This is a genomic window from Agromyces mediolanus, assembly GCF_023715325.1.
Classification (GTDB): Bacteria; Actinomycetota; Actinomycetes; order Actinomycetales; family Microbacteriaceae; genus Agromyces; species Agromyces mediolanus_A.
The window spans coordinates 169,430-280,673 of the sequence record NZ_JAMBNX010000001.1; the positions used below are offsets into that span (position 1 = coordinate 169,430).

111 protein-coding genes, 3 tRNA genes, 1 pseudogene and 1 riboswitch (1 of these 116 only partly in view) are annotated in these 111,244 nt (G+C 70.8%); of the genes and pseudogenes, 59 read left to right on the top strand and 56 right to left on the bottom strand.

Annotated features, from left to right (window positions below):
- The first annotated feature begins 61 nt into the window (after positions 1-61).
- Together M3147_RS00810 and M3147_RS00815 are read left to right on the top strand one after the other, a co-directional pair.
- The gene (locus M3147_RS00810; protein WP_251201637.1) at positions 62-979 is read left to right on the top strand and encodes a carbohydrate ABC transporter permease; all 918 of its coding nucleotides are present in this window, start codon (positions 62-64) and stop codon (positions 977-979) included.
- A gap of 3 nt (positions 980-982) precedes the next feature.
- Entirely contained in the window at positions 983-1,915 is a 933-nt protein-coding gene (locus M3147_RS00815) for a carbohydrate ABC transporter permease (protein ID WP_251201638.1), read from the top strand.
- A gap of 117 nt (positions 1,916-2,032) precedes the next feature.
- Here M3147_RS00815 and M3147_RS00820 read toward each other — a convergent pair whose 3' ends face one another.
- Positions 2,033-3,697 (bottom strand): family 20 glycosylhydrolase, encoded by a 1,665-nt coding sequence (locus M3147_RS00820; RefSeq protein ID WP_251201639.1) that lies wholly within the window; start codon positions 3,695-3,697, stop codon positions 2,033-2,035.
- A 128-nt stretch (positions 3,698-3,825) separates the two neighbouring features.
- Positions 3,826-3,906, top strand: a riboswitch (ZMP/ZTP riboswitch).
- A 56-nt stretch (positions 3,907-3,962) separates the two neighbouring features.
- Between M3147_RS00820 and glyA the strand changes: the two genes are divergently transcribed.
- Both glyA and M3147_RS00830 read left to right on the top strand, forming a co-directional pair.
- On the top strand, positions 3,963-5,252 hold the full coding sequence (glyA, locus tag M3147_RS00825) for a serine hydroxymethyltransferase (RefSeq protein ID WP_251201640.1): 1,290 nt from the start codon (positions 3,963-3,965) through the stop codon (positions 5,250-5,252).
- A 13-nt stretch (positions 5,253-5,265) separates the two neighbouring features.
- Complete coding sequence (locus M3147_RS00830) at positions 5,266-6,147, top strand: bifunctional methylenetetrahydrofolate dehydrogenase/methenyltetrahydrofolate cyclohydrolase (protein WP_251201641.1); 882 nt, start codon at positions 5,266-5,268, stop codon at positions 6,145-6,147.
- A 154-nt stretch (positions 6,148-6,301) separates the two neighbouring features.
- Here M3147_RS00830 and M3147_RS00835 read toward each other — a convergent pair whose 3' ends face one another.
- Positions 6,302-6,796 (bottom strand): DUF4188 domain-containing protein, encoded by a 495-nt coding sequence (locus tag M3147_RS00835; RefSeq protein ID WP_251201642.1) that lies wholly within the window; start codon positions 6,794-6,796, stop codon positions 6,302-6,304.
- 51 nt (positions 6,797-6,847) lie between these two features.
- On the opposite strand from M3147_RS00835, the gene M3147_RS00840 reads away from it, so the two are divergent.
- The 4 genes from M3147_RS00840 (at position 6,848) to M3147_RS00855 (ending at position 10,998) form a co-directional block, all read left to right on the top strand.
- Complete coding sequence (locus tag M3147_RS00840) at positions 6,848-7,408, top strand: TetR/AcrR family transcriptional regulator (RefSeq protein ID WP_251201643.1); 561 nt, start codon at positions 6,848-6,850, stop codon at positions 7,406-7,408.
- 115 nt (positions 7,409-7,523) lie between these two features.
- Entirely contained in the window at positions 7,524-8,819 is a 1,296-nt protein-coding gene (locus M3147_RS00845; RefSeq protein WP_251201644.1) for an acylneuraminate cytidylyltransferase, read from the top strand.
- Positions 8,816-9,685 (top strand): N-acetylneuraminate synthase family protein, encoded by an 870-nt coding sequence (locus M3147_RS00850; RefSeq protein WP_251201645.1) that lies wholly within the window; start codon positions 8,816-8,818, stop codon positions 9,683-9,685. Before M3147_RS00845 ends, M3147_RS00850 begins: the two co-directional genes overlap by 4 nt.
- A complete protein-coding gene (locus tag M3147_RS00855) occupies positions 9,682-10,998 on the top strand; it encodes a DUF6716 putative glycosyltransferase (protein WP_251201646.1) in 1,317 nt (438 codons plus the stop codon). The genes M3147_RS00850 and M3147_RS00855 overlap by 4 nt, the downstream gene beginning before the upstream one ends.
- Here the strand turns inward: M3147_RS00855 and M3147_RS00860 are convergent.
- Together M3147_RS00860 and M3147_RS00865 are read right to left on the bottom strand one after the other, a co-directional pair.
- Positions 10,961-11,497, bottom strand: coding sequence for a gamma carbonic anhydrase family protein (locus M3147_RS00860; RefSeq protein WP_251201647.1), 537 nt, complete (start codon positions 11,495-11,497; stop codon positions 10,961-10,963). The genes M3147_RS00855 and M3147_RS00860 overlap by 38 nt on opposite strands.
- 9 nt (positions 11,498-11,506) lie before the next feature.
- On the bottom strand, positions 11,507-12,787 hold the full coding sequence (locus M3147_RS00865) for an APC family permease (RefSeq protein WP_251201648.1): 1,281 nt from the start codon (positions 12,785-12,787) through the stop codon (positions 11,507-11,509).
- A gap of 61 nt (positions 12,788-12,848) precedes the next feature.
- Between M3147_RS00865 and M3147_RS00870 the strand changes: the two genes are divergently transcribed.
- Positions 12,849-13,334, top strand: a complete 486-nt coding sequence (locus tag M3147_RS00870; protein ID WP_251201649.1) for a YbaK/EbsC family protein — start codon at positions 12,849-12,851, stop codon at positions 13,332-13,334.
- A 12-nt stretch (positions 13,335-13,346) separates the two neighbouring features.
- On the opposite strand, the gene galK is transcribed toward M3147_RS00870, so the two are convergent.
- Positions 13,347-14,513, bottom strand: a complete 1,167-nt coding sequence (galK, locus tag M3147_RS00875; protein ID WP_251201650.1) for a galactokinase — start codon at positions 14,511-14,513, stop codon at positions 13,347-13,349.
- The gene (gene galT / locus M3147_RS00880) at positions 14,510-15,646 is read right to left on the bottom strand and encodes a galactose-1-phosphate uridylyltransferase (RefSeq protein WP_251201651.1); all 1,137 of its coding nucleotides are present in this window, start codon (positions 15,644-15,646) and stop codon (positions 14,510-14,512) included. The genes galK and galT overlap by 4 nt, the downstream gene beginning before the upstream one ends.
- Before the next feature lie 83 nt (positions 15,647-15,729).
- Here galT and M3147_RS00885 point away from each other — a divergent pair, with 83 nt between their 5' ends.
- Positions 15,730-16,548, top strand: a complete 819-nt coding sequence (locus M3147_RS00885; protein WP_251201652.1) for a DeoR/GlpR family DNA-binding transcription regulator — start codon at positions 15,730-15,732, stop codon at positions 16,546-16,548.
- Between the two features lie 66 nt (positions 16,549-16,614).
- Complete coding sequence (locus tag M3147_RS00890; RefSeq protein WP_251201653.1) at positions 16,615-17,544, top strand: aldose 1-epimerase family protein; 930 nt, start codon at positions 16,615-16,617, stop codon at positions 17,542-17,544.
- 9 nt (positions 17,545-17,553) lie between these two features.
- Here the strand turns inward: M3147_RS00890 and M3147_RS00895 are convergent, their stop codons facing one another.
- The gene (locus M3147_RS00895) at positions 17,554-18,732 is read right to left on the bottom strand and encodes a MarP family serine protease (protein WP_251201654.1); all 1,179 of its coding nucleotides are present in this window, start codon (positions 18,730-18,732) and stop codon (positions 17,554-17,556) included.
- A 195-nt stretch (positions 18,733-18,927) separates the two neighbouring features.
- Here M3147_RS00895 and M3147_RS00900 point away from each other — a divergent pair, with 195 nt between their 5' ends.
- From M3147_RS00900 to M3147_RS00915, 4 genes are all read left to right on the top strand, one after another.
- Positions 18,928-19,968 (top strand): LLM class F420-dependent oxidoreductase, encoded by a 1,041-nt coding sequence (locus tag M3147_RS00900; protein WP_251201655.1) that lies wholly within the window; start codon positions 18,928-18,930, stop codon positions 19,966-19,968.
- A gap of 453 nt (positions 19,969-20,421) precedes the next feature.
- Positions 20,422-20,949 (top strand): hypothetical protein, encoded by a 528-nt coding sequence (locus tag M3147_RS00905; RefSeq protein ID WP_251201656.1) that lies wholly within the window; start codon positions 20,422-20,424, stop codon positions 20,947-20,949.
- Positions 20,950-20,980: 31 nt separating this feature from the next.
- Positions 20,981-21,619: a DNA-directed RNA polymerase subunit beta gene (locus M3147_RS00910; RefSeq protein WP_251201657.1), complete on the top strand. Its 639-nt coding sequence runs from the start codon at positions 20,981-20,983 to the stop codon at positions 21,617-21,619.
- 156 nt (positions 21,620-21,775) lie between these two features.
- Positions 21,776-22,663, top strand: a complete 888-nt coding sequence (locus tag M3147_RS00915; protein WP_251201658.1) for an aminodeoxychorismate lyase — start codon at positions 21,776-21,778, stop codon at positions 22,661-22,663.
- Positions 22,664-22,743: 80 nt separating this feature from the next.
- Here the strand turns inward: M3147_RS00915 and pstB are convergent, their stop codons facing one another.
- From pstB to M3147_RS00950, 7 genes are all read right to left on the bottom strand, one after another.
- On the bottom strand, positions 22,744-23,523 hold the full coding sequence (pstB, locus tag M3147_RS00920; protein ID WP_251201659.1) for a phosphate ABC transporter ATP-binding protein PstB: 780 nt from the start codon (positions 23,521-23,523) through the stop codon (positions 22,744-22,746).
- A gap of 49 nt (positions 23,524-23,572) precedes the next feature.
- Positions 23,573-24,682, bottom strand: a complete 1,110-nt coding sequence (gene pstA / locus M3147_RS00925) for a phosphate ABC transporter permease PstA (RefSeq protein ID WP_251201660.1) — start codon at positions 24,680-24,682, stop codon at positions 23,573-23,575.
- Positions 24,682-25,626, bottom strand: coding sequence for a phosphate ABC transporter permease subunit PstC (gene pstC / locus M3147_RS00930; RefSeq protein WP_243567578.1), 945 nt, complete (start codon positions 25,624-25,626; stop codon positions 24,682-24,684). Before pstC ends, pstA begins: the two co-directional genes overlap by 1 nt.
- Positions 25,627-25,728: 102 nt before the next feature.
- Positions 25,729-26,820 (bottom strand): phosphate ABC transporter substrate-binding protein PstS, encoded by a 1,092-nt coding sequence (gene pstS / locus M3147_RS00935; RefSeq protein ID WP_251201661.1) that lies wholly within the window; start codon positions 26,818-26,820, stop codon positions 25,729-25,731.
- Between the two features lie 139 nt (positions 26,821-26,959).
- Positions 26,960-27,895 carry an NUDIX hydrolase gene (locus M3147_RS00940; protein WP_251202129.1) on the bottom strand — a complete coding sequence of 312 codons (936 nt, stop codon included), beginning with the start codon at positions 27,893-27,895 and terminating at the stop codon, positions 26,960-26,962.
- Positions 27,896-27,903: 8 nt separating this feature from the next.
- Positions 27,904-30,075 (bottom strand): RNA degradosome polyphosphate kinase, encoded by a 2,172-nt coding sequence (locus M3147_RS00945; protein ID WP_439954173.1) that lies wholly within the window; start codon positions 30,073-30,075, stop codon positions 27,904-27,906.
- A 45-nt stretch (positions 30,076-30,120) separates the two neighbouring features.
- Positions 30,121-30,813 carry a winged helix-turn-helix domain-containing protein gene (locus M3147_RS00950; protein WP_251201662.1) on the bottom strand — a complete coding sequence of 231 codons (693 nt, stop codon included), beginning with the start codon at positions 30,811-30,813 and terminating at the stop codon, positions 30,121-30,123.
- Between the two features lie 79 nt (positions 30,814-30,892).
- Here M3147_RS00950 and M3147_RS00955 point away from each other — a divergent pair, with 79 nt between their 5' ends.
- From M3147_RS00955 to ygfZ, 3 genes are all read left to right on the top strand, one after another.
- Positions 30,893-31,213, top strand: a complete 321-nt coding sequence (locus M3147_RS00955) for a hypothetical protein (protein ID WP_251201663.1) — start codon at positions 30,893-30,895, stop codon at positions 31,211-31,213.
- Between the two features lie 143 nt (positions 31,214-31,356).
- On the top strand, positions 31,357-31,965 hold the full coding sequence (locus M3147_RS00960) for an FABP family protein (RefSeq protein ID WP_251201664.1): 609 nt from the start codon (positions 31,357-31,359) through the stop codon (positions 31,963-31,965).
- Positions 31,965-33,122 carry a CAF17-like 4Fe-4S cluster assembly/insertion protein YgfZ gene (ygfZ, locus tag M3147_RS00965; RefSeq protein WP_251201665.1) on the top strand — a complete coding sequence of 386 codons (1,158 nt, stop codon included), beginning with the start codon at positions 31,965-31,967 and terminating at the stop codon, positions 33,120-33,122. Before M3147_RS00960 ends, ygfZ begins: the two co-directional genes overlap by 1 nt.
- 7 nt (positions 33,123-33,129) lie before the next feature.
- Here ygfZ and M3147_RS00970 read toward each other — a convergent pair whose 3' ends face one another.
- A complete protein-coding gene (locus tag M3147_RS00970; protein WP_251201666.1) occupies positions 33,130-33,975 on the bottom strand; it encodes a class I SAM-dependent methyltransferase in 846 nt (281 codons plus the stop codon).
- 85 nt (positions 33,976-34,060) lie between these two features.
- On the opposite strand from M3147_RS00970, the gene M3147_RS00975 reads away from it, so the two are divergent.
- On the top strand, positions 34,061-34,807 hold the full coding sequence (locus M3147_RS00975; RefSeq protein ID WP_251201667.1) for a phosphoglyceromutase: 747 nt from the start codon (positions 34,061-34,063) through the stop codon (positions 34,805-34,807).
- Positions 34,808-34,911: 104 nt separating this feature from the next.
- On the opposite strand, the gene phoU is transcribed toward M3147_RS00975, so the two are convergent.
- Entirely contained in the window at positions 34,912-35,565 is a 654-nt protein-coding gene (gene phoU, locus M3147_RS00980) for a phosphate signaling complex protein PhoU (RefSeq protein ID WP_251201668.1), read from the bottom strand.
- Positions 35,566-35,750: 185 nt separating this feature from the next.
- Here phoU and M3147_RS00985 point away from each other — a divergent pair, with 185 nt between their 5' ends.
- Entirely contained in the window at positions 35,751-36,950 is a 1,200-nt protein-coding gene (locus tag M3147_RS00985) for a sensor histidine kinase (protein ID WP_251201669.1), read from the top strand.
- Positions 36,947-37,627, top strand: a complete 681-nt coding sequence (locus M3147_RS00990; RefSeq protein WP_251201670.1) for a response regulator — start codon at positions 36,947-36,949, stop codon at positions 37,625-37,627. Before M3147_RS00985 ends, M3147_RS00990 begins: the two co-directional genes overlap by 4 nt.
- Before the next feature lie 78 nt (positions 37,628-37,705).
- Here the strand turns inward: M3147_RS00990 and M3147_RS00995 are convergent, their stop codons facing one another.
- Positions 37,706-38,188, bottom strand: a complete 483-nt coding sequence (locus M3147_RS00995; RefSeq protein WP_251201671.1) for a hypothetical protein — start codon at positions 38,186-38,188, stop codon at positions 37,706-37,708.
- Between the two features lie 160 nt (positions 38,189-38,348).
- Between M3147_RS00995 and M3147_RS01000 the strand changes: the two genes are divergently transcribed.
- The 5 genes from M3147_RS01000 to M3147_RS01020 all read left to right on the top strand — a co-directional run bounded on the left by M3147_RS01000 (position 38,349) and on the right by M3147_RS01020 (position 43,206).
- Complete coding sequence (locus M3147_RS01000) at positions 38,349-38,831, top strand: CarD family transcriptional regulator (protein ID WP_189083844.1); 483 nt, start codon at positions 38,349-38,351, stop codon at positions 38,829-38,831.
- Between the two features lie 63 nt (positions 38,832-38,894).
- Positions 38,895-40,151, top strand: a complete 1,257-nt coding sequence (gene ispD / locus M3147_RS01005) for a 2-C-methyl-D-erythritol 4-phosphate cytidylyltransferase (RefSeq protein WP_251201672.1) — start codon at positions 38,895-38,897, stop codon at positions 40,149-40,151.
- 54 nt (positions 40,152-40,205) lie between these two features.
- Positions 40,206-41,636, top strand: a complete 1,431-nt coding sequence (gene cysS, locus M3147_RS01010) for a cysteine--tRNA ligase (protein WP_251201673.1) — start codon at positions 40,206-40,208, stop codon at positions 41,634-41,636.
- Positions 41,633-42,658 carry a 23S rRNA (guanosine(2251)-2'-O)-methyltransferase RlmB gene (gene rlmB / locus M3147_RS01015; protein WP_251201674.1) on the top strand — a complete coding sequence of 342 codons (1,026 nt, stop codon included), beginning with the start codon at positions 41,633-41,635 and terminating at the stop codon, positions 42,656-42,658. The genes cysS and rlmB overlap by 4 nt, the downstream gene beginning before the upstream one ends.
- A gap of 68 nt (positions 42,659-42,726) precedes the next feature.
- On the top strand, positions 42,727-43,206 hold the full coding sequence (locus tag M3147_RS01020; RefSeq protein WP_251201675.1) for a pyridoxamine 5'-phosphate oxidase family protein: 480 nt from the start codon (positions 42,727-42,729) through the stop codon (positions 43,204-43,206).
- Between the two features lie 27 nt (positions 43,207-43,233).
- On the opposite strand, the gene M3147_RS01025 is transcribed toward M3147_RS01020, so the two are convergent.
- Both M3147_RS01025 and M3147_RS01030 read right to left on the bottom strand, forming a co-directional pair.
- Positions 43,234-44,550, bottom strand: a complete 1,317-nt coding sequence (locus M3147_RS01025) for a DUF4032 domain-containing protein (RefSeq protein ID WP_251201676.1) — start codon at positions 44,548-44,550, stop codon at positions 43,234-43,236.
- 107 nt (positions 44,551-44,657) lie between these two features.
- Positions 44,658-45,758: an ABC transporter ATP-binding protein gene (locus M3147_RS01030; RefSeq protein ID WP_251201677.1), complete on the bottom strand. Its 1,101-nt coding sequence runs from the start codon at positions 45,756-45,758 to the stop codon at positions 44,658-44,660.
- Positions 45,759-46,006: 248 nt separating this feature from the next.
- Here M3147_RS01030 and M3147_RS01035 point away from each other — a divergent pair, with 248 nt between their 5' ends.
- The 4 genes from M3147_RS01035 to M3147_RS01050 all read left to right on the top strand — a co-directional run bounded on the left by M3147_RS01035 (position 46,007) and on the right by M3147_RS01050 (position 49,999).
- Complete coding sequence (locus tag M3147_RS01035) at positions 46,007-46,942, top strand: DsbA family protein (RefSeq protein WP_251201678.1); 936 nt, start codon at positions 46,007-46,009, stop codon at positions 46,940-46,942.
- 130 nt (positions 46,943-47,072) lie between these two features.
- Positions 47,073-47,145 (top strand) — tRNA-Thr (locus M3147_RS01040).
- Between the two features lie 139 nt (positions 47,146-47,284).
- Entirely contained in the window at positions 47,285-48,769 is a 1,485-nt protein-coding gene (locus tag M3147_RS01045) for a thioester domain-containing protein (protein WP_251201679.1), read from the top strand.
- Between the two features lie 162 nt (positions 48,770-48,931).
- The gene (locus tag M3147_RS01050) at positions 48,932-49,999 is read left to right on the top strand and encodes a DMT family transporter (protein ID WP_251201680.1); all 1,068 of its coding nucleotides are present in this window, start codon (positions 48,932-48,934) and stop codon (positions 49,997-49,999) included.
- 3 nt (positions 50,000-50,002) lie between these two features.
- On the opposite strand, the gene M3147_RS01055 is transcribed toward M3147_RS01050, so the two are convergent.
- Both M3147_RS01055 and msrB read right to left on the bottom strand, forming a co-directional pair.
- Complete coding sequence (locus tag M3147_RS01055) at positions 50,003-50,551, bottom strand: nitroreductase family protein (RefSeq protein WP_251201681.1); 549 nt, start codon at positions 50,549-50,551, stop codon at positions 50,003-50,005.
- A gap of 2 nt (positions 50,552-50,553) precedes the next feature.
- Entirely contained in the window at positions 50,554-50,955 is a 402-nt protein-coding gene (gene msrB, locus M3147_RS01060) for a peptide-methionine (R)-S-oxide reductase MsrB (RefSeq protein WP_251201682.1), read from the bottom strand.
- A gap of 266 nt (positions 50,956-51,221) precedes the next feature.
- Here msrB and M3147_RS01065 point away from each other — a divergent pair, with 266 nt between their 5' ends.
- From M3147_RS01065 to groL, 3 genes are all read left to right on the top strand, one after another.
- A complete protein-coding gene (locus tag M3147_RS01065; RefSeq protein ID WP_251201683.1) occupies positions 51,222-51,512 on the top strand; it encodes a DUF3263 domain-containing protein in 291 nt (96 codons plus the stop codon).
- A 28-nt stretch (positions 51,513-51,540) separates the two neighbouring features.
- A complete protein-coding gene (locus M3147_RS01070) occupies positions 51,541-52,086 on the top strand; it encodes a LytR C-terminal domain-containing protein (protein WP_251201684.1) in 546 nt (181 codons plus the stop codon).
- Between the two features lie 282 nt (positions 52,087-52,368).
- Entirely contained in the window at positions 52,369-53,988 is a 1,620-nt protein-coding gene (gene groL, locus M3147_RS01075) for a chaperonin GroEL (RefSeq protein ID WP_251201685.1), read from the top strand.
- A gap of 179 nt (positions 53,989-54,167) precedes the next feature.
- Here the strand turns inward: groL and M3147_RS01080 are convergent, their stop codons facing one another.
- The 3 genes from M3147_RS01080 to M3147_RS01090 all read right to left on the bottom strand — a co-directional run bounded on the left by M3147_RS01080 (position 54,168) and on the right by M3147_RS01090 (position 57,138).
- Positions 54,168-54,458, bottom strand: a complete 291-nt coding sequence (locus tag M3147_RS01080) for a WXG100 family type VII secretion target (RefSeq protein ID WP_251201686.1) — start codon at positions 54,456-54,458, stop codon at positions 54,168-54,170.
- A gap of 149 nt (positions 54,459-54,607) precedes the next feature.
- Complete coding sequence (locus tag M3147_RS01085) at positions 54,608-56,404, bottom strand: sensor histidine kinase (protein WP_251201687.1); 1,797 nt, start codon at positions 56,402-56,404, stop codon at positions 54,608-54,610.
- 41 nt (positions 56,405-56,445) lie between these two features.
- On the bottom strand, positions 56,446-57,138 hold the full coding sequence (locus tag M3147_RS01090; protein WP_022894322.1) for a response regulator transcription factor: 693 nt from the start codon (positions 57,136-57,138) through the stop codon (positions 56,446-56,448).
- A gap of 108 nt (positions 57,139-57,246) precedes the next feature.
- Between M3147_RS01090 and M3147_RS01095 the strand changes: the two genes are divergently transcribed.
- On the top strand, positions 57,247-57,999 hold the full coding sequence (locus M3147_RS01095; protein WP_251201688.1) for a pyrimidine reductase family protein: 753 nt from the start codon (positions 57,247-57,249) through the stop codon (positions 57,997-57,999).
- Positions 58,000-58,020: 21 nt separating this feature from the next.
- Here the strand turns inward: M3147_RS01095 and M3147_RS01100 are convergent, their stop codons facing one another.
- The 3 genes from M3147_RS01100 to M3147_RS01110 form a co-directional block, all read right to left on the bottom strand.
- Complete coding sequence (locus M3147_RS01100; protein ID WP_251201689.1) at positions 58,021-59,667, bottom strand: DNA repair helicase XPB; 1,647 nt, start codon at positions 59,665-59,667, stop codon at positions 58,021-58,023.
- Positions 59,668-59,735: 68 nt separating this feature from the next.
- Positions 59,736-61,604 (bottom strand): helicase-associated domain-containing protein, encoded by a 1,869-nt coding sequence (locus M3147_RS01105; RefSeq protein WP_251201690.1) that lies wholly within the window; start codon positions 61,602-61,604, stop codon positions 59,736-59,738.
- A gap of 8 nt (positions 61,605-61,612) precedes the next feature.
- Positions 61,613-61,885, bottom strand: coding sequence for a hypothetical protein (locus M3147_RS01110; RefSeq protein ID WP_251201691.1), 273 nt, complete (start codon positions 61,883-61,885; stop codon positions 61,613-61,615).
- Between the two features lie 107 nt (positions 61,886-61,992).
- On the opposite strand from M3147_RS01110, the gene M3147_RS01115 reads away from it, so the two are divergent.
- A complete protein-coding gene (locus M3147_RS01115; protein WP_189083866.1) occupies positions 61,993-62,373 on the top strand; it encodes a cold-shock protein in 381 nt (126 codons plus the stop codon).
- Positions 62,366-63,097: a DUF3027 domain-containing protein gene (locus M3147_RS01120; protein WP_251201692.1), complete on the top strand. Its 732-nt coding sequence runs from the start codon at positions 62,366-62,368 to the stop codon at positions 63,095-63,097. The genes M3147_RS01115 and M3147_RS01120 overlap by 8 nt, the downstream gene beginning before the upstream one ends.
- On the opposite strand, the gene M3147_RS01125 is transcribed toward M3147_RS01120, so the two are convergent.
- Together M3147_RS01125 and serC are read right to left on the bottom strand one after the other, a co-directional pair.
- On the bottom strand, positions 63,067-63,330 hold the full coding sequence (locus M3147_RS01125; protein ID WP_251201693.1) for a DUF2530 domain-containing protein: 264 nt from the start codon (positions 63,328-63,330) through the stop codon (positions 63,067-63,069). The two genes, M3147_RS01120 and M3147_RS01125, sit on opposite strands and share 31 nt — an antisense overlap.
- A 2-nt stretch (positions 63,331-63,332) precedes the next feature.
- Positions 63,333-64,448 carry a phosphoserine transaminase gene (gene serC / locus M3147_RS01130; protein ID WP_251201694.1) on the bottom strand — a complete coding sequence of 372 codons (1,116 nt, stop codon included), beginning with the start codon at positions 64,446-64,448 and terminating at the stop codon, positions 63,333-63,335.
- Between the two features lie 74 nt (positions 64,449-64,522).
- Here serC and M3147_RS01135 point away from each other — a divergent pair, with 74 nt between their 5' ends.
- The 4 genes from M3147_RS01135 (at position 64,523) to M3147_RS01150 (ending at position 68,148) form a co-directional block, all read left to right on the top strand.
- Complete coding sequence (locus M3147_RS01135) at positions 64,523-65,215, top strand: metal-dependent transcriptional regulator (RefSeq protein WP_251201695.1); 693 nt, start codon at positions 64,523-64,525, stop codon at positions 65,213-65,215.
- Positions 65,216-65,544: 329 nt separating this feature from the next.
- Complete coding sequence (locus M3147_RS19455) at positions 65,545-66,309, top strand: C40 family peptidase (protein ID WP_251201696.1); 765 nt, start codon at positions 65,545-65,547, stop codon at positions 66,307-66,309.
- 324 nt (positions 66,310-66,633) lie between these two features.
- Positions 66,634-67,152 (top strand): HNH endonuclease, encoded by a 519-nt coding sequence (locus tag M3147_RS01145; RefSeq protein WP_251201697.1) that lies wholly within the window; start codon positions 66,634-66,636, stop codon positions 67,150-67,152.
- A gap of 153 nt (positions 67,153-67,305) precedes the next feature.
- Positions 67,306-68,148, top strand: a complete 843-nt coding sequence (locus M3147_RS01150) for a CHAP domain-containing protein (protein WP_251201698.1) — start codon at positions 67,306-67,308, stop codon at positions 68,146-68,148.
- 10 nt (positions 68,149-68,158) lie between these two features.
- Here M3147_RS01150 and M3147_RS01155 read toward each other — a convergent pair whose 3' ends face one another.
- On the bottom strand, positions 68,159-69,187 hold the full coding sequence (locus M3147_RS01155) for a lactonase family protein (RefSeq protein ID WP_251201699.1): 1,029 nt from the start codon (positions 69,185-69,187) through the stop codon (positions 68,159-68,161).
- A gap of 85 nt (positions 69,188-69,272) precedes the next feature.
- Here M3147_RS01155 and M3147_RS01160 point away from each other — a divergent pair.
- Positions 69,273-69,345, top strand: a tRNA-Arg gene (locus M3147_RS01160).
- A 77-nt stretch (positions 69,346-69,422) separates the two neighbouring features.
- Positions 69,423-70,490: an ATP-dependent DNA ligase gene (locus tag M3147_RS01165; RefSeq protein ID WP_251201700.1), complete on the top strand. Its 1,068-nt coding sequence runs from the start codon at positions 69,423-69,425 to the stop codon at positions 70,488-70,490.
- A gap of 9 nt (positions 70,491-70,499) precedes the next feature.
- On the opposite strand, the gene M3147_RS01170 is transcribed toward M3147_RS01165, so the two are convergent.
- Positions 70,500-71,003, bottom strand: coding sequence for an Lrp/AsnC family transcriptional regulator (locus M3147_RS01170; RefSeq protein WP_251201701.1), 504 nt, complete (start codon positions 71,001-71,003; stop codon positions 70,500-70,502).
- 130 nt (positions 71,004-71,133) lie between these two features.
- Here M3147_RS01170 and ald point away from each other — a divergent pair, with 130 nt between their 5' ends.
- The gene (gene ald / locus M3147_RS01175) at positions 71,134-72,231 is read left to right on the top strand and encodes an alanine dehydrogenase (protein ID WP_251201702.1); all 1,098 of its coding nucleotides are present in this window, start codon (positions 71,134-71,136) and stop codon (positions 72,229-72,231) included.
- 180 nt (positions 72,232-72,411) lie between these two features.
- Here ald and M3147_RS01180 read toward each other — a convergent pair whose 3' ends face one another.
- Positions 72,412-72,717 (bottom strand): rhodanese-like domain-containing protein, encoded by a 306-nt coding sequence (locus M3147_RS01180; RefSeq protein ID WP_251201703.1) that lies wholly within the window; start codon positions 72,715-72,717, stop codon positions 72,412-72,414.
- Positions 72,718-72,820: 103 nt separating this feature from the next.
- Here M3147_RS01180 and M3147_RS01185 point away from each other — a divergent pair, with 103 nt between their 5' ends.
- Both M3147_RS01185 and M3147_RS01190 read left to right on the top strand, forming a co-directional pair.
- Positions 72,821-76,573: an AAA family ATPase gene (locus tag M3147_RS01185; RefSeq protein ID WP_251201704.1), complete on the top strand. Its 3,753-nt coding sequence runs from the start codon at positions 72,821-72,823 to the stop codon at positions 76,571-76,573.
- An 11-nt stretch (positions 76,574-76,584) separates the two neighbouring features.
- Positions 76,585-76,821: a hypothetical protein gene (locus M3147_RS01190; RefSeq protein WP_251201705.1), complete on the top strand. Its 237-nt coding sequence runs from the start codon at positions 76,585-76,587 to the stop codon at positions 76,819-76,821.
- 93 nt (positions 76,822-76,914) lie between these two features.
- Here M3147_RS01190 and mscL read toward each other — a convergent pair whose 3' ends face one another.
- From mscL to M3147_RS01205, 3 genes are read right to left on the bottom strand one after another with little or no spacing between them, the layout of a single operon-like run.
- Positions 76,915-77,352, bottom strand: a complete 438-nt coding sequence (gene mscL, locus M3147_RS01195) for a large conductance mechanosensitive channel protein MscL (protein WP_251201706.1) — start codon at positions 77,350-77,352, stop codon at positions 76,915-76,917.
- Positions 77,353-77,400: 48 nt separating this feature from the next.
- On the bottom strand, positions 77,401-77,718 hold the full coding sequence (locus M3147_RS01200; RefSeq protein ID WP_251201707.1) for an FmdB family zinc ribbon protein: 318 nt from the start codon (positions 77,716-77,718) through the stop codon (positions 77,401-77,403).
- A 32-nt stretch (positions 77,719-77,750) separates the two neighbouring features.
- Positions 77,751-78,329, bottom strand: coding sequence for a 5-formyltetrahydrofolate cyclo-ligase (locus M3147_RS01205; RefSeq protein ID WP_251201708.1), 579 nt, complete (start codon positions 78,327-78,329; stop codon positions 77,751-77,753).
- A 43-nt stretch (positions 78,330-78,372) separates the two neighbouring features.
- Here M3147_RS01205 and galU point away from each other — a divergent pair, with 43 nt between their 5' ends.
- The 4 genes from galU (at position 78,373) to M3147_RS01225 (ending at position 81,273) form a co-directional block, all read left to right on the top strand.
- Positions 78,373-79,269, top strand: coding sequence for a UTP--glucose-1-phosphate uridylyltransferase GalU (galU, locus tag M3147_RS01210; RefSeq protein ID WP_251201709.1), 897 nt, complete (start codon positions 78,373-78,375; stop codon positions 79,267-79,269).
- Positions 79,270-79,320: 51 nt separating this feature from the next.
- The gene (locus tag M3147_RS01215) at positions 79,321-79,983 is read left to right on the top strand and encodes a GNAT family N-acetyltransferase (protein ID WP_251201710.1); all 663 of its coding nucleotides are present in this window, start codon (positions 79,321-79,323) and stop codon (positions 79,981-79,983) included.
- A gap of 96 nt (positions 79,984-80,079) precedes the next feature.
- A complete protein-coding gene (locus M3147_RS01220) occupies positions 80,080-81,129 on the top strand; it encodes a hypothetical protein (RefSeq protein ID WP_251201711.1) in 1,050 nt (349 codons plus the stop codon).
- Positions 81,130-81,200: 71 nt separating this feature from the next.
- Positions 81,201-81,273 (top strand) — tRNA-Ala (locus tag M3147_RS01225).
- Positions 81,274-81,886: 613 nt separating this feature from the next.
- On the opposite strand, the pseudogene M3147_RS01230 reads toward M3147_RS01225, so the two are convergent.
- From M3147_RS01230 to M3147_RS01265, 8 genes and pseudogenes are all read right to left on the bottom strand, one after another.
- Positions 81,887-82,927 (bottom strand): annotated as a pseudogene (locus tag M3147_RS01230) (recombinase family protein); the annotation flags it as partial.
- 181 nt (positions 82,928-83,108) lie between these two features.
- Entirely contained in the window at positions 83,109-83,336 is a 228-nt protein-coding gene (locus M3147_RS01235; RefSeq protein ID WP_013601316.1) for a hypothetical protein, read from the bottom strand.
- Positions 83,337-83,340: 4 nt separating this feature from the next.
- On the bottom strand, positions 83,341-83,880 hold the full coding sequence (locus tag M3147_RS01240; protein WP_013601315.1) for a hypothetical protein: 540 nt from the start codon (positions 83,878-83,880) through the stop codon (positions 83,341-83,343).
- A gap of 37 nt (positions 83,881-83,917) precedes the next feature.
- Entirely contained in the window at positions 83,918-84,358 is a 441-nt protein-coding gene (locus M3147_RS01245; RefSeq protein ID WP_013601314.1) for a single-stranded DNA-binding protein, read from the bottom strand.
- A gap of 80 nt (positions 84,359-84,438) precedes the next feature.
- Positions 84,439-86,217, bottom strand: coding sequence for a type IV secretory system conjugative DNA transfer family protein (locus tag M3147_RS01250; RefSeq protein WP_251201712.1), 1,779 nt, complete (start codon positions 86,215-86,217; stop codon positions 84,439-84,441).
- A complete protein-coding gene (locus M3147_RS01255) occupies positions 86,214-86,765 on the bottom strand; it encodes a hypothetical protein (RefSeq protein WP_251201713.1) in 552 nt (183 codons plus the stop codon). The genes M3147_RS01250 and M3147_RS01255 overlap by 4 nt, the downstream gene beginning before the upstream one ends.
- Positions 86,762-88,246 (bottom strand): ATP-binding protein, encoded by a 1,485-nt coding sequence (locus tag M3147_RS01260; RefSeq protein WP_188550603.1) that lies wholly within the window; start codon positions 88,244-88,246, stop codon positions 86,762-86,764. The genes M3147_RS01255 and M3147_RS01260 overlap by 4 nt, the downstream gene beginning before the upstream one ends.
- Complete coding sequence (locus tag M3147_RS01265) at positions 88,243-89,073, bottom strand: hypothetical protein (RefSeq protein ID WP_251201714.1); 831 nt, start codon at positions 89,071-89,073, stop codon at positions 88,243-88,245. Before M3147_RS01265 ends, M3147_RS01260 begins: the two co-directional genes overlap by 4 nt.
- Before the next feature lie 149 nt (positions 89,074-89,222).
- On the opposite strand from M3147_RS01265, the gene M3147_RS01270 reads away from it, so the two are divergent.
- Positions 89,223-89,984: a hypothetical protein gene (locus M3147_RS01270; RefSeq protein ID WP_013601309.1), complete on the top strand. Its 762-nt coding sequence runs from the start codon at positions 89,223-89,225 to the stop codon at positions 89,982-89,984.
- 42 nt (positions 89,985-90,026) lie between these two features.
- On the opposite strand, the gene M3147_RS01275 is transcribed toward M3147_RS01270, so the two are convergent.
- The 12 genes from M3147_RS01275 to M3147_RS01330 all read right to left on the bottom strand — a co-directional run bounded on the left by M3147_RS01275 (position 90,027) and on the right by M3147_RS01330 (position 101,076).
- Positions 90,027-91,496 (bottom strand): PrgI family protein, encoded by a 1,470-nt coding sequence (locus M3147_RS01275; RefSeq protein ID WP_013601308.1) that lies wholly within the window; start codon positions 91,494-91,496, stop codon positions 90,027-90,029.
- Positions 91,497-91,499: 3 nt separating this feature from the next.
- On the bottom strand, positions 91,500-92,879 hold the full coding sequence (locus M3147_RS01280) for a hypothetical protein (RefSeq protein WP_013601307.1): 1,380 nt from the start codon (positions 92,877-92,879) through the stop codon (positions 91,500-91,502).
- Positions 92,880-92,910: 31 nt separating this feature from the next.
- Entirely contained in the window at positions 92,911-93,207 is a 297-nt protein-coding gene (locus M3147_RS01285; RefSeq protein ID WP_241263536.1) for a DUF6112 family protein, read from the bottom strand.
- A 171-nt stretch (positions 93,208-93,378) separates the two neighbouring features.
- Positions 93,379-93,645, bottom strand: a complete 267-nt coding sequence (locus M3147_RS01290) for a DUF6112 family protein (protein WP_013601305.1) — start codon at positions 93,643-93,645, stop codon at positions 93,379-93,381.
- Positions 93,646-93,651: 6 nt separating this feature from the next.
- Positions 93,652-95,262 carry a M23 family metallopeptidase gene (locus tag M3147_RS01295; protein WP_188550601.1) on the bottom strand — a complete coding sequence of 537 codons (1,611 nt, stop codon included), beginning with the start codon at positions 95,260-95,262 and terminating at the stop codon, positions 93,652-93,654.
- Positions 95,263-95,275: 13 nt separating this feature from the next.
- Positions 95,276-95,968, bottom strand: a complete 693-nt coding sequence (locus tag M3147_RS01300; protein ID WP_034717461.1) for a hypothetical protein — start codon at positions 95,966-95,968, stop codon at positions 95,276-95,278.
- A gap of 36 nt (positions 95,969-96,004) precedes the next feature.
- Positions 96,005-97,006: a ParB N-terminal domain-containing protein gene (locus M3147_RS01305; protein ID WP_188550600.1), complete on the bottom strand. Its 1,002-nt coding sequence runs from the start codon at positions 97,004-97,006 to the stop codon at positions 96,005-96,007.
- Positions 97,003-97,890, bottom strand: a complete 888-nt coding sequence (locus M3147_RS01310; protein ID WP_013601301.1) for a hypothetical protein — start codon at positions 97,888-97,890, stop codon at positions 97,003-97,005. Before M3147_RS01310 ends, M3147_RS01305 begins: the two co-directional genes overlap by 4 nt.
- Before the next feature lie 93 nt (positions 97,891-97,983).
- Positions 97,984-98,388 (bottom strand): hypothetical protein, encoded by a 405-nt coding sequence (locus M3147_RS01315; RefSeq protein ID WP_077684802.1) that lies wholly within the window; start codon positions 98,386-98,388, stop codon positions 97,984-97,986.
- Positions 98,385-99,032 (bottom strand): DUF2637 domain-containing protein, encoded by a 648-nt coding sequence (locus tag M3147_RS01320; RefSeq protein WP_013601299.1) that lies wholly within the window; start codon positions 99,030-99,032, stop codon positions 98,385-98,387. The genes M3147_RS01315 and M3147_RS01320 overlap by 4 nt, the downstream gene beginning before the upstream one ends.
- Before the next feature lie 32 nt (positions 99,033-99,064).
- Positions 99,065-99,997 carry a bifunctional DNA primase/polymerase gene (locus tag M3147_RS01325; protein WP_251201715.1) on the bottom strand — a complete coding sequence of 311 codons (933 nt, stop codon included), beginning with the start codon at positions 99,995-99,997 and terminating at the stop codon, positions 99,065-99,067.
- A complete protein-coding gene (locus tag M3147_RS01330) occupies positions 99,997-101,076 on the bottom strand; it encodes an ImmA/IrrE family metallo-endopeptidase (protein WP_251201716.1) in 1,080 nt (359 codons plus the stop codon). Before M3147_RS01330 ends, M3147_RS01325 begins: the two co-directional genes overlap by 1 nt.
- 310 nt (positions 101,077-101,386) lie before the next feature.
- Here M3147_RS01330 and M3147_RS01335 point away from each other — a divergent pair, with 310 nt between their 5' ends.
- The 8 genes from M3147_RS01335 to M3147_RS01370 all read left to right on the top strand — a co-directional run bounded on the left by M3147_RS01335 (position 101,387) and on the right by M3147_RS01370 (position 109,755).
- On the top strand, positions 101,387-101,818 hold the full coding sequence (locus tag M3147_RS01335; protein ID WP_013601296.1) for a hypothetical protein: 432 nt from the start codon (positions 101,387-101,389) through the stop codon (positions 101,816-101,818).
- Between the two features lie 59 nt (positions 101,819-101,877).
- Positions 101,878-102,342, top strand: a complete 465-nt coding sequence (locus M3147_RS01340) for a hypothetical protein (protein WP_013601295.1) — start codon at positions 101,878-101,880, stop codon at positions 102,340-102,342.
- Positions 102,339-103,349 carry an MAB_1171c family putative transporter gene (locus M3147_RS01345; protein ID WP_251201717.1) on the top strand — a complete coding sequence of 337 codons (1,011 nt, stop codon included), beginning with the start codon at positions 102,339-102,341 and terminating at the stop codon, positions 103,347-103,349. The genes M3147_RS01340 and M3147_RS01345 overlap by 4 nt, the downstream gene beginning before the upstream one ends.
- A 98-nt stretch (positions 103,350-103,447) precedes the next feature.
- The gene (locus tag M3147_RS01350; protein ID WP_100811335.1) at positions 103,448-104,482 is read left to right on the top strand and encodes an alpha/beta hydrolase; all 1,035 of its coding nucleotides are present in this window, start codon (positions 103,448-103,450) and stop codon (positions 104,480-104,482) included.
- A 135-nt stretch (positions 104,483-104,617) separates the two neighbouring features.
- Positions 104,618-104,878, top strand: coding sequence for a helix-turn-helix domain-containing protein (locus M3147_RS01355; RefSeq protein ID WP_013601292.1), 261 nt, complete (start codon positions 104,618-104,620; stop codon positions 104,876-104,878).
- Positions 104,875-105,519: an N-6 DNA methylase gene (locus tag M3147_RS01360; protein ID WP_013601291.1), complete on the top strand. Its 645-nt coding sequence runs from the start codon at positions 104,875-104,877 to the stop codon at positions 105,517-105,519. The genes M3147_RS01355 and M3147_RS01360 overlap by 4 nt, the downstream gene beginning before the upstream one ends.
- A complete protein-coding gene (locus M3147_RS01365; RefSeq protein WP_251201718.1) occupies positions 105,516-107,192 on the top strand; it encodes an Eco57I restriction-modification methylase domain-containing protein in 1,677 nt (558 codons plus the stop codon). Before M3147_RS01360 ends, M3147_RS01365 begins: the two co-directional genes overlap by 4 nt.
- Entirely contained in the window at positions 107,185-109,755 is a 2,571-nt protein-coding gene (locus M3147_RS01370) for a DEAD/DEAH box helicase family protein (protein WP_251201719.1), read from the top strand. The genes M3147_RS01365 and M3147_RS01370 overlap by 8 nt, the downstream gene beginning before the upstream one ends.
- Before the next feature lie 289 nt (positions 109,756-110,044).
- Here M3147_RS01370 and M3147_RS01375 read toward each other — a convergent pair whose 3' ends face one another.
- Positions 110,045-110,434, bottom strand: a complete 390-nt coding sequence (locus M3147_RS01375) for a heavy metal-responsive transcriptional regulator (protein WP_188551966.1) — start codon at positions 110,432-110,434, stop codon at positions 110,045-110,047.
- 152 nt (positions 110,435-110,586) lie between these two features.
- Here M3147_RS01375 and merA point away from each other — a divergent pair, with 152 nt between their 5' ends.
- Positions 110,587-111,244 carry the beginning of a mercury(II) reductase gene (merA, locus tag M3147_RS01380; RefSeq protein ID WP_236021854.1) on the top strand. Its footprint extends 665 nt past the window's final position, so 658 of the gene's 1,323 nt are visible here — the first part of the coding sequence; its start codon is at positions 110,587-110,589; its stop codon lies beyond the right edge, outside the window.

Genomic DNA, 111,244 nt, shown 5'->3' on the forward strand with positions numbered 1-111,244 from the left:
TACGTCATCGAACCCCGCGGGGGCGGCCTCGGGCCGCCCCCGCTCCGGCGGAGCGGACCGCGTGGGCAACGCCCCGGGCGGCGCCGCCCGCGGCCGGCCCGGCGGGCGAGACCTCGCCAAGGCGCTGCCCTGGATCGCCCCCGCACTCGCCCTCATCCTCGGCGTCGTGCTGTTCCCCGCCGGGGTGATGTTCTTCAACTCGACGCGGGACATCTCGCAGTCCGGCGTGGACAAGGGCTCCGTCGGCTTCGACAACTACGTCGAGGTGTTCTCGTTCCCCTACTTCTGGCCGATCTTCCTGCGCACCATCGTCTGGGTCGTCGTGGTGGTCGTGTTCACCGTGCTGATCTCGCTGGGCATCGCGCAGATCCTGAACAAGGCGTTCCCCGGCCGGCGCATCGTGCGTCTCGTCGTGATCATCCCGTGGGCCGCCTCGGTCGTCATGACGACGATGGTCGTCTACTACGGGCTCGAACCGTACTTCGGCGTCATCAACAAGTTCCTGGTCGACGTCGGCCTCATCGATACGCCCGAGGGCTACGGCTGGACCCGCAATCCCACGACCGCCTTCGTCTGGTCGATCGTGATCGCGATCTTCGTCTCGCTGCCCTTCACGACCTACACGATCCTCGCGGGCCTCGCCACGGTGCCGAGCGACACGATCGAGGCCGCGAAGATGGACGGCGCGAGCCCCGCGCGCACCTACTTCACGGTCGTCCTGCCGCAGCTGCGCGGCGCGCTCTCGGTCGCCGTGCTGATCAACATCATCAACGTGTTCAACTCGCTGCCGATCCTGAAGGTGATGACCGGATCGATCCCCGGCTACGACGCCGACACGATCATGACGATGATCTTCAAGTACATCCAGAACCAGCACAAGGTCGACGTCGCGTCCGCGCTCTCGGTCGTCGCCTTCCTCATCGTCATCGTGATCGTCGCGGTGTACGTGAAGGTCGTCAAGCCCACCAGGGAGGTCTGAGCGATGACCGTCACCGAAACCCGCGCCATGCTCTCGGTCGACGCCGAGCGCTCGCCCGGCGGCCGCGACCGCGGGCCCGCGCGCAAGCGCCGCTACACCGAGGACCAGGTGCCGCTCGGCCGCGTGCTGCTGCGCATGCTGGCCGGCCTCGTCGTGCTCGCGATCTTCATCCTGCCGTACACGATCATGTTCTTCGGCTCCGTGAAGACGAAGGCGCAGATCCGTTCGGTCGATCCCACCTACTTCCCCACGGAGTGGCACTGGGAGAACTACGTCAACATGTGGTCGACGCCCGAGACGCCGCTGCCGCAGAATCTCATCTCGACGATCGTGATCTCGGTGTTCGCGACGCTGCTCGTGCTGCTCGTGGCGCTGCCGGCCGCGTACTACACCGCGCGGTTCCGCTTCCCGGGGCGGATGGTGTTCCTCTTCCTCGTGATCGTCACGCAGATGCTGCAGCCGGCGGTGCTCACCTCCGGTCTGTTCCGGCAGTTCGCCACCCTCGGGCTGATCGACACCTGGGCGGCGATGATCTTCATCAACGCGGCGTTCAACCTGTCGTTCGCGGTGTGGATCATGCACTCCTTCTTCGCGGGCATCCCGAAGGAGGTCGACGAGGCGGCGCAGATCGACGGCGCGGGCCGGCTCACGGTGCTGTTCCGGATCAACCTGCCGCTCGTCTGGCCCGGCATCGTGACCGCGATCGTGTTCACCTTCGTGGCGTGCTGGAACGAGTTCGCCGCGTCGCTCGTGATCCTCTCGACGGCCGGCAACCAGCCGCTCTCGGTCGCGCTGACGAAGTTCGTCGGGCAGTACGAGACGAGTTGGCAGTACGTGTTCGGCGTCTCGATCGTCGCGATCGTGCCGGTCGTCATCCTGTTCATGCTCATCGAGAAGCGCCTCGTCGGAGGCCTCACCGCCGGCAGCGTGAAGTAGCCCCGGCCGTCTCCTTCCGCTCACGCGCCCGCGCGGAGGAGATCGGCCCGAAGGGAGGATGAATCGGCGAGATTCATCCTCCCTTCGTGTCATCCTCTTCCGGACCCCGCGCCGCGCTCAGTCCAGCCAGGGCACCTCGGGCATGCGGTGATACGGCACGCCCATCGCTTCCAATCGCTCGCCGTAGCCCGCCACGGCTGCGAAGAAGCCGGCCTCGTCCCGCCCGTCTGGGGCGGCCGGCGACCAGGCGATCTCGGCGATCGCCAGGATGCGGGGGAACGCCATGAACTCGACCTCGTCGAGGGTGCGCATGGTCTCGGTCCAGATCGGCGCCTCCACGCCGAGGATGTCGGCGTCGCCCACCCCCGCCACGATGGCGGCCGGGTCCCAGCCGTACGCCTCGGTCAGCGAGGTGTCGCCGTCGGCCCAGTCCTGGCCGAGCTGGCGGCCCTCGAAGCTCGGCGCGTCGGGGTAGACCATGTCGAGGTAGGCCGCGTCGGCGGGGGAGAAGACGATCTTCCCGCCCTGGGCGAGGAAGGCGCGCACATCGCCCGCCGAGCCGGTCTCCTCGCGCGGCGTCACGTAGTCCCAGTACTGCCCGACGGTACCGGCCGGGAGCTCCGTGGAAGCGCCGAGCTCGTGCCAGCCGATGATGGTCTTGCCAGTGGCGGCGCCCGCCTTCGTCATGCGCCGGACGAGGTCGAGGTAGTCGGCCTCGCTGGTCGCGAGCGACTCGTCGCCGCCGAGGTGGATCCAGGGGCCGGGGGTGAGCTCGGCCAGCTCACGGGTGACGTCGGCGAGGAAGCGGTCGGTCGCCTCGGCCCGGTCGGGCGACGCGCAGAGGGAGGAGAATCCCACCTCGGTGCCCTCGTACGGGGCCGGGGCGACGCCGTCGCAGTTCAGCTCCGGGTAGGCGCTCAGGGCCGCGTTCGTGTGGCCGGGCAGGTCGATCTCGGGCACGATCGTCACGTGCCGCTCGGCCGCGTACGCGACGAGGCGCCGGTAGTCGTCCTTCGTGTAATAGCCGCCGCCGTCGCCGCCCGCGGAGGTGGACGCCCCGACGCCGGTGAGTTCGGGCCAGGCATCGATCTGCAGGCGCCAGCCCTGGTCGTCGGTGAGGTGCAGGTGCAGCACGTTGAGCTTCAGCATCGCCAGTTGGTCGACGTAGCGTTCGACGTCGGCGACGGGCAGGAAGTGCCGGGCGACGTCGAGCATCGCGCCCCGGTAGGCGAAGCGCGGCGCGTCGTCGATGCGCACGGCGGGTGCGGTCCAGGGGCCTTCGGACGGGCGCTCCGCGTCGGCGGCCAGGATGGCGGGCGGCAGCAGCTGCAGCAGGCTCCGGCTCGCCCAGAACGCGCCGGCCGGGCTCGCTGCGTCGATCCGGGCGCCGTCGGCCCCGGTGGTGAGGCGGTACCCCTCGGCGGCCGGATCGGCGGGGACGGACGCCTCGGCGCCGGGCGTCACGCTGATCACGATGTCCGTCGCACCGCCAGGCCGCTCGCCGTCGTCGGCGACGACCGGCACCTCGGCGCCGGTGGCGAGGCGCAGCTGGGCGGCGAGCAGCTCGGGCGCGCTGCCCGCTTCGCCGATCACGAGCACCCGGCTCGTGTCGTCGAGCCGGAACGGGGCGGCGTCGAGCTCGTCGAACGAGAGCGGGGCGGGGATGATGCGGGGCACGGCGGCTCCGTTCGGCTGCGGCGCGCAGCCGGCCAGAGCGGCGGAGCCGAGCGCGATGGTCAGGGCGGCGGCGACGAGCCGTGCGGGGCGGGCGGCGATGCTCATGCGCAGCTTCCTCGTCGTCGAGCGGTCGGCGCGGCCGACCATTTGTGAGGGATCTTTACTCCCGGGTCCATCCTGCCACGACGACGCCGATCGCAACAGCCGCGGCGATGAGGCATCCATTGCTATGCTTGCTCCGTCGCGACTGGCGTTGAGATGGCTACCATCGGGGAGCGACTGGCACGCATCGACCGCACGCCTGGGCCGGTACGGATGCCTCGTGGCGCGAGTCGCGCGAGGCAGCACCCTCGTTTGGTCCGTACCTGTCATGAAGGAGCCAGTCTTGGCCGAATCCGTCTTCAACGCCCCGCTTTCCGAGGTCGATCCCGAGATCGCCGAGGTGCTCGAGCTCGAGCTCGGTCGCCAGCGCGACTACCTCGAGATGATCGCGAGCGAGAACTTCGTTCCCGTCTCGGTGCTGCAGTCCCAGGGCTCCGTGCTCACGAACAAGTACGCCGAGGGCTACCCCGGCCGTCGCTACTACGGCGGCTGCGAGTACGTCGACGTCGCCGAGTCGCTCGCGATCGAGCGGGCGAAGCGTCTGTTCGGCGCCGAGTACGCCAACGTCCAGCCGCACTCGGGCGCCACGGCGAACGCCGCCGTGCTGAGCGCGATCGCGACCCCGGGCGACACCATCCTCGGTCTCGAGCTCGCGCACGGCGGCCACCTCACCCACGGCATGAAGCTGAACTTCTCCGGCAAGCTCTACAACGCCGTCTCCTACGGCGTCGACCCGGAGAGCTTCCTCGTCGACCTGAACGTCGTCCGCGAGAAGGCGCTCGAGCACAAGCCCCAGGTCATCATCGCCGGCTGGTCGGCCTACCCGCGCCACCTCGACTTCGCCGCGTTCCGCGAGATCGCCGACGAGGTCGGCGCGAAGCTCTGGGTCGACATGGCGCACTTCGCCGGCCTCGTCGCCGCGGGCCTGCACCCCTCGCCCGTGCCCTACGCCGACGTCGTCTCCTCGACGGTGCACAAGACCATCGGCGGCCCGCGCTCGGGCTTCATCGTCTCGCGCGACACCGAGCTCGCGAAGAAGCTGAACTCGAACGTGTTCCCCGGCCAGCAGGGCGGCCCGCTCATGCACGTCATCGCCGCCAAGGCGACGGCGTTCAAGATCGCGGCCTCCGAGGAGTTCAAGGACCGTCAGGAGCGCACCCTGCGCGGTGCCGCGATCCTCGCCGACCGGCTCACCGCCGACGACTCGCGGGCCGCGGGCATCGACGTGCTCACGGGCGGCACCGACGTGCACCTCGTGCTCGCCGACCTCCGCAACTCGAAGATCAACGGCCAGGAGGCGGAGGACCTGCTGCACGAGGCGCTCATCACCGTGAACCGCAACGCGGTGCCGTTCGATCCGCGTCCGCCGATGGTGACCTCGGGCCTGCGCATCGGCACCCCGGCGCTCGCGACGCGCGGCTTCGGCGACGCCGAGTTCACCGAGGTCGCCGACGTCATCGCCGAGGTGCTGATGGGCGGTGCGGATGTCGCCGCGCTGCGCGAGCGGGTGCAGAAGCTCACCGCCGCGTTCCCGCTCTACCCCGGCCTGCAGCAGTAGAGGACGCACCCGGATGACCGCCATCACCCTCGACGGAGTCGCGACCGCGTCGGCCGTGAAGTCCGAGCTGGCCGGCCGCATCGCGAGCCTGCGCAGCCACGGGATCGTGCCGGGCCTCGGCACGCTCCTCGTCGGCGACGACCCCGGCTCGCGCTCCTACGTCGCGGGCAAGCACCGCGACTGCGCCGAGGTGGGGATCGAGTCGATCCGCATCGACCTGCCCGCTTCGGCGACGCAGGCCGACGTGATGGCGGCCATCCGGGAGCTGAACCACGCTCCCGAGGTCACCGGCTACATCGTGCAGCTGCCGCTGCCTGCGGGCCTCGACGAGCACGCCGCGCTCGAGGCGATCGACCCGGGCAAGGACGCCGACGGACTGCACCCGACGAACCTCGGCCGGTTGGTGCTCGGCATCGAGGGCGAGCTCGCCTCGCCCCTCCCGTGCACACCGGCCGGCATCGTCGAACTGCTGCACCGCTACGGGGTGCCGATCCGCGGACGCCACGTGACCGTGATCGGTCGCGGGCTCACCGTGGGCCGGCCGCTCGGGCTGCTGTTCACCCGGAAGGGCCTCGACGCCACCGTGACGCTCACGCACTCGCGCACCGCGGACCTCGCGGCCGAGGTGCGCCGCGCCGACATCGTCGTCGCGGCGGTGGGCGTGCCGCATCTCGTGCAGCCCGACTGGATCAAGCCCGGCGCCGCCGTGCTCGACGTCGGCATCACCCGCGTGCAAGACGAGGAGACCGGTAAGGGCCGGCTCACGGGCGACGTCGATCCGGCGGTCGCCGAGGTCGCCGGTCACCTCTCGCCGAACCCGGGCGGCGTCGGCCCGATGACTCGGGCCATGCTGCTCGCCAACGTCGTCAAGGCCGCCGAACTGCGTCTCGCCTGAGCCCGGTTCGCTGAGCCCGCCTTGGTTCGCTGAGCTCGTCGAAGCGCCGGTTCGATGAGCCCGTCGAAGCGCCCCTCGACGGGCTCGGGGGACCAGTGTTGTCGAAGCGCCCTCGACGGGCTCGGGGGACCAGTGCTGTCGAAGCGTGCCCGGCTCAGGCCGCCCGCTGCCCCGAGCGCCCGAGCCGCTGCTTCGCCGTGTTCTGCCCCGGCCCGACGGGCACGTGCGCGGTCGCCTTGGCGAGCCCGAACGCGGGCATGTCGGCGTACACCGCCTCGGCGTCCGCGACGGGCACCTCGTACGTCTCGTGCCACACGCCGACGTGCCCGGTGCCGAGCGCCGTGCGCATGAACTCCCGCCAGGGTTCGAGGTGCGGGGCGCCGCGGTCGGCGGCGAAGCGCTGCAGGTGCTCGGGGGTCGCCCAGTACGAGAGCAGGATCGTCGTGCGGCCGACCCAGCTCTCGAAGCCGAGCATGCCCGAGTCAGGGTGCGTCGCGAGGTGGCGGAGCATGCGCGGCATCTGCTTCGCCACGCGCTGCACGCGAGGAAGGCGCCACCAGTGGTTCGCGCGCATGCCGATGAGGAACACCGTGATCGTCTCCCGTTCGGGCGCAGCCGTGTAGCGCCCCGGGAACACTGTTCGAGTCATCCGAATCTCCATAACGTCGTTACGAAACGATGTTATGGCTAGACTGGCGACATGGCAAGACCCCCCGTGTACAACGACGCCCTCCGCGAGCGCCTCCTCGAGGTGACGGCCGAGATCGTCGCCCGCGACGGCGTCTCCCGCGCGGCGCTCCGCGACATCGCGAGTGCTGCGGGCACCTCGACGTCGGCGGTGTACGCCCTGTTCGGCGGAAAGGGCGAACTGCTCGCCGCGGTCATCGAGCACGGCTTCGCCTCCTTCGGCGCGGCCCAGCGCGAGGCCGCGCCGGCCGGGCTGCGAGCGCTGGGTGTCGCCTACCGAGCGTGGGCGCTCGCCCACCCCGCGCTGTACCGGCTGATGTTCGGCGGGGCGCTCGAATCCGTCGCCGATTGCGACCCGGACCCGGCCTCGGCATCCGCCTCCCTCGCTCCGCTGCAGGCGGCGATCGCCGCGCGCGGCGCCGCCGACGTGGGCGTGAGCGCCGTCGCCGTCTGGGCGCAGGTGCACGGCGCGGTCAGTCTCGAGCTCACCGGGATGGCCGGGCACGGCACGTCCTGGGACGAGGTCTACGAGGCCGTCCTCGACGCGGTGGAGCGGAGTCTGCCGGCGGGCTGACGATTCGGCGGGCTCGCTTCGGCGGGCTCGCTTCGACGGGCTCAGCGGACCAGGGCGCTTCGAGTGTTCACCGGCCGGCCACCCCGCCGCCACGCGGGCGACGTACCGTCGCCCCATGGAACGCGAGCGCATCGACCCCGCCGGCCGCCCCTCGGTGGTCGCGGTCGTCCCGGCGCGCGGCGGTTCGAAGGGCCTGACCGGGAAGAACCTCGCGCCCGTCGGCGGCATCCCCCTCGTCGCCCGCGCCGTGCGCGCGGCATCCGCGGCCTCGCGCATCGATCGGGTCGCGGTGACGAGCGACGATGCGGCGATCGCCGAGGCCGCGCGGGATGCCGGCGCCGAGACGATCGTCAGGCCGATCGAGCTCGCCGGCGACGCCGCGAGCTCCGAGAGTGCGCTGCTGCACGCCCTCGACCAGCTCGCCCTCGCGGGGAGCGACCCCGAGGTGCTCGTCTTCATCCAGGCCACCTCGCCGTTCATCGACCCGGACGACCTCGACCTCGCGGTCGCCCGCGTGCTCGCCGACGAGGCCGACGTCGTCTTCTCCGCGGTCGAGAGCCACGCCTTCCTCTGGCGACGGGATGCCTCGACCGGCGCGTCGGGCGTGAACCACGACGCCGCCCGGCGGCCCCGCCGGCAGGACCGGGAGCCCGAGTTCCGCGAGACGGGCGCGTTCTACGTGCTGCGCGTCGACGGCTTCCGCGAGGCCGGGCACCGCTTCTTCGGTCGCATCGAGGTGCAGCTCGTCCCCGAGGCGCACGCGCTCGAGATCGACGGCCCGGCCGAGCTCGCCATCGCCGAGGCGCTCGCGCCGACGCTCGACGGCCGCGCCTGGCACCCACGGCTCGACGTCGACGCCGTCGTCACCGACTTCGACGGCGTGCACACCGACGACACGGCCGTCGTCGGCGGGGACGGGGCCGAGTTCGTCCGGGTGAACCGGAGCGACGGTGCCGGCGTGGCCCGGCTCCGCGCCGCCGGCATCCCGGTGCTCATCCTCTCCGCGGAGCAGCACCCCGTGGTCGGCGCCCGAGCCGCGAAGCTCGGCGTCGAGGTGCTGCAGGGGATCGCCGACAAAGGCGCCGCCCTCACCGACTGGGCCGAGCGCCGAGGCATCCGTCTCGATCGCATCGCCTACCTCGGCAACGACCTCGGCGACCTGCCCGCCCTCGCCCTCGCGGGCTGGCCGGTCGCGGTCGCCGACGCGATCCCCGAGGTGCGCCGGCAGGCGCGCCTCGTCCTCAGCCGGCGGGGTGGTGACGGCGCGGTCCGAGAGCTGGCCGACGCCGTCCTGGCTGGGCGTGCGGCCGTGGGGGCGGCCGCCGACGCCCCCGCCGCCCCGCCCACCCCGTCCGAAGGACCGGCCCCGGCGGCCGAGCCCGCCCTCGCCAACGAAGGAGCCCTGACATGAGCGTGCGTATCGGCCGTCACGAGGTCGGCACCGGCCTGCCCGTCTACGTCGTCGCCGAGATCGGCCTGAACCACAACGGTGAGCTGGAGCTCGCGAAGCGGCTCATCGATGTCGCTGCCGAGGCCGGCTGCCAGGCGGTGAAGTTCCAGAAGCGGACGCCCGAGCTCGCGACGCCGGAGCACATGAAGGACGTGCCACGCGAGACGCCGTGGGGCACTATGAGCTACCTCGACTACCGTCGTCGGGTCGAGCTGTCGCGCGACGACTACCTCGAGATCGCCCGCTACGCCGACCTCCGCGGCCTCGACTGGTTCGCCTCCCCGTGGGACGAGCCCTCCGTCGCGTTCCTCGAGGAGCTCGACGCGCCCGCGTTCAAGGTCGCCTCCGCCTCCGTCACCGACCTCCCGCTGCTGCGCGCGATCGCCGCGACCGGCAAACCCGTGATCCTCTCCACCGGGATGTCGACGCTCGAGGAGATCGACCGCGCCGTCGTCACCCTCGGCACCTCGCAGCTGCTCATCATGCACGCGACCTCGAGCTACCCGATGCCGGCGGAGGAAGCGAACCTCCGCACGATCGACACGCTCGCCCTGCGCTACCCCGTGCCGATCGGTTACTCGGGGCACGAGCACGGCCTGCAGATCTCGCTCGCCGCCGTCGCCCTCGGTGCCGTCGCCGTCGAGCGGCACATCACGCTCGACCGGGCGATGTGGGGGAGCGACCACGCCGCCTCCCTCGAGCCGCAGGGGCTCGGGCACCTCGTCCGCGACATCCGCATCATCGAGACCGCGATGGGCGACGGGGTGAAGCGGGTGTTCCCCGGCGAGGAGGCGCCCAAGGCGAAGCTGCGCCGGGTGCTCGTGTGAGCCGCGACGAGGGGGCGGCGCCAGCGCGCCGGCTGCTCGTCGTCGCCGACAGCGATTCCTACGTGAAGTGGGGCGCGGCGCTCGCCGGACGGGTCGCGGGCGCCTGGGACAGCGAGGTGGTCCTCCTCGCCTCGCCCGTGCTGCCGAGCCCGCGCCAGCTGGACGCCGCGCTCGCCGGGTCCGGGTTCGCGTCGGCCGGGGTGCGCCTCCTCGAGCTCGACGAGCTGCTCTCCGAGCTCGCCGCCGACCCGCCCGACGCCGTGCTCCTCGCGCTGCGCGGGCCGCTCGTCCGCGTCGTCGCGGGGCGCATCGCGGGGCAACCGAACCGGCCGGTGCTCGTCTCCGGCTTTCCCGGGCTCACCATCCCCGCCGAGCCGAAGGCCGTCGTCTACCGGGAGCTCGTCGACCTCGTCGTGCTGCACAGCCGACGCGAGGTGCGGGAGTTCGGCGCCAACGCGCGGGCACTCGATGTCGGGGTCAGGTTCGGGCTCGCCACGCTGCCGTTCCTGGCCGCGGTGCCGCCGACCGCCTGGGTCGGCCCGGAGCGCAACGAGGTCGTCTTCGCCGTGCAGGCGAAGGTCCCGGCCGGGCTGGACGATCGGGTGCGCCTCGTCGCGATGCTCGCGCGCGCGGCGCGCGCGCATCCGGACCACCACGTCGTGCTGAAGGTGCGCGCGCGTCCCGGCGAGGCCCAGACGCACGCCGAGGAGTTCGACCTCGGCGAGCTCGTCGCCGATCCGCCGGCGGAGCTCCTGGCCACCGCGGGCGGCGTGCTGCCGGCGAACCTCGTCGTTCGCGACGGCCCGATGGCGGGGCACCTCGAGTCCGCCGCCGCACTCGTCACGGTGAGCTCGACCGCGGTGCTCGAGGCGATCGCGCTGGGCGTGCCCGCGTTGCTGCTCGAGGACTTCGGCATCGGCCCGAAGCAGATCAACACCGTCTTCGAGGGCAGCGGACTCTTCGGCGACGCCGAGGACCTGACGGCGGGGCGGTGGCGGCAGCCCGACGCGGGATGGCTCGGCGACAACTACTTCCACGGCGAGGAGCACGACGACTGGGAGCACGAGCTGGCCGAACTCGTGAACGCCCGTGCACGTGCGCCGCTCCCCGTGCCGAGGCGACGGCACAACCTCGTGGGCGGGGCGCTCCGTCGGGCGTACGAGCGCAAGCGGATGCTCGGCGACTACGACCGGACGCCCGCCGGGGCGGCCGCGATGGTCGTCGCGCTCCCGGCGCGCTGGCTGCTGCGGCGGGCGCGGCGGCTTCGCGCCGCGGTCACGGGGTCGGCGCCGTATGCTCCGCGAGGTGCGTGAGGTAGGCCTCGCCGTTCCGGCGGATGCCGGCGCGTTCCTCGTCGCTGAGCTCGCGGCGGACCTTCGCCGGCACTCCGGCGACGAGCGAACCCGGCGGGACGACGGTGCCCTCGAGCACGACGGCGCCCGCGGCGACGAGGGAGCCCTCACCGATCACGGCCCCGTTCAGCACGGTCGCGTTCATGCCGATGAGGCTGTCGCGCTCGATGGTGCAGCCATGCAGCACCGCGCCGTGCCCGACGGACACCCCCTCGCCGACGGTGAGCGGGAAGCCCGTGTCGACATGGCAGACGACCGTGTCCTGGAGGTTCGCCCGCGCACCGAGCACGATCGGCGCCGCCTCGGCACGGAGGACCGCGTTGTACCAGACGCTCGACTCGGCCTCGAGGCGCACGTCGCCGACGAGTACGGCGCCCGCCGCGACGAAGGCGGTGGCATCGATCGACGGGGTGCCGATTCCGGTGAGCGGGCGGATGTGGGCGGCGGCGTCGACGGGCATGTTCGAATCCTACGGGGCCGGGCGGGCGAGGCGGAGCCGGACGATCCGCACCAGGGCGCCGACCGCGAACACCGCGACGCCGCCGGCGACCGCGAGCGGCGGCAGGGTCGCGACCAGGATGACGCAGCCGATCGCCCCGAGGAGCGCGAGCCCGCGGCGGGTGCGTCGGATGCGGGGCGCGGTCTCGGACCGGCCCATGAGCCGCAGCGCGGCGAGGTTGGCGACGAGATAGTAGACGAGGACGCCGAATGAGCTGAAGCCGATCGCTTCGCGGAGGTCGGCCACGAGCAGCACCAGGACGATGGCCGCCGCAGCGACGAGCTCCGCCGCGTAGGGCACGTGGGTCCGGGGGTGCACCGCGGCGAGGGCGCGGGGGAGTTCGCGGTCGCGGGCCATGGCGAGCGCCGTCCGGCCGATACCGGCGACGAGCGCGAGCAGCGCGCCGAGCGCGGCGAGCCCGGCGCCGATCCCGACGACGGGCACGGCCCAGTCCCACCCGCTCGTCGCGACGAGCTCGGCGAGCGGCGCGGTGCCGTCGGCGAGGCCGCCGGCACCGAGCCCGAGGAGCAGCACGACGGCGAGCACTCCGTACAGCGCGACGACGAGGCCGAACGCGATGGCGATCGCCCGCGGGATCGTGCGCTCGGGCTCGCGCACCTCCTCGCCGAGCGTGGCGATCCTCGCGTACCCGGCGAAGGCGAAGAACAGCAGCCCCGCCGACTGGAGGACGCCGTAGGGGCCCGCGGTGGGAGCCGCGGCGAGTGGGCCGGGGCCGTCGCCGGACGTGAGCCCGGCGACGCCCGCGACGACGACGAGGGCGAGCACGGCCGCGACGGCGGCGACGATGACGGTGGCGGCCCGGGCGGTGCGGGTGATCCCGAGCAGGTTCAGCCCGGAGAGCAGGACGACGGCCGCGATCGCCGCAGGCTTCTGCCATTCGGCGGGGACGAGGTAGGCCGCCGCGGTCATGGCCATCGCCGCGCAGCTCGCCGTCTTGCCGATGACGAAGCCCCAGCCGGCGAGGAACCCCGGCCACGCGCCGAGCTCCTCGCGCCCGTACCGGTAGGCGCCGCCCGACTCCGGATAGCGCGCCGCGAGCCGCCCCGTCGAGCTGGCGTTCGCGTAGGCGACGAGCGCGGCGAGCGCGAGGCCGAGCAGCAGCCAGTCGCCGGCGGCCCGGGCGGCGGGGCTCCAGACGGCGAACACGCCGGCGCCGATCATCGAGGCGAGCCCGATGGCGACGGCGTCGCGGAGGCCGAGCCGGCGGGCGAGCGGAGAGGCAGCGGTCACGCTCGCACCTTAGTGCACCCGGGTAACCGGGAATCGGCACGGCCTTCCGTAGGATCGTGCCATGACCGCCCCCACGCATCCCGCCGTCGATCGCGTCGCCGCCGCGCTGTCCGCGCAGGGCGTCGAGCCGAGCATCCGGTGGTTCGACGACGCCGTCACGACCGCCCAGCTCGCCGCCGACGCGCTCGGCATCGAGGTCGGCCAGATCGCGAACTCCCTCGTCTTCACGATCGACGACGAACCGATCCTCGTGCTCACCTCCGGGGCGCACCGGGTCGACACCGCGTGGTTGGGCGAGGCGCTCGGCGGCACCATCCGTCGTGCCTCGAAGGAGACGGTGAAGGCCGCGACGGGGCAGGTGATCGGCGGCGTCGCGCCGGTCGGGCATCCGGCCCCGGTGCGGACCGTGGTCGACGTGCATCTGGCCGAGTACCCGGTGGTCTGGGCGGCCGCGGGGCACGCGAGGACGGTGTTCCCGACGACGTTCGAGGAGCTCGTGCGGATCACCGGCGGCACCCCGCACGCGGTGGAGGCACCCCGGGGCTGACGGCCGTTCGGCTCAGCGGTCGCGCCGCGCGCCCGGCGAGGGCACGACGGTGAAGGTGCCGGGCTCCCGGTAGCCGGCCGCCGCGAAGGCGGCGCGCACCGCCCCCGCCGCCGCGGCGACGTCGGCGAGCGGCACGAGCGCGATCGCCGAGCCGCCGAAGCCGCCGCCGGTCATCCGGGCACCGATCGCGCCCGCCGCCCGGGCCGTCTCGACGGCGAGGTCCAGCTCGGGCGTCGAGATCTCGAAGTCGTCGCGCATCGAGATGTGCGAGGCATCCAGCAGTGCCCCGATGGTCGCCGGGCCGCCCTCGTGGAGGGCGCGCACCGTGTCGAGCACGCGCTGGTTCTCCGTGACCACGTGCCGCACCCGGCGGTAGGTTTCGTCGTCGAGAAGCTCGCGCGCGCGGCCCAGCTCGCGCTCCGGCAGTTCGCGGAGGGTCGGCACACCGAGCGCCAGCGCCCCGGCCTCGCACGAGGCGCGCCGCGCCGCGTAGCCGCCCGTCGCGTGCGCGTGCTCGACGCGGGTGTCCACGACGAGCACCGCGAGCCCGGCCGCGGCGAAGTGGAGCGGCACGACCTCCGCGTCGAGGCTGCGGCAGTCCAGGAAGACGCCGGCGTCGGCCTCGGCGAGGAGGGAGGCGGACTGGTCGAGGATGCCGGTGGGTGCGCCGACCACCCGGTTCTCGGCGAGCCGGCCGACCTTCGCGAGCGTCGCTCGGTCGAAGCCGAGTCCCCAGTGCTCGTTGAGCGCGAGCGCGACGGCCGACTCGAGCGCGGCGGAGGAGCTGAGCCCGGCGCCGACCGGGACATCGGACTCGAGGTGCAGGTCGACCCCGCGGGCCTGCGCGAGATCGGCGCCGAACTCGCGGAGCGCCCACACCACGCCGAGCGGGTACGCGGACCAGCCCTGCAGCGCGTCGGGGTCGAGCTCGTCGAGGTGCACGACGACCGGGTCCGCCGCGAACGAGCTCGAGACCCGGACGGCTCGGTCGTCCCGGTCGCCGACGGCGACGGCGGTGCGCCGGTCGATCGCGAAGGGGAACACGAAGCCGTCGTTGTAGTCGGTGTGCTCGCCGATCAGGTTCGCCCGGCCGGGCGCACTCCACACCCCGGCCGGCAGCCGGCCGGACCGGTCCTTCAGCCCGGCGGCGGCCCGCTCGACGAGATCGGTCCCGGTCATGCGTCCACTCCTTCGATCACGGCGCGCAGGGCCTCGGCCTGCGCCTCCGGCGGCACGTCGCCGATCCAGGCTCCCATCGCGGCCTCCGAACCGGCGAGGTACTTCAGCTTGTCCGCGGCGCGCCGCGGGCTCGTGAGCTGCAGGGTGAGTCGCACCTCGTCGCGGTGCTCGTGCACCGGGGCCTGGTGCCAGGCGGCGATGTACGGCGTCGGCGTCTCGTAGCGGGCGTCGACACCGCGCAGCAGTCGCCGGTAGAGCACGGCGAGCTCGTCGCGCTCGGCGAGGGAGGTCCCGGCGAAGTCGGGCACGTGCCGGTGCGGGACGAGGTGCACCTCGATCGGCCAGCGCGCGGCGAACGGCACGTACGCGCTCCAGTGCTCGCCGCGGAGCACGACGCGCGGCCCGTCGAGCTCGCGGGCCACGACGTTCGCGACGTGACCGGGCCCGGCGTCCGCGATCGCGTCGAGCAGTCGTCGGGTGCGGGGCGTCACGTAGGGGTAGGCGTAGATCTGGCCGTGCGGATGGCCGAGCGTCACCCCGATCGCTTCGCCCCGGTTCTCGAAGGGGAACACCTGCTGCACGCCGGGCAGCGCCCCCAGCTCGGCGGTGCGATGGGCCCAGGCCTCGATCACGGTGCGGGCGCGCGAGGCGGACTGCGTGCCGAAGGATCCCTCGCGCTCGGGGCTGAAGCAGACGACCTCGCAGCGGCCGAGCGAGGGCAGGGTGCGCTCGAGGCCGACCCGCCGGGCGGCGGTGAGCGCGGCCGCGGGGTCGGCACCGGGGTCGGCGAGCGCCGGCCCGAACGCGGGGGAGCGGTTCTCGAACACCGCGACGTCGTAGCGGCTCGGGATCTCCGAGGAGTTGCCGGGCGACTGCGGGGCGAGCGGGTCGAGCTCCGCGGGCGGGAGCACCACCCGGTGCTGGCGGGCGGCGGCGATGGAGATCCAGTCGCCGCTCAGGGGATCCTGCCGCATCTCGGCGGTCGCTGGACGCGGGGCGAGCTCGCGCTCGTCGATGGCCCGGCCGGGCGGCAGTGTCGTGTCGGCGTCGTCGAAGTAGAGCAGTTCGCGGCCGTCGGCGAGGGCGCTGCGATGGACCGCGATGCGCGGGTCGGCGATGGGGAGGGCGGTCACGTCGCCACTGTACGAAACTTTTGTTTTGCAAACAAGTAGCTTGCGTATTGCAAAGCGCTGGCTCGCGCGGGAGAATGACGCCCATGCCCACCGAGCCGACGGACGCCGCGAGCCGCCACGACGTCGCCGGGCGCCGCGAGCTCGCCCGCGCGCTCGTCGAGGAGCGGGGCTTCGTGCGCGTCGCCGACCTCGCGCTCGCGTTCGGGGTGACGAGCGTCACCGCCCGCGCCGACCTCGACGTGCTCGAGCGCGCCGGCGCCGTGCGCCGCGTGCACGGCGGTGCGGTGCCCGCGGGGGAGACGGTGCGCCCGGCCCGCGAGCCGAGCCTCGAGGAGGCCCTGGAGACCTCGATCGCGCCGAAGCAGCGCATCGGCGAGGCGGCGGCCGCACTCGTGTCGAGCGGCCAGAGCCTGCTGCTCGACGTCGGCTCGACCTGTCTGCAATTCGCGCGCGCCCTGCGGGCCCGCCGCGAGCTCGAAGACGTCACGATCTTCACCAACGGGCTCGCCATCGCCCTCGAACTCGAACCGGAGATCCCGCGATTCTCCGTCGTGGTCACCGGCGGCACGCTCCGGCCCCGGCAGCACTCGCTCGTGCATCCGCTCGCCGGCCGCATCCTCGACGAGGTGCACGTCGACCTCGCCTTCATCGGCTGCAACGGCGTGCATCCCGATCGCGGCGCCACGAACCAGAACCTGCCCGAGGCGCAGGTGAAGGCGCGCATGGTGCAAGCGTCGGCGCGGAGCATCCTGCTCGCCGACGGCTCCAAACTCGGCGAGGTGCACCTCGGCCGCATCGCGCCGCTCGAGGCATTCGACGCGCTCGTCACGGATGCCTCGGCCCCCGCCGTGCTCGTCGGCGAGCTCGAGGCCACCGGCCTCCCGGTGCAGCTCGCCGGCTGAGCGGGCGAGCGACCGCCCGGCCGCGCGGGGCGGCGCCGGACCGGCCGCTCCGCATATGGTGGAAGCATGACCCTCCCAACGGGCGAACAGCTCGTCCTCGAGACCTCGACGTCGAGCGGGGAGCTCACCGCCGTCGTCACCACCGTCGCCGCCGGCCTGCGCGCGCTCAGCCTCGACGGGGTCGAGCTGGTGCCCAGCTTCGGTGAGGACCGCACCCCACCCGCCGCCGCCGGCATCGTGCTCGCCCCGTGGCCGAACCGCATCCGTGACGGTCGCTGGAGCCACGACGGCGTCGACCACCAGCTCGCGATCACCGAGCCGGCGCTCGGTAACGCCATCCACGGCCTGCTGCGCTTCACCGAGTACCGCGTCGTCGCCCAGGACCGCGACTCCGTGACCCTCGAGGCGACCATCTTCCCGCAGACGGGCTACCCGTTCCTCATCGAGACCGCGGTGCACTACGAGCTCGTGTCCGACGGGCTCCGGGTCACCCATCGCCTCGAGAACGTGGGCGCCGACGCCGCGCCCGTCGCCCTCGGCGCCCACCCCTACGTGAAGATCGGCGGCGTGCCCACGGCCGAGCTCGAGCTGCGCATCGAGGCCGACAGCCACATCGAGGTCGACGAGCGCAAGCTGCCCACCGGCGAGGTGCCCGTCGACGGCACGCCGTGGGACCTCCGCGGCGGGCGTCGAGTCGGCGAGCTCTCGCTCGACGACGCCTTCGGCGAGCTCGCCTCCGACGAGGAGGGGGTCATCGAGCACGTGCTGAGCGCCCCCGACGGGCGCAGCGTCGCCGTCTGGGCCGACGACGACTTCGCTTACGTGCAGGCGTTCACGACCGACCGCTTCCCGGGCGAAGCGCTCGCGATCGCGATCGAGCCGATGACCGCTCCCGCAGAAGCGTTCAACTCCGGCCGCGGTCTGCGCTGGCTCGGGCCGGGCGAGCAGTGGGAGCTCAGCTGGGGCATCCGCTTCCGGGGCTTCACCGCGGACTGACGCGCCGCGTCAGCGCGCGCAGCTGCCCGTTGCCACGGCCTGGTCGAGCGACGGGGCCGCCGCGGCCAGCGGGGCGAGCACCTCGATCGGCACCGCGAAGCCGACGTTCTGCACCGACTCCGACTTCGCGAAGACCACGCCGGCGACCTCCCCGGCGCCGGTGAGCAGCGGACCGCCCGAGTTGCCGTGGTCGACCTGCGCCGCGAACGTCGTCACCTCCCGGGTGGACGTGCGGTCGCCCTCGACGATCGTGAGCGGGCCCGTCGACATCACCGAGCCCGAGCGCAGCGTGAACGGGCCGCCGAAGGGGTAGCCGGCGACCCCGACGGCGGTGCCCGGTGCCGGCGGCTCCGCCAGCGGGAGCGGGGCGACGTCGAGCGGGTCGGTCGCGACGAGGGCGAGGTCGGCCTCCTGGTCGAAGGCGACCACCCGACCCGCGACCGCACCGCGCCCCGGGGCCTCGACGATCGGCTCGTCGATGCCGGCGACGACGTGCGCGTTCGTCACGACCCGGTTCGGCGCGACCACGAAGCCGGAGCCCGTCAGGGTGCTGCCGCACTGGAAGGCGGTGCCCGTGATGCGCACGACCGAGGCCGTCGCGGCGTTCACCGCGTCGCCCGAGGGGCCGTCGCTCGGCAGCTCCGGCGCGGCCGTCGGCCCGCCGATGACGTCGACGAGCCACGGCACGCCCTGGCCGAGCGCCGCGGTCCGGATCTCGGCGAGCAGCGCGCGGGCGGGTTCGGGAGTGACACGCTCGAGGCCGCGCAGCACCTGCGAGCCCGCGACCGCAGGCGAGAGCACGGGAACGCCCATCGACTGCACGCTCGAGCCGAGCAGGGCGACGACGAAGGCCGCGACGAGCAGGTTGCCGAGCGCCCCGAAGATGCGGTCGATCACGCCGAGCTTCACCGCCCGGGCGCCGCGACGCAGCATGCGGCCGAGCACCGCGCCGAGCGAGGCGCCGACCGCGAGGAGCAGCACCGCCGTCGCGATCACCGCGGGCGCGCGCCACTCGGGCGCCGCGACGAGCGAACCGACCCACGGCATCGCGAACCAGGACGCGACACCGCCCGCGACGAGCCCGACGAGCCCGGCGGCGGTGCGCAGCAGCCCCGCGCGCCAGCCGTTCACGAGCGCGCCGATGCCGATCACCACGAGCAGCACGTCGAGCACCAGGCTCCAGCCCATCCGTCACCTCCGTCGCGCCCCGCGGCGCGTTTGTGGATTCCACCCTCTCGTACCCGGCTCGGGAACCGCTGAGGACGCGGCGGTCGACAAGCCGGATGCCTCGACCGCACGGCTCGGCTATCGTCGTGATGCCCGTGGCTTGTGCCGCGGGCGTGCCCCGGACCGGCCGGGGCGCACCCCGGCGAGGAGGCTTGGATGCGGGTCGGCATGTTCCTGAACTACGCGGGCGGATTCGCGGAGGTCGCCGACGAGGTCGGCGAGCTCGAAGCCGCCGGCGTGGACCTCGTCGCCGTCCCCGAGGCGTACTCCTTCGACGCCGTCAGCCAGCTCGGCTTCCTCGCCGCGCGCACCTCGACGATCACGCTCGCCTCCGGCATCCTCCAGCTGTACACGCGCACGCCGACCCTCACCGCGATGACCGCGGCGGGCCTCGACTACGTCTCTGGCGGCCGCTTCGAGCTCGGCATCGGCGCCTCCGGGCCGCAGGTGATCGAGGGCTTCCACGGCGTACGCTACGACGCGCCCGTCGGCCGCACCCGCGAGATCATCGAGATCTGCCGGGCGACGTGGCGGCGCGAGCCCCTCGTGCACGAGGGCCGGCATTACCGGATCCCGCTGCCCGCGGGCGAGGGCACCGGACTCGGCAAGCCGCTGAAGCTCATCAACCACCCGGTCCGCGACCGCATCCCGATCACCGTCGCCGCCCTCGGCCCGAAGTCCGTCGAGCAGACGGCCGAGATCGCCGACGGCTGGCTGCCGATGTTCTTCCATCCCGAGCGGGCCGGCGCCGTGTGGGGCGACGCGCTCGCCGCGGGCACGGCGCGACGCTCGAGCGGCCTCGCCCCGCTCGACGTGTTCGCGAGCCCGGCGCTCGCGATCACCGAGCGACCGGACGAGGTGCTGCCGCTCGTGAAGCCGCAGCTCGCCCTCTACGTCGGCGGCATGGGGGCGAAAGGCAAGAACTTCTACAACGACCTCGTGGGCAGCTACGGCTTCGCCGCGGAGGCGGAGCGGATCCAGGAGCTCTACCTCGCCGGGCGCAAGGAGGAGGCGGTCGCCGCAGTGCCCGACGAACTCGTGCGGGCGATCTCACTCATCGGGCCGGCGTCGTATGTGGCCGAGCGGGTCGCCGCCTTCGCGGAGGCCGGCGTGACGACGCTCACGGTGACGCCGCTCGCGCGGAACTCCGCCGAGCGGGTGGCCCTCATGGCCGGCTTCCGCGGCCTCGTCGGCTGACGGCGGGCGGCCGGCGCCGGTGTTGGCGCCTACCGTGCTCTGGTGCCCCCAGAGAGGCTCGAACTCTCGACCCACGGATTAACCTGCTGCACTGAGTTTCCCCAGCCACCGCTCGCGCGGCTTGCAGTCTGGACTATCTCACCACCTTCGGCCGGGCCGGTCAGGTGCGCCGCGTATAGTCTCTGAGGTTCCCTTTCGGTTACCTGCTGATTGCCCAATCCCTCGGATTGTCACTGCCTCTCGGCGAGTACCTCGGGCTCTCAGGGGGTCCCAGCATACAGCGGCGTTCATCCGGCGCATTTCGGCGCCGGCGCTCCTATTTTCTGTTGAAGTCCGTTGCTCTAACCAACTGAGCTATGGGGGCCGGGCCAGCCTATCAGGCCGACCCTCGCGCCGATTCGTGCGCTCCTGACGGACCCGGACCGTGTCGGAGGCCGCCGATACGGTCGTGCCATGAAGCGGTGCACGATGTGCCGGGCGGAGCTGCCGCCCGTCGAGTTCAACGTGCGTCGCGCCTCCCGCGACGGGCTGCAGAACGTGTGCCGCACCTGCAATCGGGCACGAGCCAAGCGCTACTACGACGAACATCGAGACGAGCACGTGCAGCTCATGATGCAACGCCGCGCGGCGGCACGCGACCAGGCGGTGGTCGCGGTGGGTGAGCATCTCCTGGCCAATCCCTGCGTCGACTGCGGCGAGGGCGACGTCCGCGTGCTCGATTTCGACCACCTGCCCGGTTCGGGCAAGTCTGCGGAGGTCATGCGACTCGTGCGCAACGGCTACTCCGTCGCCCGGGTGATGGTCGAGATCGCCAAGTGCGAGGTGCGCTGCCGCAACTGCCACGCCAAGGTCACGTATGAGCGGCTCGGCAACGACTGGCGCACGGCGCTCATGCGGCGAGTGGCCGACGAGGGCGAAGAGACGACCGAGCCCGACGCAGGCGAACGTGACGATCACCGCGATCTCGCCGATCCCGGGTGAGCGACCGCCGACGGCGGGTATCCTTGCCGGAATGGCCTCCAGCTTCCACCGCCCCACCAAGTTCCCGCCCGGCATGTTCGAGGCGTTCCTGGGCGGCGAAGACCCGGCTCAGCTGAATCGGGTCGCGCACGACACCGCGGCGGCCCTGCTCGCCCGGGTGCGCAGCGATCCCGATCCCGAGATCGTGTCCCGCCTCGTCGCCTACACGGACCGGCACGGCATCGACGCGATCGCCGAGCTCTGGTCGCGGTCGTCCGCGAAGAGCCTGCCGGGGGCGCTCTGGCGCATCTATCTGCTGCGCACGCTCATCCGGCAGGATCCCGAAGCACTGAGCCTCGCCTATCGTCGCGGCACGGAGGTGTCGCACACCATCGACCAGGTCGTCGCCGGAGCGGCCGCGCCGGCCGGCCCCGGCGAGGTCATCGAGCTCGCCGACCGCATCCTGCACGGGGTGTTCGCCGGTGACTTCGCGGTCGCGCTCGATCGGGCCGCGGCGTTCGGCCGGGTCACCGCCGCGGGCTTCGCCAGCCTCGCCGACGACGCCGATGCCGCCGACGCGGTGCATCCTGACCGGCCCGCCTCGTTCACCCGCCGGGCGCTGCGGCTCACCGAGCTGTCCGACGAGTTGACCGCCTGCGCGAAGCTCTGGCGCCGCGACGCCCTCGACTGAGCGTCGCACGGAATACTCGGTCATGGCGGTCCGTTACACTCGATATGCCGGGCCGCAGTAACCCCGGGCTCCAATATTCGCCGCTTCGAGCGGCCTCGCGCCGAGAGGCGTTCTGCGGCCCGGCATTTCCCGTCTTCGGGCGCGTACGATCGGAGCATGCCCGCCACCGTGACGCTCCTCATCGAGCCGCTCGCCGCCGACGATCTCCACTCCGACCTCGAATCGACGTTCCGCGAGGTGGACGCCTCCGCCCCCGCCCTGCGGGTCGGCGAGCTCTCCACGCAGCGCGGCGACGGCATCTTCGAGACCCTGGCGGTCGTGAACGGGCACGCCCAGGAGGCCGAGCCGCACCTGCAGCGGCTGCGCAACTCCGCCGCGATCTGCGAGCTGCCCGAGCCGAACCTGGCGCAGTGGCACGCCGCGATCGAACGCGCGACCGCCTCGCTGCCGAACGAGGGCGAGTTCGCGATGAAGCTCGTCCTGAGTCGCGGCGTCGAGCACGGTCCGGCGCCGACCGCCTGGCTCTCCGCGGCCCCCGCCGCGGACTTCACCGCACCGCGCGAGCAGGGCATCCGCGCGGTCACCCTCGACCGCGGGCTGGCGCACGACGCCGCGGCGAGCGCGCCCTGGCTGCTGCTCGGCGCGAAGACGCTGAGCTACGCGACCAACATGGCGGCGCTCCGGGAGGCGAAGCGCCGGGGCGCCGACGACGCGATCTTCGTCTCCTCGGACGGGTTCGTGATGGAGGGGCCGACCTCGAGCGTCATCCTCCGCCACGGCGACGTCTATTCGACGCCGGCGCCGAGCGGGGCGATCCTGCACGGCACGACCCAGCTGAGCCTCTTCGAGCACCTGGGCGAGCTCGGTCATCGCACGGAGTACCGCGACCTCCCCGTCGCCGAGCTCATGACGGCGGAGGCGATCTGGCTCGTCTCGAGTGTGCGGCTCGCCGCGGGCGTCACCGCCCTCGACGGCACCGCCGTCCCCTTCGACGCCGACGAGACGCGCGCCTTCAACGCTTACCTGCTGAGCCCGCGCGACTGACGGGGTTCGGGCCGGAGACGACGGATGCCCCGGCGCTGTTCTCGCCGAGGCATCCGCTGAACCGGGCCGGAGCGGCCGGATCAGCCGAAACGGCCCGAGACGTAGTCCTCGGTCGCCTTGACCGTGGGGTTCGAGAAGATCGTGGTGGTGTCGGCGTACTCGATGAGCTTGCCCGGCTTGCCCGTGCCCGCGATGTTGAAGAACGCGGTCTTGTCGCTCACGCGCGAGGCCTGCTGCATGTTGTGGGTCACGATCACGATCGTGTACTCCTGCTTCAGCTCCTCGATGAGGTCCTCGATGGCGAGGGTCGAGATCGGGTCGAGCGCCGAGCACGGCTCGTCCATCAGGATCACCTCGGGCGACACGGCGATCGCGCGGGCGATGCACAGGCGCTGCTGCTGGCCGCCGGAGAGGCCGGAGCCGGGGCGGTCCAGGCGGTCCTTGACCTCGTTCCAGAGGTTCGCGCCCTGCAGCGACTTCTCCACGAGGTCGTCGGCGTCCGACTTGCTCATCTTGCGGTTGTTCAGCCGCACGCCCGCGAGCACGTTCTCCCTGATCGACATCGTCGGGAAGGGGTTCGGCCGCTGGAAGACCATGCCGACCTGGCGGCGGACCAGCACGGGGTCGACGCCCGGGCCGTAGAGGTTGTTGCCGTCGATCAGCACTTCGCCCTCGACGCGGGCGCCCGGGATGACCTCGTGCATGCGGTTCAGGGTGCGGAGGAAGGTCGACTTGCCGCAGCCGGAGGGGCCGATGAACGCCGTCACGGTGCGCGGCTCGATCTCGAGGGTGATGCCCTCGACGGCGCGGAAGCTGCCGTAGTACACGTTCAGGTCGTTGACTTCGATGCGCTTGGACACGTGGCTTCGATTCTCTCTGGGGGCTCGGGCGGGTGGCGGTCGGGGCCGATCAGCGGCCGGTCTTCGGCGAGAAGAGCTTCGACACGATACGGGCGATGACGTTCAGCAGGGCGACGATGAGGATGAGCGTGAGCGCACCGGCCCAGGCGCGGTCGATGTACGCCTGCACGTCGGTGCCCTGGTTCATGTACTGGGTGTAGACGAAGACGGGCAGCGTCATCATCCGACCCTCGAACAGGTTGTAGTTCATGCTCGTCGTGAAGCCCGCGATGATGAGCAGCGGCGCGGTCTCGCCGATGACGCGGGCGATGGCGATCATGACGCCCGTGATGATGCCGGCGATCGAGGTGGGCAGCACGACCTTCACGATCGTCAGCCACTTCGGCACGCCGAGGGCGTAGCTCGCCTCGCGCAGCTCGTTCGGCACGAGCTTCAGCATCTCCTCGGAGGAGCGCACGACGACCGGGATCATCAGCACCGACAGCGCGACCGCGCCGCCGAAACCCATCCGGATGCCGGGGTCGCCGGTGAAGAGCGCGAAGAGGGCGAAGGCGAAGAGACCGGCGACGATCGAGGGGATGCCGGTCATCACGTCGACGAAGAAGGTGATGCCGTGCTTCAGCTTGCCGCGGCCGTACTCGACGAGGTAGATCGCGGTGAGCAGGCCCACCGGCACCGAGATGAGCGCCGCCATGCCGGTGATCAGCAGCGTGCCCATGATGGCGTGCAGGGCGCCGCCGCCGGCGCCGACGACGTTACGCATCGACTCGCTGAAGAACTGCAGGTCGAAGCGGGGGACGCCGTTCGCGATGGTCGTGTACGCGACCGAGATGAGCGGCAGCAGCGCGATCGTGAACGCGGTCGAGACGAGCGCGGTGACGAGGCGGTCCTTCGCCTTGCGGGTGCCTTCGACGACGCGGGAGAGCACCCAGATCACGACGCCGTAGAGCACCACGCCGAGGAACACCGCGGCCGCGATGTTGAAGCCCGTCTCGCTCGCCACCGCCAGGATCACGAAGAAGGCGGTGGTGACGGCGAGGCAGCCGAGGAGCACCCAGAGGGCGGCGAAGCGGGGCAGCTTGCCCGCGGTCAGGGTGTTGGCGATGGGGCCGGTGCTCCGGCCCGTCGGCGCCTGCTGCGGGGTGACGGTGAGGCTCATCAGTTGGCTCCCGAGAATTCCTTGCGGCGCTCGACGATGTACCGCGCGAGCATGTTGACGGCGAGGGTAATGACGAAGAGGATCAGACCCGTCGCGATGAGGATGTTGACGCCGATGTCGTGGGCCTCGGGGAAGTTCAGGGCGATGTTCGCGGCGATCGTGGTCGGGTTCTGCGACTGCAGCACCGCGAAGCTGATGACCGCGGCGGGCGAGAGCACCATCGCGACGACCATCGTCTCGCCGAGGGCGCGGCCGAGGCCGAGCATCGAGGCCGAGATGATGCCGGGACGGCCGAACGGCAGCACCGCGAGCTTGATCATCTCCCAGCGGGTCGCGCCGAGCGCGAGCGCCGCCTCCTCGTGCAGCACGGGCGTCTGCAGGAAGACCTCGCGGCTGAGGGCGGTGATGATCGGCAGGATCATCACCGCGAGCACGATGGCGACGGTGAGGATCGTGCGGCCGGTGCCCGAGACGGGACCGGCGAAGAGCGGGAACCAGCCGAACCACTCGGTCAGGCTCGTGTAGAAGGGCTGCACGGCGGGGGCGAGGACGGTGATGCCCCAGAGGCCGAAGACGACCGAGGGCACGGCAGCCAGCAGGTCGATGACGTAGCCGAGCGCTTGGGCGAGCCGGCGCGGCGCGTAGTGCGAGATGAACAGCGCGATGCCGATCGCGACCGGCACGGCCATCAGCAGCGCGAGGGCGGCGGCCCAGATGGTGCCGAAGACGAGGGGGCCGACGTACTGCCAGAAGTTCTCGGCGTCGCCCTTGAAGGCCGTCGGCTCCGCAGTGAAGGCAGGCAGGGCCTGGGCGACGAGGAAGATCGCCACCGCGGCGAGGGTGACGAGGATGAGGCTGCCGGACACGACGGTCGCGGTGGAGAACACACGGTCGCCGGGGCGCTGCTTCGCTTTGATGGCGGGGGCCGCGGGGGCTGTCGTCATGGCCGGGTTCTTTCCAGGAGGTGGGCCGTCGGGGGAGGCGCCGCGTGACCGCGGCGAGCCGGTCCGGCCGGAGCAGGGTGCTCCGGCCGGACCGGCGATCGCTTACTTGACCGACTCGAGCGCGGCGGCGACCTTGTCGGCCAGCTCGCTCGAGAGCGGGGCGGAACCGGCCTGCTCGGCGGCGGTGGCCTGGCCGGCCTCGCTCGCCAGGTAGCCGACGTAGTTCTTCACGAGCTCGCCCTGCTCGGCGTCCGCGTACTCCTGGCAGACGATCGCGTAGCTCACGAGCACGAGCGGGTAGTGGCTCGGGTCCGTGGTCTTGCGGTCGAGCGCGATGGCGAGGTCGTTCGCCTCGCGACCCTCGACGAGGGGCGACTCGGCGACGACCGCGGCAGCGGCCTCGGCGGTGTAGCTGACGAACTCGTCGCCGACCTTGATGTTCGCGACACCGAGGTCGCCGGCGCGCGAGGCGTCCGCGTAGCCGATGGTGTTCACGCCGTTGGTGACGGCGTCGACGACGCCCGAGGTGCCCTGGGCGCCCTCACCGGCCTGGAACGGGAACGTGTCGGCCGGCTTCTGGTCCCAGACCTCCGGGGCGTTCTGGTTCAGGTAGTCCGCGAAGTTCTTCGTGGTGCCCGAGTCGTCCGAACGGTGCACGGCGGTGATGTTCGAGGCGGGGAGCGTCGCGCCCGGGTTGAGCGAGGCGATCGCCGCGTCGTTCCAGGTGGTGATCTCGCCCTTGAAGATCTTCGCGAGGGTGGCCGCGTCGAGGTTCAGCTCGTCGACGCCCTCCACGTTGTAGATCACGGCGATCGGGGAGATGTACACCGGGAGGTCGATGGCCTTGGTGTCGGGGGCGCACGCAGCGAAGGTGCCGGCGAGCTCGTCGTCGTTCAGGAACGAGTCCGAGCCGGCGAAGTCGACGCCGCCGGCGATGAAGGCCTCGCGGCCCGCACCCGAGCCCGAGGGGTCGTAGTTGATGGTGACGTCGGGGTTCTCCGTCTGGAAGGCGGCGACCCATGCCTCCTGGGCCGAGCCCTGCGACGAGGCGCCCGCAGCGTTGATGGTGCCCGAGAGCGACGAGGCCGACTCCGAGGGAGCGGCCCCGCCGCCCTCGTTCGCGGCACAGGAGCTGAGCGCAACGGCGGCGACAGCGGCAACGACCGCGGCGCGGCCGAGACGTGAGACGTTCACTGTGTTCCCTTCAGGGGATCGTTTGCAGGTTCCGGGTCGGTGCTCCGGCCCGATGCTGGTGACGCTAAGCGCCTCGGATGACGAGCATCCGCCCCATTGGTGAACGGCAGGTGAACGGGACGTCAACGCGCGATGCGGCTCAGCCGCGCGGCGCGTGCGTCTCGATGGCGACGATGCCCGACGATGGGTTCGTCGCCGAGAGGTGGACGACGCTGAACGCGCCGGGTTCGAGCTTCGCGGCATCGCTCGCGTAGTCGCCGATCGGCGTGCCGGTGGCGAGCGCGAACTCGCGCAGCACGTCCGGGAGCAGCGGCCGGTGCGTGCACAGCACCGCCGGCTTGCCGACGCGGACGCGTTTGCCGACGACGCGGCGGATCTCGGCGGTTCCGGCGTCCCAGGCGTCCTGGGAGAGGCCGGCGTCGCGCTTGATCGGCACCCCGGTCGCGGCCGAGAGCGGGGCGACGGTGGTGACGCAGCGGACGGCGGGGCTCGAGACGATCCGCTTCGGGCCCCAGGCCGCGAGCGTGGCGGCGAGGCCGGCGGCCTGCTGCACGCCGCGCTCCGCAAGCGGTCGCGCCTCGTCGGGGCCGTCCCACTCGCTCCGGCCGATCGCCTTCGCGTGCCGGAGCACCGTGAGCGCCACGGTGCCGAGCACTCCCTGGTCGACGAGCGCCGCGAAGGCATCCAGGATCTCGACGTCCGGCTGGTAGCTGAGGTAGCCGCGCGCGCGTTTGATCGTGACCCACTCGAGCGCGGCGACCTCGCCGTTCGGCCGGAACGTCGAGCGCTGCACGGCCCGCTCGCCGACCTCCGCGGCCCAGTAGTGCACGACCTTCTCGCGGCCGGAGGGCAGGGGGTAGCGGGAGATGCCGAGCGGCACGCCGAGCGCGACGCCGAGGCCCGTCTCCTCCGCGATCTCGCGCACCGCGGTCTGCGGCAGGGTCTCGCCAGGGTCGACCTTGCCCTTCGGGATCGTCACGTCGCCGTAAACGGTGCGGTGGATGACGAGCACGTGCACCCGGCCGTCGATGAGCCGCCAGCACACGGCCCCCGCCGCGTACACCGCCGTCTGCATGGCCGGGCTCACCGGCGCTTCCCGGGGCGCGGGCGCTGGGCCATCTGCTGCATGAGGCTATTCTGCAGGTCCTCGAGCGGTCGCCCGTCGGCGTCGAGGGAATGGCGCGTCCACACCCCCTCGCCGTCGAGGTGCCAGGAGCTCGTGCGCTCGTCCATCCCGCGGTCGAACAGGGACTCGATCTCGACGAGATGCTCGGGGTCGACCAGCCGCACGAGCGCTTCGACGCGGCGGTCGAGGTTGCGGTGCATCATGTCGGCCGAGCCGATGTACACCTGCGGGTCGCCGTCGCCGAGGAAGGAGAAGATGCGCGAGTGCTCGAGGTAGCGGCCGAGGATCGAGCGCACCGTGATGTTCTCGCTGAGCCCCGGGATGCCGGGGCGGAGGCTGCAGATGCCGCGCACCCAGACTTCGACGGGGACGCCGGCGTTCGAGGCCCGGTAGAGCGCGTCGATGATGGCCTCGTCGACCATCGAGTTCACCTTGATGCGGATCCGGCTCGGTCGCCCCTCCTCGGCCGCGCGGGTCTCGGCCTGGATGAGCTTCAGCAGGCCCTTGCGGAGGTGCAGCGGCGCCACGAGCAGGCGCTTGAACTTCTTCTCGATCGCGTAGCCGGAGAGTTCGTTGAAGAGCCGGGTGAGGTCCTTGCCGACCTGGTCGTCGGCGGTGAGCAGCCCGAGGTCCTCGTAGATGCGGCTCGTCTTGGGGTTGTAGTTGCCCGTGCCGATGTGGCTGTAGTGGCGCAGCCCGCCCTTCTCCTGGCGGATGACGAGCGCGAGCTTGCAGTGCGTCTTCAGTCCGACGAGGCCGTAGACGACGTGCACGCCGGCCTTCTCGAGCTTGCGCGCCCAGCTGATGTTCGCCTGCTCGTCGAAGCGCGCCTTGATCTCGACCAGCGCGAGCACCTGCTTGCCGGCCTCGGCGGCGTCGATGAGTGCCTCGACGATGGGGCTGTCGCCGGAGGTGCGGTACAGCGTCTGCTTGATCGCCAGCACGTCGGGGTCGGCGGCGGCCTGCTCGAGGAAGGCGACGACGCTCGTCGAGAAGGACTCGTAGGGGTGGTGGAGCAGCACGTCCCGGCGGGCCACGGCCTTGAAGATGTCGGCCGGGCGGTTCGGCTCGCTCGGCTGCAGCTGCGGATGCGTCGTCGGCACGCGGGGCGGATAGTGCAGCTCGGGCCGGTCGACCCTGGCGAGGTCGAAGAGGCCGCCGAGGTCGAGGGGCGCGGGCAGCCGGTAGACCTCGCGGTCGGTGATGTCGAGCTCGCGCACGAGGAGGCCGAGGGTGACGTCGTCCATGTCGTCGGTCACCTCGAGCCGGATCGGCGGACCGAAGCGGCGGCGGCGGAGCTCCTTCTCGAGCGCCTGGATGAGATTCTCGGTCTCGTCCTCCTCGACCTCGACGTCCTCGTTGCGCGTCACGCGGAACACATGGTGCTCCACGATCTCCATGCCGGGGAACAGGTCGCCGAGGTGGTTCGCGATGAGGTCCTCGAGGGTCAGGTAACGCCCGTCGTCGGTGCGGTCGCCCGTGCCGACGGCGACGAAGCGCGGCAGCATCTGCGGCACCTTCACCCGGGCGAACTCCTGGCGGCCGGTCTTCGTGTTGCGCACGCGCACCGAGAGGTTCAGCGAGAGCCCGGAGATGTAGGGGAAGGGGTGCGCCGGATCGACGGCGAGGGGCATCAGCACGGGGAAGATCTGCTGCGAGAAGTATTCGCGCAACCGCGCCCGCTCGTCGTCGGCGAGCTCGGTCCAGCGCACGACGCGGATGCCCTGCTCGGCGAGGGCTGGGCGGACGAGCTCCTGGTACGCGGCGGCGTGGCGCTCCTGCAGTTCGTGCGCGGCGCGGGAGATGTCGTCGAGCACGTCGACCGGCGAGCGGCCGACGTTCGTCGGCACCGCGAGCCCGGTGTCGATGCGGCGCTTGAGACCGGCGACGCGCACCATGAAGAACTCGTCGAGGTTCGACGCGAAGATCGCGAGGAAGTTCGCCCGCTCGAGCACCGGCTGCAACGGATCCTCGGCCAGTTCGAGCACGCGCTGATTGAAGGCGAGCCAGCTGAGCTCGCGATCGAGGTAGCGCTCCGCGGGCAGCTCGGGGGCGCCCTCGAGGTCGAACGGCTCGAAGTCGTCGTCGAAGTCGCTCGACGTCCGGTCCTCGTCGATCATGTCCGTCATCCCGCCATCATGCCACCGGGCGGTGACCGGCAGGCATCGAGCGGGTCAACGCGCAGTGACCTGCTCGCCGGCGGGCTCGTCGTCCTCGTGCACATTGAAGCGGTAGCCGACGTTCCGCACGGTGCCGATGAGGCTCTCGAGCTCGCCGAGCTTCGCGCGGAGCCGCCGCACATGCACGTCGACGGTGCGGGTGCCCCCGAAGTAGTCGTACCCCCACACCTCGCTGAGCAGCTGCTCGCGAGTGAAGACGCGCGAGGGGTGCGCCGCGAGGAAGCGGAGCAGCTCGAACTCCTTGTAGGTGAGGTCGAGCGGACGCCCGTGCACCTTGGCCGAGTAGCTGGCCTCGTCGATGACGACACCCGAAGCCTGGATCTTCTCGTTCGGCAGGGCGTCGCGGCTGCGGCCGAGGGCGAGCCGGATCCGCGCGTCGAGCTCGGCCGGCCCGGCGCCCTCGAGCACGAGGTCGTCGACGCCCCACTCGGGGGTGACCGCCATCAGGCCGCCCTCGGTGCAGATGAGGATGAGCGGCACGGACAGGCCGGTCGTGCGCAGGATCTGCGCGAGGGCCTTCGCCCCGGCGAGGTTCGTGCGAGCATCGAGGAGGATCAGGTCGCAGTCGGGCGCGTTGACGAGCTGCTCGGGCGAGGCGGGGATCACCCTCGTCCGATGCGCCAGGAGCGCCAGGGCCGGGAGGACGTCATCGTCGGCGGCCGGCGACAAGATCAGCAGCTGCGCCACGCACACCCTCCAGTAGTAAGGTGCGGTCAATACTACGGGCAACGGCGAGCGGTCGCCGCGAACGAGGAGACGGAGCGGGATGGACACCAGCGAGGCCGAGGGCGGACGAGTCGGCATCGTCCTGATCTGGCTGATCGCGCTCGCGGGATCGGTGCTCGTCGTCGCCCTCGCGTACGGCGGTCAGCGGGTGTGGTTCGGCGACACCAGCGCGCTCGGCGTCTACCGGGCGCTCGGCGTCGTGTTCGCGGCATCCGTCCTCGGTGCGCTGCTCGTCCAGCTCGCCACGCGGCGCCCGGTCGGGTACGTGGCCAGGGCGAGCGCCTCGGTCGGCGGGGCCGCGGTGCTCATCGCACTCGCGGCCGCGGCCGTCGCGCCCCTCGCCGTCGGCCTCAGCGGGTAGACTTCGAGACATGGATCAGCTGGTCGCTCTCGAACTCCTCTTCATCGGTCTGCTCGGCCTCGCGACCGTCACGATCGCGTGGATCTCGGGCGTCGTCGTCTACAAGCTCTTCAAGGGCCAGCGCTAGGCGCTGCGGCATCGCGATGATCGAGCTGCCAGTCGGCCTGCCCGCCGAGCTCGTGCCGCTCTCCTGGCTCCTCGGAGTCTGGGAGGGCTCGGGCGTCATCGACTACAAGATCGGCGAGGAGTCGGTCACGCGCGAGTTCGGTCAGCGCGTCAGCTTCAGCCACGACGGGCTGCCGCACCTGAACTACACTTCCTATACCTGGCTCTTCCCGGCCGAGGAGGGCGGCGAGCCCACCCCGCTCACGACCGAGACGGGCTACTGGCGCATCGCCCGTCAACGCGGCGAAGGCGACCCGGGCCCGGCGATGCTGCCGGCCTCCGGTGAGTCGGCCTACACCGACGCCGAGCAGGTCGAGGCGCTCCGCAACGACGAGGGCGGCTTCGACCTCGAGGTGCCGATCGTGCATCCCGACGGCGTCACCGAGCTCTACCTCGGCCAGGTGAAGGGCCCGCGCATCGACCTCGCGACCGACGCCGTGATCCGCACGAGCGGCGCGAAGCCCTACGCCGCCGCCACCAGGCTGTACGGGCTCGTCGATGGCCATCTCCTCTGGGCCTGGGACATCGCGGCCCTCGGGCAGGACCTCCGCACCCACGCCTCGGCACGTCTCGCGAAGGCCGACTGATGACCGACCCGTTCCTCTCCCTGCCCGGCGCGGTCGTCGCCGAGGGCGTCGACGCCGGAGTGCCCGGCCACTACGGTGAGCCGATGCGCGAGCAGCGCGCGCTCGAGCGGGGCCAGGCCGTCGTCGACCTCGGCGACCGCGGCATCGTCACCGTCGCCGGCCCCGACCGGCTGAGCTGGCTGCACTCCATGGCCAGCCAGGCGCTCGACCGCCTCGCACCCGGCGACAGCGCCGAGGCGCTCTTCCTCGACGCCAACGGCCACATCGAGCACGTCGCGCACGTGATCGACGACGGCGAGCGCAGCTGGCTCGTCGTCGAGGGTGACGAGGCCGCGGCGCTCGCCGCGTTCCTCGACCGCATGCGCTTCATGCTCCGGGTCGAGGTGGCCGACGTGAGTGCCGAGTTCGCCGTCCTCGCGGCCCTCTCGAGCGAAGCGCTCGACGCCGCCGTCCCCGCCGCCGCTCCGGCCGGTGTCGCGCTCGACTGGCGCGACCCCTGGGCCGCGGGCAGCCCGGGCGGCCATCGCTACGCGCCCGAGGCCGGCCACCCCGCGGCATCCTGGACCTGGGTGGAGCGCATCGTCCCGCGCGCCGCGCTCGCGGACGCTGCGGCCGCCGTCGCGGCCGGCCGGGTCGCCGCCGCCGGATCGCTCGCGGCCGAGGCGTTGTGCATCGCCGCCTGGCGCCCGCGCCGGGCGACCGAGGTCGACGAGAAGGCGATCCCGCACGAACTCGACTGGCTGCGCAGCGCCGTCGACCTCGGCAAGGGCTGCTACAAGGGGCAGGAGACCGTCGCCAAGGTGCTGAACCTCGGCCGGCCGCCGCGTCGCCTCGTGCTCCTGCACCTCGACGGCAGCGACACGGTCCTGCCGGCCGCCGGCGACGAGGTGGTCGCGCTGAAGGTCCGACCGGAGCCCGCCGAGGGCGAGGCGCCCGAGCGGCGCCCGGTCGGCCGCATCACCTCGAGCGCGATGCACTACGAGCTCGGCCCGATCGCGCTCGCGGTGGTGAAGCGTGCGGTGCCGGCCGATCTCGAGCTCATCGTCGAGAGCCACGGCATCGACGTGGCCGCCGCGCAGGTCGAGATCGTGCCGGCCGACGCCCGCTCCGCCATCGACGTGCCGCGGCTGCCCCGCCTCGGCGTCCGCCGCCCCTAGCCGGGCCTCAGCCCGGGGGAGCGACCGCGGCCCAGTCCAGCGTGAGTTCGCCGAGGCGCCAGCGGCGGATGCCGTCCCGCACCGGCCAGCCCTCGTCGCGCAGCCGGCCGGCGACCTCGATCCAGCGCTGCGCCGGGCCGTACACCGAGAGCGGGGCCGCCTGCGCCCACGCACGGTCGAGGCTCAGGAGGAGCTCGTGCACCCGTTCGCCGGGCACGTTCCGGTGGATGAGCGCCTTCGGCAGCCGTTCGGCGACGACCGAGGGGCGCTCGAGCTCGCGCAGGCGGAGGCTGATCGTGAACGTCCGCGGCCCCTCGGCCGTGACTCCCGCCCAGCTCGCGATGCGGCCCAGCTCGTCGCAGGTGCCCTCGACGAGCAGGCCGCCCGGGGCGAGCCGATCGGTCATCCGCGTCCACGCCGCCGCCACCTCTTCCTCGCCGTACTGGCGCAGCACGTTGAAGGCCCGCACGATCGCGGGCCGCCGCCCGGCGGTGGGCACCTCGAACCCGCCGCGGGCGAACGCGACCGGTGTGTCGACGGCGAAGTGACTGCGGCCGGCCCGCAGCTCGGCGAGCTGGGCGTCGGCGGTGCGCACCCGCGCCGGATCGATCTCCAGCCCGAGCACCTCGACGTCGGGCCGGCGGCGACGGAGCCGGGTCGCGAGCTCGAACGCGGTCACGCCGCTCGCGCCGTAGCCGAGGTCGACCACGAAAGGATCGACGGCGCGACGGAAGGCGGGCTGCTCGGCGATCCAGCGATCCACGCGGCGCAGCCGGTTCGTGTTCGTGGTGCCGCGGGTGATCGCGCCCTCCGGGCCGGCCGGGGCGCGACGGGACGGCGGGGGCGGCGACATGCCTCCAGTCTCGCAGGCGTCCCGCCGTCACCGGATCGAGCGGCCGTCCGCGAGGCTGCGCGCCGCCCGCCGGTAGGCTGGGCACATGCCTCACACCCTCGTGCTGCTTCGCCACGGCAACAGCGAATGGAACCAGCAGAATCTCTTCACCGGATGGGTCGACGTCCGGCTCTCCGAGCTCGGTCTCGGCGAAGCCGCCCGCGCCGGCGAGCTGCTCGCGGCCGAGGGCGTGCTGCCCGACGTGCTGCACACCTCCGTGCTGAGCCGGGCCATCCAGACCGCCGACATCGCCCTCGATGTCGCGGACCGGCTGTGGATCCCGGTGCGCCGCAGCTGGCGGCTGAACGAGCGCCACTACGGCGCGCTGCAGGGCCTCGACAAGGCCGAGACCCTCGAGAAGTACGGTCCTGAGCAGTTCCAGCTCTGGCGTCGCTCCTTCGACGTTCCGCCGCCCGCCCTCGCCGACGACGCAGAGTACTCGCAGGTCGGCGACCCCCGCTACGCGGAGCTCAGCGACGACGAGCTGCCGCGCACCGAGTGCCTGAAGGACGTCATCGCGCGCATGCTGCCGTACTGGGAGCAGGACATCATCCCCGACCTCGCGGCCGGCAAGACAGTGCTCGTGACCGCGCACGGCAATTCGCTCCGCGCGCTCGTGAAGCACCTCGACGGCATCAGCGACGCCGACATCGCCGAGCTCAACATCCCGACCGGCATCCCGCTCGTGTACGAGCTCGACGACGAGTTCCGCCCGCTCGCACCGGGCCGGTACCTCGACCCCGAGGCGGCCGCGGCCGGGGCGGCGGCCGTCGCGGCCCAGGGCAAGAAGTAAGACCGACCGGGCGCGCGGCACGCGTCCGCCCGGAATACAACGGGGCCGGTGGATCGGATGATCCACCGGCCCCGTGTGCGTCGCCGGTGCTGCCGGCGAGCGGGCTACGGCGCCTCGGGCGCCCAGTCGCCGGTCGCGAGGTACTGCACCTTCTTCGCGATCGACACCGCGTGGTCCGCGAACCGCTCGTGGTACCGGCTGGCGAGCGTCGCGTCGACGGTGTCGACGGCCTCGCCCTTCCACGTCTCGCCGAGCACCTTGTCGAACACCTGCAGGTGCAGGGCGTCGATCTTGTCGTCCTCGTTGCGGATCTGCTCGGCGAGCTCCACGTCCTCGCTCGTCAGCAGCTCCGTGAGCTTCTTCGCGATCTCGACGTCGAGCCGGCCCATCTCGGCGAAGGTCGGCCGGAGCGTCTTCGGCACCACCTTGTCGGGGAAGCGGTAGCGGGCGAGCTGCGCGATGTGGGTCGACATGTCGCCCATCCGCTCGAGCGAGGCGCTGATGCGCAGGGCGCTCACGACGATGCGCAGGTCGCGGGCGACCGGCTGCTGACGGGCGAGGATCGTGATCGCCAGTTCGTCGAGCGCGAGCGCTGCCTGGTCGATGCCGTGGTCGTCGGCGATGACCTCCTCCGCGAGCGAGACGTCGGACTCGTTGAACGCACGGGTGGCCTTGTCGATCGACTCCGCGACGAGACCGGCGATCTCGACGAGCCGGTCCTGGACCTCGCGCAGCTCCTGCTGGAACACCTCACGCATGACTTGGAATCCTCACCTCTCCTGCATCGGCGCGGACGCGCTGATGCACCGGTTCCGACCGGCGCGGCAATCCTCCCGATCGAAGGTGAACAGCAGGTGCCGTTCTCCTGAACACTGACCAACGTACCGTCGTATTCGGTCTGATCGGCGACGAGCACCCTTCACGCATCGTTAGTGTGGGAGCCATGGACTCCACCTGGGTGGTGGTCGCAGCGCTCGCCCTCGGCCTCTTCCTCGGCGCCGCCTTCATGGTCGTGCTGCACATGGCCGAACGACGTGGGCAGAGCGCGGCGAGCGTCGCGACCCCGAGCGTTCCCGAGGGCGTCGACCAGGTGCTCGAGGTGCTCGACTCGGCCGGCGTCGTCGTCGACCCCTCGAACAACGCGCTGCGCGCCTCGCCCGGCGCCCTCGCGATGGGGCTCGTGCGCGGGCAGACGCTCGCCCATCAGGAGCTGCTCGACCTCGCGGCCGGCGTGCGGCGCACGGGGGAGCCGGTCGCCCAGGAGCTCGAGCTGGCCCGCGGGCCGTTCGGCGAGCAGACGATGCTCGTGAGCGCGAGGGTGGCGCGGCTCGGCACCCGCTTCGTCGTCATCGTCGTCGAGGACCGCACCGAGGCGCACCGTCTCGACGAGGTGCGCCGGGACTTCATCGCGAACATCAGCCACGAGCTGAAGACGCCGATCGCCTCGGTGGGGCTCCTCGCCGAAGCGCTCGGCGAGGCGGCGGAGGAGCCCGTGCAGGTGCAGCGCTTCGCGAGCCGGCTCGGAGTCGAGGCGCAGCGGCTCGCGCGGATCACCGGGGAGATCATCGAGCTCTCGAAGCTGCAGGCGAAGGACGCGCTGCGGCCGGACACGATCGTGCGGATCGACGAGGTCGTCGCCGCCGCCGTGGACCAGAACCGCGTGGTCGCCTCGGCGAAGGACGTCGACGTCGCCGTGCGCGGGGCCAAGCGGGCCGAGGTCTACGGCGACCGCGCCCTCCTCGCGGTGGCCGTGCACAACCTCATCGCGAACGCGATCGCGTACTCCAACGAGGGCGGACGCGTCGGCGTGGGCGTCTCGACGAAGAAGGGCGCCGTGGAGATCTCGGTGACGGACCAGGGCGTCGGCATGACCGCCGACGAGCTGGATCGCGTGTTCGAGCGGTTCTACCGCGTCGATCAGGCGCGCAGCCGCAACACCGGCGGCACCGGACTCGGTCTGAGCATCGTGAAGCACACCGTGCAGAACCATGGCGGCGACGTGCGCGTCTGGTCGCAGCCGGGCCGCGGCTCGACCTTCACGATCCGGCTGCCGCTCGCCGCAGCGGTCGAGACCCCCGACCCGGTGGGCGAGCCGCCCGCCGCGAACGATCCCACCCCCGCATCCCGAGGAGCCGTCACGTGACTCGAATCCTGCTCGTCGAAGACGAGATCGCCCTGTCCGACCCGCTCAGCTTCCTGCTCGAGCGCGAGGGCTACGAGGTGGAGGTCGCCGCCGACGGCCGTGACGCCCTCGACGCGTTCGACCGCGACGGCGCCGACCTCGTGCTCCTCGACCTGATGCTCCCGGGCCTGCCGGGAACGGAGGTCTGCCGGGAGCTTCGCAACCGCTCGAGCGTGCCGATCATCATGCTGACCGCGAAGGACTCGGAGATCGACATCGTGGTGGGCCTCGAGCTCGGCGCCGACGACTACGTCACGAAGCCCTACTCGACCCGTGAGCTGCTCGCCCGCGTCCGGGCGGTGCTGCGCCGCCGCGTCGAGGCGAGCGATTTCGACGACTCGGTGCTCGAGGCGGGGCGGGTCCGGATGGATGTCGACCGGCACACGGTCGAGGTCGACGGCGTCGCCGTGCCCATGCCGCTGAAGGAGTTCGAGCTGCTCGAGCTCCTGATGCGCAACGCGGGCCGGGTGCTCACCCGCGGTCAGCTCATCGACCGGGTCTGGGGCTCGGACTACTTCGGCGACACCAAGACGCTCGACGTGCACATCAAGCGCATCCGTTCCAAGATCGAGGTCTCCCCGTCGGAGCCGGTGCAGCTCGTCACCGTGCGCGGCCTCGGCTACCGCTTCGAGGCCTGACGGGTCGGCGTCGACGACGAAAACCCCGAGCCACCCGACGGCTGCGCGTCGGTGGCCCGGGGTTCGTGCGTCAGTGCCTCACGGCACGAGTGACGAGTACTCCGCGAGGGTGCCGTCGAGCACGGGGACGTTGATCTCCTGGCCCTCGGCGCCGGTGTACTGGAAGAAGATCGGCATGAGCGAGCCGGGGATGGAGTCGATGCCGTCGAGCAGCACGGGCTCCTGCACCTCGAGGCCCTCGACTTCGTCGACGCCGAAGGCGACGGTGCTGCCGGCGGAGACCACGATGGGCTCGGTGACGCGGCTGCCATCGCCGAACTCGACGTTCAGCTCGGCGTCGTCGTCGCCGCGGTTCACGACCGTCATGACGAGGTTGCCCTGCTCTCCGTCGTCGCTCACGACGAGCACGTTGCGAAGGTCGAGGTCGCCGACGTTGACGGAGACGCCGTCGCTCGCGTCGTACTGCTCGGTGGTCGCCTGGTACGTGATCATCGAGCAGCCGCTGGCGCCGATGACGATACCGAGAGCGAGGGCGGCGGATGCCGCGAGACGCGCCTTCACAGAACCTCCAAGTCCGAAGCCGTGCGCGCGGATCGGCCGTCGCGCACGCGTGGGAATCGTGTCGAGCATAGCCTACGGACGTGCATGCTCGTGGAGGGCCGCATACCTTAGCACGATCCTCGATGTGATATCCTGAAAGTTGCCGAAAGGACTATCATTCATGCTTTTTGAGGTTGGCGAGACCGTCGTTTACCCGCACCACGGCGCTGCAACGATCACCGAGGTGAAGAAACGGATCATCAAGGGCGAAGAGAAGCTCTACCTCAAGCTGAACGTCACGCAGGGCGACCTCGTCATCGAGGTTCCCGCTGAGAACGTCGATCTGGTCGGCGTTCGCGACGTCATCGGCAAGGAGGGCCTCGACCGCGTGTTCGAGGTGCTGCGTGCGCCGTTCACCGAGGAGCCGACCAACTGGTCGCGCCGCTACAAGGCGAACCTCGAGAAACTCGCCTCCGGCGATGTGATCAAGGTGTCCGAGGTCGTCCGCGACCTGTGGCGCCGCGATCAGGACCGCGGGCTCTCGGCCGGCGAGAAGCGCATGCTCGCGAAGGCCCGGCAGATCCTCATCTCCGAGCTCGCGCTCGCCGAGAAGACCGACGAGGAGCAGGCCTCGGTCGTGCTCGACGAGGTCCTCGCCTCCTGAGCCTCGGTCGCCGAAGCCCTCGGCGCCCGACCGGCGTCGAGGTCGTGGCGGTACGCTCGGAGGGTGAGCACACCCTCCGTCGCCGTCATCGTCGTCGCCGCAGGCAGCGGAACCCGGCTCGGTCGGCCCGAACCGAAGGCCTTCGTCCCGCTCGGTGACGGCACGCTGCTCTCGCACGCCGTCGACCGGGTGCTCGGCATGCGCGAGCCCGTGCAGCTCGTCGTCGTGGTCCCGGCCGAGCGCGCCGAGGCGACGCGCTCGGAGCTGGCGGCGCGGGCGGATGCCGCGCACCCTGTCGTCGTCGTCGCGGGCGGCGAACTGCGCCAGGACTCCGTCGCCGCCGGCCTGGCGGCGATCGCGCCCGAGGTCGGCGTCGTGCTCGTGCACGACGCGGCGCGGGCGCTCACGCCGTCGCTGCTCTTCGACGAGGTCGCCGCCGCGGTGCGCACCCGCGGCCACGGCATCGTGCCCGGCCTCCCCGTGGTCGACACCGTGAAGCGGGTGGCCGACGGCCGCGTCGTCGAGACCGTCGATCGCGCCGAACTGGCGGCGGTGCAGACGCCGCAGGGCTTCCCGCGCGGCGCCCTGGAGCGCGCCTACCGGCTGGCGGGCGGCGAGTTCACCGACGACGCGGCCCTCGCCGCGGCGGCGGGGGTGTCCGTCGAGGTCGTGCCCGGCGACGTGCGAGCCTTCAAGATCACGGTGCCCGCCGACCTCCGCCGAGCCGAGCAGCTCGTCGCAGTGGGCGACGCCGACGACGCGGCATCCGCCGACCGCCATGAGGCTCGGCAGGCCGAGCCCGGGCCGTCCATCCTCCCGCCGGAGCCGATCACGGAGCCGCGCCTGGTCACGCCGCGGGTCGGCACCGGCGTCGACGTGCACGCCTTCGCCGACGACGACACGCCGCTGTGGCTCGCCGGGCTCGAATGGCCGGGGGAGCGCGGCCTCGCAGGGCACAGCGACGGCGACGCCGCGAGCCACGCGATCTGCGACGCGCTGCTCGCCGCGGCCGGACTCGGTGACGTCGGCCGCATCTTCGGCACCGCCGACCCGGAGCTCGGGGGCGCGCACGGCGAGGTGTTCCTCCGCGAGACGGTACGGCGGGTCCGCGAGGCGGGCTTCGTCGTCGGCAACGTCAGCGTGCAGCTCGTCGGCAACCGGCCGAAGCTCGCGCCGCGCCGCGAGGAGGCCGAGGCGCTCCTGAGCCGCTTCGTCGGGGCCCCGGTCAGCGTCTCCGCGACGACGAGCGACGGGCTCGGCTTCACCGGCCGTGGCGAGGGCATCGCCGCGATCGCGACCGCGCTGCTGCTGCCCGCCTGAACTCCCGGGCCGCCCGCCCAGGTTCACGTCCCCGCCCGCCGGTAGGCTGGAGCGGTGACGCTCAGACTCTACGACACGAAGGCCCAGGCACTGCGTGACTTCGTCCCCCTCCACGAGGGACGCGTCGGCATGTACGTGTGCGGCCCGACCGTGCAGTCGAGCCCGCACATCGGCCACCTCCGCAGTGCTCTCGTCTACGACCAGCTGCGGCGCTGGTTCGCCTACCGCGGCTTCGACGTGAGCTTCGTGCGCAACGTCACCGACATCGACGACAAGATCCTCGACGCCGCCCACCGCGAGGGGCAGGGCGGCGCGGCCGAGCCGTGGTGGGCGCTCGCGTACCGCATCGAGCTCGAGTTCACCGCGGGTTACGCGGCACTCGGCATCCTGCCGCCGAGCTACGAGCCGCGCGCCACCGCGAGCGTGCAGCAGATGCAGCAGCTCATCGACCGACTGATCGAGGGCGGCCACGCCTATCCCGCCGCCGACGGCTCGGGCGACGTCTACTTCGACACGGGGAGCTGGGCCGACTACGGCTCGCTCACCCGGCAGTCGCGCGAGCACATGGAGGCGGCGGCCGACGCCGACCCCCGCGGCAAGCGCGACCCGCGCGACTTCGCCCTCTGGAAAGGGCGTAAGGCCGACGAGCCCGACTCGGCGGCCTGGGCCTCGCCGTGGGGCGAGGGCCGCCCGGGCTGGCACATCGAGTGCTCGGCGATGGCGGCCCGGTACCTCGGCCCCGAGTTCGACATCCACGGCGGTGGGCTCGACCTCCGCTTCCCGCACCACGAGAACGAACTCGCCCAGTCGACCGCGGCGGGCGACGGCTTCGCCCGGTACTGGGTGCACAACGGCCTGGTGAACGTCGGCGGCCAGAAGATGTCGAAGTCGCTCGGCAACTCGGTCTACGCGGCGGAGCTGCTGGCACTCGCGTCCCCGCTCGCCGTGCGCTACCTCCTCGGCCAGGCGCACTACCGCTCCACGCTCGACTACAGCCCGGAGTCACTCACCGTCGCCGAGGCGGCGGTCGACCGCATCCGCACCTTCCTCGCCCGGGTCGAGCGCCGGCTCGCGGGCACCCGCTTCGCGGGGATCGGCGCGCCCGTCGTGCCGGAGGCCTTCGCCGAGGCGATGGACGACGACCTCGGGGTGCCGCAGGCGCTCGCCGTGCTGCACGACACCGTCCGGGCGGGCAACAACGCGCTCGACGCCGAAGAGCTGCACGAGGCCGCCGTCGCGCACGGGCAGGTCTCGGCCATGGTGCAGGTGCTCGGCATCGACCCGCGCGACCCGCACTGGGCGAGCGACGACGCCGGCCCCGCGGCCACTGCGCTGGGCGTGCTCGTCGAACGGCTGCTCGACGACCGCCGCGCCGCGCGCGAGGCGAAGGACTGGGCCGCCGCCGATCGCATCCGAACCGAGCTCGCCGAGGCGGGCATCACCATCGAAGACAGTCAGACCTCGACTCATTGGAGCCTCTCATGAAGGGCAGCAGCGGAAAGCCGCGCGCTGGAGCCGTCCGCAAGGCCGCGCACTCGAAGCAGGTCGGCACCGGCGGACACGGGCGCAAGGCGCTCGAGGGCAAGGGCCCCACGCCGAAGGCCGAAGACCGGAGCTGGCACGTCGCCGGCAAGCGGAAGGCCGCCCAGGAGCGGTACGAGGCCGCGGGCGGCAAAGGCCGCGCCGGCCAGAAGGGGCGCCCGGGCGCCCCGCGCGGCGCCTCGGGCGCCTCGCAGCGCTCCCGCTCGGGCGACGAGTCCGAGATCGTGACGGGCCGCAACGCGGTCGTCGAGGCGCTCCGCACGAAGGTGCCGGCCACGACGCTCTACCTCGCGCAGCGCGTCGAGATGGACGACCGGGTGCGCGAGTCCCTGAAGATGGCGACGAACCGGGGCATCCCCGTGCTGGAGGTCACCCGACCCGAGCTCGACCGTCTCTCCGGCGACGGGGGCGTGCACCAGGGCATCGCCCTGAAGGTGCCGGCCTACGAGTACGCCCACCCCATCGAGCTGCTCGACGAGGTGCTCGCCTCGGACGAGACGCCGCTCTTCGTCGCCCTCGACGGCATCACCGACCCGCGTAACCTCGGCGCAATCATCCGGTCGGCCGCCGCGTTCGGCGGCCAGGGCGTCATCGTGCCCCAGCGCCGCTCGGTCGGCGTCACCGCGGCCGCCTGGAAGACCTCGGCGGGCGCCGCGGCGCGCATCCCCGTCGCGATGGCCCCGAACCTGACCCAGACGCTCAAGGCGCTCAAGGAGCGCGGGGTGTTCGTGCTCGGCCTCGACGGTGACGGCGACGTGTCGCTGCCCGGGCTCGAGTTCGCCGACCGCCCGGTCGTGATCGTCGTCGGCTCCGAGGGCAAGGGGCTCTCGCGGCTCGTCACCGAGACCTGCGACGCGATCGTCTCGATCCCGATCACCGCCGCGACGGAGTCGCTCAATGCGGGCATCGCCGTCTCGGTCACGCTGTACGAGATCGCGCGGCTCCGCGCCGCCGAGTCGGCGTAGGGTCTCTCGGGCCGCCCGCGCTGTCAAGGGGGCCGCGTCGCGGCGCCGGGCTCCGTAGCGTCGAGGGCATGGAACAGGACGCATACGACCGCATCTCCGAGCTCGTCCACGCCGCCGACGTGGCGATGCTCACCACGACCGGAGCGGACGGCGCACTGCACGCGAGGCCGCTCGCGGCGCTGCAGGACCGCTTCGACGGCACCCTCCGCTTCCTCGTCGAGGACCCGAGCCCGAAGGTCGAGGAAGTCGTCGCGCATCCCCGGGTGAACGTCGCCTACTCCTCCAAGCGCGGCTACCTGTCCATCGCCGGCTCCGCCCGCGTGGTCGACGACGAGGGCGCCGTGGACGAGCTCTGGGGCGCGGCCGCCGAGGCATGGTTCCCCGGTGGACGCGCCGACCCCGAGATCGTCGTGCTCGAGGTGCTCCCCGAGAGTGCGGAGTACTGGGCGCTGACGGAGCCCGGGGTCCTCGCCGCGGCGAAGGCCGTGAAGGCCTTCTTCACGAAGGAGCAGCCCGACATCGGCGAGAACCGCGTCGTCGAGCTGTGAGCGCCGGCGCGCCGGGGCGCCGGCGGCTCAGACCTTGAGCCGCCAGTCGCCCTCGTCGTCGGGGTCGACGACGGCGACGGATGCCGTGTCGGGGACGACCTCGATCGCCGCCGTGAAGGCGTCGGTCGGCGGGCCGATGACCGTGGCCTCGTCGCGGCGGTGGCGGAGCACGGTGTTGATGTAGCTCGTCACGGCCTCGGCGAGCGGGATGTCGTGGCCCGCACGCTGCGCCATGAACCAGCGGTGCTCGAGCAGCTGGTGGAACACCTCGGCCGGCTCCAGTTTGCCGCGCAGCTCGGTCGGGATGGCGCGCACGACCGGCTCGAACACCCGCATCAGCCACTCGTGCGCGACCATCTCCTCGTCGAGCTCGGTCTTGCCGTAGCTCGCGCGGTAGGAGTCGAGGTCGTTCAGGAGCCGCCGGGCCTGGTTCTCGCCGGTGTCGAGGCCGGTGAGGCGCAGCAGGCGGCGCTGGTGATGCCCGGCGTCGACGACCTTCGGCTGGATCCGCACGGTCGTGCCCGACTCGTCCGTCTTGATCGCGAGCTCCTCGATGTCGAAGCCCAGCGCGTTCAGACGCTGCACCCGCTCGTTGATGCGCCAGCGCTCGGCGGCCTCGAAGGACTCGGAGCCCGTGAGCTCGGTCCAGAGCGCCCGGTAGGCGTCGACGATGCCGTTCGAGATGCGCACCGGGTCGAGCTCGTCGGCGACCCGGCCGCCGGCCTCGAGGTCGAGGAGTTCCCCGGCGATGTTCACCCGGGCGATCTCGAGATCGTTCTCGCGCTGGCCGTTGGAGAGGCCGCCCTCGTAGAGCTTGCCGGTCTCGGCGTCCACGAGGTAGGCCGCGAAGGCGCCGGCGTCGCGGCGGAACAGCGTGTTCGAGAGCGAGACGTCGCCCCAGAAGAACCCGACGATGTGCAGGCGCACGAGCAGCACCGCGAGCGCGTCGACGAGCCGGGTCGCGGTGTCGGGCCGGAGCGTCTGGGAGAACAGCGCGCGGTAGGGGAGCGAGAAACGCAGGTGCCGGGTGACGAGCACCGGCTTCAGCTCCTCGCCCTCGGCATCCGTGCGGTTCGTGATGACGGCGACCGGCTCGACGCAGGGGATCTCGAGCCGCTGCAGCGTGCGCAGCATCTCGTACTCGCCCTTGGCCATCTCGGCCGTGGTCTCCTTGATCGCGACGATGTGCTCGCCGAGATGCGCGAAGCGCACCAGGTGGCGCGAGATGCCCTTCGGGAGCGCGGCGATGGTGTCGCTCGGCCACGATTCGAGCGGGAGGTCCCACGGCAGGTCGAGCAGGGCCGGATCGGCCATCGCCGAGGTGATCGAGAGGGAGCCGCTCATGGGGCCATCCTTCCAGGTGCAGGCCGTCCCGGTCCGCGGACGGCCCAGAACGGCGGATGCCGGTCGGGATCGCTCCCGACCGGCATCCGGTGTCCGTCGATCGTGACTCAGGCGGCGACGACGCGCGCGCCGAGGCGCTCGCCCGACTCGGCGTCGAAGACGTGCACGTGGTGCGGCGTCGGCGTGAGGTAGACGGTGTCGCCGGCGAAGGGGTGGGCGCGGCCGTCGACGCGGGCGACGATGTCGGTGCGCTTGCCCTCGATCTCGGAGTGGCCGTACAGGTAGCCGTCGGCGCCGAGCTCCTCGACGAGGTCGACCTTCACCTCGAGGCCCTCGCCGGCGGTCGTCGAGACCTGGATGTCCTCGGGGCGGACGCCGATCGTGACCTGCGAGCCGCTCGCGTGGGTGAGGACGTCGCGCTCGACCGGGACGACCGCGGTGCCGAAGCGGATGCCGCCGTCGGCGATGTCGGCCTGGAACAGGTTCATCGCTGGCGAGCCGATGAAGCCGGCGACGAAGACGTTCGACGGCTTCTCGTAGAGGTCGCGCGGGGTGCCGACCTGCTGGAGCAGGCCGTCCTTCAGCACGGCGATGCGGTCGCCCATGGTGAGCGCCTCGGTCTGGTCGTGGGTGACGTAGACCGTGGTGACGCCGAGGCGGCGCTGCAGCGAGGCGATCTGGGTGCGGGTCTGCACGCGGAGCTTGGCGTCGAGGTTCGACAGCGGCTCGTCCATGAGGAAGACCTGCGGCTGGCGCACGATCGCGCGGCCCATGGCGACGCGCTGGCGCTGGCCGCCCGAGAGGGCCTTCGGCTTGCGGCTGAGGTAGGGCTCGAGGTCGAGGAGCTTGGCGGCCTCCAGGACGCGCGCGGCGCGCTCCTCCTTGCCGACGCCCGCGATCTTGAGCGCGAAGCCCATGTTCTCGGCGACGGTCATGTGCGGGTAGAGCGCGTAGTTCTGGAAGACCATGGCGATGTCGCGGTCCTTCGGCGGCACGTCGGTGACGTTGCGGTCGCCGATGAAGATGTTGCCGTCGTTGACCTCTTCGAGGCCGGCGAGCATGCGCAGCGAGGTGGACTTGCCGCAGCCGGACGGGCCGACGAGGACGAGGAACTCGCCGTCGGCGATCTCGAGGTCGAGCTTGTCGACGGCCGGGCGGGTGCCGCCGGGGTACAGGCGGGTGGCCTGGTCGAACGTGACAGATGCCATGATGATTTCTCCTTCACCGGCAGGTACGTGCCGGACGATCCGTAGTGATGGAAGTGCGTCGACGGTGACGCCCGCTCAGTATCGCACACGGTGGAGGGGGTGCCGACCCGGCCCCCGAGCGGGGGCGTCCCGACGGGCTCCGCGCGCGTCCAGCCGCCGTTTGGGTGATTCCCAGGCACCGTTCCTACTATCGTGGGTGCGTTCGCATGCAGACGTGCGCCCCCCACAGCGACCCGGAGTGACCATCGATGAGCAACGGCGGATCGAATCAGCCTCGCCCCAACAAGAATGACCGTCGAGAGGCGGCGCGCGAGAAGGCTCGAGCCCTCCGCGAGGAGCAGAAGAAGCGGGAACGCCGCAACAAGGTCCTGCTCCAGGGCGGCATCATCGTGGCCGTGGTCGCCATCGCGGCGCTCATCGGCGGGCTGATCTTCAACAGTGTGAAGCCGGCGGGCCCCGGTCCGCGCAACATGGCGAGCGACGGCATCGTGTTCACCGGCACCGACGGCGCGCTGACGCCCACCGAGACGCCGGCGACCCCGGCCGGCGGCAAGCCGACGCCGACGAAGCAGGACGACTCGGGCGAGGTCGCGAACATCGTGACCTACATCGACTACCTCTGCCCCTACTGCGGCCAGTTCGAGCAGACCAACCGCGACGCCATCAAGACGATGGTCGAGCAGGGGGCGGCGACGCTCGAGGTGCACCCCATCGCCATCCTCACGAACCGCTCGGCCGGCACCCAGTACTCGCTCCGTGCTGCGAACGCGGCCGCGTGCGTCGCCGACGTGTCGCCCGAGAACTTCCTCGACTTCAACGACGCGCTGTTCGAGAACCAGCCCGCCGAGGGCTCGACCGGCCTCAGCAACGACGACATGAAGAAGCTGGCGGAGCAGACCGGAGTGGGGTCGCTGTCGAAGGTCGAGAAGTGCATCGACGACATGCAGTTCAAGAGCTGGGTGCAGGATGCGACGAACCGCGCCCTGAGCGGCCCGCTGCCGAACACGACCGAGGTCGAGTCCGTGAAGGGCACGCCGACGGTGCTCGTGAACGGCAAGCAGTACACCGGGTCGCTCTCCGAGCCGACCGAGTTCCAGGCCTTCGTCACGCAGGCGGCGAGCCAGAGCTTCACGAACTCGACGCCGAGCCCCAGCGAGACGCCCACCCCGGCGCCGGCCCAGTAGCGGCCAGCGCCGAGGCATCCGCCTTCGAACGGCCCGTCCCCGCCCACGTGCGGAGACGGGCCGTTCGGCGTCTGCGCCGCGCGCAGGTGCCGGCGACGGCCGCCGCTAAGATGGGCGTGGCCACTCGCCCGCCGGCTTGGCGCAATTGGTAGCGCACCGTACTTGTAATACGGGGGTTGCAGGTTCAAGTCCTGTAGCCGGCACTGAAAAGGCCCGGAATCTCGCCGGAGCTCTCCCATCTCGCCGCCGTACGCGATTCCGCTCGAGTCTTGTGCTTTCCTCATGAAGGTACGAGACTGACGTGGTCGGCGACGCCCCGCCGACTCGGGGGGAGGCTGGGCGATGTCGAAGACGAGGAAGCGTGGTTCGCGGCTGGCGGCGGTGGTGATCGCCGCCGTACTCGCCGCATCCGGAGGGGTGCTGCTCGCTGGCCCGGCCAATGCGGAACCCAATCCGGGCACGCCGGTCGACGGCGGTCTGGGCGATATCGCCACCGAGACCAGGATCTCGCAACTGCTGAACGTCGGGTCCGTGTCCGGTGGGCAGAATCCGGCCGTCGACCCCGCAGCGACGCCGTACCCGGCGGTGCCGGGAGTGCCGGTCGCGGCGACGACCACGGCGCAGGCGGTGCTGAAGGACATCCACGATCCCACCGGCCCGATCCAGGGACTCGCGTACTGCATCGACCTCGAGTCCGACACGACCGTGGGGGTGAACTACAAGCTCGGCCCGTGGACCGAGGCGAGTGTGCCCAACCTGGTCTACGTCAACTACATCCTGACGAACTACTTCCCGAACGTCCCGTCCGTCCCGGCCGGCACGATCGTGCAGAAGGTCGCCGCCGTCCAATCGGCGATCTGGTACTTCACCGATCACTTCATCCTCGCCGACACGGACCCGGTCCGGGCCGCCACGGCGGCGATCATCCTCGATGCCCAAACGAACGCGGGCGGTGGCGCACCGCCACTGCCGACCCTCACGCTCACGCCGAACAGCGCCCAGGTGCCCACCACCGGTGACCTGGTCGGGCCGTTCACCGTCGGCGGGACCGCCGCGACCGCCACCTTGCAGGCGCTCGGCGTCGAGGTCTTCGCCGACGCCGCCGGCACGCAGCCGCTCGCGGACGGCGACACCGTCGCACTGGGCGCGCAACTCTGGATGCGATATCTCTCGACGACGACTCCACAAGGATTCCGCCTGACGTCGATCCAGTCCGTCGTGCAGGGGAACGTCTTCCTCTACGACGGGTCGAACGCCGGCCGCACGACCGCGCAGAAGCTGATCCTCGCGCAAGCCACCGACCTGCCGATCCGCGCCGGCGTCACGGCCACGCCCTACGCCGCGGGATCGCTGCAGATCACGAAGATCATCACCGGAGAGACAGCCGGACTGCAGGGACCGCTGGAGGTCACCGCGAGCTGTTCCGACGGCGAGACGATCACCGAGTACACGACGACGTTGCCCGCGGGTACCGGGGCCGGGTCCCACCCGATGCCGGTCATCTCCCCGATCCCGGCGGGTGCGGTCTGCACCATCACCGAGACCGCGGACGGGGTGAACGAGCAGGTCGTCCTCGTCTCCAGTACCATCGAACCGTCGGACGTCACGATCATCGAGCAGGAGACCGCGCAGGTCGAGGTGACCGACGAGTACGGTCCCGCCCCGACCCCGACGCCGACCCCGACGCCGACGAAGACACCGAGCGCGGGCGCGCTGCCCGCGACGGGAGCGTCGGGCGGTCTCGGCCTGGGGCTCCTCGCGGGTGTGCTCCTGCTCGCGGGCGCCGGGATCGCGGTTCAGCGGCGGTTCGCCAAGACGGCACGATAGCCCTCGCACCGGGAACGGAGGGGGCCGCCCCGTGCGGGACGGCCCCCTCCGGCCCCGTGCACGGCGGGCGGGCGGCCGGCTCCACGGAGCCGGCCGCCGTGCCTTACCGTGGGATGCGGCCGACCCGCCGCCGGACGGGCCGCGGCGAGCGAGAGGACCCGGATGACCGAATCGACGCGGACACCGCGAGTGCGACCGCTCCCGACCGTCGCCGGAGGATCGCCCGATGCCGGCCCGCCCGAGGCTCGGCACGACGCGCACGGGCACCTCGAGCGCGGGCAGTTGCCCGTCGCGCTCGCCCTCGTCGTCGCGGTGACCGCGGGCGGGCTCACCGCGGTGCAGTCCCGGATCAACGGCGAGTTCGCCCGCGTCGTCGGCGACCCCTACACGGCCGCGGCGATCTCCTTCGGCAGCGGCCTGGTGATCCTCTCCCTCGCGCTGCTGGTCTGGAAGCCGGGCCGCGTCGGCCTCCGCCGGGTGCGCGAGGCGCTCGCCGACCGGCGGCTCGCCTGGTGGATGCTGCTCGGCGGTCTCGCCGGGGCCTGGTTCGTGACGACGCAGGGCCTCTCCTCGGCGACGCTCGGCGTGGCGCTGTTCACGGTGGCGATCGTCGCGGGGCAGACCGTCGGCGGCATCGTGTTCGACCTCGTCGGGCTGGGACCGGGTGGTCGTCGTCGGCTGACCCCCACCCGGGTGCTCGGCGCCGTGCTCGCGCTCGGGGCGATCGCGTGGGCCGTCTCGGCGCAGCTCGCGCACCACGTGCCGCTCCTGCTCATGCTCCTGCCGTTCACCGCCGGCGTCGGCGTGGGCTGGCAGCAGGCGGTCAACGGGCGCGTCAAGCAGGCGGCCGGCAGCGCGCTGACGGCGACCTTCGGCAACTTCCTCGGCGGCACGATCGCGCTCGTCGTCGCCGCGCTCGTGCACGGAGCGGTGGCGGGCTTCCCGCAGCTGCCCGGGATCTGGTGGCTCTACGTCGGCGGCGCGCTCGGCTGCATCTTCATCGCCGCGCAGGCGGCGGTCGTCCGCACGATCGGCGTGCTGCTGCTCGCCCTGTGCGGAGTGGCGGGGCAGCTCGCCGCGGCCCTGGCGCTCGACCTCCTGCTGCCGACCGCCGAGCGGCCGCTCGAGCTCGCGACCGTCGGCGGCACCGTGCTGGCGCTCGTCGCGGTGCTCGTCGCGAGCATCCGATGGTCGCGGCACGCGCACGCGGCGAAGGCCGGCGGCGAGTAGCGCTCAGCCGCGGGATTCGAACCGTTCGGCGATGCCGGGATCGCGCCGTTCGGGGCGGGGCTCGTCGGGCCGACCGCCGACGTAGAGCCAGCCGAGCAGGAGCTCGCCGTCGGCGAGACCGTGGAACTCGGCCACGGCCGCGTCGCGGGTGTACGGGCCGGAGCGCCACATGACGCCCCAACCGGCCTCGTCGAGCAGCAGGCTCAGCACATGGGCGACGCCGGAGGCGACCGCCTCCTGCTCCCACGCATGCACCTTGAAGTGCGGGCGCGTCGTCGCGATGACCGCCACGAGGAGCGGCGCGCGCAGTGGCTTCGCCGCGACCTTCCCGGGATCGGCGCCGCGGGCCGCCGCGGCATCGCCCAGTGCGCGGCCGAGGCCGGCGCGGGCCTCGCCGCGCAGGGCGATCACTCGCCAGGGCGCCAGGGAGCCGTGATCGGCCACCCGCCCGGCGGCCTCGAGCAACGCGAGCAGCTCGGCGTCGTCGGGTGCGCGCTCGGTCACCTTGGGGGAGGAGCGGCGCCGGAGCGCCGCCTCCCTCGCGGAGGCCACGCTCAGGATTCCGGCGTGAAGTCGAGCGCGATCGAGTTCATGCAGTAGCGATCACCGGTCGGGGTGCCGAAGCCGTCGGGGAACACGTGTCCGAGGTGGGACCCGCAGTTCGCGCAGCGCACCTCGGTGCGCACCATGCCGAGGCTCGTGTCCTCGATCAGCTCGACCGCCTCGGGGCGGACCGACTCGTAGAAGCTCGGCCAGCCGCAGCCGGAGTCGAACTTGGTGCCGCTCTTGAACAGTTCGGCCCCGCACGCCGCGCACTGGTAGACGCCGGCGCGCTGCTCGTCGAGCAGCTCGCCCGTCCACGGGCGTTCGGTCGCCGCCTCGCGCAGCACGGAGTACTGCTCGGGATCGAGCTCCTGGCGCCACTGCTCGTCGCTCTTGTCGACCCGATAGCTCATTTCCCGGAATCCTCTCGATTCGTGCCCCGCCGGGCGGATCCGCGAGCCGGGGGTAGCTCGCACGCTCATCGCCAGCTCCATCGTGGCAGGCCCGGCGCGCCGGACAAACCCGGCACCGTCATACAACACGAGCGCGTCCGGCCCTGTTCCCGTCGGCGGTGCCGGATGCCGAACACACGCCTCCCGCGCGGCATCCTCCCGGCGGCCCGAGCCTAGGATGTGCTTCGAGGCGCGCGAACGCGCCATCGAGGCGGGAGGCGAGACGCATGGGCGCAGGCGGGAACGGGGTCGCGGATGCCTCGCTCGACGACCGTGCGCTCCGGATTCTCGCCTTCGAGGCACGCGCCTGGCCCGACGCCGATACGAAGAGCGAGGCCATCCGTCACGAGCTCGGGCTCAGCGGAGCCAGGTACTACCGTCTTCTCGGCGGCATCATCGAGCAGCCCGCGGCGCTGCGACATGATCCGCTCCTCGTCAATCGCCTGCTGCGCCTTCGCGACGCCCGTGTCGCGGCCCGAGCGCATCGGGCGCCCACGCCCGGCCGGGCGCTCGACTGAGCCCGGCCCCGACGATCGAACTGGACCCATGGCGCAGAACTTTCCCCGCGACCGATTCGACAGCCTGCCGAACGGCATCGACCGCGTCGGCGCGCATCGCGCGCCGGAACGCCGCGGTCGCGGATGGATCGCCTTCGGGATCGCGGCGCTCGTCACCGTCGTGCTCGTCGCCGCGGGCATCGTCGGTCTCATGATCTTCAACGGACGGCTCGACTTCGCCGAGCCCTCGCCGCCGCCGCCGTCGGAGCAGCCGGTCGAGACCGCCGTGCCGACGGTCGCTCCGGACGTGCCCGTGCTCGTGCTGAACGGAACGGATGCGAGCGGCCTCGCGGGCACCGCCTCCGAGACGTTGCAGGCGGCCGGGGTCCCGGTGTCCTCGGCGGCGAACGCGAGCGAGAGCACGATCGAGACGACCACCGTGTACTACGCGAGCGAGGAGCTCGAGGGGGCGGCTCGCGGCGTCCTCGGCGCGCTCGGGGTCGGCGACGTCGGCCTCGATCCCTCCATCGCGGAGACCGGCGGCACCATCACCGTGGTGCTCGGGGCCGACTACGCGGCGGCAGTCGCCGGCTGACCAGGTGCTCGAGGAGGGCCGGCGGCTCGCCTTCGAGCTCGGCACGGGGTCGAAGGCCCCGCAGGCCGAATCGGTCCGCCCGGCCTGAGTCCCGACCGTCGCAGAACGCGCCTCCGATCGGTGGGGGCGCGTTCCGTCGTCTTCGCCCAGCGTCGGCTCGCGGACGGCCCTCCGCTCGCCTTGCACTCTCGGACGCAGAGTGCCAGAATCGTCTTAGCACTCGTTCGTTTCGAGTGCTAAACACCATTCTTTTGACGTCCGTGAAGGGACGAGAGGAAACTCATGGCAAAGATCATCGCTTTCGACGAGGAAGCCCGCCGCGGGCTCGAGCGGGGCCTGAACACGCTCGCCGACGCGGTCAAGGTCACCCTCGGCCCGCGCGGCCGCAACGTGGTCCTCGAGAAGAAGTGGGGCGCCCCCACCATCACGAACGACGGCGTGTCCATCGCCAAGGAGATCGAGCTCGACGACCCGTACGAGAAGATCGGCGCGGAGCTCGTCAAGGAGGTCGCGAAGAAGACCGACGACGTCGCCGGTGACGGGACGACCACCTCGGTCGTGCTCGCCCAGGCGCTCGTTCGCGAGGGTCTCCGCAACGTCGCCGCCGGCGCCGACCCCATCTCGCTGAAGCGCGGCATCGAGAAGGCCGTCGCGGCCGTCTCGGAGGAGCTCCTCGCCGCCGCGAAGGAGATCGAGACGAAGGACGAGATCGCCGCGACCGCGTCGATCTCCGCCGCCGACCCCCAGATCGGCGAGATCATCGCCGAGGCGATCGACAAGGTCGGCAAGGAGGGCGTCGTCACCGTCGAGGAGTCGAACACCTTCGGCACCGAGCTCGAGCTCACCGAGGGCATGCGCTTCGACAAGGGCTACCTGTCGGCGTACTTCGTCACCGACCCGGAGCGCCAGGAAGCGGTCTTCGAAGACCCCTACATCCTCATCGCGAACAGCAAGGTCTCGAACATCAAGGACCTGCTGCCCATCGTCGACAAGGTGATCCAGACCGGCAAGCAGCTGCTCATCATCGCCGAGGACGTCGACGGCGAGGCGCTCGCGACCCTGATCGTGAACAAGGTCCGCGGCATCTTCAAGTCGGTCGCCGTCAAGGCGCCCGGCTTCGGCGACCGCCGCAAGGCGCAGCTGCAGGACATCGCCATCCTCACCGGCGGCCAGGTCATCAGCGAGGAGCTCGGCCTCAAGCTCGAGAACGTCACGCTCGACCTGCTGGGCCAGGCTCGCAAGGTCGTCATCACCAAGGACGAGACGACCATCGTCGAGGGTGCGGGCGACGCCGAGCAGATCGCCGGCCGCGTCGCGCAGATCCGCCAGGAGATCGAGAACACCGACTCCGACTACGACCGCGAGAAGCTCCAGGAGCGCCTCGCCAAGCTCGCGGGCGGCGTCGCCGTCATCAAGGCGGGCGCGGCCACCGAGGTCGAGCTCAAGGAGCGCAAGCACCGCATCGAGGACGCCGTCCGCAACGCGAAGGCCGCCGTCGAGGAGGGCATCGTCGCCGGTGGTGGCGTGGCCCTCATCCAGGCCGGCAAGGCGGCGTTCGAGAAGCTCGAGCTCGTGGGCGACGAGGCGACCGGTGCGAACATCGTCAAGGTCGCGATCGAGGCTCCGCTCAAGCAGATCGCTCTCAACGCGGGCCTCGAGCCGGGTGTCGTGGCGAACAAGGTGTCGGAGCTCCCCGCGGGTCACGGTCTGAACGCCGCGACCGGCGAGTACGGCGACCTGCTCGCCCAGGGCATCATCGACCCGGCCAAGGTGACCCGCTCGGCGCTGCAGAACGCCGCGTCGATCGCCGGTCTCTTCCTCACGACCGAGGCCGTCGTCGCCGACAAGCCCGAGAAGACGGCCGCCCCGGTCGGCGACCCGACGGGTGGCATGGACTTCTAGTCCGAACGCGGGCGCTCACCGCGAGCGCACCGTATCGGGGTCTCGTACCCTGCTGAGCGCGAAGGGCGCCTCCGAGCCGGAGGCGCCCTTCGTCGTCGCGGCTCGTGGTCGCGGCTCGTCGTCGCGGGCTGCGGCCGAGCAGCCGCTCTGGCCGCAGCCCGGCCGTCGCCCGGGGTGTACTAGCGCAGGAACAGCCTCGTGTTGGCCTGCTCGGCCTCGGCATACGCGGTCCCCGCCATGGTGAGCGCCTGCCGTAGCGCGGCGAGGTTCGCCTCGACCTGCTGCTGGGTGGCGCGCCAGTCGGCGACCGCCCCCTGGAAGGCGGCCGAAGCCGACCCGCTCCACACCGACTGCAGGCCGGCGAGCTGGGCCACGAGGGCCCCCACCTCGCTCTGCAGCCGATCGATCGTGCTCTGCACCACCTGCGTGGCACCGAGCACCTGGCCGCTGTCGACGGCGTAACTGGTCATCGTGCTCCCTCCGGTCGGGGGGGGGCGGGGGGGGGCGGGGGCGCGCTTCGACGCTAGGCGGCCCCGGCGCATTCCGAGCGCGGGCGGCGCCGGCTGTGGATTCCGAGCGCCGGCGCGCCGCGGGGGAGGAGGGGCGTCTCCCTCGCGGGTCAGAGGCCGCCGACGCGCTGCGGTGCTGCGGCCGAGTCCGCGAGCGGGAGCGAGACGCGGAACGTGGCCCCGCCGCCCGGCGTCTCGACGACGTCGACGCTGCCGTTGTGCGCGGCCACGATCGAGGACACGATCGCGAGCCCGAGCCCGGTGCCGCCCGTCTCACGCGCGCGCGACGTGTCGGCGCGCCAGAACCGCTGGAAGATCTTCTCCCGGATCTGCGGTGGGATGCCTTCGCCGTGATCGACGACCTCGAGCATGGCTCGCTCGGCCGCGGCATCCAGGCTCACCCGGATCTCGATCGGCGAGTCGTCCGCCGTGAAGCGCATCGCGTTGCCCATGAGGTTCGTGATGACCTGACGGAGCTTGTTCTCCTCGGCGAGCACGATCGCGCGCTGCACGGGCGCCGGGGTGCCGGAGCCGATGGGCACGGGCACCGTGGGGGCCGGATCGACGACGACCTCGTCGTCGTGCTGCACGCGAGCGGCGTCGGCGTCGAGCTGACGGCGGCGCTGCGCCTCGCGGGTATCGCGGGACGGCTGCTTGGCCGCCGGCCGGCGGGGCGGCTGGGAGAGCCGGCGCCCACGCAACCGCGCGAGCGTCGCGCCGGCGAAGGCGATCGGTCCGGTGGCGCGCATGGGCGGCGAATCGAGGTCGACCGCGAGTTCCGCCGGTTCCTCCCCCTCGCCGTCGCCGCTCGCCTCCGGCGCGATCACGGTGACGGTGCGCGCCGGTGCCGCGGCCATGGCGTCGAGCGCGGCATCACGGGCGAGCGGCACGAGGTCGACCTCCGCGAGCGTGAGCGGCTTCGCCTCGTCGAGTCGGGCCAGCGCCAGCAGGTCCTCGACGAGCAGGCCCATGCGGATCGCCTCCTTCTCGATGCGGTCCATCGCCTGCCCGACGTCCTCCGGGGTCTGCAGCGCGCCCATGCGGTAGAGCTCGGCGTAGCCGCGGACGGAGACGAGCGGAGTGCGCAACTCGTGGGAGGCGTCCCCGACGAAGCGGCGCATCTGGTCGATCGTGCGCGCCCGGTCGCGGAAGGCCCGGTCGATGCGGTTCAGCATGGTGTTCAGCGAGCGGTTCAGCCGACCCACCTCGGTGTTCGGGGTCGCGCCGTCGAGGCGCTGGCTGAAGTCGCCGTCGGCGATCGCCGCTGCCGTGCGCTCCACCTCGCGGAGCGGGGTGAAGGTCGAGGTGACGAGCATGCGAGTGAGCAGGGCGCCCACGATGACGACGCCGAGCCCGAAGCCGAGGAAGATCGTGAGGTACGCGGCGAGGAGGCGCTCGGTCTCGGCGGTGGAGATCGCGATCACGATGGGCATGAAGCTGCCGTGGGTGTCGATGAGCGCCGTCACGGCGCGGAAGGTCTGATCGCCGCGCTGGTCGGGCAGCGGGAGCACGACGTAGCCGTTCGCGTTCATCTCGTTGACCTTGGCGATGCTGAGCTCCGACGGGAACAGCGGCACCTCGTCGCGGGGCCGGCCCTGCCAGTTGTGCGCCAGGAAATCGCCGGTCTCCGGGTCGTACTTCGCGACGAAGACGTCGTCCGAGGGGCGCACGTCGAGGGCGTCTGCGCTCGAGTCGCCGTCGTCGCCGTAGAAGTAGCGGGAGACCACGTCGCCGGAGGCGATCGTGCGCAGCCGGCTCTCGAGCTGCTGCTCGGCGTAGCTGCGGAGCATCGCGGCCGTGCCGATGCCGGAGACGAGCAGGCCGAGGGTGAGCATCAGCACCGTCACGCCCGTGATCTTCGTGCGCAGCGAGACGCGGTTCCACCGCTCGAAGATCGTCTGGTTCATGGCACGACGAGCCTACGCCGAGGAATCTGGCCGAGCGCTGTTCACGGCTTGGAGCTCTTCAGCATGTAGCCGAAGCCGCGCTTGGTCTGGATGAGCGGCTCGGCGGAGTGCTGGTCGAGCTTGCGGCGCAGGTAGGAGATGTAGCTCTCGACGATGCCGGCGTCGCCGTTGAAGTCGTACTCCCAGACGTGGTCGAGGATCTGCGCCTTCGAGAGCACCCGGTTGGGGTTGAGCATGAGGTAGCGCAGCAGCTTGAACTCGGTCGGCGAGAGCTCGACCGGTACGTCGCCGACGAGCACCTCGTGTGTGTCCTGGTCCATCGTGAGCTCGCCGGTGCGGATGACCGCGTCCTCCTCGGCGTGCATGGTGCGGCGGAGGATCGCCTTGATGCGCGCCACGATCTCGTCGAGCGAGAAGGGCTTGGTCACGTAGTCGTCGCCGCCGACCGTGAGGCCGGTGATCTTGTCTTCCGTGTCGTCCTTCGCGGTGAGGAAGAGGATGGGGGCGGTGTACCCGGCGGAGCGGAGTCGCTTGGTGACGCCGAAGCCGTTCATGTCGGGCAGCATGACGTCGAGGATGATGAGGTCGGGCTCTTCTTCGAGCACGGCCGAGATGGTCTGGGCACCGTTGCCGACCGCCCGGACGGCGAAGCCGGCGAAGCGCAGGCTCGTGGTCAGCAGGTCGCGGATGTTGGGCTCGTCGTCGACGATGAGAATTCGGGGTCCGTCGCTCATGGCGCCATTCTCTTGACGTTCGCTGGGAGCCGCCTGGGAGTCCGTTGCGCGCCTCGCCGGAGTCGGCCGGTGACGAGCGCGCCGCCGCACCCGGCTACGATTCGGGGTATGCCTGCCTCCCCGACTCGACCGTTGGGCTGGGTCGAGCCCCACTACCGGCACCCGGTGCGGCGGATCGCCGGCCGCGAGGTCGACTACCGGCGCGAGATCCAGATCCGGATGAACTTCGTGATGAGCCTCGACGGCGCCGTCACCCTCGACGGACGGAGCGGCGGGCTCGGCGACCCCGCCGACCGGCTCGCGATGGGGGTGTTGCGCACGCTCGCCGACGTCGTGCTCGTCGGGGCGGGCACCGTCCGGGCGGAGGGCTACGGCGGCCTCCGGCTGCGCGCGGCGAACCGCGACTGGCGGCGCGAGCACGGCCTGCCCGACGCCCCGCGCGTCGCGATCGTGTCCTCGGCGCTCGAGCTCGACCCGGACGACCCCGTGTTCGCCGAGGCCGAGGCGCGGCCCCTGCTGCTCACCCATGAGGCAGCCGATCCGGCTCGTCGGACGGCGCTCGCCGAGGTGGCCGAGCTCGTCGATTGCGGAGCCGACCGCGTGGACCCGCTGCGCGTGCGCGACGCCCTCGCGGCGCGCGGCATGCCGCAGGTCCTCTGCGAGGGCGGTCCGCACCTGTTCGGCGCGCTCCTCGACGCCGACCTCGTCGACGAGCTCTGCCTGAGCCTCAGCCCCCTCCTCGTCTCCGGGAGCGCCGGGCGCATCGCGCAGGGCCTCACCCAGCACACCCGGCGGATGCGCCTCGTGCACGCGCTTCCCGCGGGGGAACTGCTGCTGCTCAGGTACGCCCGGGCCCGCTAGGCGGACGTCCGCCCTCCGGGCTCAGGCGGCCGCGTCGAGGGCGTGCGCGTCGAGGATCGTGTACGAGTAGCCCTGCTCGGCGAGGAAGCGCTGCCGGTTCTGGGCGAAGTCCTGGTCGACCGTGTCGCGCGCGACGAGGGTGTAGAAGTTCGCGGAGAGCCCCGACTCCTTCGGGCGGAGCAACCGGCCGAGCCGCTGCGCCTCCTCCTGGCGGGAGCCGTACGAGCCCGAGACCTGGATCGCGACGGTCGCCTCGGGGAGGTCGACGGAGAAGTTCGCGACCTTCGAGACGACGAGCACGGGGGTGCGGCCGTCGCGGAACTCCTGGAACAGGCGCTCGCGCTCGTCGACCGGGGTGGCGCCCGTGAGCTGCGGGGCGCCGAGCGTCTCGGCGAGCTCGTCGATCTGGTCGAGGTACTGCCCGATGACGAGGATGCGCTCGCCGGCGTGCCGCTCGACGAGCTGCTTCACGACGCCGAGTTTCGCCGGCGCGGTCGCGGCGAGTCGGTAGCGCTCGTCGTCGGCGGATGCCGCGTACGCGAGCCGCTCGGACTGCGGCAGGTCGATGCGCACCTCGTAGCAGGCGGCGGGCGAGATGAAGCCCTGGGCCTCGATCTCCTTCCACGGGGCGTCGAAGCGCTTCGGGCCGATGAGGCTGAACACGTCGCCCTCGCGGCCGTCCTCGCGGACGAGCGTGGCGGTGAGCCCCAGGCGGCGACGGGCCTGCAGCTCCGCCGTGAGCTTGAAGACGGGCGCCGGCAGCAGGTGCACCTCGTCGTAGACGATGAGGCCCCAGTCGAGGGCGTCGAGCAGCGAGAGGTGGGCGTACTCGCCCTTCCGCTTCGCGGTGAGGATCTGGTACGTCGCGATCGTGACCGGCTTGATCTCCTTGATCTGGCCGGAGTACTCGCCGATCTCCTCGGCGGTGAGGCTGGTACGGCGCAGCAGCTCGTCGCGCCACTGCCGCGCCGAGACGGTGTTCGTCACGAGGATCAGCGTGGTGGTCTTCGCGGTGGCCATGGCGCCCGCGCCCACGAGCGTCTTGCCCGCGCCGCAGGGGAGCACGACGACGCCCGAGCCGCCGTCGAAGAAGTTGTCGACCGCCTTCTGCTGGTAGTCGCGCAGGTGCCAGCCGTTCTCGGCGAGGTCGATGACGTGCGGCGTGCCCGGCGTGTATCCGGCGAGGTCCTCGGCGGGCCAGCCGAGCTTCACGAGCTCCTGCTTCAGCTGGCCGCGGGCCCACGGCTCCACGAGGAAGCTCGTCTCGTCGATGCGCGCACCGATCAACGGCGAGATGCGCTTCGCCCCGACGACCTCGGTGAGCACCGCGAGGTCGTCGCTGCGCAGGCGGAGCTCGCCGTCGTCGGTGCGGTCGATCACGAGCCGGCCGTAGCGGCCGACGGTCTCGCGCATGTCGACCGAGACCGTCTGCGGCACGGGGAACTTCGCGTAGCGCTCGAGCGTGCCGAGCATGTCGTCGGCGGTGTGCCCCGCGGCTCGCGCGTTCCAGAGGCCGAGTCTCGTGATCCGGTACGTGTGGATGTGCTCGGGGGCGCGTTCGAGCTCCGCGAAGACCGCGAGATCGTGCCGCGCGTCCTCGGCGAGCGGGTTCGCGACCTCGAGGAGCACGGTGCGGTCGCTCTGCACGATGAGGGGGCCGTCTGACATGACCGTCAAGTCTACGCCCGATCCGGGCTCCCTCGGCGGGGTCCGCCGGGATCGGCCGCGGTCCGCGCTCAGAACTCGGGCGCCGGGGCGACCGAGGCGATCGCGGAGATCGGCAGCGTGCGCTCGATGTCGGCCTTGCGGTCGCGGGCGCGCAGGCGTCCGTTCGCGACGCTCGCGGGCGCGAGCAGGTAGTCGGCGGTCTGGCCGCCGGGCATCCGGACCGTCACGGTGAGGGTCTCCTTCGCCCGCGCCGCCGCTTCGAGCTGGCGGGCGAGCCAGGCCTGCTCGGTCGCCGGGCCGTCGGTGGGTGCGGCGAGGAGGACGTCGAGCAGTTTGCCGACCGGATCGCCCGCCGGTGCCGGCGTCGGGGTCGGCGCGAGTCGGTGCCGCTGCAGCCGGAGGATCCGGCCCTCCGCATCTTCCGCGGCGACCGGGTAGCGGGCGTCGGAGAGGGCCCAGAACACGACGTCCGGCGCGAACCTGGAGAGGAGGCGGTGCGGGCCGACGCGCCGCAGTCCGATCGCGCTCAAGGACTGGTCGACCTCCAGCGTGCCGACGAGCTGCTCGTCGTCCGAGCGGACGGAGCTCTTCGCGGGCGCATCGCCGTCGTCGGCGACCGAGACGCGCACCGCGCCGAAGCGCGCGGCGGCTTCGGCGACGAGGTATTCAAGGGGCTGGGGGATGCCGGTGAGCGACAGCGTGCCGAGGAACTCCCGGATCGAGTCGGCGCTCTCGCCTGCGGCGAGCCCGCGGTTCACGGAGGCGGCCGTGACCCGGTAGCTCGAGGCGAGGTCGCGGCCCTCGACGTCGGCGAAGCCACGCAGCCGGGCATCGAGCGCGGGTTCGAGCGGTCCCGGCGACACGATCGTGAGATCGTGCTGCACGTAGACCCGGTCGACCTGCGCGGGGAAGTGGGCGCCGAGGAGCGCGGCCGCCTCGTCGAGCCGGCCGCCGAGCACGAGCCGGCCGGGTTCGACCGGTTCGCCCGAGACGGCGAGGCCGAGCGCCTCGGCCTCGCCCGCGAGCCGGGCGAGGCCGGCATCGAGCCACTCGCCACCGACCGGGTAGAGCCAGCGGACGTCCTCGCGGAACGCGGCGGCGGAGAGCGTCTCGCTGCGGCGCGTCACGAGCTCGCGGAGTGCCGGCGGCACGCGCTCGCGCCAGCACTCGGCGAGGGCGGCCCACCGCCGGGTCGGTCCGGACAGCGACCAGTTCGCGCCCGCGTCGGACTCGAGCCAGTAGGCGCCGTCGCGCACGACGAGTCCGGCCTCGACGGCCCGGCCGAACAGGCGCGGCACCTCGTCGAGGGCGACACCGGCGACCTCCGCGAGGCGGCGTGCGTCGGGCAGCGCGAGCCCGCCCTTCGCGAGTTCTCGAGCCGGCTGGGCGCCGAGCGCGGCGAGGAGCTCGGCGGTGGCCGCGACGGTCGCGTAGGCCTGCTCGGACGCGCGACGAGCCAGCAGCGAACGGTCGACCTCGTCGACCGCCTGCAGCACGGGCGGGGCGGGCGAGAGGAGGGCCTCGACGCTCGGCAGGTCTTCACCGAGGCGAGGCGCGAGCCGGGCGACGATCGCGGCGGGGACGTGCAGCGCACCGGGCGGGCCGCCCTCGGCGTCGACGACGAGCAGGCGCGCCCGGAGGCCCGTGAGGAGGCCGGGCAGCCGGCGCTGGAACTCCGCCGGGGCGCCCAGCGCGGCGACGCGCTCGGCGAGCGCCACCTCGTCGAGCTGGTGTTCGGCCGTGGCGAGTGCGGCGAGCACGGCGAGGTGCGGCCGGTCGAGGCGCCCGACGACGTGATCGAGCGAGTCCTGGTGCAGGAGCGCCTCGGCGAGGTCGAAGAGGTCCGAGATGCCGTCGGTCGAGAACTCGCGGAGGGCGAGCGCGTCGCGCAGCTCGTCGCGGCCCATGCCCCGGAGCTGTGCGGCGAGCTGCAGCATAGGCCCGCTCAGCTCCCGGTTCGCGCCTCGCGCGAGCGGCGCACGGCGTTGAGGATGAGGAGGACGACGAGCAGGAGGAAGCCGAGGGGGAGGCCGACGACCGGGATGAAGAAGACAACCGGCCAGATGCCGCGGCTGAAGCCGTCACCGGCGCCGGCGCCGGCGGCCGTGGCGATCAGCACGGCGAAGATGCACAGCACCGACAGGCCGACCGAGCCGGCGACCATGAAGGCGAGCACGCGCTCGAGGCGGTTCTCGGAGGTGGGGCGATCGGTGCTCACCCTCCCAGGATAGCCAGCGCGAGCCGAGAGCGTCGGCCGCAACTAGACTGGGGACCGGAGGGCGACGAGTTCCGGTGCGCCCGCATGGACACGAGCGAGGTCACGCGATGCCCAGCGGCAAGGTCAAGTTCTACGACGAGGAGAAGGGGTTCGGCTTCATCAGTGGTGATGACGGCCAGGAGGTCTTCCTGCACGCCTCCGCCCTCCCCGCCGGCGCCGTGGTCCGGGCGGGCTCGAAGGTCGAGTACGGCATCGCCGACGGCAAGCGCGGCCCGCAGGCGCTCTCGGTCCGGGTGCTCGAGACGCCGCCGAGCCTCGCCCGCATCAACCGACGCTCCGCCGACGACATGGCCGTCGTCGTCGAAGACCTGGTGAAGTGGCTCGACGCCGCCGGCAGCGATCTGCGCCGCGGACGGTACCCCGACAAGGCGCGCGGCCGTCAGATCGCGACGCTGCTGCGGAAGGTGGCTGACGAGCTGGATGCCTGAGCCCACCGAGACTGAGACGACCCCGGCCGAGCCGGTGACCGCGCTCGAACCCGCCGAGACCCAGGCCGAGGCGGTCGAGGAGCCGGTGTCGCCCGTCGAGCCGCTCGCCGCCGACGAGGTGCTGCTCGCCTCGGCCGCCCTCGCCCAGCGCGCGCTGCTCGAGGTGACGCCGCCCGAGACCGTCGGGTCGGTCGTGGGGCACCTCGTCGAGGGCGAGCACGTGCTGACGCTGCTCTTCGCGGCAGACCTGGCCGGCTACCCCGGCTGGCACTGGAGCGTCACGATCGCCCGCGTCGAGGATGCCGAGCCGACCGTGCTCGAGACCGAGCTCATGCCGGGGGAGCAGGCCCTGCTCGCGCCGGAGTGGGTGCCGTGGTCCGAGCGGCTCGCCGACTACCGGGCCGCACAGGCGGCCGCGGCGGAGACGGCGGCGCTGGCCGGTGACGACGAGGCCGATGTCGAGTCCGAGGACTACGAAGACGACGAGCTCGACGATGCCGAAGACGACGACGCCGAAGACGACGATGACGATGACGACGACGAGGCGGACGACGACGAGTTCGACGATCACGACGACGCCTTCGACGGCATCGAGATCGACGCGCTGGGCGAGGAGCCCGACGACGCGTCAGACGACGACGGCGACTCCGACGACGACGCGTCGGACGACGACGATTCCGACGACGACGACGCTCACGACGAGGACGACGACGAGCGCGACTGACGTCGCCTGAGCAGTTGCACGGCGGCGATGCCGACGACGCCGAGTGCGGCGCCGATCACCGTCGTCGGTACCAGCAGCGCCCGCGCCCGCGGATCGATCCCCTCGCCGAAGGCGAGGACGACCCCCAGCGCGACGAGCCAGGCGATCGTGCCGACGAGCAGCGCCTTCCGCGCGTCGGCACGGGCGGGCGCCGGGTCCGGGCGGCGCTCGTGCTCGGCGAGCCAGAGGCGCATCGTCAGCCCAGCTCTCCGAGCACGTAGTCGATCGCCGAGGTGAGGGCGCGGACGTCGTCGGGCTCGATCGCGGTGAACGTCGCGATGCGCAACTGGTTGCGGCCGAGCTTGCGGTAGGGCTCCGTATCGACGATCCCGTTCGCCCGGAGCGCCTTCGAGATCGCCGAGGCATCCGTGGCCTCGTCGAAGTCGATCGTGACGACGACCTGCGAGCGGTCGGCGGGGTCGGCGACGAAGGGCGTCGCCACCGGCGAGGCCGTCGCCCAGTCGTACAGCACCGAGGACGACTCGCGGGTGCGGGCATCGGCCCAGGCGAGCCCGCCGGAGGCGTTCATCCAGTCGATCTGGTTCTCCATCAGGAGGAGGGTGGCCAGCGCGGGCGTGTTCAGCGTCTGGTTCAGGCGCGAGTTGTCGACCGCGTTCTTCAGGGAGAGGAATTCGGGGATGTACCGCTCCGAGGCCGCGATGCGCTCCACCCGGTCGAGGGCGGCGGGGGAGAGGATGGCGAACCACAGCCCGCCGTCGGCAGCGAAGTTCTTCTGCGGGGCGAAGTAGTAGACGTCGAACTCGTTCGGGTCGACGGCGATGCCGCCCGCGGCGCTCGTCGCGTCGACGACGGTGAGTGCGCCGTCGTCTCCGGCGACGCGGCGGACCGGGGCCTGCACCCCGGTGGAGGTCTCGTTCTGCGGCCAGGCGTACACGTCGATGCCGGCGAGCGCCTCGGGGCGCGCGCTCGCGCCGGGTGCGGCCGTGCGCACGTCGGGCGCCTCGAGCCAGGGGGCGGCGGCAGCGTTGGCGAACTTCGCGCCGAACTCGCCGAAGGAGGCGAGTTGCGCGCGGCGCTCGATGAGCGAGGCCGCGGCGGCGTCCCAGAACGCGGTCGAGCCGCCGTTGCCGAGCACGACCTCGTAGCCCTCGGGCAGCGAGAACAGCTCCGAGAGCCCGGAGCGCACGCGGCCGACCAGGTCTTTCACCGGCGCCTGGCGGTGGGAGGTGCCGAGGATGGCGGGGCCGAACTCGGCGAGGTGGGCGAGCTGCTCGGGGCGCACCTTCGACGGGCCGCAGCCGAATCGACCGTCGGCGGGCAGGAGTGCAGCGGGGATCACGAGGCTCGGCATGCCGATGAGTCTATCGATGGCGGCGAGCCCACTAGGCTGGAAGGCGGGCTGTGACGACACGGGGAGGAAGCAGCGTGACCGACCTCATCGACACGACGGAGATGTATCTCCGCACCATCCTCGATCTCGAGGAGGAGAACATCGTGCCGCTGCGCGCGCGCATCTCCGAGCGCCTCGGCCACTCCGGTCCCACCGTCTCGCAGACCGTCGCCCGCATGGAGCGGGACGGGCTCGTCGTCGTCTCCGGCGACCGGCACCTCGAGCTCACGCCCGAGGGGCGCAGTAAGGCCGTGCACGTCATGCGGAAGCACCGGCTGGCGGAGCGCCTGCTGTCCGACGTCATCGGGCTCGAGTGGGAGTACGTGCACGACGAGGCGTGCCGCTGGGAGCACGTGATGAGCGAGCAGGTCGAGCGTCGGCTCATCGAGCTCCTCGGCCAGCCGACCGAGTCGCCCTACGGCAACCCGATCCCCGGTCTCGAGGAGCTCGGCGTGCCCGCCGCGGCACCGTTCATGACGGGCGTGCGCAACCTCGTGCAGGCGCTCGGCGACACGACGGAGCCCATCCGGGGCGTCGTCCGCCGCCTCGGTGAGCCGGTGCAGTTCGATCCCGAGCTGCTCGCGCAGCTCAAGCAGGCCGGCATCATGCCCGGGGCGCGAGCGACGTTCAGCGTGAACGGCGGCTACGTGCTCGTGCAGGTCGACGACGTCGAGGGCGGGCTGGAGCTCCCGGTCGAGGTCGCCGCGCACCTGTTCATCGGCGACTGAGCGGCCGACGGCCGCCGCGCCCTCGCCGCACCAGGCCGGGCCCGGAGCTTGGGATCCGCTGTGAGTCCGGCTCCGTCGTGACCGGAATGTGACATCGCCCGGGGCCTCGCGTATCCTCGTTCGAGTCCACCGGCGCGAAGCCAGACGGTGGAACCGAGATCGAGACGCCCCCGATGTCCACCGCTCGATCCTGAAACCCGTGACGCGCTCCGGCGCAGCCAGGTGGAACGCCGTTTCCGGCCGTGGGCGACGGAGGTAGTGTTTTGGCTCGTTCCCCCAAGCGTCGCCTTCCCGGCGGTCGCGTCAGCAAAGCTGCGACCAAGGCCATCGTGCAGGCGAAGACCCGGGCGGATGATTCCGAGACGGCGATCGCGCCGGTCTCGACGATCTCCACCCGCAGGCTCCGCCGCGGTGGGGTCGCCAACCTCGTCGTCATGACGATCTCGGCCGGACTCGTCGGCACCCTGGCGATCCCCGCCTACGCCTTCGCGCCCGGCAGCGAGGACCCGGAGTTCGCCACGAGTGCGAGCGCCGCGCTCACGAAGGCCGACCCGCAGTCCGTCGCGGTCGACGCGGATGCCTCGGCCGCTCCGGTCTCGCAGGACACCCTGGCGGTCACCACCGGCGCCTCGATCCAGGAGGCGGCCGAGGCGGAGGCCGCGCGGCAGGCCGCGCAGACGGCGATGACCTCGTACGCGGCGTCGTACGACGGCCCCTCCGTCGGCGAGCTGCTCGCCAGCCCGCCGTACCCGAACTTCGACCTCGCGAGCGTCTACAACGTGGCGACGCAGTACATCGGGGTGCCGTACGTCTACGGCGGCGCGACGCCGGCCGGCTTCGACTGCTCCGGCTTCATCATGTACGTCTACGCGCAGTTCGGCGTCTCGATGCCGCACTCCTCCGCCGGGCAGGGCGCCATGGGCACCCCGATCTCCGAGGCGGCCGCGGTGCCGGGCGACCTCGTCATCATGCCGGGACACGACGGCTTCTACGCCGGCGGCGGCATGATCCTGCACGCCCCCTATGAGGGTGCGTCGGTGCGGGTGCAGCCGATCTGGACCAGCGACTACTCGATCGTGCGCATCGGCATCTGAGATGAACATCGGGTGACCGCCCGAGGGAAACGGCGCGCCGGAGGCATCCTGCGCGCCGTTTCCTGTCGTACGCTGGAGGCCTGACGAACCGAACCGAACGGGGAGGCCGATGGTGCAGCGTGAGCGCGTCCATGCCAGGAACGCGCGCGCGCACTTCCACCAACGGCCGAGTCATCAGCCGAGCCACCTGAGCGCTAGCGCGCCGAACGGGCACCGTCCTCTGGACGGTGCCCGTTCTTGTTTCCGGCGACCCCCGACGGTCTCGATCCGCCGTCCCGTATCCCGCGGCCGGAAGCCACCCGGCCCCGTACGAAAGGTGACGTCATGAGCGGCACCCTCATCCTGAACGCGAGCTACGAACCGCTCGCCGTGGTCCCGATGCGCCGGGCGATGCTCCTGGTGCTGAACGGCAAAGCCTCGGTCGTCGAGGCGGCCGAGGGCTGGCTGCACTCGCGGTCGGCGCGGTACGCCGTGCCGAGCGTGGTGCTGCTGCAGCACTACGTCCGGATCCCGCTCCGCCCCGTTCCGCTCACCCGTCGCGCGGCGCTGCAGCGCTACGGCTATCGCTGCGCGTACTGCCGCGACTACGGCGACACGCTCGACCACGTCGTGCCGCGCTCCCGCGGCGGCGGCCACAGCTGGGGCAACGTCGTCGTCGCCTGCCGGCGCTGCAACCACAAGAAGGCCGACAAGATGCTTGCGGAGATCGGCTGGCGACTCCCGTTCGAGCTCACGGAACCGGTGCCCACGCCGCAGGCGAGGGCGGGGCTCTGGTCGACGCGCCACCCGGAGTGGGCGCAGTACCTCGGCTCGATGCCGCAGCCCGCGCTGCTCGCCGGGTGAGCCCCCATCCGGGCCGGCCCGCGACGGTCCGTGATCGGATCGTGACATCGCGTGCGGTGTGCCCTATGGTGGTACGAGTCCGGTGCGGTACACGCCCTCCGGTCGCCCGAGACCACCCCGCGTCCCTCTGCGCGGGATCCGGAGGAACATCACGTGAACGGTGACACCACGCGCGACGCGATCGAGCGGCCGCGCGCAGGACGGCAATCGGCTTCCCCGGTCTCCGGCCCCCGTGGGGCGAGCGTCTCCGACGGGCGCGTTCGCCGTCGTGGCCCGCTGCGCGTCCTCGGCGCCGTCGTGGCCGTACCCGCCATCATCGGCACCGTGGCGATCCCGGCGTACGCCATGATGCCGAGCAGCGACGAGTACGCGAGCAGCGCGAGCTACAGCCTCACGCAGAGCCAGGCGCAGGACCTCATCGTGCCGGGCCTCGTCAACAAGGCCGGCGTCGCCGCCGACAGCTACGCGGTCACCACGAAGGAAGAGATCGATCGTCAGGCGCGAGACGCCGCCGCCGCGGAGCAGGCCGCCTGGTCCGCCGAGCTCGCGTCGCGCACCCCCAACGGCAACTACGCGGTGTACACGGTGAAGGCCGAGGGCGACGACTACCCCTGGTGGGACCAGCTGCCCGACGACTACGGCGGCGGGCTCTCGCCGTTGCGCTACTACTACCGCGAGTGCGTCGACTTCGTCGCCTGGCGGTTGAATCGTGACGCCGGCGTCACGAGCGCCCCGTGGAAGTGGGACTGGTCGAACCTCGCCTCGGGCAGCGCGTACGCCTGGGCCGACGCCTGGGCCGAGAAGGGCTGGCCGACCTCTTCGACGCCCGTCGTCGGGGCCGTCGCCTGGTTCCCGTACAACCACGTGGCCTATGTGCAGTCGATCAACGGCGACGGCAGCGTGAACCTCGAGGAGTACAACCAGAACTCCGACCACTCGTACCACCGGCGCACCATCCCGGCGGGCGAGGCGCTGTACCTCTACCCGCCCGCCTGACCGGCCCCCGTCAGCGCGGCAGCCGGGCCAGGCACGCCGGCGCGGGCGTCGGCACGGTGTCGACGAGCTCCTGCGGCACGCCCTCGGCGTCGAGGGCGACGATCGCGATCGAGTCGGAACCCTGATCGGCGACGAGCGCGAACCGCTCGTCGTGCGTGAGCTCCAGGTCGCGGGGATGGATGCCGCCGGTCGGCACGCTCGCGACGTGCACGAGGGTGCCGGTGTCTCGATCCAGGCGGAGCCCGGCGAGCGCGTCGGCGTCGCGGTCGCCGACGAGGACGACCCCGCCCCGGGTGAGGCGGATGGCCGAGACGCCGAGGCCGCGGAACGCGATCCGCGCGTCGACCGGGTACCAGCCGAGCTCGGTGCGCGCGTCGAGGTCGACGACCGAGACGGTGCGGTCGAGTTCGTTCGCGACGAGCGCGCGACGACCGGTCACGACGAGATGCCGGGGGCCGGCGCCGGCGTGCACCGCGATCTCGCCGACGGCGGCCAGCGAGCCGGTGGCCTCGTCGAGCTCGAGCAGCCGGATGCGGTCGGCACCGAGATCGGGAGCGAGTGCGAGTCCGCCGTCGAAGACCACCTGGTGCAGGTGGGGGGACCCCTGCCGGTCGAGTACGGGCCCGCTGCCCGTGAACGTCGAGCGGGCGGCGGCAGCCGCCGGACCGAGGCCGTCGACGGGGTGCGCCGTGACCGAGCCGCCGGAGTAGTTCGCGGCGAGCGCCCAGCGACCGCCGGGGCTCAAGGCGACGTGGCACGGGTCGCCGTCGGCGACGCCGAGCGGAGCGAGCGGGATCAGCGTCTCGGCGTCGTCTCCCGCCGCCCACACCGAGATACCGCCGGGGGCGAGCTCGTGCGAGACGACGATCCGCTCGTCGCGGAGCGCGAGGAACATCGGGTTCTCGCCGACCTGCACGGCTTCGCCGAGGCGCCAGGCGCCGGCGCCGTCCACCTCGAGCCGGCGGATGCCACGAGCCGGTGCGCCGAGCCCGCCGGAGGTCGAGGCGCCCACCCAGAAGACCGTCGGCTCGCCGCTCATGCTGCTCCGTTCCGCGGCGGGGCCGCGCTCAGGGCGCGCGTGCGCCGATCGTCAGGCTATCGCGAGCCGGTAGACTCGCTAGGCCGCCCCCGTAGCTCAGAGGATAGAGCGTCGGTTTCCTAAACCGTGCGTCGCAGGTTCGAGTCCTGTCGGGGGCACTCTCCCGCCCCTTCGCGATCGCTCGGCCGTTCAAGACGCCTGGTGCCGCTCGCCCAGCGGGAGCATGATGGGTCGCATGGACCTGCCGGTGATGCCGCCCGTTGCGCCGATGCTCGCGAAGTCGGTGAAGGAGATCCCCGACGTCGGGCATGTCGAGCCGAAGTGGGACGGGTTCCGCACGATCGTCTTCCGCGACGGCGACGAGGTGGAACTCGGCAGCCGGAACGAGAAGCCGATGACCCGGTACTTCCCCGAGCTCGTCGAGGCGCTGCGCCGCGAGCTGCCGGAGCGGTGCGTCGTGGACGGCGAGATCGTGCTGGTGCGCGACGGGCGGCTCGACTTCGAGGCCCTGCAGCAGCGCATCCACCCCGCGGCGAGCCGGGTGAAGCTGCTGGCGGGGGAGACGCCCGCGTCGTTCGTCGCGTTCGACCTGCTCGCGCTCGGCGACGAAGATCTGACCGGCACCGCGTTCGGCGAGCGGCGGCGCCGGCTCGAGGCCGCGCTCGCCGAGGCATCCGATCCCGTCTTCGTCACGCCGGCGACGGCGGACCTCGACGTCGCCCGGGACTGGTTCGAGCGTTTCGAGGGGGCGGGCCTCGACGGGGTCGTCGCGAAGCCGCTCGACGGCACGTACCAGCCCGACAAGCGGGCGATGTTCAAGATCAAGCACGAGCGCACGGCCGACTGCGTCGTCGCGGGCTTCCGCTGGCACAAGAGCGGGGACGTCGTCGGCTCACTGCTGCTCGGGCTCTACGGGGACGACGGCCGGCTGCATCACGTCGGCGTGGTCGCCGCATTCTCGATGGCGCGGCGGGCCGAACTCGTCGGCGAGCTCGAGCCGCTCGTCGAGACGGATCTCTCGCGGCATCCGTGGGGCGAGTGGGCCGACCAGGCGGCGCACGAGCAGACGCGCATGCCGGGCGCGGTGAGCCGCTGGAGCGGGGGCAAGAACCTGTCGTTCGTGCCGCTGCGTCCCGAGCTCGTCGTCGAAGTGGCCTACGACCACATGGAGGGCGATCGCTTCCGCCACACCGCGCAGTTCCGGCGCTGGCGGTCCGACCGCGACCCGGAGAGCTGCGGCTACGGCCAGCTCGAGGTGCCCGGGGCGCTCGAGCTCGGCGAGATCCTGCCGCTCAGGGGCTGACGGCCGCGCTCAGAGGACGACGCCGATGCCCGCCGACAGGGCGGTGTGGTGCTCGAACACGAGGTTCGTCTCGGTCAGGGCGACCGCCGGGTTGGCCGAGAGGTTCTTCAGCACGAACTGCCGCACGTGGTCGCTGTCGCGCACCCGGACGTGGATCAGGAAGTCCTCGGTGCCGCCGAGGAAGAACAGCTGCGCCACCTCGGGCTCGCGGCGGAGCTCGTCGGAGATCTGCTCCATGAGGTGGCGCGCGCCCGGGCGGATGCGGACGCTCACGAGCGCCTGCAGGGTGAGCCCGAGGGCGACGGGGTCGATCTCCGCCGTGTAGCGCGTGATGACGCCGCGTTCGCGCAGCGAGCGGACCCGGGCGAGACAGGTCGACGGCGAGATGCCGACCGAGCGGGCCAGGTCGATGTTCGGGGTGCGGGCGTTCTCGTGCAGCCGCGCGATGATCGCGCGGTCGACCTCGTCGAGCACGACCGGTCCCTGGTCGCGGATCTGCGGCGCCTCGGCCATGAACACCCTCCAGAACGCATGAATGACCTTGAAATCACCAGTCTACCGAATTCTGTTCGGAGCAGCTTCCGTTTGAACGAATAAGCGGTGACCATTGAGGGTACCCACCCAATAGCATTCGGAGTCTGAAATGCACATCGGCGTGCCCGCTGAGATCAAGAACAACGAATTCCGCGTCGCCATCACCCCGGCCGGCGTCCACGCCTTCGCGCAGCGCGGCCACCGCGTCGACGTGCAGGCGGGGGCCGGCACCGGTGCCGGCTACACCGACGAGGAGTACCGCGAGGCCGGCGCGACGATCGTCGCGACCGCCGAAGAGGCCTGGAGCGCCGAGCTCGTCCTGAAGGTGAAGGAGCCGATCGCTCCGGAGTACGGCTTCCTCCGCAGCGACCTCACGCTCTTCACCTACCTGCACCTCGCCGCCGACCGGCCGCTGACCGAGGCGATCCTCGCCTCCGGCGTCACGGCGATCGCCTACGAGACGGTGCAGCTCGCCGACCGTTCGCTGCCGCTGCTCACCCCCATGAGCGAGGTCGCCGGACGACTCGCCCCGCAGGTGGGCGCCGCGTCGCTGCACGCCTCGAAGGGCGGCCGCGGCGTGCTGCTCGCGGGCGTCCCCGGCACGAGCCCCGCGAAGGTCGTCGTCATCGGCGGCGGCGTCGCGGGCGAGCAGGCCGCGGCGACCGCGCTCGGCCTCGGCGCCGATGTCACCGTCTTCGACATCTCCCTGCCGAAGCTCCGCGAGATCGACGCGCGCTACCAGGGCCGGATCAAGACGCTCGCGTCCTCGCCCTACGAGATCGCCCGCCAGGTGAAGGACGCCGACCTCGTCGTCGGCGCCGTGCTGATCCCGGGCGCCGCCGCGCCGAAGGTCGTCACCGACGAGATGGTCGCCACGATGAAGCCGGGCGCCGTGCTCGTCGACATCGCCATCGACCAGGGCGGCTGCTTCGAGGGCTCGCGCCCGACGACGCACGCCGACCCCACCTTCAAGGTGCACGACGCGATCTTCTACTGCGTCGCGAACATGCCCGGAGCGGTGCCCGCGACCTCGGCCCCCGCCCTCACCAACGCGACCCTGCCGTACGCGCTGAAGATCGCCGACCTCGGCTGGGAGGCCGCCCTCGACGCCGACCCGGCGCTCGCCAAGGGCCTGAACGCGACCGCGGGCAAGCTCACCAACGAGCCCGTCGCCGTCGCCCTCGGCCTCGAGTACCAGGCGCGCTGAGCCGCGCCGAACCGCCTCGCCCCTCGCAGCCGATCGACCGCTTCACGCGGTCGCGAGGGGTGACGGAACGTCGCGGCGGGCCGACTCCCAGTGCCCGCCGCGACCGGATGCCCCGACTGCACACGATGCGGTCGGGGCATCCGTCCGTTCGGGACGATGCCTCGGTGCCGGCGGCGTGACCTAGCCTTCGCCGAGCACGACCGGCAGCCCGCTCTGGTACCAGGCCAGGATGCCGCCCTCGACGTTCACCGCGTCGATGCCCTGCTGCTCGAGGTACTGCACCGCCTGGGCGCTGCGGCCGCCGACGTGGCACATGACGTAGACCGTGCGATCGCGGGGCACCTCGTCGAGTCGGGCGACGAGCTCGCCGAGCGGCAGATGATGGGCGCCTTCGACGCGGGCCTGCGCGAGCTCCTGGGCTTCGCGGACATCGATCAGGTAGGCATCGGCCGCGGCGTGCACCTCGGCAGGGGAGCTGGACTGCATGGATCGGCCTCTCGACCCTCGTCACGATACCCGAGACGCGGCAAACCCGAGGTTCCGGGCGTCGCTGCGGGGAATTCCGCGAGGGGCGACATAAGGTGGCCGTGTGCAACGGCTGGAACGCGACCAAGGCGACGAGCGACTGCTCGCGCGCGAGACGGATGCCGCGGCCGACGAGCTCACCCCCGACCCCGTTCCCCACGAGGCCGGGCGGCCCACGAGCCTCAGCCTCGGTGATCCCGCACTCGTGGCGGGCAATGTCGCGGAACCCACCTGGCGACGGTGGCAGGAGGAATTGCGCGCGGCAGGCGGGCGCTCGCCGCTCGTGCGCTTCGAGGACACGCCGCGCACCCGCATCGAGCTCTCGACCACGCACCCGGGCGGGCTGCCGCAGTTCATCACCGGCAAGTCGACGCTGCTGTCGAGCCTCATCCGCGACGAGCTCGCCCTGCGCAACGCGCGCCTGGCCGCCGCCGAGATCACCCAGAAGGGCATCGAGCTGCGCTCGGTGCGCGGCATCGAATCGGTGCACCTCGCCATCGGGCTCGCGTCGTGGCGGCACAACGGCCAGGAGTACACCGCCCCGGTGCTGCTCCGGCCCCTCGCCATCCGCCGCTACGGCCGCGACTTCGAGCTGAAGCTCAAAGGGCAGCCGTTCCTCAACCCGGCGCTCGCCCGCGAGCTGCACGAGCAGTTCAAGATCACGCTCGACGCCGACGCCTTCGTCGCGCTCGCGATCACCAACGGCGTGTTCAAGCCGCAGCCGGTCATCGACCGCCTGCGCGGCCTGACCTCGCACCTGCCGTGGTTCAGCGTCGCGCCGCGTCTCGTCGTCTCCTCCTTCGCCGAGGTCGGGCCCGCGCTCGCCGCCGACGCGGACGGCACGGGGCATCCCGTCGTCGATGCGATCGCCGGCAACAAGGCCGCGCGGGCCTCGCTCGCCGCGCTGCCGGAGCTGCCGCGCCCCGTTCCCCAGGACGAGCGGCCGCCGTCGACCGACGTGCTGCTGCTCGACGCCGACCAGGAGCAGGAGCAGGTCGTCGCCGCGATCGCCGCGGGCGCCTCGATCGTCGTGAAGACCCTCCCCGGCACCGGTGGCACCCAGACGATCGTGAACGCGATCGGCGCCCTCGTCGCCGCCGACAAGCGCGTGCTCGTCGCGGGCGCCCGGAAGGCGAGCCTCGACGGCATCGCGCACCGCCTCGGACAGGTCGGCCTCGGTGGCATGGCGGTCACGACCGCTGGGCTGCGGCGCGAGCTCATCCAATCGATCTCCCGCAACGAGAAGGCCGAGCGACCCCGAGTCACCGACGTCGACGATGCGCTCGTCCGGCTCCGCAAGGTCCTGCTCGACTACCGCGCCGCGCTCACCCGGCGCGACCCCGAGTTCGGCGCGTCCGTGCTCGAGGCGCTGACCGCGCTCGCCGATCTCGCGGCGCTGCCGGCGGCGCCCGACACCACGGCGCGCCTCGACCACGCGGCGCTCGTCGCGCTCTCGGGCGACCGCACGCGCGCCGCGCAGGATCTCGCCCGTGCTGCCGCGCTGGGGGAGTTCCGCTACGGACCGGGCGACTCGCCCTGGTACGGCGCCTCCTTCTCGACCTCCGAGGATGCCGCACAGTCCCACGAGCTCGCGAAGCGCCTGAATCGCACTGAGGTGCCGCGGCTGCTCGAACGGGGCCGCGCGCTCATCGCCCAGACTCGGCTGCGGCCGTTCGAGTCGGTGGCCGAGCTCGGGGTCTTCCTCCGCTTGCTGCTCGACGTCCGCGAGACGCTCGACAAGTTCCAGCCCTCGGTCTACGACCGGCCGCTCGGCGAGCTCATCGCGGCGACCGGCTCCCGGCGCGATTCGGAGGGGATGAGTGCGGCGAACCGCCGCCGACTCCGCCGGCACGCGACCGAGTTCCTGCGACCGGGTGTGCACGTCTCCGATCTGAACGCCGCCCTCCGCGGCATCCAGCAGCAGCGCACGCTGTGGCAGCGATACTCCGAAGCGGGCGCGATCCCCGGCGTGCCGGCCGGCATCGACGACGTGCACGTCGCGTACCGGACGGTGGCGGCCGACCTCGCCTCGCTCGACGGGCCGCTGGGCGTCGCCGGAACGCCGCGACAGCTCGCCGCCCGGCCGATCCGCGAGCTGCAGTCGACGCTCTCCGGGCTCGCCGAGGAGTCGGAGGTGCTGCTGAACCTGCAGGAGCGCACCGCCCTGCTCTCGCGACTGCGCGACCTCGGCCTCGACCCGCTCCTGCTGGACCTCTCCAAGCGGCACGTGCCGGAGCTCCGGGTGGCGGCGGAGCTGGAGCTCGCCTGGTGGCAGTCGGTCCTGGAGACGATGCTCGCGCGCGAGAAGGCGCTGCTCGGCGCGAACACGACGGTGCTCGACCGGCTGGAGGCCGACTTCCGGCTCGTCGACGAGGCGCACGCCGCCGCCGCCGGGCCGCTCGCCGCCTGGCGCCTGGCCGAGAACTGGAAGGTCGCGCTCGTCGATCACCCCGACGAGGCCGAGCGGCTGAAGAAGCTGCTGCGCAGCGACCGCATGCGGTCCGCGCAGCTGCAGCTGGAGGCGCCCACCCTGTTCCGGGTGCTGGCTCCGGTCTGGCTCGCCTCGCCGTACGAGGTGCCCACGATCGACGACGGCATCGGCTTCGACACGGTGATCCTCGTGGATGCCGGCGCGACGACGATCGCCGAGAACCTCGGGGCGATCCGGCGGGCGAAGCAGATCGTCGCCTTCGGCGATCCGGTCACGCAGACGCCGACGCTGTTCGAGACGGGTATCTTCGACCGCGATCAGCCGGGCGAGGCCGCGCACGGCGTCGACGCGGCGCACGCGGACTCCGCACTGGCGAGGCTCGGCGAGCTGCTGCCGACGATGACCCTGACCCGCAGCTACCGCGCGGGCGGCGAGGATCTCGCCGAGCTCGTGAACACCTGGTTCTACGGCGGGCGCATCGTGTCGATGCCGTGGGCGGGCAGCTTCCTCGGTCATGGCAGCCTGGGCCTGCACTACGTGCCGGGGAACGGTCTGCCCGACCCGGTGACCGGGACCGTCGAGTCGATCGACACCGAGGTGGCGAAGGTCGTCGAGCTCGTCATGGAGCACGCCGTCAAGCGGCCTCGCGAGTCGCTCATGGTGATCACGGCGAGCCAGCGGCACGCCTCGCGCGTCTATCAGGCGGTGCTCGCCGCGTTCACGAAGCGCAGCGATCTCTCCGACTTCATCCTGAAGGACCGGGCCGAGCCGTTCACCGTGCTCACGCTCGAGCAGGCCGTCGCCCAGAGCCGCGACCGGGTGATCTTCTCGGTCGGCTACGGTCGCACGCCGCACGGCCGCCTGCTGTCGAACTTCGGCGCCCTCGGTGAGCCGGGCGGCGACCGGCTGCTCGCGGTCGGCATGACGCGCGCTCGTCGCTCGATGGACATCGTGTCGGCGTTCCGGCCCGAGCACATCGACGAGGATCGGCAGTCGCACGGCGTGCTCGCCCTCGCGAACGTGCTCGCGCAGACCGAGGAGCGGCAGGCCGCCCCCGTCGAGTCGGAGACCGACGACGCCATGCTCGCCGATCTCGGCGCGCGGCTCGAGCGTCGGGGCATCCGGGTGAGCGTCGGCCACCGCGGCAGCCTCGCCCTCGCGGCGGCGAACGCCGGCAAAGCGGTGGTGGTGGAGACGGATGCCTCGCTCGACGGCATGAGCCTCCGGGAGTCGCTGCGCCTCCGTCCGGAGGTGCTGCGACGACTCGGTTGGCACTACCTCCGCGTGCACAGCTTCGAGCTGTTCAGCAATCCCGACGCGGTGGCCGAGCGGGTGGCGACGCTGCTCGGCAAGCCGAGCCCGCGCCGGGCCGCCGCGCAGCGGTGACGGTCGCCACGATGAGCGGCTCCGGGCCCGGCCCCGAAGGGCAGCGCGAGGGTCCCGCCGACGAGCGCGGCGAGGCGGCCGACGCGCCGCGTCAGCGGGTCGTCCGCGCGCGGGGAGCGCGGCGGGCGAAGCTCACGCCGGCTCCGGGCAGCGACCCCGCGCCGGAGTCGCCGGTCGAGCGGGGCCGAAGCGGGGCGAAGAGTCCCGACGACGAGCGGATCACCAGGGAGCGTCCGCCGCACTGGTGAGCGTCCCGCCTCCGAGGAGTGGCTCCTCGGACCCGGCGGAGACGGCGACGCCCGCCGCGCTCGGTGAGCGCGACGGGCGTCGAACGGAGGAGGTCAGCCGCTGTGCCGGCCGGAGCCGCCCGGTGCCGGTGCGCCGCCGTTCTGCGCCGCGAGCAGGTCGCGGATCTCGGCGAGCACGTCGAGCTCGGTCTCGGGCGTCTCGGGGTCGGGCTGTCCCGCCTTACGCTTCGCCTCGGCGCGCTCCTTGAAGTGGTTCATCGGCATCACGAAGACGAAGTACACGACGGCCGCGACGGCGAGGAACGAGATGATCGCGCCGATGATCGCGCCGAAGGAGAACTTCGCGTCGCCGACCTCCCAGACGAGCGCGTTGTTCAGGCTGTCGGCCTTGAAGAGCAAGCCGAGCAGGGGATTGATGAGGTGCTCGACGATCGAGTTCACGACGGCGGTGAACGCGGCGCCGATGACGACCGCGACGGCGAGGTCGATGACGTTGCCGCGCATGATGAATTCTTTGAAGCCCTTGATCATGGCTCGCTCCCTCCGGGGTGGACTGGTCGTCGCCACGATAACGCAGGCTCAGGCGGATGCCGTGGAGGTGCTCCCGCCCGTTCCATTGCTCGTCGAACCGGACTTCGCGGGCGCGCTGCCGCTGGACGGGGTGCCGCCGGAGCCGGAGCCGGCGGGGGCGGCGGCCTTCTGGGAACCGCCGCCGTCGGCCGAGCGGGAGTCCGTCCGGTAGAAGCCGGAGCCGTTGAACGTCACCCCGATGGTGTTGAAGAGCTTGCGCAGCTTGCCGCCGCAGACCTCGCAGACCGTCAGCGCGTCGTCGCTGAACGCCTGGTGGATGTCGAAGGCGTTCCCGCACTCGGTGCAGCGGTAGGAATAGGTGGGCATGGGGATCTCCGGATGGTGCGGGGCCTCGTCGCTCAGAAGGCGACGATGCGGGTGGGGGTGACGACGCCGTTCACGCCTTGGTCGTGGAGCTCGTGCGGAACCCGCTCGACGAACTCGCTCTCGAAGACGACGGCGTACACCGGAGGGCATTTTGCCATCGAACCGAGGGTCTTGTCGAAGTAGCCGCGGCCCCAACCGAGCCGCATGCCGCTCGCATCGACGGCCGCGGCCGGGACGACGATGAGGTCGACGTCGTTGATCGCCATCGGGCCGAGCAGCTCGCCGACCGCCTCGGGGGTGCCGTGCAGGCCGAGCTGCTCGGTGTCGTCCTCGCCGACCGTCCAGTCGAGCAGGCCGTCCTCCCGGGTGACCGGGAAGAGCACCCTGAGCCCCTGCGCCTCGGCCCAGTTCACGAAGGGGCGGGTGTTCGGTTCGCTCGGCATCGACAGGTAGCAGGAGAGGGACGTGGCCCCGGTCTGGGCGACGAGCTCCTGCAGCCGGGCGGTGAAGCCCTCGGTCGCGAGTTCGCGCTCGTGGTTCGAGCGGTTCTGCCGGCGCTCGCGGAGCTCGGCGCGGAGGATGCGCTTCTGGACGTCCGGATCGTCGGGCATGCTCAACATCCTAGACAGCGGGGCGGTCGGATAGGCTTGCGGGATGACCGAGCGTATTACGAAGGCCGTTATCCCTGCGGCCGGTCTGGGGACTCGCTTCCTGCCGGCGACCAAGGCGATGCCGAAGGAGATGCTCCCGGTCGTCGACAAGCCGGCGATCCAGTACGTCGTCGAGGAAGCGGTCAACGCCGGGCTCAACGATGTGCTCATGGTGACCGGGCGCAACAAGTACGCGCTGGAGAACCATTTCGACCGAGTCGCCGAGCTCGAGGCGACCCTCGAGGCCAAGGGCGACACCGCCAAGCTCCAGAAGGTCAACGAGTCGACCGATCTCGCCGACATGCACTACGTGCGCCAGGGCGACCCGCTCGGGCTCGGCCACGCCGTGCTGCGCGCGAGCATGCACGTCGGCGACGAGCCGTTCGCCGTCCTGCTCGGCGACGACATCATCGACGCCCGCGACGAGCTGCTCACCCGCATGCTCGCCGAACAGGGCAAGCGCGACGCTTCGATCGTCGCCCTCCTCGAGGTCGACCCCGACAGCATCCACCTCTACGGCGCCGCCGAGGTGGAGCCCACCGACGACCCCGAGGTGGTGCGCATCACGGGGCTCGTCGAGAAGCCGGCCAAGGAGGTCGCCCCGTCGAACTACGCGGTCATCGGGCGCTATGTGCTGAAGCCCGAGGTCTTCGAGGTGCTCGAGCGCACCGAACCCGGCAAGGGCGGCGAGATCCAGCTCACCGACGCGCTGATGGAGATGGCGGGCGATGTCGAGGGCACCGGCGGCGTCTACGGCGTCGTGTTCCGCGGCCGGCGCTACGACACCGGCGACAAGCTCGACTACATCAAGGCCGTCGTGCAGCTCGCCGGCGACCGTGACGACTTGGGCGCCGACCTCAAGGACTGGCTCCGCGGCTACGTCGCCGGGCTCGACGACTAGTCCGCCGAGCGGCGCACCCCGCCGGCGCCTCCGGGCCGCTACCCTCTCACCATGGCTTCAGCCGCCCTTCCCACGCTCCGCGACGGCGAGCTCGTGCTCCGGGGCATCCGGGTGCGCGACGCGCGTGCGTTGGAGCGCGTCCTCGTCGAGAATCGGGCGTGGTTGCGGCGCTGGGAGGCCACGTATCCGGGCGGCGGCTTCGCGATCGACGTGAAGAGCTCCATCCGGAACCTGCTCTCGCACGCCCGCGCCGGACACGGCCTGCCGTTCGTGCTCGAAGTCGACGGCGAGCTCGTGGGGCAGCTGAACGTGTCCTCGATCTCCTACGGTTCTCTGTCGTCGGCGACGATCGGGTACTGGGTGGCGCAGAGCGCGGCGGGCCGCGGACTCACCCCCGCTGCCGTCGCCCTCGCCACCGACTATTGCTTCCGCACGCTGCGCCTGCATCGGATGGAGATCTGCATCCGCCCGGAGAACGCGCCCTCGCTTCGCGTCGTCGAGAAGCTGGGATTCCGGTACGAGGGGCTGCGTCGCCGGTACATCCACATCGACGGCGACTGGCGCGACCACTTCGCGTTCGGACTCGTCGCCGAGGAGGTGCCACGAGGTGTCCTCCAACGGTGGCGCGACGGCCGGGTGCCGCCCGCCGCGGCGGAGATCCATCCGGCCGACCGCGTGGCGGCGTCGCACCCCCTGCAACTCGACGGTCGCTGACGGACGGATGCCTCGGCGCGGGCCGGCGCGGCATCCCGCACTGACACACCCGCGAATCGCGCGGGACCTCGGGCGTCTGTGCCCTACCGTTGATGCATGGACGTGGTGGGCGGGGGCGTGCTGGTGGCGGTGGCCGCCGCGCTGTGGATCGTCTACCTGCTGCCCAACTGGTTCCGCCGTCGCCAGTACGAGGTGAGCGAACGCCACGCCATCCGGCTCCAGCAGACCCTCCGGGTGCTCGCCGAGACGGCGGAGACGCCGGACGCGGTCCGGCTGGAGGCGACGGCCCGCGAGGTCGTCGCCCAGCAGCGCATCCTCGCCGCCCAGGAGCAGGCCGCCGCGCACCAGGCCGAGGCCGCTCGCCTCGCGGCGGAGGCCGAAGCGCAGATGGCGCTGGTCGAGCGCCGCGCGGCTGAGCAGGCCGTCGCCGCCGCCCGCGAGCGCGCCACTCGCCTCGCCTTGACGCAGTCGATGCCCGCGGTCCCGGTTCCGAGCGCAGCGCCGCTCGTCCCGGCGTCGAGCGGTGCCGCGCGCGCCGCGCGCCGCCGTGGGCGTGCCCTCTGCTCGCTGGCCGTGCTCGTCTCGACCATCGTGGTGCTCGCGGGTCTCGCCATGGCGTGGCCGGTCGCCCTGCTGGTGGGTGCGGTCGGTGTCGGCGCCGTGGCGGCCATCGGACTCGTGCGCCTGGCTCGGCCCGGCGCCGTGGCAGCCTCCTCCTCGGTGGCTCCCGTCGCCGTGGCCCCGCCGGCGCCGGCGTTCGAGCCGATCGAGTTGCCGGTCGCACCGACGCGATCGCCGGAGTGGACGCCCCAGCCGTTGCCTCGGCCGCTGCATCTGTCGCGCGGCACGATCGCGGCGACCGCGATGGCATCCGTCGAAGCCGCGGCGAAACTGCAGCGCGCGGTGACGGACGAGGCGATCGCGGCCAAGGCGGAGCGGCGCGCGCCCAAGGTGCCCGTGCTGCGACCGGCCGCCGTGGCCGACCGTGCGGCGGCACCCGCCCCCTCCGCGGCATCCGCTCGTCCGGCTGCGCCGGCCCGCGCGGAGTCGGCACCGAACCCCTATGCGGCGATGGGGATCGTGGGGAAGGCGGAGCCCGGTTTCAACGATCTCGACACCGTGCTGCGGCGACGCCGCGCCGTCTGATCGGGTCGGTCCGACCTCGTCGGCGGTGGTCACTACCAAGCCGTCGGAGGTGATAGGCTCGTTCACGGCTCGGGCCCATGGCGCAGTTGGTAGCGCGTCTCGTTCGCAATGAGAAGGTCGGGGGTTCGAATCCCCCTGGGTCCACCCCACGCACAAGGCTCGAACCCTTGCCAACGGAAACGTTGGTTGAGGTTCGGGTTTTGTTGGTGTCTGCGGCCCAGGTCAGGGCGTTGGCGTTGACCTGTGGATCGAGGAGCATCTCGAAGGGCCGGTTGTGCTCGACGCGCAGCTCGTTGTCCTCGTCGATGTAGACCTTCGTGAAGAACGCCTGGTTGCACAGCCGCCGGTTGGTGTCGTCGCAGCGGGCGTAGATGTCAGCGCAGTTGGCGAGCAGGCCGAGCGCGTCGTCGAGGTGGGCGCGAGCGTCGGCGTAGTCACCGAAGTGGGCGTCGATACGGCGGGTCACCTGGTCGAGTTCGGCGACGATGCGGTCTTGCTCGCGCTTGAGCACGGAGAGCGGGATCGCGTCGGCGTAGTGCGCCTGCATGAGGCGGTCCTGCTCGCCTTCGAGCCGGTCGCGGTTGGCGGTGAGGCGTTCCAGTTCCTCGGTTTCGGCGGCCATGAGCCGGTCGAACTCGTGGTGGAGCATCCCCGCGAGCGCGTCCTGCTGAGCCGGCGTGATCTGGACGCGCGTGTAGTAGTCCTCGACGAGCTTCGCGACGTCCTCGATGAGCATCGCCTGGCGCGTGCAGTCGGTGCGCTTGGAATGCCGACCGGAGCACACGAAGTAGCAGTAGACGTTGCCGTGGCGGTTCTTCGCGTTGGAGACGATGAGCCGGGACCCGCACTGGCCGCAGTGGATGGTGCCTTTGAGGTAGTGGCCGTGGACTTGGGTTGCCTCGACGGCGCACTGGTGCGCGGTGAGCACGGACTGGACCTGGTACCAGACCTCGGCGGGCACGAGCGCCGGGTGGTTGCCCTTGTAGCGGGTGCCTCGGTAGACGACATCGCCTTTGTAGTACGGGTTGGTCAGGAGCCGGTGGATGGTGGACACGGCCAGCGGCTTCGCCGGCCGCTTCGGGGTGGGCAGACTGCGCAGCCCGCGCGAGGTGAGTTCGTCATGGAGCTGGCTGACGCTCCAGTTGCCCGAGGCGTAGGCCTTGAACGCCCACTCGATCATCGGTGCCCGTTCAGGATCGAGCTCGATGGTGCGGACTTCGCGGCCGAGTTCGTCGCGCTTGCGGACATTCAGATAGCCGATGGGCGCTCGTCCGTTCGTGCCGCCGCCGATGGCCTTTTGGGTCATGCCCTTGGCGACCTCGGTGGCGAGGTTGCGGGAGTAGAACTCGGCGATGGTGGACATGATGCCGTGCAGGAGCATCCCCGAGGGGGTCTCGTCGATGTTCTCGGACGCGGACACGAGCATGACCCCGCACTGTTGGAGTGCGAGGTGGATGCTCACGTCGTCGGCGCGGTTCCTGGCGAGCCGGTCGACCTTGTGAACGATGCAGTACGCGACCTTGTTGGTCTTGACGTACTGGATCATCCGCATCAGTTCGGGCCGGTCGGACGACTTGGCTGAGGCTCCCGCGTCGACGAACTCCTCGACGATGCCGGCGCCGAGCTGTTCGGCCTTACGCCGGGTCGCTTCGCGCTGGGCGGGGATCGAGAAGCCCTCGTCGGTCCCGCCCTTCTCTGCCTGCTCGCGGGTCGAGACCCGCAGGTACGACACGGCGGCAGCCGCAGTGTTGGGCGGGTCGATGAGGCTGGTAGCCGGATCATCGGCAATGGTGGTCATCGGGGGCTCACTCTCACGCGGTTCGACCCTCGCGCTCCCACTGTTGGTGGGAGGGGTGTTGATCGTGAGAGCAGCCGATGAAGGCTGTAGGGCGGGACCCGATGGTCTCGGTGCGTGTTGCTCGCCGAGCGGCGAGGTTTAGGCCACAACACCCCGCATCGCGAGGCTTGCAAGGTTCATTCTACCGGGCGGCTTCGGAGGCGGCCAGGCCATCCGTCGCCGCCCGGTAGGTGTCGGGCACCCGCACGGCCTCGCGGGCCGCGCGGCTCTCGCCGGTCTCCTGCAACGTCAGCCGGATGAGAACCTCGGCGAGCTTGTGCAGGTCGGCGCGTTCGCGGTGGACGGCCCGGACGGAGAACGACCGCTCCTCGTAGGGGCGACGGTCGGTCTTCTTGGCATAGCGGCTCATCGGTCTACGGAGTCTCGTCGCCGGCCAGGTTGGCGTAGAACTCGTCTTCGGCCTCCTGGCGCTTGCGGACTTGCGCGATGACGAACTCGACGAACTCGATGTCCCGGTCAGCGAAGGTGAAGTCCTGGATCGTGGGCGCTGGGTCCTCACCGGGCCAAGCAGCTTGCCGGGTCGGGCGGTCGCGGTCTCCACGAGTCCCGCAGGCGGTGACCCAATGGCGAAGACGCTCTCGTGCGTCGGCGAAGTCGCGGTGCCAGCCGAGCGGCGCGGATGCGTTCTGCTCGGGGTCGTAAGCCGCAAGCCAATGCAGGTGCAGCGCAGACAGCTCCCAGACCATCTCCGGGTGGTGATGCCAGTACGGCGGCACCACCGCGACCGTGAGGCCGTAGGTGCGTCGCAGCCAGTCAACCCACCGGTTCAGCGCGAGCCATTCCTGCTCCAGCTCGTGCGCCGTCAGCAGGTTCCAGTTCACGGGGTGCGGCGGTTCGGGCATGTCCGCGTTGGTGACGCGGGGCGGCCCGTCGAAGACGTCCGGCTCATCCATCTCATGCTGATCGTTCATGGTGCTGTGGCTCCCGAACTCACATGCTGACCGGGGCGTGCGTCGCAGTCGCTGCTCGCTGCGTCGGGTCGTACGCCGCTGCGTCCCGGCCGACTCCATTGCGCGGCGTCCGGTCCACCTCGTAGCGGGTCCGCGCGGTGTCGTGGCCGATCTTCTTGGCGACGAACTCTTCGCCCTCGATCGCCTGACCGTTGCGCTCGTAGTTGACCGGCCGCGTGTAGCCCTCGGCGACGAAGTTGTCGCCCTGGGCGAAGCTCGCGTGCGCGTGCTCAGCGGAACGCCCGAACATCACCAGGTGGTGATAGGTCGTCTCGGTCTGCGTGAACGAACCATCGTCCTCGCGGCGGAAGTGCTCCTTGCCGATACGGGCGAAGAACCTAGCGTCTCCCTTGGCCGTCTCAGTGAGCAACGGCTCCGAAGCGATGAAGCCCGACAACGATTCCTGGGTGTGAATGGCCATGATGGCCTCCTCCTGAACTCGGGCGACCAACTGCGTGTGGTCGCTCTGTCAGGCAGGTGCGCTGGCCCTTCCAAGCGTCGTCAGGACGCGGGGCGGTGGCGCAGCAATGCTTCGAGTTCGTTGCGGTCGCTGCGGAGCTGCGCGGCGTCGGGCCGGGTCGGCCAGGCGCGCAGATCGGTGACGATGGGCGGTGCGGAGCGCAGCATCGTGATGCCGGTGCCGAACGGCAGGGTGCGGATGCGGTCTGGCGGCAGAATCGGCACACGGCGGACCGAACGCTGGTTGGAGCGGGTGCCGTGGTCGCCAAGGGTCACGCTGTCGGTGTACTCGTCACGCTCACCGATGAGGGTGGAGAGGTCTTGGAGATCGCGGCTGTTGGATGCGCCGCCGAGGATGATCTTGACGATGCTGGCGTCCCAGATCGCGCCGGCCTGGTGTTCACTCCACCTGTCGCGTGCTTGGGCGAGGGACTGCAAGACCGGCATGGTCGTGATTCCGGTGCCGCCGCCTTCGGCCATGAGCGTCGGCAGGGATGGCAGCGGTGCGAGGTTCCCGATCTCATCGAGCGCGAGCAATAGCGGCGGGTCGAGCCGTGCTCCGGGTGAGCGGGCGGCAAGCCTGCGGGCGGTTTCGATGAGGTCTTCGACGAATGCCGCGACCAGCGATGCGGAGGCTCCTGCTCCCGCCCCGGTGGCGAGTAGGTAGAGGGTGCCTTGTTCGGTGAGGAAGGTCTCGGGGTCGAAGTGCTCGTGCGGGCCGGGCGTGACGGCATCGAGCACGCGCGGGTCGGCGAGGGCGGCGAGTGCGAGGGAGACGCCTTGCCAGATGCTGTCGCGGGTCTTGGGGTCGGCGTCGATCATCGCACCAAGGGAGTCGTCCCAACCCATCGCCGCGTTCGGGTGGGAGTTGAGGATGGCGACGGCCTCGGTCGCTGCGCTGGGGTCGAGGGTCCACCTGAACAGCTCGGCCGGTGGGCGGCCGTCGAGTTCGGCGGCGTGCAGCAGGCTCTGGAGTGCGGTGCGGGTCTTTCCCTCCCAGAACCCACCCGACTCGACGCCTCCGGCGCTGAGGCCGGTGGCGGCGGCGAGTCCGTTGGCGCGGATCATCGCGGTGAGCGGATCGTCGCAGCCGCGAATGGGTGACCAGCGGAGTCCGGCGGGGATGCCTTCGGCGAGGTGTTGGGGGTCGAACACGGCGACCGGCCCGCCTTTGCGGCGTCGAGCGCGAAGGGTCGCGGTGAGGTTGTCGGGCCTCGTGCTGGTGGTGACGACCGCACCGGGGGCGTCAAGGATCGCGTTGATGACGACGTGCAATCCCTTGCCGGAGCGGGGCGGGCCGATCAGCAGGATCGAGTCCTCGACCGATGCCCAGACTTTCGTGCCACGACTGGCCCCCAGGAGGTAGCCGACATCCTGCGGTGCCGGCGACTCCAAGGAGGGCCGCAGCGTGGCCGCACGGTGAAGCAGTGCCTTCGCGGATGCTGCGGTCTTGACTTCATGGCTGGTCGCGATCCCCGCGAGTCGGTGCGGGTCGGTCTCGGTCTTCCGCGTGTGTCGACGCAGCACGATCCAGACCCAGACGATCCCGGCTGCGAGTCCGCCGAGCAGTGTCGTGCTGACGAGCCAGTAGACGAGCGGGTTGAGTCCGTCGGCACCGAGCGCGGTCGCGGGGTCGCCGGGGTTGAACAGCACGGCGAGCCCCGCCGCTGCGCCGGCGTCGGGCTGGGGCGTGCTGGTGAGGAGCGCGGCGACGCTGCCGGCCGCGCGGAGGACGAGAGCGATCCCGAACATGCCGATCAGGCCGATGAGGGCGGCGTTGGTGAGTTCGTCGCCCATGCTCCCGGCTTGCCGCTGGTTCATGTCAGCCGCCGCACCGCGAGGGTGCCGGAGATGCGCCCAAGGAGGATCACCTCGGGCGCGCTTGCGTCGGGCAGGTCGTCGAGGTCGATGAGTGCGTGGGCCTCGCCGGTTCCGGTGGCGTCGGTGTGGGAGACGATCGTCGCGACGGCGACATCCTCGCCGGGTACGAACCCCTCGGCGGTGACCTCAGCCAGGCGCGGCACTCGTCGGGCCTGGCGACTCCGACGAGTCTCTGGCACAGGGGTCTCGGGCGGGGCCACGGCGCGTCGGGTCTTGCGTGTGCGGAGGATATCGGTGAAGACACTTCCATCGGTCTCGCGAACTTCGACCCGGACGGCGACGGTGCGGTCCTTGGTGATGGCGTCCATGAGCGGCCCGAACGTCGCTCGCGTCCACGCGCCCGCGTCCGGTGACGGAAGTGGTGTTCCATCGACCGTCGCGGCGAGGCTTCCGTCGTCGGCGACGGTGACGAGGACGTGCGGCAGCTCGACGGGAGCCGTGGCATCGTCGTCGGTCGTGGTGGATCGGCGCGGGCCCGTGAGGTTCATCGGTGACCTCCCGCGGCGCGGCTGCTGGTGTCGAACAGGGCGAGTTCGTCGGGGTGGAGCTGGTGCTGGCAGACGAAGCTCCTCGCCTTGATCCGCCACAGGCCTTGGCCGACGCCGAGGTTCGGCAAGAGTTGCTGCTCAGTGCCGGTCAGACCGAGGGCGGTCGCGGTCGGTCCGAGCTGGTCGGATTCCTGCCGGTACACGATCCGCGTCTCCGCGTTCGCGAGCAGCGAGTTGGCCAGGGAGCGCATGGCGGAGCCTTGGTCGCCCACGTTGTCGAGGTCGGTGAGCTTGTGGAAGATCAGCATGTTCGCGATCCCGTAGTGCCTGGCGAGTCGCCAGTGCGCATCCATCCGCCGCAACAGCGCCGGGTGGGACATGAGCCGCCATGCCTCGTCGTAGATCACCCACCGCTGCCCACCGTTCGGGTCGAGCAGTGCGGATTCCATCCACGCTGACGAGCACGTCATCAGGACTGAGATGAGGGTCGAGTTCTCGGTGACCCGCGAGAGGTCGAGGGAGATCATCGGCAATGACGGATCAAACGCGACCGTGGAGGGGCCGTCGAACAGCCCGGCCAGGTCGCCTGCGACGAGGCGGCGTAGCGCGTGGCCGACGAGCCTGCCGTCCTCGGCCAGCCTGCCGTCGGCATCCTTGCTGGGGGCGAGGATGTGATCGACGACCATCGGCAGGATCGGCACGTCGTTCTCCCACACGGTCTGGGTCAGGGCGATGTCGATCGCGGTGTGCTCCAACGGCGACAAGCCTCGCGCGAGCACGGTCTCCGCGAGCGCGCCGATCAGGTCACGACGCCGCGCCGCGACGGTCGAGGCCCACTGCGCGTCCGACAGTCCGCTGGGCCGGTGACCTTCGTCGAGCGGGTTCAGGCGAGTGTTGAGCCCGTGCCCGAGGACGATGGCGCGTCCGCCGACGGCGTTCGCGACGGCGGTGTGTTCGCCTTTCGGGTCGCCGGGCACGTACACGCGCCGCCCGAACGGCAGCGACCGCGTGTAGAGCGACTTGGCTAGCGAGGACTTGCCTGAGCCGACGATCCCGGCCAGCACCACGTTCGGCGCGGTGATGATCCCGCGCGCGTAGAGCACCCACGGGTCGTAGACGAAACTCCCGCCCGAGTACAGGTCTTGGCCGACGAACACACCATCGGCACCGAGCCCACCCTCGGCGACGAACGGATACGCACCCGCCAGCGTCGCCGACGTGTCCTGATGCCGCGTCAGATGGAACCGACCCGGAGTGCGCAGCCTCGCGGCACCCGGTTCGCCAGACTTCGGCAGGTAGACCGTGGCGCGCCGCTCGGCACGCTCCTCCTCGGCCTTCGCCTTCGCCGCGGCGAGCGCGGCCCGACGCTGCTCGGCGTGGAGCCGGGCCTCTGCCTTGCGGCGCTGCTTCCGGAGCTTCCGCCGCTCCTTCGACGGCGCTACCAGAACTGCGGTGTGCAGCCGCGCGCGATCCTCGGTCACAGCACCAGCCCTCGCGCCTGCTTGACAGCCGTGATCTTGGCCGGCTCGAACCACGACCCATCCCGCTTCGCCGTCGGCACATCGGCCCGCTCCGTGGCACCCGGCGACGAGTACGACACCAGCAACTCCGGCCCAGCCTGCACCGGAGGGGTTCCGACTGGTTCGGCGTCCTGGGGCTCTGCTTCCGGTTCGGTGTAGCGGCGCAGGAGCGAGACGTAGCCGACGTGCGGGTTGACGACCAGCGCGTAGTCGCCCGAGAGCGCCACCTGGTCGTTGGGGCCCTCGCCGGGCTCGTCGTAGACGTACCCGTTCTCCAGCGCGGCCTGCGTGGTCTCGTCGCCGTAGTCCCACTGCGCGAGGAAGTCCACCGCATCGACATGCCCCAGCTCGCCGAGGATGCGCAACGGCCGGTCCGCCTCCTCGCCCTGAAGGAACACCACACTGACCCACCGAGACGGCGCGGCCTCCTCGACGGCGGGCTCAGGGTGCCAGGCGATCCGCCCGGCGGCGATGAACCCTTCCGCGAGCCGGTCATACGCCCGGTCGACGAGGTTCGCCGCCTGACGCAGTTCCTCCGCAGCAGCGAGGGCGTCACGCACTCCTGCCTCGTGGCTTCCGGCGTCATTGAAGGCGTGCGCGACCTTGCGCTCGTGAACATCGGCGATCTGATCGAGTGCCTGCCGCAGCGAGCGCATCCCCGAGGACAGATCACCGATCACCCCGTACATCTCGGCGGGCTGATCGAACCCCCGGCTCGGGTGCGCGAGTCCGCGCAAGGCTTCGGATGCCTCCGCTGCATCCGCGGTCGAATCGAAGAACGTGGGCATGGTGGCCTCCATCGGTAGGTCATGTCACCCACGAGGTGCGCCCCCGTGCACCCGCAGATCATTTGAGGCATTCAGCAGCAAGGGGCTTCTCATTCCTCCAGCCCACCGCGCTCGACGCCGGTAAACTTCGACCACCGAGGAGGTGAGGCATGAACGACGACGAAGAGCTGCGTTGGGTGCGGCGTCGCGAGGGAACCCACCGTTCCGAGTCGCGGGCGACCCGTGGGTATGAACGGGACCTGCTCCGTGACGACGACACCAAGAACCTGCTCGGTCCTACTGAGTCTCGCCCAGCCGACATCGACGAGATCGTGCGGTCGCGCGGACCCTTGGTACCAGCGCGCCCTTCGCCCGGTCAGGAGTTCCGGTACCAAGTCGGCGACGCAATCATGGAGGCGTTAGCGCCCTACATTGAACGTGGAGTTGATGTTGCGGTGGACGCCGCGGTCCTCGGTGTCTCAAGACTGTGGAAGTGGGCCACAACTCGACCGCCACGGCAGACGTTCTCTGTCGAAGTCGGCAAGGTAGATGAGGTTCCTACTGCGTACCTTGAAGGTCCGCTCGCCGAGCATAATGAGCCACCGTCGGAAGAGCTGGCGCGCAGCCCACAGAGCATGACGGCGGAGCAGTACCAGGCGATTCTTCTTTCAGCGTTGCTGGCGGACCAATACGCAGCTCGCGCGCGATCAATGCTCGCCAATGTCCGCATCGACGACGAGGTGCTTCCAAGCGAGTTGGAAGACGCGGTCCGCGCCGCTCTGGACGGACCGACGATTGACGATGCGACGCTCGTGCGCGTCGTTGAGCTGCTGCGCGAGAGCATGACCCCTGACGGCGAGTATGTTCTCGTTCGTCCGCGGCAGGTCGACGCTCCAAGGTCAATCGCCGACCGCACGAGGGACAGCGCGTAGTCGTTTGGTACGGGCTTCACACTGCGAGGCACGTAAGACCCGTCAGACCCTCCGGCAGAGCGGGAGCGCAGCGGCGGTGAAGGCGGCGGCTTGCTGGCCGACGAGCAGCCGGGTCTCACAAGATGCCTGGATCGCGGCTTGCTCGATGGCGGCGACGGCGGCGTCGAGTTCTTCGACGGTGGGTGCGGAGACGGCGATGAGGCCGGTGTAGCGGAGGATGCCGTGTCCGGCGGTGAGGTCGGCTTCTTGCTGGAGCACGTCGTGGTACTCGGCGGTCTGTGAGGCGTCTTCGATCTGGCCGATCTTCGCGCGCTGGGCCTGGTCGGAGATGTGCTCGACCTTCTTCTTGCGGATGTCGCGAGCAGCGGCGTCGGAACGCATGGGGGTGCAGATCAGCGAGAACGACCGCTGGATGCCGGTGGACAGCAGCACCGGCGACAGGAATCCCGGATAGACGAGCGACCTGGGCCACTCGCTGACCCAGAGCACTGCGTGGTGGGCGGAGTCGGTGCGGAGCTTGCCCCAAGTCTCGGTGACCGCGACCGGCCCTGCGGTCGCAAGGGATTGGCCGAGCCTGCCGTGGCGTTCCAGCGTGGCGGCGATAGCGGGGTCGTAGGCGGAGCGCAGCATCACCGCGATCTGCCCCGGCGTCAGCCATCCCGACGGCGAGAGGTCGGCGGAGCGGAGCGCGGCGACGAGCGTGTTCATCTCCTGCCGCAGCACGGCGGCAGCACCACGAATCCCGCCGCCCGCGGTCCTGATCTGCCGCGCACTGGTCTTCATGTCCAGTGATAGCGAGAGTGTGGTGGCGTGCCGTTCGCCGGCTGGGCCGGCGCGGTCGATGAGTTCTGCGTAGGTGTCGGCCGCCCACGAGCCGTCCGGGGTGCCGTGGGTGGCCCACCATTCGGCGAGTCCGGTGCCGGAGTCTGGGAGGGTGCGTTCGAGGACTTGTAGCGTCGCGATCCGCCCGGAGCGGCAGACGGTGGCCAGGACGCGACCCCAGGAGCTGACGCGGCGTTCCTGTTCGCCGGGGTCGAGGAGCACGAACGCGGGATGGGTGACCTCGCACACCACGGTCAAGGTTGCGGCGTGGGGGTCGTGGATCATTCCGGCGCTGGTGTCGGGGTCGGTGTATTCGCGCAGTCGCGCCATGTCGCCGGGCAGGGCGAGGGTTCCGACGGGGCGTGGGACGACGATCCTGTGTCGGTAGAGCAGTTGCCCGCCGGTGGTGCGCCACAGCCACCAGCAGGCGATGGGTAGCCATTCCACGATGGGCCGGCCCGCGATGGGTATCCAGGTCAGTGCGGCGGCGAGTACCCAGATGGGGGCGGTGTAGGCGAGCAGCATCCCGCCGCCGGCGTAGAACGCGCCGATGAGTGTGGCTCCGCCGATGGCGAGCGTGATGAGCTGGGTCAGCGACAGACCGAGGAGGACACCGCGGCGGGTGAGGCGGGAGAACTTCACCGGCACGAGTTCGCCCGCGGTGGGACGGTCGTGGTTCGTGCTGCTCATCGTCTACTCCTTCGGTGGGCGTGGCGCGGGCGGCGGGGGCTGCTTCGGTGGCGGTGACGGGTCGGTGCTCGGCGGTCGTGGTGCCGGGCTCGACGGCGGTGCCGCAGGCGAGGCTGCGGGAGGTGGCGGTGTCTGCGCGGCGGCGTCGGCGGCGTGCTCGCCCTGGGCTCCCAGCGCGGTTCCGGCTTTCGGCCCGGCGGTCGCGGCACCCTTGGCGACACTCGCCCCGACCACGACGCCTGCCGCGACGGGACCGGCCGCGGCTGCGCCGCCCCCGCCGGCTGCGGCCCCTCCACCAGCGGCGGCACCTCCGCCGCTCGCGGCGTGTGCCGGTGCCGGGGTCTTCGGCGGTGGCGGGGCGCTGCTTCCTCCACCAGAACCTCCGCCCGCGTTCCCGCCGCCACTGCTGGCTCCGTCGAGCACCTTCTTCGGGTCGCCGCCGCCTTGCGGCTTGGTCGGGACGGGGATCGGACGGTTGAGGGCGCTCTTGGCATCCTGCTCGGAGCCGATCGCGTGGTACATGTCGAACCCGACGAACGCGATGAACTTGTACGTGAGATACGGGGCGAATGCGGCCATCGCCATCAGCACGATTCCCGCGATGGGGTCGCTGACCGAGGCGAGGTCGGCGTCGATCGGTGCGGAGACTTGGGTGATCGCGACGAGGAACATCACGACGAGCACGAGCTTGGAGCAGATCAGCGCGACCACGAACATCGCCCACTTCCCGATCCACCCCCGCGAGGCATCCCACGACGCGCCGCTAAACGCGAGCGGCGCGAACACGACCGCCACCAACAGCAGCGCCTTCCTGACGAGCAGGGACAGCCACACGATCGCGGCGGCAGTGATCGCGAGCCCGGCCATGAAGATCGTGATGATCGCGCCCACGCCGGGAGCGGCGATATTGATCCCGACCAGCCCCGCAGCGAGCAGGGCGATCTTGTCGCCCATCGACTCGGTCGTTTCCCCGGCGGCCTGCACGATCCCGATGCACAGCTGATCAACGACCTCCAGCAGCAGCGCCGTCAGCGTGATGACCACGAACGACCCGAGGACGGACTTCGCCAGACCCAGGGCGGCGCGGGTGAGGGCGGTGGGGTCGCGTCGGATCAGCCCGGTAATGAGTTGGAGGCAGAAGAAGATCAGCATCACGAAGACCGCGATACCGAACAACAGGTTGTAGACGGCGATGTAACCGGGCTTGGTGACATCCACCAGCGTCGTGGTGTCGAAGACCGACCAGACCGCCTCGAACAGCCACCCCGCGGCGGCACCCATCGCCTGGGCGAGCCAGTCGAACGGGGCCGCGACCAGAGACGCAGCTCCTTCGCCGACGGCATCGCAGACCGAGGAGATCACGGGAACGTCGCACACGCCCATCACGAACACCAGCTCTCGACGACGGGGCGGGTCAGACGGACTGGCCGACGTTCCAGAAGAAGTTGATGAGCGTCACGCTCGCGCCGCAAATCACCGCAGCACCGCAGGAGACGAGGACGCCGATCTTCCCGCGCGAGGCGAGGTGCGGGTTCGACGAGTTCGCGCCGAAGCCCCACACGATCGCGGACACAATCAGCGCGAGCACGGACAGGATCAGGCCGATGGTCATCACCGCGCCGACGATGGTTCGCAACTGGTTGATCCCCGGCAGGCCGTCGGTGTTGGGGTCAATGTTGATGTCCATCGGCACCAGCAACGGCGCGGACATGACGTTGGCGAGCAGATCGAACACGGTAGGACTCCTTAGCGACGGGCGGCCCGCCCACGAACTCGCAGACGGGGTACACGCCACAGGTGCACCCGTGACCCCTCGGCGACGGAATAGCAATGCCCACGCCGGTGAGGACGTGGGCATCAACGGGCTCAGAGGTGTTCGGTGTCAGAGCTGTTGGCCGAGGTTGAGGAGCCAGTTCATCCAGGCGACGCCGCCTCCGGCGAGGACGGCGGCACCGACGGCGACGAGGACTCCGATTCGTCCCTTGCTGGCGGTGGCGTAGTTGCCGTGGGCCGTTGCGATGGCCCAGACGATCGCCGAGACGATCAGCATGAGGACGGCGACGATCAGGACGAACGTCAGGAGCGCGCCGACCACGGCGCGGAGGTCTCCGATACCGCCGAGCCCGTCGAAGTCGGGGAAGACACCCATCGCCGATCACCCCACCTTGACTGTGACGTGGAGGTGGTCGTAGTGGCCTCCGGTGATGGAGGCGGGGTCGTGCATGCCTCCGCCGTTGTACGGTCGCCAGCCGTCGGAGTCGCGGGCGAGGGACCAGATTTGGCCTTGCCAGATCAGGTACTCGACGCCGAGCACGTCGGCGTTGTCCTTCATCCAGTTGGTGACCTTCCAGCCGGCGTCGAGCTGTTCTGGGTTGGGTCGCTGGCCGATGCGGTTGCCGAAGGTGATGTCGCACGCCCTGCCGAGGGGATGCTCGGACTTGGTGCCGGGGCGCGGTGAGTAGCAGCCCCAGCCGGTGTCGGGGAACGTGGCGAGGGTCTGCTGGTAGAGGTGGAGCAGGCGGGCGGTGATCTTGCCCGAGCTGGTGGGATCGTCGACGAGCCGGTCGGGGTCTCCATCGACACCGACCGGCGTCCCCGCAGTGGCGTTGTTGCAGGCAGCGGGTGATCCGCTGGTCGCCGTCGGCAGGTTCGCGGCACCGTGCTCGTTGAGCCAGGCGGCGGCGTCGATTGCCTCACCGTTCGTGCCGCCGGGCCGGACCTCGAAGTGCAGATGTGCGCCGGTGCTCATGCCCGAGGAGCCGACATCGCCGATGTGCTGCCCGGCGCTCACCCGATCGCCGGGACGGACGTGGATGCCGCTTTGCCACATGTGTGCGTAAGCGGTCGCGACGGTCTTGCCGGCGATGGTGTGCTCGATGACGATGAGGCCGCCGTACCCGCCGGAGAACTCGGCGATGGTGACGGTGCCGTCCGCGGCGGCGAGGATCGGCGTGCCGTCGGGTGCGGCGAAGTCGGTGCCGGTGTGTATCTTTCGTTCGCCCGTGATCGGGTGCACCCGCATCCCGAACGGCGAGGACAGCACCCAGGTGCCCTCGGGCAGTGGGAATACCACCCGCGACGACGAGACCGCCGGGCCACCCACGCCAACCGGAGTGCTGCCGCCGTTGGTGAGGGCGGCGAGGATGCTGTCGGCGACGGGCGCGTAGTTGCGGTAGCGGTCGGGGTAGGCGGAGACCTCGACGGCTTGGGCGGCTTCGCCGGGGTCCATCTGTTGCCAGCCGGGGATGTCGAGCAGGCCGCGTGGCGAGGGGTAGTTCGGTCCGGTCGGCCCGCCGAAGAACGCTCGGGCCTGGTACTGCGGGTCCATCAACTCTGCGACGGTGCCCCATCCTGATTGGGGGCGCATCTGGAACAGGCCGAGGGAGTCGTGGTCGCCGCCGTTGCCGTCGTTCGGGTAGTTCGCCGACTCAGGGTATGCGCCGGTGTTGGTGAGCATCCGCAGTGTGGACTCGGTGAGCGCGGCCATCAGCGCGATCTTGATTCCCGGGCGGCCCACGTCGGTGATGCCGTTGCCGACGGTGATGATCGTTGCCGCGTGCGTGAGCTGTTGACGATTCAGGGTGAAGGTCTCGCCGTTCGTGGTGGTCACGGTGAGCGAGTCCGGGATCGGGCCGAGGTTCGCGGTACCGGCAGGGGTGGCGCAGTAGGCGGCAGCGGGGTTCATCAGCACCCCGATGCCGAGGAGTGCGGCGGCGGGGGCGAAGAGCAGCAGCGCCAGGGCTGCGATGGCGGCTTTGCGGAACACGACGCCAACCTCTTCAGCGCAGCGGGTTGTCGAGTTGAGACAGCCGCAGCAGGTGGCAGGTCGGGTAGGTCGGTGCGCAGACGACGAACACGGTGAACGCGACCGGATGCTCGCTGGTGACCGGTTGGCCGTTCCAGACTCCGGCACGGTGGCGGGTGCCCTCGATCGTTACGGCCGTCGTCCCTGCCGCGAGCTGCCCCGGCTGGGCCTGCGCTACCGCGTCGGCCCAGGCGGCGGGGACGTACGCGGTGTCGATGGTGAGGTGCTGGCGGGTGGCATACTGCCGCAGCTCGATCCAGGCGTCGCGGGTCGGCAGGTACGCGGCCACGTCGGAGGCCAGCCCGGCCTGTTCGTCTCCGCTGGGGTCACCGACCGTGAGGATCGCCGAGGTGTAGTCCAGCGGCCACAGCCCCGAAGCCGTGTCCCAGGCGAACAGCGTTGACGCGACGCCCCGAGCGAATGCCTCGGGATCGGCTGAGCGCGGAACCGCAGGAACCCCCGGCGGTCGCGGCGTGCTCGGTTCCACGGTCGGCGGTGCCGTGGTGACCGGGCCGGGCTCCGGGTCGGGATCGGTGCTGGTGCTGTTGCGTGGGCCAGTCAGGAGTCCGTAGACGCCGACCCCCGTGAGGAGCAGCAGGACGATACCGGCGGCGATGAGGGTGACGAGTCGGCGGCGGTTCCGGGTGTCAGTGGATGCAGGGCTCATGCCGAGCAGGTGCGCACCCCGCACCCACGCCGGCGGTCAGAGCGCGCGGAGGCGTGGCGGCTCCGCCGTGCCTTCGCGGGCGACGCGGAGTGCATCGGCGAACCGGACGGTGCCGTCGGTGGTGGCGAGGAAGTTCTCGAACTGCTCGTCGGTCAGTTCGGCGGCGAGGGTGTCGGTGTCGTAGTGGGTCCACCAGTTCGTCAGCTCGCCCCAGGTCTGGATGAACGCCCGGACCGGGTAGCGGACGGGCTGCCCTTCGTCGGTGACGACCGGAAGGGACCGAGGTGGGGTGCGCTTGCCCTTCTTGATCGACTTCGCCTGGGCCACGGCTGCTTCGGCGCGGGCGTGCAGCTCGGCCTCGCGCCGCTCCCGCGCGGTGGTATCGGCGTCGCGGATCGTTTGGTAGATCGGATGCACCGGGTCACCGGCCTCGATCCTTTCCAGTCCGGCGGCGGCCTCGGCGCGCAACGTCTCGGGCTGAGCGGGGTTGTTGGCGATGTCTTCGAGGTAGCCGATCTTCTCCAGCGTCGTGTGTGACGCACCGCCGGGAATCATCGCCGCCGCTTGCTCCCGGGTCTTCCCGAGTGGCCCGCTCGACGGTGGTGCAAAGTTTGCACCACCGTCGTTCCCCGGCTGGTTCTCGCTGCTGAACTGCGTGGCGGACTTCCGGCGGGCGGCGTCTTCGGCCATGACCTGCTTGATCTCGCGGTACAGGCCGGCGGCTTCGAGCTGTGTGTAGGGCTTGTGCAGCATGTTATCGTCCTGCTCGGCGAGGAGCTGCCCGAGCCGGTCAGACAGACCGCTGCGAACCCACACGTTGACGGTGCGCCAGCCGAGCATCTTGATCGCGGCGAGCCGTCGTGCCCCGCACACCAGCACGCCATCGATGGTGATCGTGAGAGGTTGCAGCAGCCCGTCGCGCTCGATGGACGCGGCCAAGGCGTCGATGTCGCCGAGGTCGGCGCGGTGCCGGGTGCCGACGAGGATCGACTCGACGGTGCGGTCGAGCTGGATGCTGCCGATCTGTGGCTCGATCACGACGACTCACCGCCTCCACCACTCGGAGCGGCCAGTGCGAGCGCAAGGATCAGATCGTCGTCGCGGAGCAGCAGGTCGAGCGTTTCGCCCAGCAGCAGCCGGAGCAGGATGCCGCGACCGCTGCTGGTGGCCACGTAAGCCGGGTGCGGGTTCCCGAGCAGCGCCTTCAGCAGCGCGGCCCAGGAGCGGCGCGGCAGGTCGAGCAGTGCCCGCGCGTGCCGATCGCGGCGCAGTGCCTCGTAGGCGGACTGGCGGGTGCCAGCCTTCATCAACGCCCCGCAGACGTGCTCGACAGCGGCACGCGCCGTGTCGGTCGGCCAGTCGAGCAGGCACAGCATCGCGATGGCGTCCTCGGCCGCCGATCCAGCGGACATGCACGCTTGCGCTGACCCGAGACTGTCGCGCGGTTCCGGTTCGAGGTCGCTGGGACGAAGGTCGGTGGTGTGGAACGCGGGATGGTAGTCGGCCAGCGCGGTGTCGCGTTCGGAGAATCGTTCAGGGTCGTGGAACGCCGAGACGTGGGCGCGGCGGGCCTGGTGCACCGAGCAGAGCAGACCTTGAGCGCGTTCCTCGTAGACGCAGGTGATCCGCACGGCGTGGGTGATGATCGCCCACGGATCGTTGGCTTCACGGGTCGAGCGGTACTGCATCGCGTCGAACGCCGCCGTCACCGCTTCCCAGGTGTCGAGCCTGTGTTTCCTCGCGAGCGCGCGGTACTTGTCGGCGGCGAACTCCATCAGGTCGCGGGCCACCGGGTCGTGAACCCAGGCATCCTCGCCGCCCTCGGCGAGGCGATTGAGCAGGGCACGCAGGCCCTCGCCGGTGGTGAAGTCCTCAGCCCCGTCGGCCGTCTGCTCGGTGCTGGTGCTGGTTGGTCTGGTCATGGTGTCGGCACCTCCTGGCAGGCAGGTGCGCACTCGCTCCCACGAGCGCGTCCTGCATGCCGATGCCGTCGCAGCCATGACCTGTCACCACCGTCAACTCATCGAGACCCCGGAGCGGGACACCTGCGAGGCAGGTGCGGTGCTGCACCCGAACGCCGAGATCGGCGGCAACCGCCGGGCGCGATCCCCGAGACGACGAACACCTGCACCGAGCGGGGTGCGGGTGCGGCGTGCCAGCTCGGCCTGGAAGTCGAGACCCCGCCCGGCCGCGTGCGCCGAGTGCCGGGCGATCAAGTCAGTGGGGCGCACCCACTCCACGCCTCGCCCACGAACGAGCGCGTGCCGCTTGTCGTCGCGGGCGACCGGCGCGGCCCGCACCGCCTCCGGCGTACTCATCACTTCGACCGACTCGGGGCGCTCCCGCGGCTCCTCGGGCACCAGCCGTGCGGGATCGGGCCTCGCGGAATCGTTGCGCTGGGGGTTCTCAGTGGTGTTCATGGGATCGTCTCCTCCCGCTCGTCGGCGGTGTCAGTGGTGTCAGTGAGGTGCGCGACGGCGAACCAGCGGCCCACCGTCGACGGATGCACCCCGAGTTCGCGGGCGATCCGCTTGTTCGACCAGCCCGCCTCGCGCAGCTCCCACCCCAGCGCCCGCCGATCCGCCACACCCTCATCGCGACGGTTGGCCTCCATCTCGCCAGGCGGCAGCGCAGGCATCGAATCCGCGGTGTTCGTCGAGAACGAGTCGGCAGTGGCGGGTTCCGCATGGGGGTCGGTGGTGCGGGTGAGAATCACGGTCAGGTGCGTGATGGCCAGCAGCACGACGGGCGGCACCGCGGCGACCGAGGCCGCGAGCATCCTTGGCACGTCGGCGTCCGCGGCGACGACAGCATGAATGGCGTTCGCCGTCACCGACACGAGCGCGCCGCCTACCAGCAGCGCCCACGGATACCAGGCCGAGCGCTGCCCGGCGAGCGCGACGACGGCAACCGTGGCGACGACGATGATGCCGTCCACGATCAGCGGCCACGCCCACGCCTGCCCAGCCCCGATCCCGGAGCGAGCAGCCAGATCGGCCAACGACGTGAACGACAGCCAGAACGCCCCGGCGGCGATGAACACCGTCCCCGCGACCGCCGTCATCGCGGCCCAGCGCCGCCCTCCCGATTCACGCCTCACAGCCCAGCCCTCCCCAAGGCTGCGGACGGTGGGCTCGCCGAGCGACCGAACCACCGACCCGCGCTCTGGCTCCGGCCGCCGGGCGTCACTTCGGATGCGGGCTGGGTGGCTCGGTAGGCGGAGCGCACGGTCTGGGTGATCTCGCGATCACCCAGACCCGCCGACTGTGCCGCAGCACCCAGCGCATCGAGCGCCTCGGCGGGCGAGACGCCGTTCTCTGCGAGGCGGCAGGCAGCCCAGAACAGGCCTCGGTTCCGCTCGCCCTCACCCCGCCCAGCGACCCACGTCGCCAACCGCTCAGCATCCTCATCCATCGAGCCGCTGCTGGCGCGTAGTGGAGCGACGGGGCGCGGGTCGAGGAAGTCCCGCAGACGGGCCGCGTCCACATGACCGACCGAGTGCGCGGCGATGTCCGCGACCTCGTAGCGGCACACACTGCCGTCGATGATTCGCCGGGAGGGAGGAGCGATGATGTAGCCGCCGTCGCCCCGGAAGTCGACGCCCGCGGTGGCTGCCTGCCACGACCGCTGCTCGCGGCCCGGGGTCGCCGGGAAGTACACGTGCGCGCCTCCGGTGGGTGTGCGCACGAGCAGACCCGCGCCATCGACGAGCCCCGCGTCGGTGGCGCGCTGGAACGCCGCGCGGCCGTCGTGGGGGCCGTGGACATCGACATCGACGACGACAACGCCGGATGGAGCGCCGGTCGGGATGCCGATGTTCGCGTTCGGTGTGCGCGACCACCACGCGGCAACCTGTTCCGGGTCGCTGCTCGCATCGAGGAACCCACGGCGGGTCAGCGGACGCTTCCCCTCGACGACGCACGGAAACACGGGCACGCCAGCCGCCGCGAGGCTCCGCGCCGCGAGCCCCAGGCTCGGTGAACGATCCACGCGAATGAGCGCCGCCAGGACATCGAATGCTTCGGGCATCACAGCCTCCGCACTGCCAGCGCTGGCGCCGACGCAGCACGCGGACGATCGGTCTCCACCGAGTTCGCAGCCGTACGGGAGGTGCGCGGACTGGGAGCGTCGCGTTCGAGTCCGGGCGGGGTGCCGTCGCCGACCTGGAGCGTGTCGAGCTGGTCGAGGATCGCCAGCGCGGTCTTCCGCACCCGCTCGCCGGTGGACTGCACCACCTGGACGGGCTCTTGGCCGTCCACGCGGGCGGCCCAGGTCGAGACGTACGGGATCGTGTACCCGGTGGTGTCCATGCCGTGCGCGGCACCGATCATCAGCGCGACGGACTCGGCTTCGACCTCGCGGATGCCGCGATGCTGACGTGCTTCCTCGTCGTCGGGATCGTGCATCAGCACGTGCGCCAGCTCGTGCGCGAGCGTCTTGACCTGCGCAGCAGGGTCCATGTTCTCCCGCACCGCTACCGTGCGCTCCTCATAGTCGGTCATGCCGTTCGCGCCGGAGATCATCCCCTCGTGTGGCACCCGCAGCACCTCGAACCCCGCGCCGCGAATCTGCCCGGCCAGCCCGTCCCACAGCCCCGAGGGTGCTTCGCCTTCCAGCAGCGTCGGAGCGGGCGGAACTGGCAATGGTTCTCCGTCGGTCTGGGAGGCATCCCACACGTAGGCCGGCCGGGCTCCGACCATCCGCGAGCGCACCACCTCGCCGGCCTTCGGCGTCTCCCTCGGCCCGAGCCGCCGCCACGAGCCCGCATCGGCAGGGGTCGCGGTGGCGAACCGGCCCGTCACGGGCGCGAAGATCATGTAGCCCGGCTGGCCCTTCATCACCTGCCGACCGAGCCCCTGCCACTGCCGGTACCCGGCAACCAGGGTGGGGAAGGGTTCGGGCACGCGGCCTGCCTCGAACGCGGCTTCGTGCTGCACCCAGATCAGCATCGTGTTGTTGAACGACCGCGACCGGAACCGCGCCGCGAAGGCGAGCGCCTGGCGCCAGTCGTCACCCGAGACCAGCGACTCGACCGCGCCGGTCAGCTTCTCGTGCAGCTCGTCGAGCTTCGCCTCTCGCGCCGCGCGGGCGTCCTCGTTCGATGCCATGCTCCGGCCTCCTCTTCGGCGGGCCGCGACGCGGCTGCGCGCGGCGGTACACCTGGCAGGTAGGCGCGAACACCCGCGCCCAGACCGTGAGCTGGACATCGTTCACCTCCTTGAGGCAGCCCGAGCCGAGACCGGGACGCAACATTGAGCATGCTCAAAATGCCCCGGAGTCCTGTTCTAACACTGACCGTTGAGCATGCGCAAGCCTTGATTTGTGCATGCTCAACGAGTACGGTTGAGCATGCACAACCACCTTCTGGGTGGACTACATCGATGCCTTGCCCGTTGCGAAGGGAAGGGGGTCACCGTCATGACCGAAGACGAGAGCCAGGCTGCGGCCGAAGACCTCGCCAAACGTCTGCGGCTCCTGATGGATGTCGCCGTCGCCGAGTCCGGCACGGAGCCGACCTACTCGCAGATCGCCGGCTACCTCCAAGAACGAGGCACCAACCTGTCGCGGTCGCGCTGGACGTACATGGTCAACGGCCACCGCTACGTCCAAGACCCCGCCGTCTTCGAAGGGCTCGCGGAGTTCTTCGACGTGGACGCCGCGTTCCTGCTCGGCGAGGACGGTGCTGCCACTCCCGAGAAGGTCTCTGCGCAGCTCGACCTGGTTCGGTCCATGCGTGCCGCGAAGGTGAAGTCCTACGCTGCCCGCACCCTCGGCGATATCTCGCCGAAAGCACTCCACGCCATCACCAAGTTCCTGGACGAGGAAATGACACACATGCCCGAGCACTGACCGGTACCGCACGATGGAGCCGCCACCGGTCCCTGCTCCCTACAGAGAAGGGGCGAACCGTGAAGATCGAACAGACCGTATCGGCGGCCGTCGCGGGCCTTGAGCTCGGCAATACCTTCGCCCTTGACGATCTCCTCCACACCGTCCAAGACCGGCGGCACCGTAGGCTCCGCGTCGTCGAACTCGCAGACCTCGACACCCACGACGGCCTCTGCGCGCTCTGGCTCTCCACCGATGCCGAAGACGTCGTGCTTCACGCCCGCAGCGACTCCGCGCTGCATCGCCAGCAGTTCGTGCTCCACGAGCTCGCCCACATGATCCTTGGCCACGGCGAAGGCGACGGCTGTGCAGTCGGGGAGGTACTGCTGCCCAACATCCCGCCGTACACCAGAGGTCGCCTGCTCAGGCGGCAAGACCTCGACAGCGAAACCGAGATCGCCGCCGAGTCCCTCGCCGACCGGCTCGCCGCCGGCATCCGAGGGTCGGTGTTCGCAGAGTCCAGATACTCGGAGATATTCGGATGATCCAGACGCTCGTCGCAACGCTCATGTGGGCGCTCGTGGCGAGCCTGCTCATCTTCCGACGCAAACGCACCGACCGAAGCATCACCTACGCCGCCCTCACCATCGCCATCGCGATGACGCTCAACGTGGATGCCGCCTACAGCGCCGTCGATCGACTGCTCGGTGGCACCGACCTCGCCACCCTGATCGCGGACGCGCTCCTGATGACCGGGCTGTTCTTCCTCGGCCGCGGCGTCATGAAGACCGGCGAGTACCGGCCCAGGCTCGTCCGAGCCGCCGTCAGCATCCCCGTCCTGCTCGTCGCGCTGCTCGCGATCACCGCATCGTTCCTGCTCATCGACCGCGGCACCACTACCACACGATTTATGATCGACCTCGGCGCACAGCCAGCGGCGGCGGTCTACTCGATCATCAACTTCACCTACTGCCTCGTCATTGTCGTGGCGATGCTCGTCCTCGCCATAAGGCAGTACCGGCACAACACCGGCATCCAGCACCTCCCCGCGGCACTGTTGAGCCTGGGGTCGGCGTTCGGCGTCGCGCTCTGCCTCGCCGTGATCGTCATGGACGTTGCCCACGCCACGGGCCACCTCGACCTCATGCACACTATCCAGTCCGCCTACGATCCGCTCTCCGTCCTGACCTTCGTGTTCCTCTGTGCCGGGTTCGCGATCCAGCCTGCCGTCCGTCGCGCTCAGCACCGCGCCCGGCAGAGGCAGACCGTCGCCCTCACAGCGCAGCTGGAGTCGCTTTGGCACCAGGCGACGCGCGCACGGCCCGGGCTGAGCCAGGCCGACCCCCTCGCCGCCAGTAGCGAAGACCCCGAAGGGCACCTCCACCGAGTGATCGTCGAAATCCGCGACGCGATGATCGACCCTCGCATCACCTTCGACATCAGCACCGACGACCGCGACCTGCTCGAACGCGCCGAGAGCCACCTCGTCGGAAGCGACAGTGCCCTCGCGACGACCTCGCCCGTTCCCTACGTCGAGGAGCGGGAGTCGTGATAGGCCGCATCGCTCTCGGCGCTGGGGCCGCGGCGGCAGCGGTTGCCGGGGTCGGGTGGGCCATCGCGCGGCGGCTCACCGCACCCGTCGGCCCACGAATGTTCGACCTCACCGTTCGAGGCGTCGAGTACACCGACGACGGCGACCTGATCGTGCTCGACCGCACCGACCAGGCCGCCGCGCCAGGCATCTACAATCTCTGGTTCGAGCACGGCGGCTGGGCGCAGCTCGCCACAGATACCGTCGATCGAGGACCCACCCGCGTCGCTCGCAGGATCACGGGCACCACATCGGGTTTCACTCCGAAGACCGGCGATTGCGCCTCCTGGAGCGGCATCTACTACGCCACCCCAGCCGACGCCGGACTCCACACACGCGACATCACGATCACGACCCCCGCAGGACCATGCCCGGCCTGGCGCATCGACGGCGACCTCGCGACCTGGGCCATCCACATCCACGGCCTCGGCAGCACCCGCGCCGGCACCCTCCGCGGCGTCCTCGCCGCAACCGAACTCGGCTACACCTCCCTCGTCGTCAGCTACCGCAACACAGCAGAAGGGCCGCGAGTTGGCACCGGCCGGACGACCTTCGGCTACGCAGAGACGAGCGACGTTGACGAGGCCATCGGGTACGCCGTCCGACGAGGAGCCGAACAGGTCGTGATCTTCGGCTGGTCGATGGGTGCCGCTGTCGCTCTCCAGCTCGCCGACCACCCGCGACATCCGGGACTGATCGCCGCGCTCGTACTCGACTCCCCAGTCCTCAACTGGACCGAAGTCATCAAGTCCAACTGCGCCCGCAGCGGATGGCCTGCAGCAGCCGGGCACCTCGCGATCCCGTGGCTCACCCTCGACCCACTGGCACGCACAGTCGGCCTGCCAGGACGCATCCCACTTCCCACCTTCGACTGGACATCCCGAGCCGTAGAGCTCAACACGCCGACCCTGATCCTCCACGGCACCCGAGACGACTCCGTGCCGATCCGGCTCTCACAAGCACTCCGAGACGCTCGCCCGGACCTCGTTGAGCTTGAGACCTTCGATGCCGGCCACACCCTCTGCTGGAACAGCGATCTGGACCGCTGGCGGAACACGGTGACCGCCTGGCTCAAGGTGCGCATCCCACGCTGATCGGCAGAACGCAGCGGCCACTCTCGAAACCCGTCTCGTTCGGCCACGCCCGGAGAAACCCAACTCAAGCCGTACCTCAGCCGGTATCATCGTGGGTGTTGGCCTGCCTGGGCCATTGAGCGAGGGAGGACCAACGTGGCTGAGCCGTGGCTGTCCGCAGACGACATCGCCGCCCACCTCGGGGTCACCAAAGACACCGTCTACACCTGGATCGCCGAGAAGGCCATGCCCGCCCACAAGGTCGGACGCCTCTGGAAGTTCCAAGCCAGCGAGATAGACGACTGGGTGCGCGCGGGTGCGGCGGCCAGTGACCAAGAGCTCCACGTAGCCCATCCCGGTGTCGGTGGACGCTCCTACGCTCATGACAACGACGAGCACGGGGAGGGGGGAAGATGAACCTGAAAGACGCCCAGCGCTTGGTGAAGTCCAAGCAACGCGTTGCGGACCACGGCGAGGTGTTCACGCCGGCGTGGATGGTCGAGGACATGCTCGACCTCGTTAAGCACGAGTCTGAGCGGATCGACTCCCGCGTACTCGAACCCGCCTGCGGCTCGGGCAACTTCCTCATCCCCGTCCTGGCTCGCAAGCTCGCCACGGTCGAGCTTCGGCACGGCAAGAGCGAGTTCGAGAAGCGCCACTACGCATTGTTCGCGCTCATGTGCACCTACGGTATCGAACTTCTCGCAGACAACGCCGAAGAGTGCCGCCACAATCTCGCCGAGGTGTTCAACACATTCTTGGGTATCGGCAACGATGACCAGTGGGCGCGAGCGGCCCGCGCGGTTCTCGCCGTGAACATCGTCCAGGGCGATGCCTTGACCATGACCGTGCCAAGCGGCCAGCCGATCACCTTTCCTGAGTGGGGCTACCTCGGCAAAGGCAAGTTCCAGAGGCGCGACTTTCGCTACGACGACCTCACTCAGCGCGCCTCGTACGAGGGAACCCTATTCGGCGAGCTCGATGACGAGGACCTGTTCGTCCCCGCGCAGACTTACCCGACGATGACCGTCAGTCAGATCGCCGAGGCCGCCGCGTGACCCTTGCACCTTTCACCCTCCGAGGGCACAACCCGGATGTGTTGACGTGCATCGCGAACCTCTCCAACGATGAGGTCTTCACCCCGCCGGAGTTCGCGAACCAGATGCTCGACACGCTTGCCGCCGCGTGGGCAGACGCCAACGACGGCGCCGACATCTGGACCAACCCCGATGTCACGTTCCTCGATCCTTTCACCAAGTCGGGGGTCTTCCTTCGCGAGATCACTCGCCGCCTCACCGACGGACTGATCCTGACGTTCCCTGACCTCGCCCAGCGCGTCGATCACATCCTCACCCGTCAGGTTTTCGGCATCGGGATCACACAGCTCACTGCACTGCTGGCTCGCCGGAGTGTCTATTGCTCGAAGTTCGCCAACGGCCCGCACTCGATCGCCAGGTCGTTCACGACCGAGGACGGCAACATCTGGTTCGATCGCACGGACCACGCCTGGGGCGGTGGCAAACGCGAGTTTCGGGTTGATCCGCTTACGCGCGAAGAGATCGCCGTCTATACCAACCGCAAGTGCACCTACTGCGGTGCTAGCGAAGGCAGCTACGCACGCGGTGACGACTTGGAAACTCACGCCTACGCATTCATCCATACCGACGACATCAGAGCTCGGATCGCCGAGCTGTTCGGAGACAACATGCAGTTCGACGTCATCATCGGCAACCCGCCCTATCAGTTGGGGGATGGAGGCGGTGGTGGCGGCGCGTCGGCCACGCCCATCTACAATCTCTTCGTCGAGAAGGCACTCGCGCTCGACCCTCGCTATGCCGTGATGATCACCCCGTCGCGATGGTTCTCGGGCGGGAAGGGTCTGGACGATTTCCGGGATCGGATGCTCGCCGACCACCGCTTTGCGAAACTCATCGACTATCCGCAGCTGTACGACGTCTTTCCTGGCGTGAAGATTCGAGGCGGCGTGTCGTACTGGTTGTGGAGTCGAGACCATGAGGGACCGTGCGAGGTCACCACCAAGATCGGAGACGAGGCTATCGGCGAACCCGCACTTCGGATGCTTGACGCCTATGACGTGCTCGTGCGTCGCAACGAGGGCGTGCGGATTCTGGACAAGGTGAGGGCGCACAGAGTTGACGGAGAGTCGGAGCCTCTCCTCGGCGATGTGGTGTCTGCCAGGAAGCCATTTGGGCTGACGAACCAAAGGGGCAAGGCGACTCCGGTCGGGTTGAATGATCCAGTCCTGGTGTATGGAAACCAGACTGAGTCGTACATGGAGCGATCTGCGATTACGAGCAACGTCGAATGGGTCGACAAGTGGAAGGTCTTATTGGTCAAGGCCCACGGAACGAGTGGCCGCGATGACGTTACGATTCTGGGCGAACCGGTCGTGGCCGGCCCAGGTACCGCGTGTACCGAGACCTACCTCGTGATCGGGGTTGTGGACTCCGAAACAGAGGCTCGGAATCTGGCCATCTACATGCGGACGCGCTTCGTTCGATTCCTCGTCTCGCTTCGCAAGATCACCCAGAACATCACTCGCGACTCCTACCTGTTTGTCCCAAGGCTCTCGATGGATCGAGTCTGGACTGATCGTGACCTCTATGAGCGCTACGACATCGATAGTGAGCAGGTTTCATTCATAGAGTCGTTGATCGCCGAGCGTCCGAGCAACGACGTGCCTGGTTCCGATGAGGACGGCGATGAGTAGAGACATCGATCAGCTTCTCCCGGAGAAGCCCGAGGCACGACTGCGTATCTATGCGTGGTCGCCGAACGATCCACCAGTCGGCTACGCGGGCCTTCTCAAGGTGGGACAGACGACGAAGGCGGATGTGAACGCGCGCATCCGCGAGTCTCAGGGGCAGATGCAACAGGCATACACGCTGCACGTTGATGAGCTCGCCGAACGAGGCGACGGGACGGTGTTTCGCGACTCAGATGTGCGCCAACGGCTGATCGACAAGGGCTTCGAGAACCCGATCTTCGGCTCAGCGCGAGAGTGGATGCGGTGCACCCCAGACGATGTGCGCACGGCGATCACTGAGCTTCGCACAGGCGTGAAGCTCAGTGGAACCCATCATGAGAAGTTTCCGATGCGCCCGGAGCAAGCCAGCGCCGTGGACAAGGCCGAGGGCTACTACGAGTCCATCTGGGCCGAGGACTCTCACGCGGTGCCACGGTTCCTGTGGAACGCCAAGATGCGCTTCGGGAAGACCTTCGCCTCCTACCAACTCGCGAAGCGGCTCGGCGCCAAACGCATCCTCGTGGTCACCTTCAAGCCCGCAGTGGAGGACGCCTGGCAGACCGACCTGGAGTCTCACGCCGACTTCGACGGCTGGCAGTACCTCTCCTCGGCCACCGGGGGCAACCCAGATGAGGCGGACAAGACTCGGCCACTGGTCTACTTCGGTTCGTTCCAGGACCTACTCGGGCGAGATCGGAAGACCGGCCTCATCAAGGCGAAGAACGAGTGGGTCCACACCACCAACTGGGACCTCGTCATCTTCGATGAATACCACTTCGGTGCGTGGCGAGAGTCCGCCAAGGAGCTGTTCGAGGGCGAGGACGAGAAAGTCAAGCAGAAGGAACTGGCCGCGGAGTACAACGACGGCCTCGTGGCTTTCGACGAGGAGCTTGACGAACTCGGCAACGACGAGGACGACTTCCTGCCGATCACCACCCGCGCCTACCTGTACCTGTCGGGCACGCCATTCAAGGCGCTGGCAACCGGTGAGTTTATCGAGGAGCAAATCTTCAACTGGACCTACACCGATGAGCAGCGCGCCAAGGCCGAGTACGCCGTCGCGCAACCGGACGCCTGGAACCCGTACGGGGCACTCCCGGAGATGCGTCTGTTCACGTACCAGATGCCTGACGAGTTGATTGCCGTTGCGAATCAGGGAGAGTTCGACGAGTTCGACCTCAACGAGTTCTTCGAGGCAAAGGGCGCCGGCAAGGACGCCGAGTTCACCCGCAAGACCGACGTGCAGAAGTGGCTCGATCTCGTCCGCGGCGCTCACCTGCCCACCCAGGTCGACGCGATGCGAATGGGCACCCGCCCGCCATTCCCGTACTCCGATGTCCGACTCCTGCCGTACCTTCAGCACTCGTTCTGGTTCCTGCCCAACGTTGCTGCCTGCGAGGCAATGTCGAACCTGCTCGCGGAGAAGCAGAACGTGTTCTGGCACGACTACAAGGTCCTCGTCGTCGCGGGTCCCGGCGCGGGCATCGGGCTGGATGCTCTCCCGCCAGTGCGGGCGGCGATCGGCGACGGCCACGACACGAAGACGATCACCCTGTCGTGCGGCAAGCTCACCACGGGCGTCACCGTCAAGCAGTGGTCCTCGATCCTGATGTTGCGCAACCTCAACTCACCCGAGACCTACTTCCAGGCAGCCTTCCGTGTGCAGTCACCGTGGTCGATCAAGAACCCCGACGGCGACAACCCAAGCGCCGAAGCCGTCCTCAAGCCGGTGTGCTTCGTGTTCGACTTCGCGCCGACCCGCGCGCTGCGTCAGATCGCCGACTACGGCGCGGGCCTCTCACCGGAGACGCCGAACCCCGAGCAAGCCGTAGAGGAACTCGTGAAGTTCCTGCCCGTGTTGGCCTACGACGGGTCGAACATGACCCAGGTCGATGCCGGCGGCATCCTCGATATCGCCATGTCGGGCACCTCCGCGACCCTCCTGGCCCGCAAGTGGGAGTCCGCGATCCTCGTCAACGTCGACAACGAAACCCTGCGCAAGATCATGAACAGCCCCGACGCCCTCAACGCCGTCATGAACATCGAGGGTTTCCGTGCACTCGGCAACGACATCTTCGAGACCGTCGTGAACAAGAGTGACGCCGTGAAGAAGGTGAAGAAGGAGAAGGGCGAGGACATCACTCCGGCGGAGAAGAAGGAGCTGACGGCGGAGGAGAAGGAGTACAAGTCCAAGCGGAAGCAGATTCAGGAGAAGCTGGTCAAGTTCGCCACCCGCATCCCTGCATTCATGTACCTGACCGACTTCCGTGAGAACACTCTTACCGACGTCATCACCAAGCTCGAACCCGGCCTGTTCCGCACCGTCACCGGACTGACCGTCGAGGACTTCCACCTCCTCGTGAATCTCGGCGTCTTTAACGCCACCCATATGAACCAGGCCGTCTTCGCCTTCCGCCGCTACGAGGACTCCTCCTTGTCCTACACCGGCATCGAGTCCCACAAGGGCCTGCGTCGCTACGGCCTCTACGACACCGTCGTCGCCGTCAACGACGAGACCGTAGTCTGACCACCCGTCAGCCCGTATCGAGAGAGCCGCATGTCCTTCCAGACCCGGCGCAGCATCGAGGAGATGCTCACCGCCATCCACAAGCGCGAGTATCTGATGCCAGCTATCCATCGTGAATTTGTCTGAAGCACGGATACCCTGTCGGCTCCTTCCTGCTCTGGAACTTCAAGCCCGAGACCGCGCAGTCGTACACGTTCTACGAGTTCCTGACGAGCTACCACGAGCGCGACAACCTTACGCGGACAAGACAACGGTTCCCTCCGGGCAGCAAGACCCTTCAGCCGATTGGTCAGAGGTACCGGCAGATCGACTCGGGTGTGCAGGCCTCCGGCGACGTCTGTGCTGCGTTCGCGCGCAGCTCGGCGACGCTGGTACGGAGCAGGCGGAGATGCTCAAGCTGCTCGTCGATCTCGACCAGTCGCCGGTCGAGGAGGTCTCGAACATGACCGCACGGCGACCCGCCCGCGTCACGTACTTCGAGGATCTCGGCGGTTTGCGCGAGGGTGAGCCCTGCTGCGCGGGCCCGGTCGATGAACTCGAGCCGCTGCACCGCCTCGTCGCCGTAGTTGCGGTACCCGGCCGGGGTACGCTCCGGAGGTTGGAGCAGCCCGCGCTCCTCGTAATACCGCAGCGTGGACGCCCTCGTCTTCGCCTTCCCCGCGAGTTCTCCGATCCGCATCGTCACCTCCGCCACCGACTTGACCTTCAAGCATACTTTAAGGTCCATTCTTTCAGGAGTGGCCGCATGAGTGGCCGGTTCGAACTTGAGGAGGCATCGTGACACAGCACACAGAGGTTGATCTCGTGGTGATCGGGACGGGCGGGGCGGCGATGTCCGCAGCGATCCACGCGCGCCTCGAGGGGGCCAGCGTGGTCGCCATCGAATCGGGAACCCTCGGCGGTACCTGCGTGAACGTGGGTTGTGTGCCGTCCAAGACGCTTCTCGCGGCCGCGCACACCCGGCACTCCGCCCTCACGAACCCGTTCTCAGGCGCCCCCAGCTCTGCTGGGATGGTCGATCTCAGCGCGCTCATCGAGCAGAAGGATGATCTGGTTGGGATGCTCCGCCAGACCAAGTACGCCGACATCGCCGCTGCCTACGGGTTTGACATCCTCCCGGGCACTGCAACGTTCACAGACGCGGGAACCCTGCTCGTGGATGGACGACCGGTGCGCGCGAAGTCGTATCTCGTCGCCACCGGCGCCGAGCCGCACGTGCCGGCAATCCCTGGGCTTGAGCAGGTTGATTACCTCACGTCGACCACAGCGATGGAACTGACGGAACTGCCCGCGTCGCTCGTGGTGATCGGCGGTGGCTTCGTCGGCCTGGAACAGGCGCAGCTGTTCGCCCGGCTCGGAGTAGAGGTCACCGTCATCGGTCGGCTCGCCCCGCACGCCGAACCGGAACTGTCATCCGAGCTCCGCAAGGCCTTCCTGGCCGAGGGGATCAGCGTCATCGGCGACCGCGCAGCCACGATCACCCAGCACG

Bases quoted from the DNA above. Each gene is read 5' to 3' on its own strand.
- serC (WP_251201694.1), bottom strand. From the start codon at position 64,448: ATGCCGAGCCTCGTGATCCCCGCTGCACTCCTGCCCGCCGACGGTCGA.
- M3147_RS01330 (WP_251201716.1), bottom strand. From the start codon at position 101,076: ATGGCATCGAACGAGGACGCCCGCGCGGCGCGAGAGGCGAAGCTCGAC.
- M3147_RS01360 (WP_013601291.1), top strand. From the start codon at position 104,875: ATGAACCTGAAAGACGCCCAGCGCTTGGTGAAGTCCAAGCAACGCGTT.
- glyA (WP_251201640.1), top strand. From the start codon at position 3,963: ATGAAGGAGCCAGTCTTGGCCGAATCCGTCTTCAACGCCCCGCTTTCC.
- M3147_RS01020 (WP_251201675.1), top strand. From the start codon at position 42,727: ATGGAACAGGACGCATACGACCGCATCTCCGAGCTCGTCCACGCCGCC.
- M3147_RS01345 (WP_251201717.1), top strand. From the start codon at position 102,339: ATGATCCAGACGCTCGTCGCAACGCTCATGTGGGCGCTCGTGGCGAGC.
- M3147_RS01270 (WP_013601309.1), top strand. From the start codon at position 89,223: ATGAACGACGACGAAGAGCTGCGTTGGGTGCGGCGTCGCGAGGGAACC.
- M3147_RS01100 (WP_251201689.1), bottom strand. From the start codon at position 59,667: ATGTCAGACGGCCCCCTCATCGTGCAGAGCGACCGCACCGTGCTCCTC.
- M3147_RS00845 (WP_251201644.1), top strand. From the start codon at position 7,524: ATGGAACGCGAGCGCATCGACCCCGCCGGCCGCCCCTCGGTGGTCGCG.
- M3147_RS01245 (WP_013601314.1), bottom strand. From the start codon at position 84,358: ATGGCCATTCACACCCAGGAATCGTTGTCGGGCTTCATCGCTTCGGAG.
- M3147_RS01240 (WP_013601315.1), bottom strand. From the start codon at position 83,880: ATGGATGAGCCGGACGTCTTCGACGGGCCGCCCCGCGTCACCAACGCG.
- M3147_RS01215 (WP_251201710.1), top strand. From the start codon at position 79,321: ATGGCTTCAGCCGCCCTTCCCACGCTCCGCGACGGCGAGCTCGTGCTC.
- M3147_RS01310 (WP_013601301.1), bottom strand. From the start codon at position 97,890: ATGACCAGACCAACCAGCACCAGCACCGAGCAGACGGCCGACGGGGCT.
- ald (WP_251201702.1), top strand. From the start codon at position 71,134: ATGCACATCGGCGTGCCCGCTGAGATCAAGAACAACGAATTCCGCGTC.
- mscL (WP_251201706.1), bottom strand. From the start codon at position 77,352: ATGATCAAGGGCTTCAAAGAATTCATCATGCGCGGCAACGTCATCGAC.
- M3147_RS00835 (WP_251201642.1), bottom strand. From the start codon at position 6,796: ATGACTCGAACAGTGTTCCCGGGGCGCTACACGGCTGCGCCCGAACGG.
- M3147_RS00960 (WP_251201664.1), top strand. From the start codon at position 31,357: ATGATCGAGCTGCCAGTCGGCCTGCCCGCCGAGCTCGTGCCGCTCTCC.
- M3147_RS01030 (WP_251201677.1), bottom strand. From the start codon at position 45,758: ATGGCATCTGTCACGTTCGACCAGGCCACCCGCCTGTACCCCGGCGGC.
- M3147_RS01200 (WP_251201707.1), bottom strand. From the start codon at position 77,718: ATGCCCACCTATTCCTACCGCTGCACCGAGTGCGGGAACGCCTTCGAC.
- M3147_RS00830 (WP_251201641.1), top strand. From the start codon at position 5,266: ATGACCGCCATCACCCTCGACGGAGTCGCGACCGCGTCGGCCGTGAAG.
- M3147_RS00905 (WP_251201656.1), top strand. From the start codon at position 20,422: ATGAAGCGGTGCACGATGTGCCGGGCGGAGCTGCCGCCCGTCGAGTTC.
- M3147_RS01025 (WP_251201676.1), bottom strand. From the start codon at position 44,550: ATGAGCGGCTCCCTCTCGATCACCTCGGCGATGGCCGATCCGGCCCTG.
- M3147_RS00890 (WP_251201653.1), top strand. From the start codon at position 16,615: ATGACCCTCCCAACGGGCGAACAGCTCGTCCTCGAGACCTCGACGTCG.
- M3147_RS01050 (WP_251201680.1), top strand. From the start codon at position 48,932: ATGACCGAATCGACGCGGACACCGCGAGTGCGACCGCTCCCGACCGTC.
- M3147_RS01335 (WP_013601296.1), top strand. From the start codon at position 101,387: ATGACCGAAGACGAGAGCCAGGCTGCGGCCGAAGACCTCGCCAAACGT.
- M3147_RS01320 (WP_013601299.1), bottom strand. From the start codon at position 99,032: ATGACGGCGGTCGCGGGGACGGTGTTCATCGCCGCCGGGGCGTTCTGG.
- rlmB (WP_251201674.1), top strand. From the start codon at position 41,633: ATGAAGGGCAGCAGCGGAAAGCCGCGCGCTGGAGCCGTCCGCAAGGCC.
- M3147_RS01045 (WP_251201679.1), top strand. From the start codon at position 47,285: ATGTCGAAGACGAGGAAGCGTGGTTCGCGGCTGGCGGCGGTGGTGATC.
- M3147_RS01145 (WP_251201697.1), top strand. From the start codon at position 66,634: ATGAGCGGCACCCTCATCCTGAACGCGAGCTACGAACCGCTCGCCGTG.
- M3147_RS01265 (WP_251201714.1), bottom strand. From the start codon at position 89,073: ATGCCCACGTTCTTCGATTCGACCGCGGATGCAGCGGAGGCATCCGAA.
- M3147_RS00885 (WP_251201652.1), top strand. From the start codon at position 15,730: ATGCCCACCGAGCCGACGGACGCCGCGAGCCGCCACGACGTCGCCGGG.
- M3147_RS00900 (WP_251201655.1), top strand. From the start codon at position 18,928: ATGCGGGTCGGCATGTTCCTGAACTACGCGGGCGGATTCGCGGAGGTC.
- M3147_RS01220 (WP_251201711.1), top strand. From the start codon at position 80,080: ATGGACGTGGTGGGCGGGGGCGTGCTGGTGGCGGTGGCCGCCGCGCTG.
- phoU (WP_251201668.1), bottom strand. From the start codon at position 35,565: ATGCGTGAGGTGTTCCAGCAGGAGCTGCGCGAGGTCCAGGACCGGCTC.
- ygfZ (WP_251201665.1), top strand. From the start codon at position 31,965: ATGACCGACCCGTTCCTCTCCCTGCCCGGCGCGGTCGTCGCCGAGGGC.
- M3147_RS01125 (WP_251201693.1), bottom strand. From the start codon at position 63,330: ATGCGCCTCTGGCTCGCCGAGCACGAGCGCCGCCCGGACCCGGCGCCC.
- M3147_RS01080 (WP_251201686.1), bottom strand. From the start codon at position 54,458: ATGACCAGTTACGCCGTCGACAGCGGCCAGGTGCTCGGTGCCACGCAG.
- M3147_RS01165 (WP_251201700.1), top strand. From the start codon at position 69,423: ATGGACCTGCCGGTGATGCCGCCCGTTGCGCCGATGCTCGCGAAGTCG.
- groL (WP_251201685.1), top strand. From the start codon at position 52,369: ATGGCAAAGATCATCGCTTTCGACGAGGAAGCCCGCCGCGGGCTCGAG.
- M3147_RS01250 (WP_251201712.1), bottom strand. From the start codon at position 86,217: ATGAACCAGCGGCAAGCCGGGAGCATGGGCGACGAACTCACCAACGCC.
- M3147_RS00820 (WP_251201639.1), bottom strand. From the start codon at position 3,697: ATGAGCATCGCCGCCCGCCCCGCACGGCTCGTCGCCGCCGCCCTGACC.
- pstC (WP_243567578.1), bottom strand. From the start codon at position 25,626: ATGACGACAGCCCCCGCGGCCCCCGCCATCAAAGCGAAGCAGCGCCCC.
- M3147_RS00840 (WP_251201643.1), top strand. From the start codon at position 6,848: ATGGCAAGACCCCCCGTGTACAACGACGCCCTCCGCGAGCGCCTCCTC.
- msrB (WP_251201682.1), bottom strand. From the start codon at position 50,955: ATGAGCTATCGGGTCGACAAGAGCGACGAGCAGTGGCGCCAGGAGCTC.
- M3147_RS01370 (WP_251201719.1), top strand. From the start codon at position 107,185: ATGAGTAGAGACATCGATCAGCTTCTCCCGGAGAAGCCCGAGGCACGA.
- M3147_RS00895 (WP_251201654.1), bottom strand. From the start codon at position 18,732: ATGGGCTGGAGCCTGGTGCTCGACGTGCTGCTCGTGGTGATCGGCATC.
- M3147_RS01255 (WP_251201713.1), bottom strand. From the start codon at position 86,765: ATGAACCTCACGGGCCCGCGCCGATCCACCACGACCGACGACGATGCC.
- M3147_RS00860 (WP_251201647.1), bottom strand. From the start codon at position 11,497: ATGCCCGTCGACGCCGCCGCCCACATCCGCCCGCTCACCGGAATCGGC.
- M3147_RS01275 (WP_013601308.1), bottom strand. From the start codon at position 91,496: ATGAGCAGCACGAACCACGACCGTCCCACCGCGGGCGAACTCGTGCCG.
- M3147_RS01315 (WP_077684802.1), bottom strand. From the start codon at position 98,388: ATGAACACCACTGAGAACCCCCAGCGCAACGATTCCGCGAGGCCCGAT.
- M3147_RS01300 (WP_034717461.1), bottom strand. From the start codon at position 95,968: ATGAGCCCTGCATCCACTGACACCCGGAACCGCCGCCGACTCGTCACC.
- M3147_RS01120 (WP_251201692.1), top strand. From the start codon at position 62,366: ATGCCTGAGCCCACCGAGACTGAGACGACCCCGGCCGAGCCGGTGACC.
- M3147_RS01090 (WP_022894322.1), bottom strand. From the start codon at position 57,138: ATGAGCGACGGACCCCGAATTCTCATCGTCGACGACGAGCCCAACATC.
- M3147_RS00915 (WP_251201658.1), top strand. From the start codon at position 21,776: ATGCCCGCCACCGTGACGCTCCTCATCGAGCCGCTCGCCGCCGACGAT.
- M3147_RS01070 (WP_251201684.1), top strand. From the start codon at position 51,541: ATGGCGCAGAACTTTCCCCGCGACCGATTCGACAGCCTGCCGAACGGC.
- M3147_RS00955 (WP_251201663.1), top strand. From the start codon at position 30,893: ATGGACACCAGCGAGGCCGAGGGCGGACGAGTCGGCATCGTCCTGATC.
- M3147_RS00970 (WP_251201666.1), bottom strand. From the start codon at position 33,975: ATGTCGCCGCCCCCGCCGTCCCGTCGCGCCCCGGCCGGCCCGGAGGGC.
- M3147_RS01065 (WP_251201683.1), top strand. From the start codon at position 51,222: ATGGGCGCAGGCGGGAACGGGGTCGCGGATGCCTCGCTCGACGACCGT.
- M3147_RS01085 (WP_251201687.1), bottom strand. From the start codon at position 56,404: ATGAACCAGACGATCTTCGAGCGGTGGAACCGCGTCTCGCTGCGCACG.
- M3147_RS01235 (WP_013601316.1), bottom strand. From the start codon at position 83,336: ATGAGCCGCTATGCCAAGAAGACCGACCGTCGCCCCTACGAGGAGCGG.
- pstA (WP_251201660.1), bottom strand. From the start codon at position 24,682: ATGAGCCTCACCGTCACCCCGCAGCAGGCGCCGACGGGCCGGAGCACC.
- M3147_RS01115 (WP_189083866.1), top strand. From the start codon at position 61,993: ATGCCCAGCGGCAAGGTCAAGTTCTACGACGAGGAGAAGGGGTTCGGC.
- M3147_RS01035 (WP_251201678.1), top strand. From the start codon at position 46,007: ATGAGCAACGGCGGATCGAATCAGCCTCGCCCCAACAAGAATGACCGT.
- galU (WP_251201709.1), top strand. From the start codon at position 78,373: ATGACCGAGCGTATTACGAAGGCCGTTATCCCTGCGGCCGGTCTGGGG.
- M3147_RS01190 (WP_251201705.1), top strand. From the start codon at position 76,585: ATGAGCGGCTCCGGGCCCGGCCCCGAAGGGCAGCGCGAGGGTCCCGCC.
- M3147_RS00975 (WP_251201667.1), top strand. From the start codon at position 34,061: ATGCCTCACACCCTCGTGCTGCTTCGCCACGGCAACAGCGAATGGAAC.
- M3147_RS00870 (WP_251201649.1), top strand. From the start codon at position 12,849: ATGACCGCCCCCACGCATCCCGCCGTCGATCGCGTCGCCGCCGCGCTG.
- M3147_RS00815 (WP_251201638.1), top strand. From the start codon at position 983: ATGACCGTCACCGAAACCCGCGCCATGCTCTCGGTCGACGCCGAGCGC.
- M3147_RS00945 (WP_439954173.1), bottom strand. From the start codon at position 30,075: ATGACGGACATGATCGACGAGGACCGGACGTCGAGCGACTTCGACGAC.
- M3147_RS01155 (WP_251201699.1), bottom strand. From the start codon at position 69,187: ATGAGCGGCGAGCCGACGGTCTTCTGGGTGGGCGCCTCGACCTCCGGC.
- M3147_RS01325 (WP_251201715.1), bottom strand. From the start codon at position 99,997: ATGCCCGAAGCATTCGATGTCCTGGCGGCGCTCATTCGCGTGGATCGT.
- M3147_RS01285 (WP_241263536.1), bottom strand. From the start codon at position 93,207: ATGTCCGCGCCGTTGCTGGTGCCGATGGACATCAACATTGACCCCAAC.
- galK (WP_251201650.1), bottom strand. From the start codon at position 14,513: ATGACCGGGACCGATCTCGTCGAGCGGGCCGCCGCCGGGCTGAAGGAC.
- M3147_RS01290 (WP_013601305.1), bottom strand. From the start codon at position 93,645: ATGGGTGTCTTCCCCGACTTCGACGGGCTCGGCGGTATCGGAGACCTC.
- M3147_RS01000 (WP_189083844.1), top strand. From the start codon at position 38,349: ATGCTTTTTGAGGTTGGCGAGACCGTCGTTTACCCGCACCACGGCGCT.
- M3147_RS01105 (WP_251201690.1), bottom strand. From the start codon at position 61,604: ATGCTGCAGCTCGCCGCACAGCTCCGGGGCATGGGCCGCGACGAGCTG.
- M3147_RS01350 (WP_100811335.1), top strand. From the start codon at position 103,448: ATGTTCGACCTCACCGTTCGAGGCGTCGAGTACACCGACGACGGCGAC.
- M3147_RS01095 (WP_251201688.1), top strand. From the start codon at position 57,247: ATGCCTGCCTCCCCGACTCGACCGTTGGGCTGGGTCGAGCCCCACTAC.
- M3147_RS00910 (WP_251201657.1), top strand. From the start codon at position 20,981: ATGGCCTCCAGCTTCCACCGCCCCACCAAGTTCCCGCCCGGCATGTTC.
- M3147_RS01280 (WP_013601307.1), bottom strand. From the start codon at position 92,879: ATGGGCGTGTGCGACGTTCCCGTGATCTCCTCGGTCTGCGATGCCGTC.
- M3147_RS01375 (WP_188551966.1), bottom strand. From the start codon at position 110,434: ATGCGGATCGGAGAACTCGCGGGGAAGGCGAAGACGAGGGCGTCCACG.
- M3147_RS01205 (WP_251201708.1), bottom strand. From the start codon at position 78,329: ATGCCCGACGATCCGGACGTCCAGAAGCGCATCCTCCGCGCCGAGCTC.
- M3147_RS00985 (WP_251201669.1), top strand. From the start codon at position 35,751: ATGGACTCCACCTGGGTGGTGGTCGCAGCGCTCGCCCTCGGCCTCTTC.
- M3147_RS00940 (WP_251202129.1), bottom strand. From the start codon at position 27,895: ATGCAGACGGCGGTGTACGCGGCGGGGGCCGTGTGCTGGCGGCTCATC.
- M3147_RS01170 (WP_251201701.1), bottom strand. From the start codon at position 71,003: ATGGCCGAGGCGCCGCAGATCCGCGACCAGGGACCGGTCGTGCTCGAC.
- M3147_RS01180 (WP_251201703.1), bottom strand. From the start codon at position 72,717: ATGCAGTCCAGCTCCCCTGCCGAGGTGCACGCCGCGGCCGATGCCTAC.
- M3147_RS00850 (WP_251201645.1), top strand. From the start codon at position 8,816: ATGAGCGTGCGTATCGGCCGTCACGAGGTCGGCACCGGCCTGCCCGTC.